This window comes from Bradyrhizobium sp. 197, from assembly GCF_023073375.1.
Lineage (GTDB): Bacteria > Pseudomonadota > Alphaproteobacteria > Rhizobiales > Xanthobacteraceae > Bradyrhizobium.
The window spans coordinates 113,114-228,456 of record NZ_JADPJJ010000079.1 but is presented as its reverse complement, the minus strand read 5'-3'; the positions used below and the strand labels follow the sequence as shown (position 1 = coordinate 228,456).

The following is a 115,343-nucleotide window of genomic DNA, read 5'->3' as shown; positions in this document are numbered from 1 at the left end:
CCCGCCGATGTCTTTCCGCAATCCGTCGAGCGCGTTGAAATTGTCGAAGATGCGGGCGAGGCGGTCTTCGACCTCGCGCTTGCTCTTGGTCAGCGCGTCGACGCGCGAGGCGAGGGTGACGTCGCCGCTCGCCTCGATCTCGCCGACGGTTTTGGCGAGGAGGTCGCGGGTGGTGCCGACGTCCGCAATCAGAGCCCCGATGCCGAACACCGGGGCCTTCAGCGGGACGAGGTCGGCCTGCGACTTCGACAGCTCCATCTTGAAGGCGTTCAGCGTCGCCAGCGTCTCCTGCAACGCGCCGAGGCGCTGGCGCGAAAGGGTCGCGGGGCTTGCCCGGACGTTTCCGGTAGCGCGATCCACGGCTGGTTGCGTCGGCCGATCTATGGACGAGCGGTGGAGAGTACCGGATTTTCCCGAATTGGGAGCGGGCGACGTCAGGTCCCCTCGGCCGTCATTCCGGGGCGGCGCGTAGCGCCGAGCCCGGAATCCATCGAACGACAGAGATTGCGCTACAGCCGAAATTGGTTGGTGAGCTCGCCGATGCCGTCGATCGCGACGGTCACCGTGTTCACCGGCTCTTTCATCACGCCGACGCCGACCGAGGTGCCGGCGGCAATGAGGTCGCCGGGGAGCAGGGTCATGTCGTGGGAGATCTTGCTGACCAGTTCCTGCGCTGTGAAGATCATGTCCGATATCGGATAGTTCTGTCGCTCCGCGCCGTTGAGGATGGTGCGGACCACCAGCTTGGCCGGATCTAGACCGGTGGCGATGACGGGACCGAACGGGCCGTAATCGTCGATGCCCTTGGCACGAGCCCATTGCGGGAACGTGGGATCGCTGGTCAGGATGTCGTTGGCGGTGATGTCGTTGACGCAGGTGTAGCCGAAGATGAAGCTGTCTGCTTCCGCCGGCGAGACGCGCGCGCAGGTCTTGCCGATGACGATGCCGAGCTCGCCCTCATATGTCGTCTTGCCGTCATAATACGAGGGACGGCGGATCACGGCGCCAGGTGTCGTGATGCTGGTGGTGGCCTTCAGCAGATAGAGCGGCTCCGGTGGCTCAGGTTGGTTGAGCTTGGCCGCGAGCGCGTGAAAATTATTCCAGAGCGCGACGATCTTGCTGGGCGCGCAGGGCGCGAGCAGCTCGACCTCCGACAGTGCCAGCGTCTTGCCGGTGGCTGCATGGCGGCCGAACATCTCGCCCTCATGCACGCTGATGCCTGACGAATTCAGCGTGCCGAAGCCGGTCGCACCGCTGTTGCGGAAGCGGAGCCATTGTTTCATCTCGCCAGCCATCATGCCACCGCCAGTGCGCGTGGATCTGATGGCGTCGTGATGCCGTCATAGAGACCGGCGATGCGGGCGCGCTGGGTCACCATCGCCAGCACCGAGTCGAGCGCGGGGGTGGCGACGCCGGTGAGGCGGCCCATCTCCTGCACGACGGTGACGAGCGGGTCGATCTCCATCGGACGGCCGCGCTCGAGATCCTGGAGCATCGAGGTCTTGTGCGCGCCGACTTTGCGCGCGCCCTCGATGCGGCGCTCGACGTCGACGCGGAATTTGATGCCGAACGTCTCGGCGATGCCTTGCGTCTCCATCATGATCGCGCGCGACAGCGCGCGGGTGGCCGGATCGGTGCAGATCACGTCGAGCGTTGCGTGGGTCAACGCGCTGATCGGGTTGAAGCAGACATTGCCCCACAGCTTCAGCCAGATCTCGTCGCGGATGCGGTCGAGCACGGGCGCTTTCAGCCCGGCGGCGACGAAGAGATCGGCGAGGCGTTGCACGTCCGGGGTGATTTCACCGGAGGGCTCGCCGAGCGGGAAATTGTTGCCGTAGACGTGGCGGATCACGCCGGGCGCCTCGATTTCGGTGGCGGGATAGACGATGCAGCCGATGGCGCGGCCGGCGCCGATTTCGCGCCACTGCCGTCCGCCGGGGTCGATGCTCTCCAGCGTCGCGTTCTCGTATTGGCCGCCGTGCTTGTAGAAGTACCAGTAGGGGATGCCGTTGACGGCGGTGACGATGCGGGTGTGGGGTCCGAGCAGCGGCTGCATCTTCTCGATCACGCCGGTGATCGAGTGCGCCTTCAGCGTGATGATGATGTAGTCCTGCACGCCGAGCTCGGCGGGATCGTCGGTGCAGCGCGGATGCACGGTGTGCTTCTCCTCGCCCGCGAGCAGCGTCAAGCCGCGCTCGCGCATCGCGGCGAGGTGGGCGCCGCGTGCGATGAGGCTGACGTCGGCGCCAGCGCGCGCGAGCTGAACCCCAAGATATCCGCCGATCGCGCCGGCGCCGTAGATGCAGATCTTCATGGAATCCTCGCGGGACCAAAATTGGTCGTTCGTTCGATCGTTCACGCCACAGGCTCTCTGCACCTCTCCCGCTTGCGGGAGAGGTCGACGCGCTCGAAGAGCGCGGCGGGTGAGGGCTCTATCCTCCTGGGGAGTCTTCCTAGCGGAGAGACCCTCTCCCCAACCCTCTCCCGCAAGCGGGAGAGGGGGCGCCCTTTTTCCGTGGCTTCAGTTCCAAGAAGTGCGGCGACGCCTTCAGGCTGCTGCTTGCGGCGTGCGGTTGAGCGCTTCGTCCATGGCAGCGGCGATGTCGCGCATGCTGACGACCGAGACCAGACTGTAATCGTCGATGACAGGCAGGTGGCGGATGTGATTCTGGTTCATCAGATGGCGGATGTGCTCGATCGTGTCGCTCGACGTGCAGGACACGAGCTGCTGCACCGAGACCAGCTGCGAGACCTTGACGTTGACGGCATTGGCGCCGTGCTCGGCGACGGCGCGCACGACGTCGCGCTCGGTGAACATGCCGACCGCGGTGTTCCCCTCGGAGCGGACCACGTCCTTCACCACCAGTGCGCTGATATTGTTGGCGCGCATCAGCTTGGCGGCGATACCCACCGTTTCGTTCATTCGCACCGTGACAACGCGCGGTGTCTTCTTGCGCAGAATGTCTCCGACCAGCATTGCAACCTCCCTGGGTGAATGTTGGGACAAGTGTGGTATACATAATGCCAATGGTCAAGCGTTGGATTTGGCTGATCCGAAAAATCTTGCGGCAGCACTGCTGACGTTTGCCGTTCCCCAAAAGCAAAAAAGAAAGGGGCGCATCGCTGCGCCCCTTTCTCAACCGAGCAAGGTGTGTGGCCGTTACGCCGTCTCGGTCTTGGCGTTAGCCGTCGCGGCGTTGACGCTCTCGGCTTCCTTGCCGAGGATGAAGGAGCGGCGCATCGGCTTGATCACGAACAGCGCCATCAGCGCCGCCGTCGCGTTCAGCGCCACCGCGACCACGAACACGGCTTTCCACCCGTACGTCGCCGAGATCACGCTGGCGAGCGGAACGAGCAGGGATGCCGTGCCCTTCGCGGTGTAGAGCATGCCGTTGTTTGTGGTTGCGAACTTCGAGCCGAAGGTGTCGCCGCAGGTGGCGGGGAACAACGAGTAGATCTCACCGAACACGCCGAAATAGACCGCGGTCGCGAGCACGAAGACGACCGGCACGTGGCCATAGGACGACAGCGTCAGCAACATCAGCGCGGCGGTGCCGAAGGCGATGAACATGGTGTTCTCGCGGCCGATCGTGTCGGAGACGAAGCCGAAGAAGGGGCGTCCGAAACCGTCGAAGATGCGGTCGAGCGAAATCGCGAACGTCAGTGCCGCCATCTGGAAGCCTGCAAGCGTCACCGGCGCGTCGGCGATCTTGAAGTCGTGCGCGATCGGGGCGATCTGCGCCGCGGTCATCAGGCCGCCGGAGGCGACCATGACGAAGACGAGATACATCACCCAGAAAATAGGGGCGCGCAGCACCTGCGGCGGGGTGAAGTCGATCTTGGTCTGCGGCAGATTGAGCTGCCTCTTCTTCGGCGGGATCGAAATCCGCGGCGGCTGGATGAAGAAGGCGAGCACGAAGACGATCACGCCCTGGCCGATGCCGAAGGTGAAGAACGCGTGCTGATAGCCGCTCGTTGCGATCATGGTCGCGATCGGCACGATGGTGAGCGCGGCGCCTGCGCCGAAGCCGGCGGCAGTTGCGCCGGCGGCAAGGCCGCGGCGGTCGGGAAACCACTTCAGCGCGTTGCCGACGCAGGTGCCGTACACCGCGCCCGCACCCATGCCGCCGACAATCGCGGCCGCATAGAGCAAAGTGAGGCTATCGGCGTAGGAGTTGAGAATCCACGACAGCGTGATCATGACGCCGCCGAACATGATGACGAGGCGCGGGCCGTATTTGTCGACGAACCAGGCCTCGATCGGCACCAGCCAGGTTTCGGTGACAACGAAGATGGTGAAAGCGAGCTGGATCGCGGCGCGGCCCCAGTGGTGCGTGTGATCGATCGGATCGACGAACAGCGTCCAGCCGTATTGCAGATTGGCGATCATCGCCATGCAGACGATGCCCATGACGAGCTGGAGCCAACGGAAACCTGTGCGAAGAGGCGCGGCCGTGACGGCGCCGTCGGTGCCGGAAATCATCAAGAACCTCCCAAGCGCCTGTCTGTTCGACACCGGTTGCAAGATGACCTGATGTCGCAATATTGTGGCTTATCGTCGCAAGCGCGGCGGGGACCTTGGTATACCATATTCCAGATTGCAAGCCCTAACTTGGCGCCCTGGTGACAAAAGGCGGGTTCCATTGGGAAAAATTGGGCTCGCGAAAGCTTCGCGCAAAACGAAAACGCCCGGCCTGAGGCCGGGCGTTTTGCGCAAGAAGCGCTTTTGGAGCGTGTGTCAGATAGTCGATTGCGCGACCACGACCTTGCGCCAGGGCTTGAGCACCGCGATCGCCAGCGCCGAGGCCAGGATGTTGGCGCCGGCCGCGATGATGAACACGTGGTCCCAACTGCCCGACGACTGCTGCATGTAGTTGCCGATCGGGACCAGCAGCGAGGCCGTACCCTTCGCCGTGTAGAGCAGGCCCGCATTGGTGGTCGCGAACTTGGCGCCGAACGTGTCGGTGCAGGTCGAGGGGAACAGCGAGTAGATCTCACCCCAGGCGAAGAATACGAAGCCCGAGAGCAGCACGAACCAGAGCGGATCGTGGCCCCAGAGGTAGAGCATCCAGATGCCGATGCCTTCCATACCGAAGGCGATGAACATCGTGTTCTCGCGTCCGATCATGTCGGAGATCCAGCCGAAGAACGGACGCGTCAGGCCGTTGAGCACGCGGTCGATCGTGGCCGCGAAAGTCACCGCGGTCATCGTCACCGCCATCAGCGTGACCGGCACGTTGTCGACCTTCCAGTCGAGCGCGATCGGCTTCAGGTTCGCCGTCACCATCAGGCCGCCGGCGCCGACGATCACGAACATGAAGTACATCAGCCAGAAGATCGGCTGACGCAGGACCTCGGTCGGCTGGTAGTTGCGGCGCGTCTGCACCAGCGCGGCGTTCGCGACCACGCTCGGCACCTGACCTGCTTTCGGCGCGAGCAGGAAGAAGGCGAGGATGCAGATGACGATGCCCTGGCCGAGACCGAAATAGAGGAAGGTGGTCTGGAACCCGCTATCCTTGATCATCGCCTGGATCGGCGCGACCGTGAGCGCGGAGCCCGCGCCGAAGCCGGCAGCCGTGATGCCGGCGGCAAGGCCGCGCTTGTCAGGAAACCATTTCAGCGCGTTGCCGACGCAGGTGCCATAGACGCCGCCCGCGCCGATGCCCGCGATGATCATGCCGAGATAGAAGCCGTTGAGCGTGGTGGCCTGGGCATTGATCGCCCAGCCGATGGCGCACAGCACGCCGCAGATGAGTACGACGAGGCGCGGGCCGTATTTGTCGACGAACCAGCCTTCGACCGGCACGAGCCAGGTCTCGAACAGCACGAACAGTGTGAAGGCCCATTGGATCGACGCGCGATCCCAGCCGAATTTCTTCTGGATGTCGGGGACGAAGAACGTCCAGCCGTATTGATAGTTGGCGATCATCACCATCGCCCCGACCCCGACCGCCAGTTGCGTCCAGCGATACGTGTCGCTAACGCGCGCAGCTGTAGGGGCGGTTGCTTGCACCATGTCCGTCATAAAGCCTCCCGTGGCGCCTCTCATTTTTCTGCGAGCGCTGGAACGGCATTCTTGTATGCATTATGCCAAGCTTCAAGCGCTGGTCCGGTCACCGTGCGCAAATGCCGCAGTACCTTGACCGGTTGCGGCTGTGACTCAGGCCAGCACAAGTAGAAATGGCCCCGTCCTGCGGGGCCATTCATCAAAAGTAGTATGCGAACCGGTCTGAAACCGTCGCGCTCCTGGCAGCGCGGGCTTACAGGCCGAAACGGGGGAGGTCGCCGTTGTGATTCGAAATCTCGGCGCTCGCCATCAGGAGGCGGTCGATCGTCGCCATCAGGCGGGCGAACAGCGAGGAGGACGGTGCGAGAGCGACGGCAGCGGTCTTGGACATTGGAAATCCCTTCTTGAGACGGTCAGTATTGCTGTCTCATTTCAAAGGACAATCTATGTATACCAGATGCCACTGTCTACGCATGCCATTGCATAGCAGCATGCGATATCCCGCATTGCAACATAGCACGGGGTTAACGGGGCCCGTTTCGCGCTTAAAGTCCTCCTGGACAGCCGAAACGCGGTGTTTGGCGGTCCGGCAGGGTCTTGGCAGGGCAAGGTCTTGGCAGGGCAAGGTCTTGGCAGGGCAAGGCAAAGCCGTTAGTGGTCTGCCCCCTTCCAATCATCTGTCAGAGTGGTTCATGTCGAGCGCCTCGCCCGCCGTCTCGATCGGCATCGATTTTGGGACCAGCAACACGGTCGTAGCCATTGCAGCGGACGACCGCCGGGTCGAGGCCATCCGTTTCGACCATGGCGGACAGCGCCACAGCGTCTTTGTCTCGGCGCTGTGCTTCTGGGAGGACCGGCCGGGAGCCGGGGCCCAGGCCGAAGGCGGCCCTTGGGCGATCGAGCAGTTCCTCGAAGGGCGCCACGTCTACCGCTTCCTCCAGTCGTTCAAGACCTTCGCGGCGAGCTCGAGCTTCAACACCACCCAGGTGTTCCGGCAGCGCTACAAGTTCGAGGATATTCTGGCGGCGTTCCTGCGGACGCTGGCGCGCCATGGCGGCGACAAATTCGGCTTCGAGACGTCGACCATCACGGTCGGCCGCCCGGTGCGCTTCGCCGGCGGCAATCCCGACGAAGCGCTGGCGATGCAGCGCTACCGGGCCGCGTTCGAGCGCCTTGGCGCCGGTCACGCGCGCTATGTCTACGAGCCGGTCGGCGCCGCGTTCTCGTTCGCCCGCCGGCTGGAGCGCGACGCCACCGTGCTGGTCGCGGATTTTGGCGGCGGCACCAGCGATTTCTCCGTGATGCGTTTCTCGCGCAAAGGCGGCAGCTTGCGTGCCGAGCCGCTCGGCCATGCCGGCATCGGCATTGCGGGCGACACCTTCGATTACCGCATCGTCGACCATGTCGTTTCGCCGCGCCTCGGCAAAGGCTCCAGCTTCCGCTCGTTCGACAAGGTGCTGCCGATCCCCACCGGCCACTACACCAATCTCGCGCGCTGGCATCAGCTCGCAATGATGAAGAGCAACGGCGACCTGCGCGAGCTCCGGGACCTTGCGCGCACCGCGGTGAAGCCGGCTCTGCTCGAGGACTTCATCACCATCGTCGATCTCGACCTCGGCTTTTCGCTGTACCGCGCGGTGTCCGACGCCAAGGTCGCGTTGTCGGCGCAGGATCAGGTCGAATTCCGCTTCAAGGGCGGCGGGGTCGACATTGGCTCGACCATTACACGGAAGAATTTTGAAGCCTGGATTGCCGACGATATCGCGAGGCTCGGGGCCACCGTCGACAAGGTGCTGGGCGAAGCCGGCATCACCGCGCGCGAAATTGAGAAGGTGTTTTTGACCGGCGGCACGTCCTTCGTGCCCGCTGTCCGAAAACTGTTCGCCGAGCGGTTCGGCAACGAACGGCTGATGTCGGGCGACCAGTTCGAGTCGATTGCCTACGGCCTCGCCTTGATCGGACACAGCCCCGACCCGGAGCGCTGGACCGCAAGCGGCGGGCTGGAGTCGAGGGCGGGCGCGTAAGCGCTGTGAGACTGGGCTCGATTGCTTGCCCCGCTTCCGGACAGGACTATCGCATTCAAGGCTGTTCTCTGCCTCCCATCCTTCGAGACGCCCGTCTTTGGCTCGCGCTCGGCTCCGCGTGGGACGCTACTGGTTGATCTCGGGCTCGACGAGCTTCGCCAGATTCCGCAGCGACTCCTGCCAGCCGAGATAACAGGCCTCCGGCGGGATGACGTCGGGAATGCCGGCCTGCGTGATATCCACCTCGGTGCCGACGGATACTTTCTTCAGCAACACCGTCACCTGGATCTCACCCGGCAGATTGGGGTCGTCGAACTTGTCGGTGTAGCGGAGACGTTCGCCGGGGATGAGCTCGATATATTCGCCGCCGAAGGCGTGGCTGTTGCCCGTAGTGAAGTTACGGAACGACATCTTGAACGTGCCCCCGACCTTCGGCTCGAAATGATGCACGGTGCAGGTAAAGCCATTCGGCGGAAGCCATTTCGCCAGCGCATCCGCCTCCAGAAAAGCGCGATAGACTTTCTCGGGGCTGGTCGAGAGAACGCGGTGCAGGCGGACAGTGCTGGGCATGATCGTTCTTCCTCATGAATCGCCGGGCTCGACCTCAGCGTCTATTGCCCATTCATGTCTAGATAACGAACGAGATACTTCCGATCCGACAGGGCGTCTCGAATTTCTATAGGGGATGCCTGGCGAGAGCTGGCATACTGGCGCCATCCTGCGGCATCGTGCCTACTCCGTCCGTCCTGACGCGGGCGTATCTCGCCGTCGAGTTCCTGAGGCATGAGGTCCGGCCAATCCTTGAATCCGGCCAAGCCTTGAAGGCTGGCCAAGCCATGAAGGCTGGCCAAGCGCCTTGGAATCCGCCCAAGCCTTGCAAATGAGGCAGATGTGGTATACGTTAGAGCTGTTCGTTCAGCCGCTGTGCCTTGTTGAATGCGCCCGCGGGCTCCTTTTCCATAGACATCGACGAATTGACTTGGTTCTGCGTGACTATCGCGCGGGGCACGCGCGTATGCGCTTTGGAGAAGAAAATGACGACAGGTACTGTGAAGTGGTTTAACGGCCAGAAGGGCTTTGGATTCATTCAGCCGAACGACGGCGGTAATGATGTGTTCGTTCACATCAGCGCGGTCGAGCGGGCTGGTCTTGCGGGTCTCGCAGAGGGCCAAAAGGTCAACTTCGAGCTCAAGACCGACAAGATGCGGGGCAAGGTCAGCGCAGAGAATCTCTCGCTGGCTTAAAGCCCTGGTGCCGTTTCACGGATGTACTGAAACGGCCACGCCACCCGCTCGATCCCAGGATTGAGCGGGTTTTGTCTGTTGCAGAGCAGGGTGAATAATGAGCGCCAGGAAATCGGCCGAACCATCACCTGAAGCCATAGCGCGCACCAATCGTCAGCGTTTGGCTGCCGAAGAAGGCGTGCGAGCCATGGCGGATGCCGAAAAGCAAGCCGTCGATGTTCGCAAGAACATGGCGCGGCTTCGAGAGCTGCGCCGGGCCAAGGAAGCGGCCGACGCGACCCTTCAAGCGTCGTTGCCGGCGCCTGCCCCCGCGAAGCGCAAGAAGAAGCTGCCGCCATAGCCGGCACTAAAAGCGCCGACGAAAATCTGGAGAGGACCGGTCACATGCCAAAGAGTGCGGGTCGTGCCTAGAATAAAGTCGGACAGCGGTGGCACAATCACTTTCTTTCTCGCGCTTGGCGCGGGCCGGCAAATGTGTCGACTTGCCACCACGTTCCTGACGCAGAAGCAGGCCTTCAGCTATCTTCAAAAGAACCGAACGGAATTAGAGCGCGTCGCGCGGACTCGGCTGGCCCTAGGCGAGCTTGTAGACGGGATCGTCGTGCTCTCGATGCTTTAGATCGGGGTCGATTTCGATGCCAGGCTTCCAGCGCGTTTGCGATCGGAAGCTGGTTCAGAGCGGCTCCTAATCGGAATCTTTTCCCGGCTTGGCTTCGCGGGCCAATCGCTCGGCTTTCAGCCGCTCCCGGTTCTCGTTGAAGGAGTTCTGGTCCTTCGCATAATCATTCACCGGCTTTTGGGTTGTGGTTGGCTTGAACGCCTTGTTGGCTTCACGCTTGGCGCGATCAGGGGATTGATCTTTCAACATTTCGATCTCACTTTCATCAACGTTCGTGGTTCGACCGGGACGCGACGCCTTCGTCTCGCATCCTGCATGATTAGGCCTCGCCTTCCAGGGAGAAGGCGGCCAGTTCTTCAGCGGTATGCAGGTCTTTTGCGAGGCGTTCAGTCACTCGCTATGGCCGCGGCACGCCCGCATTTGAGAGCACACCGGTCGAGATAACAACGGCCGGCTGCCGCATCGGTTCCCCAAGATTAGTCCTTATTCGCTTTGGCGGGTCAACCCAGGAAACGTGCCGATTGCGCGACATGGTTCATCTCGGCGCCAGCAAAAAGGCCGCCGAAACCGGCGGCCTTTTGTTTTCTCGGGTAGCTCCGCTTACTCCGCGGCCTGCTTCTGCGGCGGATCGAGCGCGCCGGACTTGTGAATGTCGGCGACCTGGTGGTCCGAGAAGCCGAGTACGCTGCGCAGGATCTCGTCGGTGTGCTCGCCGAGCAGCGGGGAGCGCTCCACGTCGCTTGGGGAGTCCGACAGCTTGATCGGGTTGCCGACCGAGATGTACTTGCCGCGGGTAGGGTGGTCGACCTCGACCACGGTGCCGGTCGCGCGCAGCGACTGGTCCTCGGCGATCTCCTTCATCGACAGGATCGGGCCGCAGGGGATGTCGTCCTTGTTGAGGATTTCCATCGCCTCGAACTTCGTCTTGGTCATCGTCCACTGTTCGATGCGGCCGAAGATCTCGTTCAGGCGCGGCAGGCGGACGGCCGGCTTGGCGTAGTTCGGATCAGTCTTCCAGGTCGGTTCGCCGATCACGTCGCAGATCTTCTCCCAGACCGGGGCCTGGGTGATGAAGTAGATGTAGGCGTTGGGATCGGTCTCCCAGCCCTTGCACTTCAGGATGCGGCCGGGCTGGCCACCGCCGGAATCGTTGCCGGCGCGCGGCACGGCATCGCCGAACGGAATGCCTTCGCCGAACTGGCTGTATTCCTTCAGTGGGCCATGGGCGAGGCGCTGCTGGTCGCGCAGCTTGACGCGCGCGAGGTTGAGCACGCCGTCCTGCATCGCGGCAGTGACCTTCTGGCCCTTGCCGGAATGGGTGCGCTGATAGAGTGCGGTGACGATGCCGAGCGCCAGATGCAGACCGGTGCCGCTGTCGCCGATCTGTGCGCCGGTGACCAGCGGAAGACCGTCGCGGAAGCCGGTGGTGGAGGCGGCACCGCCGGTGCACTGCGCGACGTTCTCATAGACCTTGCAGTCTTCGTACGGTCCGGGACCAAAACCCTTGATCGAGGCGACGATCATCTTCGGGTTGATCGCCTGGATCTTCTCCCACGGGAAGCCCATGCGGTCGAGCACGCCGGGGCCGAAGTTCTCGACCAGCACGTCGCACTTCTTGATCAGCTCGGTGAGGACTTCCTTGCCCTTGGGGTTCTTGGTGTCGAGCGTGATCGAGCGCTTGTTGTGGTTGAGCATGGTGAAATACAGGCTGTCCACGTTCGGGATGTCCTGCAGCTGGCCACGGGTGATGTCACCCACGCCCGGACGTTCCACCTTGATCACGTCGGCGCCGAACCAGGCCAGCAGCTGCGTGCAGGTCGGTCCGGACTGGACGTGGGTGAAGTCGAGAATGCGAACGCCCTCAAGCGCTTTGGTCATCGTGTTGCTCCGTACTCTGTCTGCCCCTGCCAACCGCAGGGAATAAAGGGTTGAAGGGGAGGACTTACTTTTTCTTCTGCAGAACGCTCTGCGGATTGAGGTTGCCGATGCGGCCGCTCTCGGAACCTGCAGCCGGATCGATCACCGCGTTGATGAGCGTCGGCTTGCCCGAGGCCATCGCCTCGTTGACGGCGCGCTTGAGCTCGTCCGGCGAGGTCGCGTTCACGCCGACGCCACCGAAGGCTTCCATCATCTTGTCGTAGCGCGCACCCTTGACGAAGACCGTCGTCGCCGGATCGGAATTAGCGCCGTTGACGTCGGTGCCGCGATAGATGCCGTCATTGTTGAAGATGACGATGCAGATCGGCAAATTGTAGCGGCAGATGGTCTCGACCTCCATGCCGGAGAAGCCGAACGCGCTGTCGCCTTCCACCGCGAGCACGGGGTGGCCGGTCTCAAGCGTTGCCGCGATCGCCTGGCCCATGCCGATGCCCATCACGCCCCAGGTGCCGACGTCGAGACGCTTGCGCGGCTTGTACATGTCGATGACGCCGCGGGCGAGATCGAGCGTGTTGGCGCCCTCGTTGACGAGGATCGCCTCGGGGTGATCCTTGATCACGTTCTTCAGCACGCCGAGCGCGCCGTGATAGTCCATCGGCGATTTGTTGTTCATGAGCTTCGGCGCCATCTTGGCGACGTTCTCTTCACGCTTGGTCGAAATCGCCTTGGTCCATTCGGTCGACGGAGCGGTCCAGCCCGAAGCCATCGCCTGGTTGAAGGCGGAGACGACCGAGCCGATGTCGCCGACGACGGGCGCGACGATCTCGACGTTGGAGTCCATTTCCCTGGGCTCGATGTCGACCTGGATGAACTTCTTGGGCGCTTCGCCCCAGTTCTTGCCCTTGCCGTGCGAGAGCAGCCAGTTCAGACGGGCGCCAATCAGCAGCACGACGTCGGATTCTTTCAGCACCGTCGAGCGAGCAGCACCTGCGCATAGCGGATGGGTGTCGGAGAGGAGGCCCTTCGCCATGCTCATCGGCAGGAAGGGGACGCCGCTCTTCTCGACGAAGGTTTTGATCTCCTCGTCGGCCTGCGCGTAGGCCGCGCCTTTGCCGAGGATGATGAGCGGACGTTTTGCGTTCTTCAAAACATCAAGCGCGCGCTTGATCGAAGCGGGCGAGGGGATCTGCGCGGGAGCCGCGTCGATCACCTTGACCAGCGACTTCCGGCCGGCATCGGCGTTCATCACCTGGCCGAATAGCTTTGCCGGCAAATCGAGATAGACGCCGCCGGGACGGCCGGAGACGGCGGCACGGATGGCGCGGGCCAGACCGATGCCGATGTCCTGGGCGTGCAGCACGCGATAGGCCGCCTTGCACAGCGGCTTGGCAATCGCGAGCTGGTCCATCTCTTCGTAGTCGCCCTGCTGGAGGTCGACGATCTCGCGCTCGGAGGAGCCCGAGATCAGGATCATCGGATAGCAGTTGGTGGTGGCGTGCGCGAGCGCGGTGAGACCGTTGAGGAAGCCGGGCGCGGAGACGGTGAGGCAGATACCGGGCTTCTTGGTGAGGTAGCCGGCGATACCCGCCGCATAACCGGCGTTCTGCTCGTGGCGGAACGAGATCATGCGAATACCGGCCGCCTGCGCCATGCGGCCCAAATCCGTAATCGGGATGCCCGGCACATTATAGATCGTGTTGATGCCGTTCAGCTTGAGCGCGTCGATAACGAGATGAAAACCATCCGTTAGTTCCTGCTCGGTGCCCGGTGCTTCGGACTTGGTCGCGGTATTCAGCATGGGCGTTGTCTCCCTGGTCTCAGCTACTGGGGCGAGTGCTTCGCCCTTCTGGTGAACGTTGCTAGTTGAATAATTCCTGGCCGTGCGCTTCGACGTAAGCAGCAAGGCCGAGGGTGTGGTCGCGGGCGCGCTTCTCGGCGAGCTCGGTGTCGCGCGCTTCCAGTGCTTCGATCATGCCGAGATGCTCGGGCAGCGAAGTCGCTGTGCGGTCCTTGCGTCCGATAGTCAGCTGGCGATAGCCGCGCACGTGCAGCAGGAGGTCGTTGGTGAGATCGACCAGCACGGACGATTCCGATAGCGAGATCAGCGCCTGGTGGAAGGCGATGTTGGCGCGCGAATATTCCTCGACGTGATCCTCGGGCAGGCGGTCCTTGCCAAAGTCCTTGAAGTAGTCGCGCAGCGCCGTGATGTCTTTCTTGCGCGCGGTAGTGGTGATGAGGCGGGCTGCCATGCTTTCCAGCGCCGCCCAGGCGCGGATCATGTCCACGATCTCGGTCTTGGTCCTTCGCACCACCATGATGCCGCGGCGCGGAACCGTTTTCACGAAACCGTCCTGCTCGAGCATCGCGATGGCTTCGCGGATCGGCGTGCGGCTCACACCCAGGCGTTCGGACAGCGCGCGCTCGTCGAGCATCACCGGCTCGGGCGTCGAGTAGATGTCCATCTTGAGGATAGCTTGCTTCAAGGCGTCATACGCCTTGTTCTTGAAGCTGCTCTCCGGGGCAATACGAACGATTGCGATATCTGCCTCGGCCATGTTCGGCAACGCCTTGGTTGGTTTCCGCAGTGACACGACGAATCTCCTCCAGTGGGAGTCGTCTTTTACAGGAATATTAACCGGAAAGTTTTTGGCATACCAAATACCAGAATGTCAAGCTGCCTATTTTTTGCAGCATTCTAAGGTGCGCTGCAGCTTGACAAGTTGGCTTCTGGCATACCAAATGCCATCGCCAGCCATTTTTGATCCAAAGCTGCGGAGTAGTTTCAGGCTTACGCCATTCCGTTCCGCGACATGGAACAGAGCGCGGCGATTGGCAAGCATCACGGGCAGCCGCAACACGCGCGCGCTTTGAGAAAGAACTTAAGGTCCAGGGAGAAGCCACATGTCCAATTCCAAAGATGCCGTCCGCAAGGTGCTTGACCAGGTCAAGGCGGACAACCGCACCAGCCTGACCGCGCCGGAAGGCAAGCTGGTCTGCGACGCCTACGGCATTCCGGTGCCGAAGGAGGGCGTGGCGAAGTCGGCCGGCGAGGCCGGAAAGATGGCCTCGTCCATGGGCTTCCCGGTGGTGATGAAGATCGTCTCGCCGGACATTCTCCACAAGACCGAAGCCGGCGGCGTCATCGTCGGCCTCAAGACGGCCGAAGACGCCGAGAAGGCCTACGAGACCATTCTCGGCAACGCCAAGAAGTACAAATCCGATGCCAAGATCGAGGGCGTCCAGGTGCAGCAGATGCTGGCCGGCGGCACCGAAGTGATCGTCGGGTCGATCACCGACGCTTCGTTCGGCAAGCTGGTTGCCTTCGGCCTTGGCGGCGTGCTGGTCGAGGTCCTGAAGGACATCACCTTCCGCCTCGCGCCCGCGACCAAGCAAGACGCGCTGTCGATGCTCGACGGCATCCAGGCGCATGAGATTTTGAAGGGCGTTCGCGGCGGCGAGCCGGTGAACCGCACGGCGCTTGCGGATATCATCGTCAAGGTCTCGCAGCTCGTCACTGATTTCCCCGAGATGGTCGAGCTCGATCTCAACCCGGTGTTCGCGACGGCAAAGGACGCGATCGCCGCCGACGTCCGCATCGTCGTCGACTTCGCTTACGTGCCCAAGCCGAAGCCGCGCCCGACCGAAGAGATCGTCGCGGCCATGAGCCGCATCATGCAGCCGAAGGCGGTTGCCGTGGTCGGTGCCTCTGCCGAAGACGGCAAGATCGGCAATTCCGTGATGAAGAACCTCATCAACGGCGGCTACAAGGGCGACATCTACCCGATCCATCCCAAGGCCGCCGAAATCCTCGGCTACAAGGCGTATAAGAGCGTCAAGGACGTGCCGGGCGTGATCGACACCGCGGTGTTCGCGATTCCCGCGAAGTTCGTGGCCGCGGCGCTGACCGAATGCGGCGAGAAGAAAATTCCCGGCGCGGTTCTGATCCCGTCGGGCTTCGCGGAAGCCGGCGCGCCCGAGCTCCAGGCCGAGATCGTCGAGGTCGGCAAGAAATACGACATCCGCCTGATGGGGCCGAACATCTACGGCTTCTACTACACGCCGGCCAATCTCTGCGCGACCTTCTGCACCGCCTACGACGTCAAGGGCCACGCGGCGCTGTCATCGCAGTCGGGTGGCATCGGCATGGCCATCATCGGTTTTTCGCGCTCGGCAAAAATGGGTGTGTCGGCCATCGTCGGTCTCGGCAACAAGTCCGATATCGACGAGGACGATCTGCTCGCCTTCTTCGAGCAGGATCCGAACACCAACCTGATTGCGCAGCACTGCGAGGATCTCAAGGACGGCCGCGCCTTTGCCGAAGCCGCAAAACGCGTCTCCAAGAAGAAGCCTGTCATCGTGCTCAAGGCCGGCCGCACCTCCGCCGGTGCGAAGGCAGCCTCGTCGCACACCGGCGCGCTCGCCGGCAACGACAAGATCTACGAGGACGTCCTGGCGCAGTCCGGCGTGATCCGCGCCCGCTCGCTGCGGCAGCTGCTCGAGTTCGCGCGCGGCGTGCCGGTGCTGCCGACGCCCAAGGGCGAGAACGTCCTGATCATCACCGGTGCAGGCGGCTCGGGCGTGCTGCTGTCGGACTCCTGCGTCGACAACGGCCTGTCGCTGATGTCGATGCCGCCGGATCTCGATGCGGCCTTCCGCAAGTTCATCCCGCCGTTCGGCGCGGCCGGAAATCCTGTGGACATCACCGGCGGCGAACCGCCGATCACCTACGTCAACACGGTCAAGCTCGGCCTGACGGACGAGCGCATCCATTCGCTGATCCTCGGCTACTGGCACACTATCGTCACGCCGCCGATGGTGTTCGCCCGCAACATGGTCGAGGTGAAGAAGGAGATGGAGGCGAAGGGTTTTGTGAAGCCGATCGTCGCCTCGCTCGCCGGCGACGTCGAGGTCGAGGAAGCCGCCGAATATCTCTACCAGAACGGCATCCCGGCCTATGCCTATTCGACCGAACTGCCGGTCGAGGTCCTGGGCGCCAAGTACAAATGGGCGCGCGGGGCAGGGCTGCTCTGACGCGAGGACCTTCACCTCTCTCCGCACGCGGAGAGAGGTGACAATTGTCAGGTCGCGATGGGCAAGAACGTGATCCGGCGTAAATCGCTCGAGCCTCGATCGTCATCGGAAGCTGACCACGACGCGCGCGACGGCGGTGTGCAGTCCGTCGGCCGCGCGCTGTCGATCCTCGAGACGCTGGCCGAGGACGACGAAGGCTATCGCCTCAGCGATCTCGCCGTCCGCACCGGCCTGTCGGCCTCAACCGTGCACCGCCTGCTGGCGACGCTGGAAAGCCGCCGCTTCGTGCAATTCGACCGCGCCGAATCCAAATGGCATGTCGGCGTGCGCAGCTTCACGGTCGGCGCGAGCTTTGCCCGACGGCGCAATTTCAGCGCCCAGGCCATTCCCTATTTGCGCAAGCTGCGCGATCTCACCCGCGAGACCGCCAATCTCGCCGTCGTCGACGACGAGTTCATCATCGTGCTGACCCGGATGGAGAGCCGCGAGATCATGCGCTCGCTGACCAAGGTCGGCGGTCGCGTCGCCATGGTGACATCGGGTGTCGGCAAGGCGGTGCTTGCGACCTACTCCGACGAGGACGTCGGTGCCGTCATCCGCCATCACGGCATGCCACGCCTGACCGAGAAATCCATCGTGCGACCGAGCGATCTGTTCAGGGAGCTCGCGACCATCCGCAAGCAGGGTTTTGCGGTGGATGATGAAGAAGCCGAGATGGGTCTGCGCTGCGTCGCAGCCGTGGTCTACAGCCCCAGCGCCGAGCCGCTTGCCGCGATCTCGGTGTCCGGCTTGACCAGCCGCGTCACCGATGCCCGGCTGCCCGAGATCGGCCGCGTCGTGCGGGACGTCGCGGCGGAACTGACGGCAGCACTTGGCGGCGTCATGCCGGCGGTAAAGCCGGGTTGAGCCAGGCTTGCGCTCCACCGCCACCCCCCTGAAAAGAAATCAGCGCTGGCGGCGGGAGCCCCGACATCGGTATATCCGTCCAGCGTTGTCGCGTCCTTTTGGGGAAAGTCATGCCGTCAGAGCTCCGTTCGCCCCGTCTCGCTGTCCTGATTGATGCCGACAATGCTTCGGCCAAGATCGCGGATGGACTGTTCGAGGAGATCGCCAAGATCGGGGAGGCCAGCGTCCGCCGAATCTACGGCGACTTCTCCAACGCCAGGTCCAGGGCCTGGGCCGACATCCTGTCGAAACACGCCATCATCCCGCAGCAGCAATTCGCCTATACGACGGGAAAGAATGCATCCGACATAACGCTGGTCATCGACGCGATGGACCTGCTTCACAGCGGCCGGTTCGATGGCTTCTGCCTGGTGTCGTCCGACAGCGACTTTACCCGTCTTGCCGCCCGAATCCGCGAGCAGGGCGTCGATGTCTTTGGGTTCGGCGAGCAGAAGACGCCGGAAAGCTTCCGGCAGGCCTGCCGAAGGTTCGTCTATACGGAGAACCTGCTTCCCGCCCCCGCGAACACGCAGGATGCGGCGGCGAGGTCAGCGCCACTTCAGCCGCCCGATGGGGCAACCCCCATCATCAAGAGGGTCATCACCCAGATGGAGAGCGAAGACGGCTGGGTCACGCTCGGGGAGGTCGGGCGGCAGCTTGCCAATCTGGCGTCCGATTTCGATCCGAGGACGTTCGGTTTCCGCAAGCTGAGTGACCTCGTGCGGAAGACAAACTCCTTCGAGATCGATGAGCCGAAGGGACGGTCGATGCGGATTCGGGTCAAGCCCGCTGCCGCACCACCGTCGAAAACGCGGAACCCGCGCAGAAGGTCAGGGACGGCAGGCGTTCCACCCAAGGCGTAAGCAGGCGTGCTGTTATATTTGAGCTTGCCCGGTCTGGCTCAGGGCGTAACCATCGCGGCGCCGTAACATCCCGCGAGAGCGCTCATGACAAAACTCACCCGCTTTGCCGTCGCACCGCTGCACGCGATGACGCGGCGTCTGGCCGATGTCGCCTCCGCGCGCGTCGCGCCCGATCTCGTCATATCAGGTGCGCGGGTGCTCTCGACCTATTCCGAGCGCATCCACGCGAACCGCGAGGTCTGGATTACCGGGGGGCGCATTGCGGCGGTGAAGCCGGCGGGTGCTGCGAAGCGATTCTTCGGCAACGTGCCGCTGTACGACGCCGCCGGCGGCATCATCGCGCCCGGCCTGGTCGATCCGCACATCCACATCGAATCCTCGATGGTGACGGCCTGCGCCTATGCCGAGGCGGCACTGCTCAACGGCACCACCACGATCTTCTGCGACAGCCACGAGATCGGCAACGTCATGGACGTCGCCGGCGTTGAAGCCATGTTGGAGGACGCGCGCGAAGCCCCGCTTTCGATTTTCCTGACGGTGCCGAGCACGGTACCGGCCACCTCGGCCGCACTGGAGACTGCGGGCGGCGACCTCACGCCGGACAAGATCGCCGGCCTGTTCGACCGCTGGCCGGAAGCAGTCGGGCTCGGCGAGAAGATGGATTTTGTGCCTGTCACCATGGGCGATGAACGCAGCCACGCCATCCTCGCCGCCGCCCTGAAGCGCGGGCGACCGGTGTCGGGCCATGTCTATGGCCGCGAATTCGTCGCGGCCTATGCGGCATCCGGCGTCACCGACACCCATGAGGCGATCGACCGCGACATCGCCGACGATTTGCTCAATGCCGGCGTCTGGGTGTTTTTGCGCGGCGGCCCGCCGACCACGCCATGGCACTCGCTGCCGCAGGCGATCCGCACCATCACCGAGCTCGGCGCCTCGCACAAGCGCACCGCCGTGTGCACCGATGACCGCGACGCCGATGATCTGCTGCTGTTCGGCCTCGACTGGGTGGTGCGGGAGGCGGTGAAGGCGGGAATGTCGCCCGAGCAGGCCTGGTCGATGGGGTCGCTGCATGGCGCGACGCGCTTTGGCATGGATGGCGATATCGGCGGGCTCGGCGGCGGCCGCCGTGCCGATCTGGTGCTGATGGACGACAATCTCAGGCCGCAATGCACCTGGTACGGCGGCGAACTCGTGGTCGAGCACCGTAAGATCACGCCGAAGCTCGATCAGGCGCTGTCGCAGCGCTATCAATATCCGAAGGCGGCCTACGTCACCGTCAAGCTGCCGGAAAAGCTCGAGCTGACGCCGGAGCTGCCGTCAAAGGCCTGCACGGTCAACGCGATCAAGACCGCACTACCCGGCATCACGCTGATCCACGAGAAGATCGCGATCGAGCCCGCAAAAGACTGGCCGTCGCTGTTTGCGCGCTACGGCCTGTGCTTCGTCACAGTGGTCGAGCGCCATGGCAAATCGGCCGGCAACGTCGCCTATGGCCTGCTGAAGGATTTTGGCCTGAAGCGCGGCGCGGTCGCCTCCAGCGTCGGGCACGACAGCCACAACATCATCGTTGCCGGAACCAACGAGGCCGATATGCAGGTGGCGATCGCGGCGATCAAGGCGCAGCAGGGCGCCGTCTGTGTCGTCGCCAACGGCAAGGTGAGGGCGCTGGTGCCGCTGCCAATCGCCGGTCTCTTGTCCGACAAGCGCGTCACGGAGGTGGCCGAGGAGATCAAGGCTCTGAAGAAGGAATGGGCGGAGGCCGGCTGCACCATCCCCTACATGGGCTTCAATTTGATTCCGCTATCGGTCATTCCGGAAATTCGCATCACCGACAAGGGTCTCGTGCTGGTGCCGCAGATGGAGCTGGCGCCGCTGTTCGAGTGAGCGCTTTCACGCGTTTCTCGACCTAACCGATTGAGACCGCCGCGTTTTTTTCCGCGGCTGCCGCATCGTGGAAAATAAAATCGATCTCGTTGAGATCGTATCCTGCGCGCCCGATGATCTCGCTCAGCCAATGCAACCAAGCGAGGTCCGATATGGCGAAAATGCGAGCCATCGATGCTGCCGTGCGAATTCTGGAGAAGGAAGGCATCTCGACTGCCTTCGGCGTTCCCGGGGCCGCGATCAATCCGCTCTACTCGGCGCTGAAGAAGCGCAGTTCGATCCGCCATATCCTGGCGCGGCATGTCGAGGGTGCCTCGCACATGGCCGAGGGCTACACGCGGGCCAAGGCCGGCAACATCGGCGTCTGCATCGGAACCTCTGGGCCGGCGGGCACCGACATGATCACCGGGCTTTATTCGGCGATCGCCGATTCCATCCCGATCCTCTGCATCACCGGTCAGGCGCCACGGGCGCGGCTCTACAAGGAAGATTTCCAGGCCGTCGACATCGAGTCGATCGCAAAGCCCGTGACCAAATGGGCGGTGACCGTGCGCGAGCCCGGGCTGGTGCCACGCGTGTTCAGCCAGGCTTTTCACGTGATGCGCTCCGGCCGCCCGGGGCCGGTGCTGATCGACATGCCGCTCGACGTGCAACTCGCCGAGATCGAGTTCGACGACGAGACCTACGAGCCACTGCCGGTCTACAAGCCCACCGCGACGCGCAAGCAGGTCGAGAAGGCGCTGGAGATGCTCAACGCCGCCGAGCGGCCGCTGATCGTGGCGGGCGGTGGCGTCATCAATGCGGACGCCTCGGACCTGCTGGTCGAGTTTGCCGAGATCGCGAATGTTCCGGTGGTGCCGACGTTGATGGGGTGGGGCGCCATCCCCGACGACCACGTGCTGATGGCCGGCATGGTCGGTCTTCAGACCAGCCATCGTTACGGCAACGCCACGATGCTCGAATCCGATTTCGTGCTCGGTATCGGCAACCGCTGGGCCAACCGTCACACCGGCTCGGTCGAAACCTACACCAAGGGCCGCACCTTCGTGCACGTCGACATCGAGCCGACCCAGATCGGGCGCGTGTTTAATCCCGATCTCGGCATCGTCTCGGACGCGAAGGCCGCGCTCGAACTGTTCGTCACCGTCGCCGGGGAGTGGCGCCGGTCAGGCAGGTTGCGCGAGCGCCAGGCGTGGCCCGCGGCCTGCCGCGATCGCAAGAAGACGATGCTGCGCAAGAGCCATTTCGACAACGTCCCGATCAAGCCCCAGCGCGTCTACGAGGAGATGACCAAGGCGTTTGGCCGTGACACTTGCTACGTCTCGGTGATCGGCCTGTCGCAAATCGCCGGCGCGCAGTTCCTCGGCGTTTACAAGCCGCGTAACTGGATCAATGCCGGGCAGGCGGGGCCGCTCGGATGGACGCTGCCCGCCGCCCTCGGGGTGCGCGCGGCGTGTCCGGATCGGGACATCGTCGCGCTCTCCGGCGATTACGATTTCCAGTTCCTGATCGAGGAGCTCGCAGTCGGCGCGCAGTTCAATCTGCCCTACATCCACGTCGTCGTGAACAATTCCTATCTCGGGCTGATCCGCCAGGCCCAGCGTGGCTTCGACATGGACTATCACGTCCAGCTCTCCTTCGATAACATCAACGCGCCCGAACTCGGTGGCTACGGCGTCGATCACGTCGCGGTCGCCGAAGGCCTCGGTTGCAAGGCGATCCGCGTCACCGATCCCAAGGACGCGCAGGCCGCGTTCGCCACAGCGCGCGAATGGATGGCGAAGTACCGCGTGCCCGTGATGGTCGAGTTCATCCTCGAACGCGTCACCAACATCGCGATGGGCACGGAGATCGACAACATCGTCGAGTTCGAGGAGGTGCTGGATCTGCCGCTCGACGAGGTCGCGAGCGCGCGGCCCGGCGTGCTGCAGCCGGCGGAATAGGGAACAGCATCATGCCGAAATTCGCCGCCAACCTCACCATGCTCTTCAACGAGATGCCGTTCGTGGACCGCTTCGCTGCGGCGAAAGCGGCGGGCTTCTCCGGGGTCGAATATCTTTTTCCCTATGATTTCGACAAGGCGCTTTTGCGCGAGCAGCTCGACAGCCATGGGCTGACGCAGGTGCTGCACAATCTGCCGGCCGGCAACTGGGCCGCAGGCGAGCGCGGCATCGCGATCCTGGCCGATCGCGTCGCCGAATTCCGCGACGGCGTGTTTCGCGCCATCGACTATGCCAAGGCGCTCGATTGCGAGCAGCTCAACTGCCTCGTCGGCATCGCGCCAGTGGACGCCGATCCGCGCGAGCTGAACGAGACGCTGGTCGGGAATTTGCGCTTCGCGGCCTCGACGCTGGCGCGGGAGAACATCAAGCTGCTGGTCGAGCCGATCAACACGCTCGACATTCCCGGCTTCTTCCTCAACGGCACCGAGCAGGCCGTGCAGCTCATCTCGGAGGTGCGGTCGAACAACCTGTTCGTCCAGTACGACATCTATCACATGCAGATCATGGAGGGTGACCTCGCCCGTACCATGCAGGAATATCTCCCCCAAATCGCCCACATCCAGCTCGCCGACAATCCCGGCCGCCACGAACCGGGCACCGGCGAGATCAACTATCCCTTCCTGTTCCGCCATCTCGACGCGATCGGTTATCGCGGCTGGGTCGGCTGTGAGTACAAGCCGCGCACCACGACGCTGGAAGGCCTGTCCTGGCACGCGGCGCAGACATTCGAGACCTGAGGATATTTGGACATGATCGACATCGGCTTCATCGGACTCGGCACCATGGGACGACCGATGGCCGGCCATCTTCTGGCCGCAGGACATCGCGTTCTCCTGCATGACGTCGCGCCTGTCGCGCCGGAGCTGATCGCGGCGGGCGGCGTTGCCTGCAAGTCGAGCAAGGAGATCGCAGAGGAGGCGGATGCCGTCATCATCATGGTGCCCGATACGCCGCATGTGGAAGCCGTGCTGTTCGGCACGGACGGCGTCGCGAGCGGCATCTCCAAGGGCAAGATCGTGGTCGACATGAGCTCGATCTCGCCGCTGGCGACCAAGGAGTTCGCAAAGAAGATCGAGGCACTCGGCGCGGATTATCTCGACGCACCGGTTTCGGGCGGGGAGGTCGGTGCCAAGGCGGCAAGCCTCACCATCATGGTCGGCGGGCCCGAGCGTGCCTTCAGCACCATGAAGCCGATCTTCGACCGCATGGGAAAGAACGTCACCCGGGTCGGCGCCAATGGCGACGGCCAGACAACGAAGGTCGCCAACCAGATCATCGTCGCGTTGACGATCGAGGCGGTGAGCGAAGCGCTGCTGTTCGCGTCGAAAGCCGGCGCCGATCCGGCACTGGTGCGGCAGGCCCTGATGGGCGGCTTTGCCTCGTCGCGGATCCTCGAAGTGCATGGCGAGCGCATGGTAAAGCGCAATTTCGATCCCGGTTTCCGCATCGAGCTGCACCAGAAGGATCTCAACCTGGCGCTCGAAGGCGCTCGCGCGCTCGGCCTGTCGTTGCCGAGCACGGCGGTGGCGCAGCAATTGTTCTCGTCCTGCACCGCGCATGGTGGCAAGGGCTGGGATCACTCGGCGATGGTGCGGGCGCTGGAACTGATGGCGGGTCACGAGATCGCCGCAGCCTGAACTGTTACGCGGTAACTGTCTCCAGATTTGGCGCGTCTTTCGCCACGGGGAACCGGAACAATGATCCGGCCCCGCGGGTTGAAGGCGCACAACAATCACAGGAGACATTTGGACATGAAAACCCGTCTTGCGATTTCGTTGGCTGCCGCGTCGCTGCTGGCGTCGAGTGCAGCCTTTGCTCAATCGACGACCTCCGAGGGCGCCGCGAACGGTGCGCGTGCGGGCGGCGACATCGGCGGCCCGGTTGGCGCAATGGTGGGCGGCACCGTCGGTGCAGCGGTCGGCGCCGGTCTGGAAATTCCGAATGCGATCCTGGGCGGAATCCCGCGTGGTGATTCCGTCGTCGTCGAGGATCGCGTCGTTGTCGGCGAGCCGCTGCCGCCGACCGTTGTGCTGCGCCCCGTTCCGAACTACACCGAGTATCGCTATGCAGTCGTCAATGATCGCCGCGTGATCGTCGAGCCGCGCACACGCCGCGTCGTCAAGATCATCGACTGATCGATCAGAGCCTAGGCTTGAACAGTTGGGCCCTGCGGAGCGTCACTCCGCGGGGCCTTCGCTCGTCAGGGCCGAATTTGCGCGGAAGCGTGTCATGACCCAATCGACGGCGGTCGCGAACGCAAACCCGATGCAGGCCGTGCCGGCATCGACCAAAAAATCCTCCAGCCGCGCATGCCGACCCGGCGCCCAGAATTGCATCAGTTCGAGCACGCCGATCAGAATTACCGCCACAGCAGCCACGGCCCAGCGACGGTTCCGGTAAGCCAGGCCGAAGGCTAATCCGACCAGAATAAAGGCGAGGGCATGCTCGCCGTCCTGGCCGAGGTCGGAGCGGGGCCGCAGGCCGGGCGGGCCGAGCGTTGCGAAAGTGACGGCGGCTGCGAGCAGCCAGGCAAAAAAGCGGATGAACATGGACATACGCACCGCTTAGCACGGATTTGCCGCGCCTGCAGTGAGGCGGGGATCAGATCGCCGTGTAGTTAATGACAAAAAGTTAAAGTGCCTCGCGCACGCCAAGGCCGTGCATGAAGCGTTCCCGGATCTGCACGGGATCGCGTCGGGTGGCGCCGACGCCCGGCTTGTCGTCGATGCGGACGGCGATCAGGCTCGGCCCGGAGGCCGACATGGCTTCCTCGACCAGCCGCTCGAAATCTTCTTCGTCCGCGGCCCAGGCGCTGTTGGCAAGCCCCGAGCCGGCGGCGATGGCGACGATGTCAGCCACGTTCGCGGCGGGTGTCGGCTGCGCGCCGGTGATCTGGTAGATGCCGTTGTCCATCACGATCATGATGAGGTTCTCAGGCTTCAGCGCCGCAATCGTCGAGAGCGCGCCAAGCTGCATCAGCAGCGAGCCGTCGCCTTCGAGCGCAAAGACGCGCCGGTCCGGCTGCGCCAGCGCCACGCCCAGCGCGATCGGAAAGGCAAGCCCCATGCTGCCGAGCATGTAGAAATTCTGCGGACGGTGGCCGGCGGCCCAGAGATCGAAATTGGTGTTGCCGATGCCACCGATCACGGCTTCCTCGTGCTTGAGTTTCGCGATCAGGCGCGAGGTGACGTCGAAGCGGTTCATCACTTTGGTGTTGCGCGCGTCTGTATTCATTTGGGCCGGCCTCACTTGTCGAAAGTCTTGCCGCCCGTGAGCAGCGGGTTGAGGATCAGCGCCACGGGCGCCTGCGTCGTGACGGCCTGCTTGATCGAACGGTCGGTGATGAATTCGAGCTCGTCGAGCCGGGTGATGGTGTGATGCTCGAGCGCCAGCGAATCCAGGACCGGACGCATGGTGCGGCAGACCAGCGACTGGCCGTAGTTGAACTCGCCGAGCGTGCCGCGCTCGGACACGAACATGATCAGCGGGATCTGGTAGGGCACCGCGAGCGAGGCCAGCACGTTGGCGAGCGTGGCAAAGCCGGAGGTCTGCATCAGCACCGCAGCCCGCCGTCCGCCCATCCATGCGCCCGAGACGATGCCGACGGCTTCCTCCTCACGGGCGGTGGCAAAGGTGGTGAAGAAGGGATCGGCGTGCAGGTTCCTGATCAGCGGCGTCAGCACGCGGTCGGGCACGTAAGGGATGAGGCTGATCTCGTTCTGCTTCAGGGTTTGCAGGACGATGCCGTGCCAGCTCTTGTCACTGGAGGTCTGCGCCGCCTCAGACGAGGTATGTTGCTCCGCAATCGCCATTGCGTTCTCCCTTCAGCCGCGCATGCTTCTTGGTCTTGGCCATTGCCTGAGGCGTCGTCTTGGCCGTCGCGGCGGTCCTCCGAACTTGACGCGGCGGGCGGGATTGTCAACATGTCCGGGCTGCACCGTGATCTGCGCCAGACGGCCTGCCGCGACCGGTACCGACGTGTCATAAGCGGCAATAACAAGAGAACGGAGGAACGCATGACAGGAGCGCGCGCTGCGCTGGCCCTGCGGATCTCCTGGAGAGAGCCGGAAGGGTCCTGATGTCCGTCAACAGCAAGCGTGTCTTCTACGTCAAATATCTGGCCAATCCGATTTATATCGACATCCTGAAGGCGCGGCCCGACGTCCGGCTCGATCGCATCGAGAACGAAAGCCCCGCGGATTTCTACGCGCCGATCCTGAGCGCGGCCCATGTCTACCAGATCGGGGCTGCTCGCGATGAACTCGCGCCGCATTTCCATGTTGACGCCGCCTTCCTGAAGCGTACGCCGAACCTCCTGCTCGTTTCCAGCAACGGCGCGGGCTTCGATCCTGTCGACGCCGAAGCGTGCACCGATGCGGGCGTGCTCGTCGTCAACCAGTCCGGCGGCAACGCGCATTCGGTCGCCGAGCATGCGCTGGCGATGATGCTGACGCTGTCCAAGCGTATCATCCAGTCCGACCGCAAGCTTCGCAGGGAGGCCAACGTCAATCGCAACGAACTCGTCGGCAACGAGGTCGAGCACAAGACCGTCGGCATCGTCGGGCTCGGCAATGTCGGCCGCCGCATCGCCGCGCTGTGCAAGGGCCTGCTCGGCATGAAGGTGCTGGCCTATGATCCGTATCTCACGGCCGAGGTGATGTCCGAGCGAGGCGGGGAGAAGGTCGAACTCGACGAGCTGCTGCGCCGCGCCGATTTCGTCGCGATCTCCTGTCCCCTCAACAAGGGCAGCCGCAACATGATCAGCGTGCGCGAGTTCGCGCTGATGCAGCCGCATGCGTATTTTGTCACCACGGCCCGGGGCTTCATTCACGACGAGGACGCGCTGCTCCAGGCGTTGCGCGACAAGCGCATCGCGGGTGCCGGCCTCGACGTCTGGTCCAAGGAGCCGCCGCCGCCGGAGCATCCGCTGCTGCAGTTCGACAACGTGCTGGCGAGCCCGCATACCGCAGGCGTCACGATCGAGGCGCGCCAGAACATGGGCCGCATCGCCGCCGAGCAGGTGCTGGACACGCTCGACGGCAAACGCCCGCCGCGCATCATCAATCCCGAGGTTTGGCCGCGCTATGCCGAGCGCTTCAAGCAGGCGTTCGGGGTAACGCCGGGGTAGGGCTAGGAGCTTGCCATTCCGGGGCAGCGTGGAACCGCCTACCGGCCTTGATGCGCGTCAAATTCTCCCTCCCTCATTCAGGCTAAATGGTATTAGAGTGTCGCCGGGGCTGGCCATGGCAGCAGGAGGTCCCATGTCAACTTATGTCGTCAGATTCATGAAGGACGTGCTCGGCCAGTACGGCCGGCAGATCGAGGTGTGCCAGGGCTCGCTCGAGATCGACGCCACCGACGAGAACGAGGCCAGGGAGCGGGCGAAGGCGAGGTTTTGCAAGGACCAGGCCTTGCACCACTGGTCGCTGCATGCCGACCGCATCCAGGTCAGGCCGGCTGACTTTCCGTCGTGAGGTCTAGCGGCCGGCTCCGAGCCACCGCTGCAACGTCTCAGTCGAGCACTTTGTCCAATGTAATCGGGAAGCGGCGGATGCGTTTGCCGGTGGCGTGATAGACGGCGTTCGCGATCGCGGCGGGGACGCCGACGATGCCGATCTCGCCCAGTCCCTTGATGCCGAGCGCGTTGATGTGCGCGTCCGGCTCGTCGACGAAGATCACGTCGATGTCGTGAACATCCGCATTCACCGGGATGTGGTACTCGGCGATGTTCGCGTTCATGATCCGGCCGAAGCGGTGGTCCATCACCGTCTCCTCGTGCAGGGCCATCCCGATCCCCCAGACCACGCCGCCCATGATCTGGCTGCGGCCGGTCTTAGTGTTGAGAATCCGCCCGGCCGCGATTGCGCTCACGACCCGCGTGACGCGGATGACGCCAAGCAATTCGTCCACCTTGACCTCGGCAAAGACGGCCGAATGGGTATTGCGCGCGTGCTTCTTGTCCTCACCGAACTGGTTGAGCTTTTCCTTCTCGATACGTTCGACGCCGCCATGGCGCATCGCGTCGGCGATCGAGACCGCGCGGCGGTTGTCGCTGGCCCTGGCAATGCTGCCGTCGGTCAGCACCGTATCGGCCAACTCGGCGCCGGCGAGCGGCGAGCCAGGCATTTTCCCGGCCAAGCGCAACAGCTCCTTGCGCACCTCTTCAGCGGCTGCGAGCACCGCATGCGCGCTCGATGCGGCCATCCAGGAGCCGCCCTCGACCGGCGCCTGCGGCAGAGTGGAATCGGCAAGCCGGACGCTGATGTTCTCGATCGGCAGGCCGAGCGCATCGGCCGCGACCTGCGCCACGATGGTGTAGGTACCGGTGCCGATGTCGGATGCGGCGCAGGACACTTCGGCATGTCCGTTCGACGTCAGCACGATGCGCACCGCGACCGGCACCTGCAACGCTTCCCACACGCCCGTCGCCATGCCCCAGCCGACCAGCTCTTTGCCATCGCGCATCGAGCGCGGCGCAGGATTGCGTCTGCTCCAGCCGAACGCGTCCGCGCCGCGCGCGTAGCATTCGCGCAACTGCTTGCTGGTGTAGGGGAGGTTTTCGCTCTGGTCGCGATCCGAATAGCACTTCAGCCGCAGTTCGATCGGGTCGAGCTTGAGCGCGACGGAGAGCTCGTCCATGGCGCATTCGAGGGCGCAGACGCCCGACGCCGCGCCCGGTGCGCGCATGTCGCAGGGGGTGGAGACGTCAAGGTGGACGAGCTTGTGGGAGAAACGGCTGTTCGGGCTGCTGTAGAGCTGTTCGGCCCAGCCGGCGTCGTTGCGTGCGAAATCCTCGTAGCGGGAGGTGACGGCAATCGCCTCGTGCGTGACTGCGTCGAGCGTACCGTCGGATTTTGCGCCGAGCCCGACGCGCTCGATCGTCATCGGCCGGTAGCCGAGCCCGTACATCTGCTGCCGCGTCAGCACGACGCGAACGGACCGCTTCAGCGCGAGCGCGCCAAGCGTTGCCAGCACCACCTGGTATTGCGGCCGCAAGCCGGAGCCGAAGGCGCCGCCGACGTAAGGCGAGGCCACGCGAATGTCATCCGGCTTCTTGTCGAACACGCCGCAGAGAAATTTGTGGACGTTTTGAACGCCCTGCGTCTTGTCGTAGATCGTGAGCTTGCCATTGCTGTCCCAGATCGCCGTGGTCGCATAGAGCTCCATCGGGTTGTGATGCTCGGTCGGTATCACGTATTCCGCCTCGTGGCGCACGCCTGCTTTGGCAAGAGTTGCTGCGGCGTCGCCGCGAGGCTTATGCGGCTTGTCCATCTCGGCAGCCTTGCTGCGCTCGCCTTCGAGGTCGGTCGCAAAGCCGCGCGGCTCATACTCGACCCGCACGAGTGTGGCCGCGAATTTCGCGGTTTCCCAGTCCTCCGCCACGACCAACGCGATCGGCTGGCCGTTGAACTTGACCGTGTCGTCGTAGAGTGGACGGAAAGGCGAACCCTCCGGTGCAACCTCGTCCTTCCACGCCTCGTCCTTGTCGGCGAGCGGCGGACGGTTCGCATGCGTAAGTACGTCGAGCACGCCCTTGACCTGCAGCGCCGCACTGGTGTCGAGGCGGGCAATGCGCCCGCATGGAATGGTGGCCTCGACGACGAAGCCATGGAGGAGTCCGTCGGCCGGGAATTCGCCGGCGTATTTGGCGGCCCCGGTGACTTTGGCCCGGCCGTCGACACGCGACGTTGGCGTTCCGATATAGGTGTTCATCGGTCCCTCACGCGATCTTCTTGTGGGCCTGGGATTGCGGCGTGGCATTCGCCGCCTGCGTCAGCGTCCGCACGATGGCGCGGCGCGCGAGCTCGACCTTGAAGCCGTTATGTGAGCGGGTCGTAGCTCCCTGGAGCAAGAGATCCGCGGCGCGCGAGAAATGATCGGGCGTCGCGGCCTGGCCGCGCAACGCCGCTTCGGCTTCGAGGCTGCGCCAGGGCTTGTGAGCCACGCCGCCGAGCGCCATCCGTGCCCCGCTGATCGCGTTGCCTTCCAGTTCGAGCGCGGCGGCGACCGAGACCAGAGCAAAAGCATAGGACATCCGATCGCGAACTTTGAGATAGCTGTAGTTTTGAGCAAAGCCGCAGGCCGGGATCTCGATCGCCGTGATGATCTCGCTGGTGCCGAGATTGGTATCGACATGAGGCGTGTCGCCGGGAAGCCGGTGGAAATCGGTCAGCGCGATGGTGCGCTCGCCGGAGCGGCCTGCGATGTGCACCAGCGCCCCAAGCGCAGCCAGCGCCACGCTCATGTCGGACGGGTTGGTCGCGATGCAGGCGGCGCTCGTACCCAGGATCGCATGGTTGCGGTTGAGGCCGTCCATTGCCGAGCAGCCGCTGCTGGGACGTCGCTTGTTGCAGGGCGTCGCCGTGTCATAGAAATAAGCACAGCGCGTTCGCTGCATCAGATTGCCTCCGACCGACGCCATGTTGCGCAGTTGCGCCGAGGCACCGGCCAGGATGGCGCTGGCGAGCAGAGGATAGCGCTGCTCGATCAGCGGGTGGTAGGCGAGGTCCGAGTTCGGCACCAGGGCGCCAATGCGCAAGGATCCGTCCGCCGTCTCCTCGACCTTGCGGAGCGGCAGGCGGGAAATGTCGATCAGCCGGGAGGGGCGCTCGACATTCTCTTTCATCAGGTCGATCAGATTGGTGCCGCCGGCAATCAGTTTGGCGCCGGGATCGGCGGTGAGCAGGCGGATCGCGTCGGTAACGTCCGTGGCTCGGGCATACTGGAAGTTGTTCATGGCTGGCCCATTGCCTGTTGGATGGCGGCGAGGATGTTCGGATAGGCGCCGCAGCGGCAGAGGTTTCCGCTCATCAGCTCCCGGATCTCGTCGGCATCCCGGGCACGGCCTTCGACGAGCAGTCCGGCCGCCGAACAGATCTGTCCCGGCGTGCAATAGCCGCACTGGAAGGCGTCATGGTCGATGAAAGCCTGTTGCAGGGGATGCAGCGTACCGTCCTTGGCAAGACCTTCGACCGTCGTGATCTCCGCGCCGTCATTCATGACGGCGAGCGTGAGGCAGGAATTGACGCGCCGGCCGCCCACCAGCACCGTGCAGGCGCCGCACTGACCATGGTCGCACCCCTTCTTGGTGCCGCTCAACGCAAGATGGTCCCGCAAGGCGTCCAGCAAGGTGGTCCAGGGCACGAGATCAAGCGTGTGACTGACGCCGTTGACGACAAGATGGATCGGAATGCGTTCGGGAATCTGATGCGTGAGATCGCCCATGTCCTGCTCCCTGCGACGGCGACGATGCCGGACGTCAGCCGAGTTGACGCGGGGCACGCCTCCGCCGGCCAATAGCGCCCAACGGACCACCGGCCGGTTGGTTCCTTGGCGGCAGTTCGCCTTTCCGAGAGGCCGCAGTCAGCGCTTTGCTTCCCCGAACACCACATTCGGCACCGCGCGGTTGACGACCTCGCGGAGCGCAAAGCTCGATTGTACCCGTGCTACGCGCGGCAGGCGCGACAACTCGGTGCGGTGGATACGTTCGAAATCCTGGATGTCGCGGGCGAGCACGATCAGGATGTAGTCGTCGGTCCCCGACATCAGGAAGCACCGCACCACGGAGGGGCATTTCACCACCTCCGCCTCGAACGCCTTCAACGCCTCGTCGCTCTGGCTTTCCAGCGCGATACGAACCAGCACCGTGGTGGTGAGGCCGAATTGCGCGAGGTCGAGCGCGGCCTGATAGGCCTGGATGTAGCCGTCGTCCTCCAGCGCCTTCTGCCGCCGTGCCAGCGCGGTGCTGGACATGCCGACCTTGTTGGCGAGCTCGGTGTGGCTGGCCCGCGCATTGGTGGTGAGTTCCGCGAGGATGGCGAGATCTTTCCGGTCGAGGGCCAAGGTTTCGTTTCCAGCGTGAAAGGGCGTTTGCGCGCCGGAAACCGGCGCGGGGAAGCCAAAGCTAGCGGATATTTGCACGAAACCAAACCGGCCCCGTCGCTACGATCAGGAGGTGAATCAAAAGGAGCCCAGGATGCGTGTCGGTGTGCCCAAGGAGATCAAGGTGCAGGAATATCGCGTCGGGCTCACCCCGGGCGTGGTCCGCGAATATATCGCCGCCGGGCACCAGGTGACGGTCGAGACCGGCGCGGGCGGCGGCATCGGCGCCTCCGACGAGGTTTATCGGCGGGCAGGGGCCATCATTGCCGAGAGCGCTCGCGACATCTTCGCCAACTCCGACATGATCGTGAAGGTGAAGGAGCCGCAGAAGAGCGAATGGGCCCAGCTTCGCGAAAGCCAGATCCTGTTTGCTTACCTCCATCTCGCGCCGGATCCCGAACAAGCCAAAGGTTTGCTCGCCTCCGGCTGTACTGCGATCGCCTATGAAACCGTCACCGACGCGGCCGGTCACCTCCCCCTGCTTGCGCCGATGAGCGAAGTCGCCGGCCGCCTTGCCATAGAGGCTGCCGGCGCCGCGCTCAAAAGCTCGGCCGGCGGCCGCGGGCTGCTGCTGGGCGGTGTTCCCGGCGTGCAGCCGGCAAGGGTCGTCGTGCTCGGCGGCGGGGTGGTGGGAACGCAGGCTGCGCGCATGGCCGCAGGGCTCGGTGCCGAGGTCACGGTGATCGACCGCTCGATTCCACGGTTGCGCGAACTTGACGATCTCTTTGCCGGCCGCGTGCGCACCCGGTTCTCGACCATCGAGTCGGTCGAGGAGGAGGTGTTCGCCGCCGACGTAGTGATCGGCGCGGTGCTGCTGCCGGGCGCCAGCGCACCAAAGCTCGTCACGCGTGCGATGCTGACGTCAATGCGGCCGGGCGCCGTGCTGGTCGACGTCGCGATCGATCAGGGTGGCTGCTTCGAGACCTCGCACCCGACGACACATGCAGAACCAACTTATTTGGTCGACGGCATCGTGCATTATTGCGTCGCCAACATGCCCGGCGCGGTGCCGGTGACGTCAAGCCACGCGCTGAACAACGCGACGCTACCGTTCGGCTTGATGCTTGCGAACAAGGGCTTTGCCGCGGTGCTGGAAAATCCACATCTGCGCAACGGGCTGAATGTGCATCGCGGCCGCATCACCAACAAGGCCGTGGCGGAAAGCCTCGGGCTGGAGTTTGCTCCGGTGGAGAGCGGACTGGCGGCGTAGCGTTGCTGCTCATGCCGGCTTGCGATGGCGGCTGCCGAGCGCGGCGTCGATCGTCTCGGGCTTCTCGATGCGTTCGATCAGCATGTCGATCCGGTCGCCGCCCCAAAACAGCTCGCCGTTGAACACCATGGTCGGAACGCCAAACACGCCGAGCGCCTCGGCCTCGTCGATGATGCGGTCATGCTCGGCGCGCGCGGAGCCGTGGACGTAGGCTTCGAATTCGCTCGCCGAGCCGCCGCACGATGTGATGACGTCGGTGATTGCGGCGAGGTCATCGATTTCGAGTTCATGGCTCCAGAAGCGGCGAAACACCGTGTCGTGATACGGACGGAAGAAGCCGTGCGCCTGTGCGAACAGCATGCCGACGCTGGAATGGAAGGCGTCGTAAATCCGTCGGGGCCCTTTCATGACAAGCCCTTGCGCATTGGCATAGCGCCGCGCGTCCATATAGGCGTAGCGCACCTTGCGCCAGAAATGCGGCGTGCGCTCTTCGACCGTCCCCATGAATTCGGCGACGCGTAGCGTGTAGGGCAGCCATTCCAGCTCGACGCCGTGCGTCTCCTCGATCTCGAACAGGCGCTTGTTGGCGACGAACGCGTAGGGGCTCTTGTAGTCGGTGTAGACGCGCACGCGTGGCTTCGGCATGGCCAACTCCCTCCCTTAAGCTCACGCCTTCGTCAGTCTGTACTGCCGCAGATCAGGATCATGCGTCATGCGCCAGTAGTCGACGAAGCGCCAGGGCATCGCGGAAAACACGCGGCCGCTCGAATTGCGATAGTAGGTGCTCATGCCCGGATGAGTCCAGATCATCGCTTCGTGCTCGGCATCCACCTTCCGGACGTAGTTGTCCAGCACATCCTTGCGGACGTCGATCGCTGCGACGTCGTGCTCGATCATGTCGGCGAGGCAGGCGGAGATGTAGCGGCTCTGACATTCCGACTGGAAGATGACGCTGCCGCCATGCGCGGGGCCGGAATTCGGGCCCAGCATGCAGAAGAAATTTGGGAAATCGGGCACGGTGAGGCCGAGAAATGCGGTCGGATTGTCGTTGCCCCAGGCCTCGCGCAAATCCTTGCCGTTGCGGCCGCTGATGTTGAGGCGCGCGGCCATTTCCGTGACCTTGAAGCCGGTCGCGACCACGATGACGTCGGCGGGGCGATGCTTGCCGTCCGCGGTGACGATGCCGCCCTGGTCGAAATGATCGATCGCGTCGGTGACGAGCTGGACATTATCCAGCATCAGCGTCTTGAACCAGTTGTTGTCGAGTAGGATGCGCTTGCCATAGGGCGGATAGGTCGGCACGCACTTCTCGATCAGATCGGGGCGGCCCTTCAGCTCGGTGAGGATGAAGTCGGTCAGCTCCTGGCGGTGCCGGTCGTTGCCCTTGTTGACGGCGCGCTCAGGATGCGGCCAGGCCGGGTCCTTGCGCAGGAACGGCAGCAGACCGTCGCCGTAACGCCAGAACATGTTGAAGCGGTACCATTGCACATAGCACGGCAGATGCGCGAGCAGCCAGCGCGCGCCTTCGCTGATCGGATCGGCATAGCCCTTCACAGGCCGTGCCCATTGCGCGCTGCGCTGGTAGACGGTGACCGAGGCAACGCGGCCGGCAATCGCCGGCACCAGTTGCATCGATGTCGCGCCGGTGCCGATCACGGCGACATGCTTGCCGTCGACGTTGGTGTCGCTGGACCACAGCGCCGAATGCAGGACCGTTCCCTTGAAGTCTTCCTCGCCCTCGAAACGGGCGCGCGAGGGATCGTTGAGCTGGCCGATCGCGCTCACCAGCGCAGTGGATTCGAAGGTTTCGACGCCATTCTCAGTCCTGAGGGTCGAGATCCAGCGCCGCTTGCCTTCGTCCCAGCGCGACGACGTCAGCTCGGTGCTGACGCGCAGATGCTTGCGGATGCCGTATTCGTCGGCGACCTTGAGCAGATATCCGTGCAGCTCCTCGCGCTGGCAGAAGTAGCGGGTCCATGCATTGCCCGAGCCGAAGGAGTAGGAATAGGAGTGGTTCGGCGTGTCGACACCGCAGCCGGGATAGCGATTGATCCACCAGGTGCCGCCGAGCTCCTCGTTCTTCTCGACGATGGTGTAGGGTATGCCGAGATGGCCGAGCGCTACGCCGAGCGCGATGGCACAGACGCCGGCACCGACGATCAGCACATGCTGCTCGGCGAGTTTTTCGTCTGAAGGGCGCTTGGCCCATCGCGCCTCGCGCGGCACAAAACCCATCTCCTCGCGCATCAGGGGTGCATATTCCGGCGAGACATTCTCGCCGAGACAGGCGCGCATCATCTTGAGCAGCAGTTCATCGCCGGGATCGGTGATGACAGGCTTGGGTGGGCCATCGGCAAAGAGCTTGACGACCGCGGCGCGGATTTCGTCCTGGACTTCTCTGGGCACGCCGGCCTCGGGATCGGGGATGAGGCGGATGTCGCGCTTGGGCAGATAGGGCGGCTCCAGCCAGCGCTCGTCGCCGATCATATGCACGAGCACCATCAGCAGGCAGCGGACGTCGCCTTCTTCAATCGTCGAGGTGAGGTCGAGCGCCTTGTGCGGAGATTCGATGTTCATGGCGTGTCCTGATCTCCGGATGCAATGAAGAGGCCGCGCGTCATAAGCTTGCGATAGGCGGAGATGACGTGCTCGGGTACGGCGGTGACGCCATCGGCGGAATAGGAGTAGCGCCGGCTGAGATAGCCACGCGAGCCCATCAGCATGTGGACGATGGCCTCGAACTCCTCGTCGCTGTAATTCTCGATGGCGCCTGAGCGTCGCGCGCGACGCAAAATGCGGACATAGGCGACCGAGATGTTGTCGAGATGCTTCTGGTAACCGGGAGGTGCGAAGAACTCGGCCTCGTTGAGGATGCGCAAAAATTCCGGCACTTCGCGGATGAAGTCGAAGAATGCTGAGAAGCGCTCGATCTCCTGCCGTGCCGCATCCGCCGTGCCGGTGCGGGCGCGGATGAACTCGACCATGTCGAGGCCGATCTTGGGCAGCAGCTGGTCGAGCAGCTCCTGACGGTTCTCGAAATGATTGTAGAAGGTGCCTTGCGCGACGCCGGCCTGCTCGGTGATGCGGGCCACGGAGGCCTCGGCATAGCCATGCTTGCCGACGACCTTTGTGGCGGCCTCGAATATCTTCTGCTTGGTCCAGGCGTTGCGCTCGACGCGGTTGAGTTTTGTGACTTTCTCGTTGGCGGGGCCTTGCGTCATGCCACGGTCTCCAGTTCGGCGCGCAGCACGCGCTTGAGAATCTTTCCGGACGGGTTGCGGGGCAGGCTGCCGCGGATGATGAGCTGTTTCGGCACCTTGAAGCTCGCCAGCCGCGTGCGGCAGTGCTCGGTGAGGGCGAGGAGTTCGAGGCTCGCGCCATCAGCCAGCACAACGATGGCGACCGGCCGCTCGCCCCAGCGTGCATCGCGCAGGCCGATCACCGCGACCTCGCGCACCTCAGGCAAATCGTAGATGACGCGCTCGACCTCGGAGGAGGCGATGTTCTCGCCGCCGGAGATGATCATGTCCTTCTTGCGGTCGGTCAAATACAGGAAGCCGTCGTCGTCGAGATAGCCGACGTCGCCGCTGCGGAACCAGTCGCCGAAGAAGGCGGAGGCCGTCTTCTCCGGATCCTTCCAATAGCCGCGCGTGATCTTCGGTCCGCGCAGGCAGATCTCGCCGTTCACGTTCGGCGGCAGCGTCCTGCCATCCTCATCGCGGATCTCGATCTCGACGTGAGCAATGGCGCGCCCGGTGGAGCCGATCTTCTCGATTTCCCGGCCTGCGTCCATAAAGGTGTCGCCGCCCACGGTTTCGGTCAGGCCATAGGCATCGATGTAGCGCGCATGGCGGAAGAACTCCGCGAAAGCGCGGATGCGCAGCTCCGGCGTCTTCTCGCCGCCGCCGATCGCCCATTTCAGGCTCGACACATCGTAGCGCTCACGGGTGGGGCAGGTGAGCATCGCAGTGGTCATCACAGGCGCGAACCAGGCGGCGTTGAGCTTGTCCTCCGCGATCGCGGCAAGCGCGCTTTCCGGCTCGAAGTTGCGTTCAATCATGATGAAGCCGCCATGCCAGAGCACGGCGATGCCGGGCAAATCGAGCGCGCCGACGTGATAGAGCGGGCCGACGATCAGAAGTCGCGTCTCCGCGCTCAAGGACAGCGCGATCGTCTGGTCGGCGGACTTCCAGTAGAAATTGTCGTAACTGATCATCACGCCCTTGGGACGGTCGGTGGTGCCCGAGGTGTACATCAGCCGCATCAGATCTGACGGATAGCGGACGTGCATCGGGGCGGGCGGCGCTTCGCTCGCGAGGCGCATCACGCTCTGCTGCGCGGCGTCGTCGAGTACGACTAAGGTTGCACCGGCTGCGTTCGCAGCCAGCTCTTCGTCGGCAATCAGCAGCCGCGCGCCTGCATTGCCGGCGATGTAGCCGACCTCGTCGCGCGAGAGGCGGAAGTTGATCGGCAAAAACACTGCGCCGAGATGGCTGGTGGCGAAGACCAATTCCAGGAATGCCGCGCTGTTCTTCATCAGCACGGCCACGATATCGCCGGCGCCGATGCCTTGTGCGGCGAGCCAGCCAGCGGCCTTCCGGACGCGCGCGTCGAAGATCGCGTAGGAAATCTCCTCGCCGCGATATTTCAGCGCAGGCCGGTCCGGCGTGCGCCGGGCATGAAAGGCGATGAAGCTCGACAGGTTGATCATTGCGCGGATTTTGGGCCGATTTCCGGCGCCGTTTCCTCTTTGATGAATTCTGACTCATAATTCATCGTTGGCTTGACGTCACCCCCTCCCTCTGAAATCCTTCGACACACGGAGACGAGACGATCTCCGGCAGGGATCAGGACACGCCGACCCGACAGAGGGAGGGAAAAGATGACGAGAACCCGCACGCCGGGCATCAGCCGCCGTTCAACATTGGCGCTGATGGGCGCCGGTGCGATCAGTGTTGCCGCGCCGTGGGTGGCGCGTGCGCAAGCCAAGACCATCAAGATCGGCATGCCGACGATCCTGTCGGGCCGGGTCGCGCAGCTCGGCACGTCGTCGCGCAACGCGGTGATGCTCGAGGTCGATAAGGTCAACGCAGCCGGCGGGCTCGCCGGCCGGCAGATCGAGATGGTGATCCGCGACTCCAAGGGCCAGCCGCAGGAAGCTGCACGCGTCGCGCGCGAACTCGTCAACACCGACGGCTGCGAATGGCTGATCGACGGCGAGGCCTCGTCCGGATCGTTCGCGGTCCACGAAGTGGCGCGCGATCTCGGCGTGCTCTGCGTCCACACCTGCTCAGAAGCGTCGTCGCTGACGGCCGATCCGAAGCAGCACATCCCGAACGCGTTCCGCTGCGTGCGCCAGGGCATCCACGATTCCATCGTCGGCGGCAGCTACGCCGCGTCGATCTCCAAGGCCAAGGGCCTGAAGAAATGGGCGACCTGCTCGCCCGACTATGCCTATGGCCGCGACACCACCGGCGAGTTCACTCTGTACCTGAAGCGCTTCGCGCCCGACGTCGAAATCATCAGCGAGTCCTGGCCAAAGCTGTTCCAGCCCGACTACACCGAAGTGGTGACCAAGATTTTGCAGGCCAAGCCGCAGGCGCTGTACTCTTGTCTATGGGGCGGCGATCTCACCTCCTATATCGACCAGGCCAACATCTACGCGATGTTCGGCCAGATGGAGGTGTTCGCGGTCAACATGGCCGACTACACCGCGCTCACCGTCGTGAAGAACCTGCCGAAAGGCATCCACTCCGGCAATCGCTACATCAAGTCGTTCCCGAGCACGCCGGAAAACGCCGCCTGGGGCGATGCCTACAAGGCCAAGTACAACGAATATCCGACCAACTGGTCATGGCAGAACGCGACCGCGGTGATGTTCCTTAGCGAAGCGGCGAAGAAGGCCAACTCGACCGACGGCAAGAAGATCGCGGAAGTCTTGAAGGGTCTCACCATCAAGTGCCCATTCGGCGCCGACGGCACCGTGACCATGCGCGGCGACGACCACACGCTGATCGGCTACGCCATCGGCTGGGGCACCACGATCCCGCAGGAGCCCTATGTCCCCGAGGTCAAGGCCGGCGACTGGAAGACCATCTTCGAACTCGAAGCCGAGTGGAAGAAGAGCAAGGGCTACACCTGACCTCAGACGCGGCGGAGATGGGTGACCGTCTCCGCCTGTTTCGTTTGGTTCTCCGCGCCGTATCAGGCGCGCCGCAATGAAAGTGCTCCCGTGGATCTCGACGCGCTCGCCGGCTGCTTCTCCAGCTCCGCCTGCCTGGTGACGCAAACCACCAGCGGCCTCATCATCGGCATGCTGCTGTTCCTGGTCGCGGTCGGACTGACGCTGATTTTTGGCGTGCTCAAGATCGTCAATTTCAGCCACGGCGCCTTCTACATGTTCGGCGCCTATTTCGCGATGGCCGCCTATCAGTTCACCGGCAGCTTCGCGCTCGCGATGATTGCCGGTGCAGCCGGCACCGCGGTTCTTGGCTTGATCTTCGAGCGCGTCTTCATGAGTCGCGTCTACGGCGCCGACGTGCTGATGCAGCTGCTGGTCTGCTACGCCTTCGTCCTGATCTTCGACGATGTGGTGCGGTTGATCTGGGGGCCGGAATTCAAGTCGATGGGCATGCCCGCGGCGTTCCAGGTGATGCCGCTGTTCATCGCAGGTGGCGTGGTGCCGCCTTATTATCTGCTGCTGATCGGCGTGGCGCTGGTCGCGGCGATCGTGCTCGGGATTGGGCTCTCGCGCAGCCGCATCGGCAAGGTGATCCGTGCCGCCGCGCATAATCCCGGCATGGTCTCCGCGCTCGGCATCAATACCGGCCTGATCTATGGCGGCGTGTTCGCGCTCGGCGGCGGGCTTGCCGGCCTTGCCGGCGCGCTCGCCGCGCCGGTGCGATCGCTCACGCCCGGCATGGGATTCTCGGTGCTGATCGAATCCTTCATCGTCACCGTGATCGGCGGCATGGGCTCGATTCTGGGCGCGCTGGTCGGTGCGCTGCTGCTCGGCCTGATCCGCTCGTTCGGCTCGCTCGGCTTTCCCCTGTTCACGGAAGGCCTGATGTATCTGTTCATGGTGATCGTGCTGGTTTCCAAGCCCACCGGCCTGTTCGGCAAGGAGGCGGCATGACCGAGCTGGAGGCCGGGCGCGCGCGGACGCTAGTGCCGGCGCGCAACGGCGCGGTGCTGCAACGCTATCGCGATGTCCTGATCGCGCTGATCGCCTTCGCGGTGCTGGCGAGCCTGCCGCTGTTCACCGGCAGCAAGGCGCTGCTCGATTTCGTCATTCGCTGCTCCGCCTACGGCCTGTTCGCGACCTCGCTCAACCTGCTGGTCGGCTATACCGGCCTGACCTCGTTCGGCCACGGCATGTTCTTCGGCTTAGGGGCCTACAGTTTTGGCCTCATCATGCAGAAGCTCGGCGTGCCCATTCCGGTCGCCTTCGTCGCGACGCTCGCGATCACCGCGGTGATCGCCGCCGTCATCGGTGCGATCTGCGTGCGGCTGAAGGATATCTATTTCGCCTTCGTTACGCTGGCGTTCCAGATGCTGATCCACTCGACCATCCTGTCCTGGGCCTCCTTCACCGGCGGCGACCAGGGCCTGCGCGGTGGCATTCCGCGTCCCGCATTCCTCGGCATCAATCTCGCCAACCACGTCCATCTCTATGTCGCGAGCTGTGCGCTTCTCATCCTCGGCCTGCTCGCAATGCGCCAGATCGCGCAATCGCCATTCGGCTACACGCTACGCATGATCCGCGACAACGCCGCGCGCGCGAGCTTTCTCGGCATCGACGTCTGGCGCGCAAAACTCACCGTCTTCGTGCTCGCGGCGCTGTTCGCGGCGATGGGCGGCATGGTGATGGCGCTGTTCGTCTCCGGCGCCTATCCCGAATTTGCCTATTGGACCATCTCGGGCGAGGGCATCTTCATCAACATGCTCGGCGGCGTCTCGACCTTCCTCGGACCGATGGTCGGCACAGTGCTATTGCTGCTGCTCAACGATACCGTAACGCGCTTCACCGAGTACCACGGCATCGTGCTGGGCGTCGTCATCCTGTTCTTCGCGCTGGGCTTGCGCAAAGGCTTGCTCGATTTCGTCGCCGAATGGTTTTCGCACCGGCGCAATACGGGCGAAGGGCGCTAGCCATGCTCGAGATCCGCAATCTCGCAAAGTCCTTTGGCGGCGTGAAGGCGACCAACGACGTCTCGCTCGACTTCCCCGACGGCTCGCTCACAGCCGTGATCGGGCCGAACGGTGCGGGCAAGAGCACCTTCTTCAATTTGATCACCGGCGCGCTGAGGCCGGATTCCGGCCAGGTGCTCCTCGACGGCGTCGATCTCGCCGGCCGCTCGCCGCCGGCGATCGTCCGCCACGGCATCGGCCGCGCGTTTCAGGTCGCAAACATCTTCAAATCGCTGTCCGTGCAGGAAACCATGCTCGCCGCCGTCAGCGCCGACCAGCGATCGTCAGCGGTGCTGCACAAGCGTTTTCCGTTGCCCGAGACCCGCGACCGTGCCGAGCATGTGATGGAGCTGCTGGGCCTCGCCGGCAAACGCAATCGCACGGCGGCGACGCTGTCGCATGGCGACCAGAAGCTGCTCGACATCGCACTCGCCCTGGTGCTCGAACCGAAGGTGCTGCTGCTGGACGAGCCGACCGCCGGCATGGGCCCGGAGGAGCGCTGGCGCATGATCGACAAGGTGCGCGAGCTCTGGGAAACGCAAAAGATCACCGTCGTCTTCATCGAGCACGACATGGACATCGTATTCAAGATTGCACCGAAGATCGTAGTGCTCTGCTACGGCCGCATCCTCGCGACCGGCACGCCCGACGAGATCCGCAACAACAGCGCGGTGATCGAGGCCTATCTAGGTACCGAGCATGCGGGAGCCGCCGCATGAGTGCTGCCGTCATCGAAGTCGCCGATCTCGACGTCTACTACGGCACCAGCCAGATCCTGTTCGGCGTCGGACTGTCGGTGCGGCAGGGCGAGACCATGGCGCTGCTCGGGCGCAACGGCGCGGGCAAATCCACGACCATGAAGGCGATCATGGGTTTGGCGCCGCCGCGACGGGGCCAAATCAGCCTGCGCGGAGCGGTGATCTCCGGCCGCAAGCCGCACCATATCGCGCGCGCCGGCCTCGGTTTCGTACCGGAGGACCGCCAGATTTTCCCGGAGCACACGGTCGAGGACAATCTCGTCATCGGCAGGAAGCGCGGGCCTGAGGGCCAGGACGAATGGCCGATCAAGCGCATCTACGACGTCTTCCCGCTGCTGGAGCCGTTGCGCCACCGTATCGCCGGACGCCTGTCAGGCGGCGAGCAGCAGATGCTCGCCATCGCGCGCACGCTGATGGGGAATCCAGCGCTGTTGCTGCTCGACGAGCCGAGCGAGGGTCTCGCGCCGATCATCGTGCAGCGGATCGGCGACTTGTTGCGGCAACTCCGTAAGATCGGTTCGACCGTGCTGATCGCCGAGCAGAACATGCATTTCTGCCTGGGGCTGGCGAGCCATGCCACCGTCATCGACAAGGGTCAGATCGTCTATGCCGCCGGGATCGACGAACTGAAGGCCAACGAGTCGATCCGCCGCCGCTATCTGGCGTTGTAGCCGGTGCGCCGGTGCCCAGATAGGCCGGAAGAAGAAAACCATTGCCCCGCGTCGCTCCGGCGGAAGGAGTTTCCCCTCCGAGGCACGAAAAAGCCAATCGCTTCCATTGCTGTTTCGGGCCGAAACGACGACATTTCCTTCAGAAATCGATGGATCGACGGCTATGGAACGCACTGGATTTGAGCCTTTCGGCGAGCAGTTGGTGTCCGCAACGGACACCCAGCCGCGCTCGCGCGGGTCAAAGCTGCTCCTGCGGGTTGGCACCGGCCTGTTCTGGTCGCTGGTCGCCGGCATCGTGCTCGCGCGTGCGGCCTTCTTCGAGCCCGGCGTCTATGACGGCTTCAGCCACGTTGCCTCGCTGGCCAAGAACCTGTTCTTCTAAGGCTGGCCTGATCTTCTGAGCCGTCCATTCCAGGCTGAGGACAGAACTTTCCCTCTGCCCTGATATGTCGAAAACTTATTCCCCAACGAAGCGGCGCTGCGTATAAATCCTTCTCCTCAGGGAGAGATTTGTGTCGCAGAATCAAGCATCCAGCCCAGCCGACGCCAAGCCGTCTACGGCCATTGGCCGTATCGTCGCGCTGCTTCCGGGTATCCTTCTCTGCATCGTGGTGGCCGGTGTCTCGGCCCTGCTGGAGCGGGCCGAGCTGGGCGTGTTCGAGCATCCCTATGTCGAAGCGCTGGTGATGGCGATTCTGCTTGGGATGGCGCTGCGCAGTTTCTGGAAGCCCGCGCCGCGCTGGCAGGCGGGCATCGCATTCAGCGCCAAGCAGTTGCTCGAAGTCGCAGTGATGCTGCTGGGGGCTTCAATCAGCTTTGCAGCCATCGCAGCGTCCGGCGTCGCGCTGTTGGCATCGATCGCAGCGGTCGTCGTGGTCGCGCTCAGCGTCTCCTTCGGCATCAGCCGCCTGCTCGGTCTCTCGACGCGGCTCTCGATCCTGATCGCCTGCGGTAACTCCATCTGCGGCAATTCGGCGATTGCAGCGGTGGCGCCGATCATCGGCGCCAACAATGACGAGATCGCATCCTCGATCTCCTTCACCGCGATCCTCGGCGTGATGATGGTGCTCGGCCTGCCGCTGCTGATTCCGCTGCTGCAGCTGTCGGCCACGCAATACGGCATCCTCGCAGGCCTGACCGTCTATGCCGTGCCGCAGGTGCTGGCCGCGACGGTGCCGGCTGGGCTCGTCTCGACGCAGATCGGCACGCTCGTGAAACTGATGCGCGTGCTGATGCTCGGACCGGTCGTCGTCGGCCTCTCGCTGACGGCCTCGCGCTGGCAGAGCGACGCCAAGAAGACCAATGTCGGCTTCTTCCGCCTGGTCCCGTGGTTCATTCTCGGCTTCCTCGTGCTCGCGACTCTGCGCTCGCTCGAGATCGTGCCGTCCACGGTGGTTGCCCCGATCACGCGGATCACGGGTTTTCTCACGGTGGTGTCGATGGCCGCGCTTGGCCTCGGCGTCGATGTGAAGGTGCTTGCCAATGTCGGGGGGCGGGTGACGGCGGCCGTGACGCTGTCGCTGATGCTGCTGCTCGGCATCAGCATCGCGCTGGTGCACTGGTTCAAGTGAGGGCTGAGGCTCGCGAGCACCCGAAGCTGCTGTAGGGTAGGCAAAGGCGCGTAAGCGCCGTGCCCACCATCCTTCGACAATCGCGATAGTGGTGGGCACGTTCCGCTTTGCCCCCTACGAAACTGCCTTTCCGGCAAGCCGGGCTAGGTGGATCAAATCACATCCGCGAGCGAATGCCCGTGCAGCTCGATGTTGAGCCCCTGCATGCCCATGTCGTTGAGCTCGCCGCCCATTGCCTTGATGCTTTCCTCGCGGATCAGCGACATCAGCCCGCGGCGTAGCGCCAGGAATTCCGACGACATCATCATCGACTGCTGCCGCGGCCGCTCCAGCGGGATCGGAATCTCCGCCTTGATCGAGCCGGGGCGCGCGGTCATGCAATAGACGCGGTCGGACAGAAAGATCGCCTCGTCGATGTCGTGGGTGACGAACAGCACTGAGATCTTCAGCCGCTGCCACATGTTGGTAAGGATTTGCTGCATGATGACGCGCGTCTGCGCGTCGAGCGCGCCGAAGGGCTCGTCCAGCAGCAGCACCTTTGGTCCCGTCGCGAGCGCGCGGACAATGCCGACACGCTGCTTCATTCCGCCGGAAAGCTTTTCCGGATAATGCTTCTCGAAGGCTTCGAGGCCCGCAAGCCCGAGCAACGTCCGCGCGGCGCGCTCGCGCTGCGAACGCGGCATGCCGCGCATCTTCAGGCCGAACTCGACATTCTCCCGCACGGTTTTCCAGGGAAACAGCGAATATTGCTGGAACACCATGCCGCGCTCGGCGCTGGGGCCGTTCACCTTCTCGCCGTCGACGGTGACGATGCCCGTGGTCGGCTTGAGGAAGCCCGCGACCGCGTTGAGCAGCGTCGACTTTCCACAACCGGAGGGCCCGACGATCGAGACGAACTCGCCAGGCTTCACATGGATCTGGGTGTCGGTGACCGCTTCGACCGGCCCCTCGATGCTATCGTAGCTGAGGGAGAAGTTCCTGACCTCGATATGGCCTTGCGGTGCTTTGACGACGATCTCGCTCATCTTGATCTCCATGGCATTGCCAATTGTCCGGCCCCCCGGATCAACATGCTCGATCCGAGGCCGAGCACGCCGATCGCGATCATGCCGAGTGCGATGTCGGCATACTGGACCAGCGAATAGGCCTCCCAGGTGAAGTAACCGATGCCGTATTGCCCCGAGATCATCTCGGCGGCGATCAGCGACACCCATGCCACGCCCATGCCCACGGTGAGGCCGGTGAAGATGTGCGGGAGCGAGGCCGGAAAATACACATCGCGGACGATCCAGCGCTCCCGCGCGCCGAGACATTGCGCGGCGCGCACCAGCACGGGATCGACCAGCGACATGCCGTGCAGCGTGTTGACCAGGATCGGGAAGAACGATCCGAGGAAGGTGATGTAGACGATGCTTTGCTCGTTGGTCGGCCACAGCATGATCGCCATCGGCACCCAGGCGATCGCCGGGATCGGCCGCAGCACCTCCGCCACGGGGAAGATGATCTCATGGACAAGCTTGAAGCGGCCCATGACCAGACCGAGCGGCACGGCGACGATCGCTGCGAGCGAAAAGCCGAAGAAGATGCGACGGCAGCTCAAGAGCACGTGCAGCAGGAATTTCGGATCGTGGATCGCCTTGGCAAAGCTGGCATAGACCGCGAGCGGCGAGGGCACGTTGGTGAAGCGCACAAAGAACACGACGCGATAGGTCGTGAGCAGGTGCCAGACCAGCAGGAAAGCCAGCAGCGAGATGATGCCGATCGCGGTTGCACGCAGCCCGTCCCGGTTGAGCCGGCACCAACGCAGCGCCAGCGTGCCGAACGAGGGCGGTGCCGTGGGTGGAGTGGTGGCGGGCACGGAAGTCGTTTCCGCGGTTGCACTTGCCGGCATGCTGTCCTCGGGATGTCTGCGGAGGGCGGGACTGCTCACGTCTTGCCTCCGCCGATCGCCACCTTCACGGCATCGTCGAAGCCGAGCACCTTGCCGCCGATCTTGGCGGCATAGGCTTCGGCGTCCTTCTTCAGCAGGAACGGCGCAACCTCGCCATTGCCGACTGCGAAGAAGGCCTGGTCGGCGAACAGCTTGATGCCGCGGGCGGTATCGAAGACGTAGGCGACGTTGATCCTCTTGCCCTTGGCCTTGAAGTCGGCATAGGCGCCGAGCGTGCAGGTGGCCGACGCGAAGGGCAGAATGCCTGAATCGTCGACCCATATCTCGCCGGCCTTGCGCGGATCGGCGATCGGTTTCTTGCAGAAAGCGTCGTCGCCGGCGATCTCGTAATTTTTGGTGCTGGCGAGCTGCGCGTCATAGTCGAGCTTCATCTCGGCATAGGCCCTGCGGATGTAGCTGTCGTCGACCCATTTTTTGGGATCGAACTCCTTCATGCGACCGAGGTTCTGCAGCGCCTTGACGTCGGCGGTGGCGGCATCGATCAGCGCCGGCTTGACGGTGGGATCGGTGGTCATGTTGCCGCCGGGCCCCAGGAAGATGTAGACGACTTCCTTGTTGATGCCGGTCCATTCCTGGATTTTTTCGGCAGCAAGCTTGGGATCGTCGCGCAGCCACTGGTTGGCGGCGATCAGAGCCTTGAAATATGCGACGACGACCTCTGGATATTTCTCCGCGAAGTCGGTGCGGACCACAATGCCGTGGAAGGTCGGCAGATTGGTCTCGACGCCGTCAAAGATCTTTCGCGCAAAGCCGCGGAACGGCAGCAGCTCGGCGAAGGGGACGAAGTCGGCATGAGCGTCGATCTTCTTCTCCTGGAGATTGGTCGAGCCGACCTCCGGGCTCTGGCTGACGAGCTGGAAGAAATCGGAGGTGTAGCCGCGGTCCTGCATCGCCTTCAGCACCATGCCGTGCGCGGCGGAGCCGAACGGCACGCTGACGAGCTTGCCCTTGAGATCGGCGAGATCGTAGTAGGGCGAATCCTTGTGAACGACGATGCCGTTGCCTGAGCCGGACAGGCTGTAGGCGGCGATGCCGATCAGCCGGCTCTTGCTCTCCGGATTGCTGTCGAAGGTGAAGCCGTTCACGATCAGCGGATAGTCGCCCATCATGCCGATCTGGAGCTTGTTCGCCATCATCGCGTTGGTGACGGGTGGGCCGGAGGTGAAGTTCTGCCACTCCAGCTCGAACTTGATGTTGGCGTATTTGCCGTCCTTCGGGAGATATTTTTCGAGGAGATGGAGCTGGCGGATGACGACGCCGGCGGTCACCGTGTTGGTGGTGGTATCCTGCGTTCCGATGCCGAGCGTGACGGTTTCCGCCGAGGCCGGCTGCGCGAGGAGAAGCGCCAGCGACGTCACCGACATCGTGATCGAGTGCGTGGAAAGACGGCGGACCATTCTCATCCTCATTCGGTTGGATGTGCTGTGGTTGCCATGATTGGGTGAGGGCGCCGACAGGGCAAATCCGGAATGTCCGCCGCAGTCGATTAGTTGCCGGGAAAAGCTGATTGCATACTCCTTGAGCAGTCCTGCACTATAAAGCCGCTTGCCTGGGCATCGGCCCTAGTCAGATCCTTGCCCCCGCATCTCTTCCAGCAAGTCGGGCCGACAGACCACGATCTGCGAGCGCTTGATCAGCACGATTCCCTTCTCCTGCATGCGCTTCAGGCTGATCGTGACCCATTGCCTGGTGGCACCGACCATGTGGGCGATATCGGCGTGGGTGAAGGCGGCCGCGATCACCCGGCCGTCGGCGTCCTCGACGCCGTAGAGATCGACGAGATGCAGCAACAGATGCGCAAGGCGCTGCGTGATCGAGCGCGTTCCCAGCATCTGGGCCAGCGCCGAATAGCACTTGCCCTTGAAGGTCAGGCCTTCGATCAGGCCGATTGCGAGGCTCGGGATCTCTACGGCAAGGGACCGCAGCTCCTTTCCGGGCAGATGCACCACGCTGCAATTGCTGGATGCAACGCCGGACCATTGATGCACGGTGCCCTCGAACACTTCGGGCCCGCCGACGAAATTGCCGACATGCCAGTAAGCCAGCGTGATCTCGCGGCCGAGCGGGGAGGTGTAGAACACCCGGATACGGCCGCTCTCGATCAGCCAGATGCCGTCATGCTTGCCGCCCTGGCTGAACAGCGTCTGGCCGCGGTTGAGCACTTTTCGGCGGCCCTGTCTCAGCACCAGCTCCCGCTCGCGCTGGCTGAGCTTGTCCATCAACGGCGGCGGTCCGCCGATCCATTGCTGGTTTTCGGTGAGCAGCAGCGAGGAACTGCCGGCAGGCCGGACTGCCGAGGGACCAGCCCCCCGAACCGCATTCGCCGCCTGCAACATCATCTGCCTCCGGAACGTTGAAACCGTTCTAAAGAGGAGCAATGTCCGTGCCAGATGGGGTGATCGGAAGCGCGTTTGTGGGGAGGCGGTGCCCCTCACTCCGCCGTCATCGCCCGGCGAAGACCGGGCGATCCAGTATTCCAGAGGCGTCAGTGGGATACCGATAGGCCACGGCGTACTGGATTCCCCGCTTGCGCGGGGAATGACAGCGGAGCAAGAGGAACGATCAAGCCGTCCTACCGCCCCGCCAGGCTCAACAGATATGGCTTGGGGTAAATCCCCCGATTGTGCCCATCCGAAAACGAGATGTTCAGCCCATAACCGAGATCGCCGATTTCGGTGATCGCGATGCCCGGAAACCGCTCGGGGAAGCGTCCATCGAAGCGGGCGCGGGTGCAGTGGGCGCATTTGCAGGAGAGGCGGAGAGTTTCCGCGGGCAAGTCCAGCGCGTTGTCCTCTGCGGTGCGGACGCGGAGCGTCGCGAGATCGGCGCTTGCTTCGTAATCTGCCACGGTCGGTGCCACCAAGGTCATGACGTATCTCTAACCTCTCTCTATGTCGTCGTGACGCCACCGCGATAGCAACTAATTGCCCGCGCAAGCGCGGCGCTGTTCTTGGTCGCCTGTACTTCAATCATCGCCCGCGAAATGTGAAACTAATCGACCGGGAATTTCAGTTCGGCGTTGCCCGATTCCCGTCTCTCCGAAACCTTGTGCGCAATCGAGGTCAGGAGAGACAATGAGCGCATTTCAGAAGGAAACGGTTTTGTCGGTCAGGCACTGGACCGATTCCCTGTTCAGCTTCACCGCGACGCGTGATCCCGGCTTCCGCTTTCAGAACGGCCAGTTCGCGATGATCGGGCTGGAAGTCGAGGGCAAGCCGTTGCTGCGGGCCTACAGCATGGCCAGCGCCAATCACGAGGAGGCGCTCGAATTCTTCTCGATCAAGGTGCAGGACGGCCCGTTGACCTCGCGGCTCCAAAAGATCAGGGAAGGCGACATCATCCTGGTCGGCCGTAAGGCGACGGGCACGCTGATCACGGGCAATCTCATTCCCGGCAAGCGCCTGTTGCTGCTCTCGACCGGAACGGGGCTTGCGCCGTTCGCCAGCCTGATCAAGGACCCCGAGGTCTACGAGAACTACGAGACCATCGTGCTCGCCCATGGCTGCCGCCAGGTCTCCGAACTCTCCTATGGCGAGCACCTCGTCGAAGGCCTGCGCGATCACGAGTTTTTCGGGCCGCTGATCCGCGACAAGCTCGTCTACTACCCGACCGTCACCCGCGAGCCGTTCAGGAATCGGGGCCGCATCAGCGACCTGATCGCCTCGAATCAACTCTTCGACGATATCGGGCAGTCGGGTCTCGATATCGAGACCGACCGCGTCATGCTGTGCGGCAGCCCGGCGATGTTGGAGGAACTTCCCGCGATGCTTTCCGCGCGCGGGTTTGTCGAGGGCAATCACAGCCGGCCCGGCCATTTCGTGATCGAAAAAGCCTTCGTCGAGCGCTGATGCGCAAATCGCATCCCGGCGACAACTAATTGCTATCGCCGGACGAGCCACTGAACAAATCTGATGCAAAGGCGCCGGACCTGCCGGTGAACCAGGAGCAAGCGATGGCACTAGATCAGATCGTGGACGGACTTTCGGAGGTTTCCTGCGATGTGCTGGTGATCGGCGGCGGCACCGCCGGCCCGATGGCGGCGCTGAAGGCGAAGCTGAAGAATCCGAAGGCCAATGTCGTCCTGCTCGAAAAGGCCAACGTCAAGCGCTCCGGCGCGATCTCGATGGGCATGGACGGGCTGAACAACGCCGTCATCCCGGGCTACGCGACGCCCGAGCAATACACCAAGGAAATCACCATCGCCAATGACGGCATCGTCGATCAAAAGGCGGTCTATAAATACGCGCAGAACTGTTACAAGATCGTCGAGGAGCTCGACAGTTTCGGCATCCGCTTCCTGAAGAACGAGAACGGCGATTACGCCGTCAAGAAGGTGCATCATATCGGCAGCTATGTTCTGCCGATGCCGAACGGCGAGACCGTGAAGAAGGCGCTCTATCGCCAGCTCCGCCGTGCCCGCATCCTGATCTCCAACCGCTACATGGCGACGCGGCTGCTCAAATCCGCCGACGGCCGTATCGCCGGCGCGATCAGCGTCAACACCCGCACGGCCGAAATCCTGGTGATCAAGGCCAAGTCGGTGATCCTCTGCATGGGCGCAGCCGGTCGCCTCGGTCTTCCGACCTCCGGTTACATGTTCGGCACTTACGAGAACGCCGCCAATTCCGGCGACGGTTATGCGATGGCCTATCATGCCGGCGCCGCGCTCGCGAACCTCGAATGCTACCAGATCAATCCGCTGATCAAGGACTATAACGGCCCGGCCTGCGCCTACGTCGCCGGTCCTTTCGGCGCCTTCACTGCCAACAACGAGGGATCGCGCTTCATCGAATGCGACTACTGGTCGGGGCAGATGATGCTGGAGTTCTACAACGAACTCCTGTCGGGCAAAGGCCCGGTGTTCCTCCAGCTCAAGCATCTGCATCCGAACACGATCGAGGAGATCGAAACCACGCTGCACAAGGTGGAGCGGCCGACGCGCGGCCTGTTCCAACAGGGGCGCGGCATCGACTACCGCAAAGAGTCGATCGAGATGCACATCTCCGAGATCGGTTTTTGCTCGGGTCACAGCGCCTCCGGCGTGTTCGTCGACGACAACGCGCGCACCACTGTGCCCGGCCTTTATGCCGCGGGCGATATGGCGAGCGTGCCGCACAACTACATGCTGGGCGCCTTCACCAACGGGGCGGTCGCCGGCATCGACGCGATGGAGTTTGCCGAGAACCACGACTTTGCGGAGTTCGATGCAGCCGATGTCGCTAGGGAACGCGACCGCGTGATGGCGCCGACCAAGCGCGAGGATGGCATTCCGCCGAACCAGATCGAGTACAAGACCCGGCGCCTGGTCAACGACTATCTCCAGCCGCCAAAAGTCACGCGCAAATACGAGCTCGGAATGCGCCGCCTCGCCGAGGCACGCGAGGACATGCAGGAGCACATGATCGCGCGCAACGCGCATGAACTGCTCCGCGCCCTCGAAGTGCAATCAATCATGGACTGCGCTGACATGGCTGTGCATGCCTCGCTCTACCGCGAGGAAAGTCGCTGGGGCCTCTATCATTGGCGCACGGATTTCCCGGAGAAGGACAACGAGAACTGGTTCTGCCACACGCTGCTGTCCAAGCAGAACGACAAGATGACCAGCGAGAAGCGTGCCGTGGAGCCCTACGTCGTGCCGATCGCCGACGACGAGAAGGATCTCTATGACAAGCAACGCATTCGCGCGACAGCCTGACCCCCCGCACGAGTAACAGGAGACATACGATGCCTCTCGCTTCCTATCAGACATCGGTTCCGGTGGTCGTTGACGACGCCAAATGCATCGCCGACAAGGGCTGCACCGTGTGCGTCGACGTCTGCCCGCTCGACGTGCTGCGCATCAGCGACATGACCGGCAAGGCCTACATGGCCTATGACGAATGCTGGTACTGCATGCCCTGCGAGGCGGATTGCCCGACCGGCGCCGTCACCGTCAACATTCCTTATCTGTTGAGGTGATCATGTCGAGCCCGTTCGAATCCTACGACGACCTCGAAGACGCCGACGAGCGTTTGCAGGCCGCAGATCCCGCCGAGCGCCGCGTCGCGATCATCGCGCTCGGCCATTCCGGCGATCCCGCAGCGGTCGGCCATCTCGCCAGCATGGTCGCCGATCCCGATGCCGGCGTGCGCCAGCAGGTGGCGATGGCGCTCGGCGAGTTCGACGGGCCGGAGGCCGCCAGTGCGCTGGTGAAGCTGCTGGTCGATCCCGAAAGGATCGTCGCCGCCGCCGCGGCCGACAGCATGGCTGAGTTCAAGGATCCAGCCTGCGCCGACATCATCCTGCCGCTGGTCAAGCATGCCCACGCCTTCGTGCGCATGGGCGCGTTGCGTGCGCTCAAGGAGCTGCGTTGCAAGGACACGCTGAAGCCGGCGCTGGAATCGCTCCAGGATACGGACGCCGCCGTGCGCGTGCAGGCGATCGGTGTGATCGGTTTCCTCAAACTGGAGGAATCAATTCCGGCGCTGACCGCGCTGATCAACGATCCCGACGCGCATGTGCGCCGTGCTGCCGTCAGCGCGCTCGCCTTCTCGCAGCTGAAGCCGGCGGCCGAGACGATCACGCGTGCGCTGAAGGATTCGGACTGGATGGTGCGCGAGATGGCGGCGGAGACGCTGGGTCTCAACGTCAACGGTTCGATCGCCGCCGATCAACTGGTCGCTTCGCTCGGCGACGAATTCTGGCAGGTGCGGCTGAAGGCGATCCGCAGTCTTGGCCGAATGAAGATCGAGCGCGCGGTGCGCCCGATCGGCAATTGCGTCAATCACGAGCAAGCAAACTTGCGGAAGGAGGCGGCCGCGGCTCTCGGCGAGATCGCCCATCCCGACGGCGAAGCGTTCCTCGCCGTGATCGCCGATGATGCCGATCCCGACGTGCGCAAGAACGCGCGCTGGGCGCTCCAGCAGATCGCGGCCCGAAAGGCGCGGGCGGGGGCATAGAAGCGCGGCAGGCTGCCGCTCTGGACTTCCCGTCCCAGACGTTTATTGGTCTTCGCCAACATGATCGGCCTCTTCGAGTGCGGCCGATCCGAAAAGAGCGAGGACACGCCCATGACGACATTGACGGTTAAGGACCTTCTCCCCGAGGACGGCACGCGGGGAACGCTTGTCGGCCGCGTCTGGCTGCCGCAGGCGAATGGCCCGGCCGTGATCGCCGTGCGCGGCGACGGTGTCTTCGACGTCACCGCGAAATTCCCGACCATCAGCGCGCTCTGCGAAGAGGACGAGCCGGCCAAGGCGCTTGCCGCGACCAGGGGTGAGCGCATCGGCGATCTCGATGCCATCGTCGCCAACACGGCCCCGGATCAGCGCGATTCGAAAAAGCCGTGGCTGCTCGCGCCAGTCGATCTCCAGACCCTGAAGGCGGCCGGCGTCACCTTCGCCATCTCGATGCTGGAGCGCGTGATCGAGGAGCGGGCGAAAGGCAATCCGGCCTCGGCGGAAGCGATCCGCAAAGAAGTGACGCGGCTGATCGGCGATGATCTGTCAAAACTCAAGCCGGGCTCGGATCAGGCGATACACCTGAAGCAGGTGCTGATCGACCAGAACGCCTGGAGCCAATACCTCGAAGTCGGCATCGGCCCCGATGCAGAGGTTTTCACCAAGGCGCCGACCTTGTCCTCGGTTGGCACCGGCATGGATGCCGGGCTGCATCCGAAATCGACCTGGAACAATCCGGAGCCGGAGCTGGTGCTGTTCGTCTCCAGCCGCGGCAAGATCGTCGGCGGCGCGCTCGGCAACGACGTCAATCTGCGCGACTTCGAGGGCCGCTCGGCGCTGCTGTTGTCTAAGGCCAAGGACAACAACGCCTCCTGCGCGATCGGCCCGCTGCTGCGTCTGTTCGACGACAGTTTTTCGCTCGACGACGCGCGCAAGCTGGAGATCAGCCTGAACGTGAAAGGGGCGGACGGTTTTGTCCTCGATGGCCACTCCTCGATCAGCATGATCAGCCGCGATCCCACCGACCTGGTCGAGCAAACGATCGGCAAGGTGCATCAATACCCTGACGGCTTCGTACTGTTCCTCGGCACGATGTTCGCGCCGGTCAAGGATCGCGATGCTCCGGGGCAGGGGTTCACCCACAAGCGCGATGACATCGTCACGATCTCGGCGCCCCAGCTCGGCAAGCTCGTCAACCGCATGCGGACCAGCGACGAGTGCGAGCCCTGGACCTTTGGCATCGGTGCGCTGATGACGAATCTGGCGCAGCGGAAGCTGATCTAGCGCCGGCTTCGCTTCGCTTCATCTCACTTGCGGGGCCTCATGGTTCGAGACGCGCCGCAAGCGGCGCCTCACCATGAGGTTCAGGATTTAGCTGCCAACATGAACCTTATCCTGAGGAGCCCGCAAAAAGCGGGCGTCTCGAAGGATGGGCCGCATACAATCTTTTCATCTTCCCGTTGCATCCGCGGAACAAAATCGCGCTGGGCGTGTCATACGATGGCCCTCCCCGCCGACTGCCGTGTTCAGCGCAAATAGTCAGATAATATGACTAGTCGGAACCAAACTTCCGTGAAATAGTCCCTCCCGCCGCCTCCAAGGGCGGCCTGTGGGTGCCATGCTACCAATCAGCGCCCCGGATAACATTTTGGGAGACACGCCTGATGACCCTCAAAGCCCTCTTTGCGGCCAGTGCCACGAGCGCCTTGCTGCTCGCTTTGCCGGCCAACGCCGCCGAACTCACCATCGGCTTCTCGCAGATCGGATCGGAATCCGGCTGGCGCGCGGCCGAGACGTCGGTCTCCAAGCAGGAGGCTACCAAGCGCAAGGTCAATCTCAAGATCGCCGACGCGCAGCAGAAGCAGGAGAACCAGATCAAGGCGATCCGCTCCTTCATCGCGCAGAACGTCGATGCGATCTTCCTCGCGCCTGTCGTCTCGACCGGCTGGGACTCGGTGCTGAAGGAAGCGAAGGAGGCCAAGATCCCGGTCGTGCTGCTCGACCGCGACATCGATCCCTCCGGCAAGGAGCTCTATCTCACCGCCGTGACCTCCGACAGCGTGCACGAAGGCGAGGTCGCCGGCGACTGGCTGGCGAAGACCGTGGGGGCCAAGGCCTGCAACATCGTCGAATTGCAGGGCACCGTCGGCGCCAGCGTGGCCGCCAATCGCAAGAAGGGTTTTGACACCGCCATCGCCAAGCATGCGAACCTGAAGGTGGTGCGCAGCCAGACCGGTGACTTCACCCGCGCCAAGGGCAAGGAAGTGATGGAAAGCTTCATCAAGGCCGAAGGCGGCGGCAAGTCGATCTGCGCGGTCTATGCGCACAACGACGACATGATGGTCGGCGCCATCCAGGCGATGAAGGAAGCGGGCCTCAAGCCCGGCAAGGACATCCTCACCGTCTCGATCGACGCGGTCCCCGACATCTTCAAGGCGATGGTCGCAGGCGAAGCCAATGCCACGGTCGAGCTGACGCCGAACATGGCGGGTCCCGCCCTCGATGCCATCGCGGCGTTCAAGGACAGGGGCACGGTTCCGCCGAAATGGATCCAGACCGACTCGAAGCTCTACACGCCCACCGACGATCCGCAGAAGATCTACGACAGCAAGAAGGGCCTCGGTTACTGAGGCGAGTGCGTCGCCGGACGGCCGTGTTTCGGCAGTCCGGCGGCCCCCTTCGAAACTGCTGCGCGAACGGATGGGCCGGGTGTCCGCATCATCAGCGGGCGCCGGTGGGAGTGACGTCACGATGGAGAACAGCTCGGATCCTGCTGCGTTCCTGCTGGAAGTGCGCGGGATCAGCAAAAGTTTTGGTGCTGTGCATGCGTTGCAGGAGGTCGACTTCACGCTCCGCGCCGGCGAGATCCATGCGCTGCTCGGCGAGAATGGCGCCGGCAAATCCACGCTGATCAAGGTGATCACCGGCGTGTTCCCGCGCGATGGCGGCATTGTCATGATCCGTGGCGAAGAGGTCGCGCCGCGTTCGGCCAAGGCCGCAGTTCAGGCCGGCATTGCCACCGTCTACCAGGAGGTCAACTTGCTGCCGAACCTCTCGGTGGCGCAGAACCTGTTCCTCGATCGTCAGCCGATGCGCTTTGGCGTCGTGCGCGAAGGCGAGATGCGACGCCGCGCGAAGACATTGCTCGCGGATTTCGGTCTCGATATCGATGTATCGGCGCCGCTCGGCAGTTATTCCGTCGCCGTGCAGCACGTCACCGCGATCGCGCGCGCCGTCGATCTCTCGGCGCGCGTGCTGATCCTGGACGAGCCGACCGCGAGCCTCGACCGCCACGAGGTCGAGATCCTCTTTCGCATCATGCGCCAGCTCGCCAGGCGCGGTATCGGGATCGTTTTCGTCAGCCATTTCCTCGACCAGGTCTACGAGATATCCGATCGCATCACAGTCTTGCGCAACGGCCGCCTGGTCGGCGAGCGCGAGACCGCCTCGCTGCCGCGGCTCGAATTGATCCTGATGATGCTCGGCCGCGAGCTGGCCGAGACTACCAGCGCGCGGGCATCGGCAGGCGCACAGAAGACGCGTGAAGTCTGCGCCAGCTTCGAGAGCTACGGCAAGGCCGGCTATATCGCGCCGTTCAATCTCGAGCTGCGCCACGGCGAGGTCGTCGGCCTCGCCGGCCTGCTCGGCTCGGGCCGGACCGAGACGGCGCGGCTGGTGTTCGGCGCCGAGCGCGCCGATCGCGGGCAGGCGAGGGTGGAAGGCGCGCCTGTCCGGCTTCAGTCGCCGCGCGACGGCGTGCGCCATGGCTTTGGCTATTGCCCGGAGGAGCGCAAGACCGACGGCATCGTCGCCGAGCTTACCGTGCGCGAGAACATCGTGCTCGCGCTCCAGGCCAAGCGCGGTCTGCATCGGCCGCTGTCGCGACGCGAGCAGGACGAGATCGCAAACCGTTACGTTAAGATGCTCGACATCCGCCCGCCCGATCCGGAGCGTCCCGTCGGCCTGTTGTCCGGCGGCAATCAGCAAAAGGTGCTGCTGGCTCGCTGGCTTGCGACCTCGCCACGGCTGCTCGTGCTGGACGAGCCGACCCGCGGCATCGACGTCGGCGCGCACGCCGAGATCATTCGCCTGATACGCGAGCTCTGCGACGACGGGCTTGCGCTGCTGGTGATCTCCTCCGAGCTCGACGAGATCGTGACCTATTCCGATCGTGTGATGGTGCTGCGCGATCGCGCCCATGTCGAGGAGCTCGCCGGCGAGGCCATCGACGTCGGCAGCATTCTCGCCGCCATCGCCGCCGATGGCGGCAGTGTCGCGCATGAGGGCCGGGCATGACAGCGCTATTGCCGCGCCGCGGCCTTGCCCAGATCCTTGCGTTAATCGTTATCCTGGCGGTCGATCGTGTGGTGTCGCCGCAATTCTTCGACCTGCGTCTCCAGGACGGCCGTCTCTTCGGCAGCCTGATCGACGTGCTCAACCGCGGCACGCCGGTGGCGCTGCTCTCGCTCGGCATGGTGCTGGTGATCGCGACGCGCGGCATCGATCTGTCAGTCGGCGCGATCATGGCTATCTCGGGCGCAATCGCGGCGAGCCTCGCCGACAGCCACAGTCTGGCCGTGCTGCTGGCAGGCGCGCTCGGCGCGGGCTTGATCTGCGGCTTGTGGAACGGATTTCTCGTCGCGGTGCTTGGCATGCAGCCGATCGTCGCGACGTTGATCCTGATGGTGGCGGGACGCGGCATCGCGCAGCTCATCACCGAGGGTCGCATCGTGACCTTCTCCTCGCCCGATCTGGTCTGGCTCGGTAACGGCGCCATTCTCGGCGTGCCGGTGCCAGTCGCGATCGCGTTGGGCATGCTGATCCTCACCGGCGCGGTGGTGCGCGGCTCGGCGCTCGGACTGCTGATCGAGGCCACCGGCGGCAATGCGCGGGCGAGCGAACTCGCTGGCGTCGGCACGCGCGCCATGATTTTGGCGGTCTATGTCTGGTGCGGTGTCTGTGCTGCGCTCGCCGGCGTGATCGCGGCTGCCGACATCATGGGCGCCGATGCCAACAATGCCGGCCTCTGGCTCGAGCTCGACGCGATCCTGGCCGTCGTGATCGGTGGGACCTCGCTGTTCGGCGGCCGCTTCAGCCTAATTCTTGCTGTGTTAGGTGCGCTGATCATCCAGACCATGAACACCGGCATTTTGCTATCGGGATATCCGCCGGAGTTCAATTTGCTGGTCAAGGCGGTGGTGGTGATCGCCGTGCTGCTGCTGCAATCACCGAAACTGTCCGGCGTTGCCGGTGTCGTGGCGCGGCTGCGGAGGGCCAAAGCTTGAAAGGCCTGCCGCCCGTCCTCATCACCGCCATCGTGCTCGTCGCGGGATTCGCGCTCTGCGCGGTGCAATTCCCCAACATCGCCTCGACCCGTGTGGTCGGCAATCTCCTCACCGATAACGCCTTCCTCGGCATCGTCGCGACCGGCATGACCTTCGTCATCATCTCCGGCGGCATCGATCTCTCGGTCGGCTCGGTGATCGGCTTTACCACTGTGTTCGTCGCGCTGGCGATCGAGCGCTGGGGCATTCCGCCCCTGATCGCCTTCGTCGCCATCCTCGCGCTTTCGGGAGCCTTTGGTGCGGCGATGGGCGCGATGATCCACGTCTTCGATCTGCCGCCTTTCATCGTGACGCTCGCCGGCATGTTCCTGGCCCGTGGCGCCAGCTTCCTGCTCTCGACGGAATCGGTGCCGATCACCGCGCCGGTCTATTCCACCGTGTCGGACTTCGCACTGCGGCTACCCGGCGGCGGGCGGCTGACCGCGGTCGCGATCATCATGCTTACGATCGTGATCGGCGGCGCATTGCTGCTGCGTCTTACCCGGTTCGGCGCCAACGTCTATGCGCTCGGCGGCAGCCGGCAGGCCGCGAGCCTGATGGGCGTTGCCGTCGGCAGGATGACGGTGAAGATCTACATGCTGTCGAGCCTGCTGGCAGGCATCGCGGGCATCGTCTTCTCCTTCTACACCAGCGCGGGATACTCGCTCTCCGCCGTCGGCGTCGAGCTCGACAGCATTGCGGCGGTCGTGATCGGCGGCACGCTGCTCACCGGCGGGCAGGGCTCTGTGATCGGCACCTTCCTCGGTGTGCTGATCCAGGGCATGATCCAGACCTACATCAATTTCGACGGGACGCTGTCGAGCTGGTGGACCAAGATCGCGACCGGCGTGCTGCTGTTCGCCTTCATCGCCTTGCAACAGGGGCTGGTCGCGCTCGCGCGGCGGCCGGTGACGAAGCGCGCGGGAGCCGTCCCATGACCTCGCGCATCGTCGTCATCCCGACGCGCCGGGCGCACTCCAATCACGCGGAGGTGGCGCGCTCGATCGGCGTCGACATCATCGCCGGGCGTTACGCGGAGGGGACAAGGCTTCCGGGCGATGCCGAGATGATCGCGATGTTCGGCGTGTCGCGGCCGGTGCTGCGCGAGAGCGTGAAGACGCTGGTCGCCAAGGGCCTGCTCACCACCAAGGCGAGGGTCGGCACCGTCGTGCGCGAGCGCGTCGCCTGGAACATGTTCGACGCCGACGTGCTGGCCTGGCATCTGGACGCCGGCATCGACAAGCGCTTCCTCAACGACCTCGCCGAGATCCGTCTTGCGGTCGAGCCGCGCGCGGCCGTGCTGGCAGCGGCGCAGCGGTCGGAGCAGGACTTGGCCGAGCTGCGTCGCTGCATGGAGCGGATGCGGGATGAGGCTTCCGATTCCGTCGGCTTTGCTGATGCCGACCTCGCGCTTCATGTCGCCGTGGCGCGTGCGTCCGGTAATCTGTTCATGCGCTCGATCGGGCACGTCATCGAGGCCGCCTTGCGCGCCTCGTTCCTGCTCAGCGCACCTGTCGAACCCGAGGACCGCGACACCGTGCTGCTCTGGCATCAGAAGATCGTCGATGCCATCGCGTCGGGTGATGCCGCGACTGCGTCGGAGGCGATGGTCTACGTCATTCACAACGGCATGCGCCGCCATGAGGGTACAGTGACCGAGACTGTACCGGCCGAGGCGCTGCCGTCCGCGGACACTGGAGAGAGATCGTGACTGAACTTCGCATCGCCATCGTCGGCTTCGGCAAGATCGCGCGGGACCAGCATGTCGGCGCGATCGCCGCGGTGCCGGGTGCGACGCTCGCGGCCGTTGCCAGCCGCAACGCCTCGCTGCCGGGGCTGCCGCACTTTGCCACCATCGAGGAATTGCTGGAGAGGGGGCCGCCGATCGATGCGGTGTCGCTGTGCACGCCGCCGCAGGTGCGCCGCACCCAGGCTGCCTTGGCACTCGCCGCCGGCAAGCATGTCATGCTGGAGAAGCCGCCCGGCACCGGCGTTGCCGAGCTCGATCCCTTGATCGCGATGGCGGCGGATGCGAGGCGCACGCTGTTTGCGACCTGGCATTCGCGCCATGCACCGGCCGTCGAGCCGGCGCGGCAATGGCTCGCCGCGCGGCGGATCACCTCCGTGCACATCAACTGGAAAGAGGACGTCCGCGTCTGGCATCCCGGGCAGATCTGGATCTGGGAGCCCGGCGGACTCGGGGTGTTCGATCCCGGCATCAATGCGCTGTCGATCCTGACCAGGATCCTGCCGAAGCCGGTGTTCGTCACCGCGGCCGAGCTCGCCTTCCCCGCCAATCGCCAGGCGCCGATCGCCGCGAACCTGACGCTGGCCGATATTGATGGCCTGCGAGTTACCGCCGAGTTCGATTTCCGCCAGACCGGGCCGCAGAGCTGGGATATCCTCGTCGAAACCGACCAGGGCCGGATGACGCTATCCCGCGGCGGCCGGATCATGGCGATCGACGGCAAGACCGTTGCCGAGGCGCCCGATGAGGAATATCGGGAGCTGTACCGGCGCTTCGTCACGCTTGCCGCAACAGGTGCCCGCGACGTCGATCTGGCGCCGCTTCGTCTCGTCGCCGATGCCTTCCTGCTCGGCAGGCGCAATATCGTCGAACCATTTGTGGATTAGACATGGCTGGCGCAAAAATAGAAAAAGACGTCTTCGGAACACTGCCGGACGGCCGCAGCGTGGAGCGCATCGTGCTGCGCGGGGAGAGTGGGTTCGAAGCGCGCATCATCACCCACGGCGCGGTGATTCAGGCTCTGATCGCGCCGGACGCGAGGGGCGGCTATGACGACGTCGTGCTGGGTCACGATGCGTTCGCCGGCTATCTCGCCGAGCGGAAGTTTTTTGGCGCCACCGTGGGCCGCTACGCCAACCGTATCGCCAACGGACAATTTTCGCTGGACGGCGAGACGGTGCAGCTTCCCGTCAACAACGGTCCGAACGCGTTGCATGGCGGCCTCGACGGATTCGACCGCAAGCTCTGGGAGATTGCGGAGATCGACGACGGCTCCGAGCCGGCGGTGACGCTGACCTACACGAGCCCGCATGGCGAGGAAAACTATCCCGGCCGACTCGACGTCCGCCTGACCTATCGCGTCACCGGCCCGAGCGAGCTGTCGCTCACCATGGAGGCGCGGACCGACCGGCCGACCATCGTCAACCTGACCAATCACAGCTTCTTCAATCTGGAAGGCGCGACGTCAGGCACACCCGTTCTCGATCACAAGCTGACGGTCGCCGCCGAACATTTCCTGGCGATCGATCCCACCGCCATTCCGCTTCCTGAGCCGCCGCGCAGCGTTGCCGGCACACCGTTCGACTTCCGCGGCGCCCAGGCCGTCGGCGCGCGCATCCGCGAGAGCGATCGGCAATTACGGAACGGCAAGGGCTACGACCATACCTACTGTCTTGGCCGTGACGGCAAGCTTGCGCTCGCGGCGCGGCTGGAGGCGCCGCGCTCGGGGCGGATCATGGAGCTGCTCACCGATCAGCCCGGTCTTCAGGTCTATTCCGGCAACTATCTCGACGGCACGATCTCGGGCAAGGGCGGCAAGCTGTATCGCCAGTCGGACGCGATGTGCCTGGAGCCGCATATGTGGCCCAATTCACCAAACCGGCCGGATTTTCCAAGCCCGCGCCTTGCGCCCGGTGAGGTCTATCGCCATCACACAGTCTATCGCTTTGCGGTGAGGTCGCCATGATGGAGCAGGTGCCGACGTCTGTCCTCTCGGACGATCCCTGCCATCTCGGCGAGGGACCGACCTATGACGCGACCACCGACACGGCCTGGTGGTTCGACATCCGCGAGGGGCGGCTGTTCGAGGCGCAGCTCGGCCGTGGCAGCATTCGCGTCCATGCGCTCGGCCGGATGGCGAGCGCGCTCGGGCGCATCGATGCCGAGCGCCAGCTGATCGTTGCGGAAGATGGACTCTACATCCGCAAGCTCGCCGACGGTGCGATGGCGCTGCTCTGCCCGCTCGAAGCCGACAATCCCGCGACGCGCTCCAATGATTGCCGCGTGCACCAATCCGGCACGTTCTGGATCGGCACCATGGGCCGCAAGGCCGAGCGAGGGGCTGGCGCGATCTATGCGTTCCATCGCGGCAAGATCTCGACGCTGTTTCCCGGTATCAGCATTCCCAACTCGATCTGTTTCTCGCCCGATGGCGCCACAGGCTACTTCACCGACACCGCACGCGCCGTGCTCTATTCCGTGCCGCTCAATCCCGCGACCGGCTTGCCGCGCGGCGAGCCCGAGGTGCTGCTGCGCCATAGCGGCATCGGCGGCCTCGACGGCTCGGTGTGCGACGCAGATGGCCAGATCTGGAACGCGTGCTGGGGCGCAAGCCGCATCGATGTCTACTCGCCGCAGGGCGAGCGCCTGCGCTCAATCAGCGTGCCGGCCAAGCAGGCAAGCTGCCCCGCTTTCGTCGGCCCTGATTTATCGCGCATTCTCGTCACCTCGGCGTGGCAGGACATGGACGCGGCGGCGCGCGCCGCCGATCCGCAGGCGGGCTGCACCTTTCTGTTGGAGGCCTCCGCGCATGGTCGCGCGGAGCCGGACGTCAAGCTCGCATAGGAGGCCCGAAGCAGCTCATCGCCACGTTCTCGACGAAGCCAAGAAACAGTCTGACACCATAAGGGAGTGAAACATGCTGAAACTGAAGACGACATTCCTCGCGCTGGCGCTGGCCGGCGCTGCGACGATGGCCGCGGACGTCACCGCCTCAGCCCAGGACAAAGCAACGGTCGGCATCGCCATGCCGACCAAATCGTCGGCGCGCTGGATCGACGACGGCAACAACATGGTCAGGGTGCTGAAGGAACGCGGCTACAACACCGACCTGCAATATGCCGAGGACGACATTCCGAACCAGCTCTCGCAGGTCGAGAACATGGTGACCAAGGGCGCGAAAGCGCTGGTGATCGCCGCGATCGACGGCACCACGCTCTCCGACGTGCTCAAGCAGGCCAAGGCCAAGGGCATCACCGTGATCGCCTATGACCGCCTGATCCGCGGCACGCCGAACGTCGACTATTACGCGACCTTCGACAATTTCCAGGTCGGCGTGCTTCAGGCCGAGTCGATCGTGCAGGGCCTCGGCCTCAAGGATGGCAAGGGTCCGTTCAACATCGAGCTGTTCGGCGGCTCGCCCGACGACAACAATGCCTACTTCTTCTACAACGGCGCGATGAGCGTGCTGAAGCCGTACATCGACAGCGGCAAGCTCGTCGTGGCTTCGGGCCAGATGGGCATGGACAAGGTCGCGACCTTGCGCTGGGACGGCGCCACCGCGCAGGCTCGCATGGACAATCTGCTCAGCGCCTACTACGGCAACAAGAAGGTCAACGCGGTGTTGTCGCCCTATGACGGCCTGTCGATCGGCATCATCTCCTCGCTGAAGGGCGTCGGTTATGGCAGCGCCGGCCAGCCGATGCCTGTCATCTCGGGCCAGGATGCCGAGGTGCCCTCGATCAAGGCGATGCTGCGCGGCGACCAGTATTCGACCATCTTCAAGGACACCCGCGATCTCGCCAAGGTGACCGCCGACATGGTCGACGCCGCGCTTGCCGGCAAGCAGGTCACCGTCAACGACACCAAGACCTACGAGAACGGCGCCAAGACCGTGCCGTCCTACCTGCTCAAGCCGGTCGTGGTCTATAAGGACAATTGGGAGAAGGTCCTGATCGACAGCGGCTACTACAAGAAGTCACAATTCCAGTAAGACTTTTCTCCTTCGCCCTCGCCCCGCTCTCGCGGGGAGAGGGCGGGGTGAGGGGCCATCTCCCTACGGGCAGTGATTGCTATGCACTCCGTCATTGCGAGCGCAGCGAAGCAATCCAGTCTTCCGCCGCGGAGAGAGTCTGGATTGCTTCGCTGCGCTCGCAATGACGATGTGGATGCCGCGATATCATCCCCGCAAGATGGGGAGAGGTTGAACAAGGGACAACGACGATGGCCGCAATGCTGGAGATGCGCAACGTCAGCAAGAGCTTTTCCGGCGTGCAGGCGCTGCGCGACGTCAACTTCTCGGTTGATGCCGGGCAGATCCACGCCCTCGTCGGTGAGAATGGTGCCGGCAAGTCGACGTTGATGAAGGTGCTCAGCGGCGTGTATCCGGCTGGCAGTTACGAGGGCACCATCGTCTTCGACGGCGAAGAGCGGCGCTTTCGCGACATCAACGATTCCGAAGCGCTCGGCATCATCATCATCCATCAGGAGCTGGCGCTGATCCCGCTGATGTCGATTGCCGAAAACATCTTCCTGTCGCATCCGCCTTCAAGACTCGGCGTCGTCGATCGCGACGAGGTGTATCGGCGCACGCGGGAACTCCTCGCGCAGGTTGGCCTCAAGGAATCGCCGGATACGCTGATCACCGATCTCGGCGTCGGCAAGCAGCAGCTCGTCGAAATCGCGAAGGCCCTGTCCAAGCGGGTGCGGATGCTGATCCTGGACGAGCCCACCGCCAGCCTCAACGAGGCTGACAGTGCCGCGCTGCTCGAACGTCTCGTGGCCTTCCGCGAGCAGGGCATCGGCTCGATCCTGATCTCGCACAAGCTGAACGAGGTCGCCCGCGTCGCCGACCACATCACCGTGCTGCGCGACGGCCGCACCGTCGACGGCATCGACTGCCGCGCCGAGCCGATCCAGGAAGACCGCATCATCCGCAGCATGGTCAACCGCGATCTCGCCCACCGTTTCCCGGAGCGTAGCGCAGAGATCGGCGAGCCCGTCCTCACCGTCGAGAACTGGTCGGTCTATCACCCCATCCATCCCGAGCGGCAGGTGATCAAGAACATCGATTTCGGCGTGAAGCGCGGCGAGGTCGTCGGCATTGCCGGATTGATGGGCGCCGGCCGCACTGAATTCGCCATGAGTCTGTTCGGTCGGTCCTGGGGCACCGCCATCAGCGGTCGCATCCGGCTCGAGGGCCATGAGATCGTGCTGCCGAACGTCGCGGCCGCGATCGACGCGGGTCTTGCGTATGTCACCGAGGACCGCAAGCAGCTCGGGCTGATCCTCGCCGACGACGTTCGCAAGAACATCACGCTCGCAAGCCTCGACCAGGTCGCGCCTCGCCGGGTGATCGACGACATCGCCGAGCTGAAGGTCGCCAGCGACTATCGCAACCGGATGCGCATCCGCTGCTCGGACGTCTACCAGGAGACCGGCCAGCTCTCCGGCGGCAACCAGCAGAAGGTCGTGCTGTCGAAATGGCTGATGACGGACCCCAAGGTCTTGATCCTGGACGAGCCGACGCGGGGCATCGACGTCGGTGCCAAATACGAGATCTACTGTATCATCAACGAGCTTGCGGAAGCCGGCCGCGGCGTGGTGGTGATCTCCTCGGAGATGCCCGAGCTCCTCGGCATCTGCGACCGCATCTGTGTCATGAACGACGGCGCCTTCGTCGGCGAGTTCCCGGGCACTGAAGCGACGCAGGAAAAGATCATGCGCGCCATCATGCGCAACGATAGAAACTATGGAAGCAGCGTCCTTGCGGGCGCGGAGATGGGAGGATCGCAGCCATGACCGACAAGACGGTATCGCTGCCCGAGGAGCGCCGGCACGGCAGCTTCATCAAGAACAATTTGCGCAATTACGGCATGCTGATGTCGCTGATCGCGATCATGCTGTTCTTCCAGGTCATGACCGGCGGCACGCTGCTGCAGCCGCTCAACCTGACCAATCTGGTGCTCCAGAACAGCTACATCGTCATCATGGCGCTGGGCATGCTGCTGGTGATCGTCACCGGCCATATCGACCTCTCGGTCGGCTCGGTCGCGGGCTTCGTCGGCGCGGTGGCCGCCGTGCTGATGGTGACGTACAAGATCGACTACACGCTCGCCTTCATCGCCTGCCTGCTGTTGGGCGCGGCGATCGGCGCCGCGCAGGGCTATTGGGTGGCCTATTTCAAGATCCCGTCCTTCATCGTGACGCTGGCCGGCATGTTGGTGTTCAAGGGACTTGCGCTCGCGGTGTTGCAGGGCCAGTCGCTCGGACCGTTTCCGGCGACCTTCCAGAAATTGTCGTCGGGCTTCATTCCGGAGATGCTGCCCGAGGCGGGCACGCTGCATCCGACGTCCATGCTGATCGGTGCCGTGCTCGCGCTCGGCCTCGTCTATGCCGGCGCCAAGGGTCGCTCGCGCGAGCAGTTGCACGGCATCGAGGTCGAGCCTTACGCGTTCTTCCTCGGCAAGAGCATTCTCCTGGCCTGCGCCGTGCTCTACTTCACCTATCTGATCGCCTCGCATCGCGGCATGCCGAACGTGCTGGTCATCATGACCGCGCTGATCGCGCTCTACGGCTTCGTCACCCGCCGCACCGTGATCGGTCGGCAGGTCTACGCGGTCGGCGGCAATGCGAAAGCCGCAAAGCTGTCGGGCATCAAGACGGAGCGGCTGACCTTCCTCACCTTCGTCAACATGGGCGTGCTTGCCGCGCTTGCCGGCCTCGTCTTCGCCGCGCGCCTCAACACCGCAACGCCCAAGGCCGGTCTCGGCTTCGAGCTCGACGTCATCGCCGCCTGCTTCATCGGCGGCGCGTCGGCCTATGGCGGTGTCGGCCGCGTCGGCGGCGCCGTGGTCGGCGCCATGATCATGGGCGTGATGAACAACGGCATGTCCATCCTCGGCATTGGCATCGACTACCAGCAGGTCATCAAGGGCCTGGTGCTGCTCGGGGCGGTGTGCATCGACGTGTATAATCAGCGCAGGTGACGCCGCGCAGCCGGGATGGAGCCCGGGCTACGGTTTCCTGCCGCGGCATTGCCTGCGGAGGGTTGCCCGTTGCTGAGCTATTGCCCAAGAGTTGGGTATATGATCGAATGGCCAGATGGACCAGGGCCGGCCAAAACCCGATCTGATCATCTTCGACTGCGACGGCGTACTGGTCGATAGTGAGCTGTTGAGCTGTCGCTGCTTGTCCGACGTGCTGGCCGAATGCGGCATCACGCTCAGCGTAGAGCAGGCGCTCGAACTCTTCCTCGGGCGCAGCACCAAGGCGGTCGAGCAGCATTATCGGGATCTCGGACAGGCCGTGTCGGAGGGCTTTCTGCCGCGCTTGAAGTCGCACGTACTGACGACGTTCGCGGGTGCGCTTCAACCAATTCCCGGCGTCGCCGATGTGATCTTCGATTTGCGCGCGCCGTTTTGCGTGGCGTCGTCCAGCGACATCGACCGCGTCTCGTTGTCTCTTGACGTCACCGGCCTGCGGGCGCATTTCGGCGATCGGGTCTACACCGCGCAGATGGTCAGGCACGGCAAGCCAGCGCCCGATCTGTTTCTCCACGCGGCGGCGAAGATGGGTGCGGAGCCCGCGCGCACGCTGGTGATCGAGGACAGCGCCAGCGGCGTGCAGGCGGGAAAGGCGGCCGGCATGACCGTCTGGGGATTTGTCGGCGGCAGCCATTATCGCGGCCGCGACGGGCAGGCTATATTGTCGGGTGCGGGGGCCGACCGGGTGTTCGCGCGCATGATCGATCTCTGGAAGGACGCCTGACGCCCGCCATGGCCGCTGAGAACGAAAAGTCCAGGCTCGATGACGCCGCACGTGCCGGTTGGCTCTATTTCATTGCCGGTCACACCCAGGACGAAATCGCAAAAATGCTCCAGGTCTCGCGCGCGTCGGCGCAGCGGCTGGTCTCGCTGTGTCTCGCCGAGCGGCTCATTACCTTCCGGCTCGAACATCCCATCGCAGCCTGCATGGAACTTGCGGCGCGGCTGAAGGAACGGTTTGATCTCGTCCATTGCGAGGTGGTGCCGGCCGATCCGGCGGCGCCGCAGGCCACAGCGGGCATTGCCGAACGCTGCGCCAATCTGCTCGATGCCACGCTGCGTTCGGAGACGCCCGTCATCGTCGCGCTCGGCACGGGCCGGGCAGTGCGCGCCGCGGTCGAGCGCGTCACGCCGATCGACCGGCCCAACCACCAGATCGTCTCGCTGGTCGGCAACATCTCCGCCGACGGTTCTGCGAGCTTCTACGATACTGTCGGCCGGCTCGCCGATCGCACCGGCGCGCGGCACTATCCGATGCCGCTGCCGTTCCTGATGTCGTCCGAGGACGAGCGCAACAAGATGGTGCGGATCGAGCCGATCGCCAAGGTAAAGGCGGTCGCGAGCAAGGCGGATTTGCGCCTCGTCGGCATCGGCCAGATGGACCAGAAGGCGCAGGTCCACGTCGACGGCTTCGTCACCCGCGATGAATTGTTCGAGATGATGCGGCAAGGAGCGATCGGCGAAATCACCGGCTGGGCCTATGATTCCAAGGGCCGCCTGCTCAAAGCCGGCACCAACAAACGCTTGACCAGCATTCCGCCGGAAGTGCCGGCGAAGACCACGACGATCGGCGCCGCGGTCGGTGCGGCCAAGGTGGCGGCGATCGCGGCGGCGCTGAACGGGCGGTTGATCAACGGGCTCATTACCGACGAGACGACCGCAAGGGCGATTCTGGAACGCTGAGGCAGAGCTAGCGACAGCGCCGCTGCTCTCCCTCTCCCGCTTGGGGGAGAGGGTCTCTCCGCTGGCAAGACTGCCCAAGAGGAGAAAGCCTTCACCCGTATCGCATCTTCGATGCGATACGACTTCTCCCGGAAGCGGGGAACGTGGAGCAAGTTGCGTGCGCTCGGCTCGAGCAACGGCCACCCCACTCGCGGCAAACGACACCATCTCCCGCACCGCAGCACTCATAAGTTGCGCGAACGCCCTCGCGCCTGCTTGACAACGGTCCGCCCTCAGTTGAACATACGCCCAACGCGTGGGCATATGCTCAAAAGCGCGATCCTAGGGAGGTCACCCGTGAAACACGTCCTCGGCGCCGTCTGCGGCGCGTCTTGCCTGTTGCTGGCCGTCCCCGCGATGGCCGAAACGACCCTGACGATCGCCACCGTGAACAACGGCGACATGATCCGCATGCAGGGTTTGACGGCTGAATTCACCAAGAAGAACCCCGACATCACCGTGAAATGGGTGACGCTTGAGGAGAACGTGCTGCGCCAGCGCGTCACCACCGACATCGCCACCAAGGGCGGCCAGTTCGACGTGCTCACCATCGGCACTTATGAGGTGCCGATCTGGGCCAAGAAGGGGTGGCTGGTGCCGCTCGCCAATCTCGGCGCCGATTACGACGTCGCCGACCTCCTGCCCAAGATCAAGGATGCCGTCTCCGTCGATGGCAAGCTCTATGCCGCACCGTTCTACGGCGAGAGCTCGATGGTGATGTACCGCACCGACCTGTTCGACAAGGCCGGCCTGAAGATGCCGGAAAAGCCGACCTGGGATTTCGTCATCGACGCTGCCAAGAAGCTCACTGACAAGAGCGCCGGCGTCTATGGCATCTGCCTGCGCGGCAAGGCCGGCTGGGGCGAGAACATGGCGTTCCTCTCCGCCATGGCCAATTCCTACGGCGCGCGCTGGTTCGACGAGAAGTGGCAGCCGCAGTTCAACACCCCGGAATGGAAGGCGACGCTGTCGACCTATGTCGACCTGATGAAGCAGGCCGGCCCTCCCGGTGCGAGCTCGAACGGCTTCAACGAGAACCTCGCGCTGTTCAATGCCGGCAAGTGCGCGATGTGGATCGACGCCACGGTCGCGGCGTCCTTCGTCACCAACCCGAAGGACTCCAAGGTCGCGGACAAGGTCGGCTTCGCGCTGGCGCCCAACACCGGGCTCGGCAAGAACGCCAACTGGCTGTGGGCCTGGAGTCTCGCAATCCCCGCCGGCTCGAAGAAGGCAGAAGCCGCCGAGAAGTTCATCGCCTGGGCCACCAGCAAGGACTACACCAAGACCGTCGCCGCGAAGGAAGGCTGGGCCAACGTGCCGCCGGGCACGCGAACCTCGCTCTACCAGAACCCGGATTATCTGAAGGTCGCCCCATTCGCCAAGCTGACGCTGGCCTCGATCGATGCGGCCGATCCGAACAAGCCGACCGTGAAGCCGGTGCCTTACGTCGGCGTGCAATATGCGGCGATCCCCGAATTCCAGGGCATCGGCACGCAGGTCGGCCAGCAGTTCTCGGCCGCGCTTGCGGGCTCGATGACGGTCGATGCCGCGCTCGCCGCCGCGCAGTCCGCAACCGAGCGCGAGATGAAGCGGGCCGGTTACATCAAGTGAACCCGAGCTCTCCCTCCTGAGCTCAGACTTGCGGCCATCCACCCGCTCGGGATGGATGGCCGCCTTCTTCCCGCAAGCGGAGAAGCCAAGAATGGCAACCCGGCAGACGCAGCTTCTCGCACGGACGCTCCTGACGCCTGCGGTCGGGCTGCTCTTCATCTGGATGATCGTCCCGCTCGCGTTGACGCTCTATTTCTCGACGCTGCACTACAGTCTGCTCGATCCCGGCTCGGAATCATTCGTCGGGCTGGAAAATTTCCGCTACTTCCTCACCGATCCCGCGTTCCTCGCTTCGCTCCAGAACACGCTGGTGCTGGTCGGCTCGGTGCTGGCGCTGACCGTCCTGCTCGGAATTCCGCTGGCGCTGCTGCTCGACCAGCCCGTGATCGGCCTCAACATCGTGCGGTTGATGGTGATCGCGCCGTTCTTCGTGATGCCGACGGTGAGCGCGCTGGTCTGGAAGAACCTGCTGATGCATCCGGTATCCGGGCTGTTTGCCTGGATCGCCTCGGTGTTCGGGCTGACGCCGATCGACTGGTTCAACGACATGCCGCTGCTTGCGGTGATCCTGATCGTGTCCTGGCAATGGCTGCCGTTCGCGACGCTGATTTTGCTCACTGCGATGCAGTCGCTCGACGAGGAGCAGAAGGAAGCCGCCGAAATGGACGGCGCCAGCGCGGTCTCGACCTTCATCTACATTACGTTGCCGCACCTCGCGCGTCCCATCACGGTGGTGATCCTGATCGAGACGATCTTCCTGCTCACCGTCTTTGCTGAAATTTACGTCACCACGGGAGGCGGCCCGGGACTGTCGACCACCAACATCGCCTTCCTGATCTATTCGCAGGCACTGATCCAGTACGATGTCGGCACCGCCTCGGCGGGCGGCCTCGTCGCTGTGGTGATCGCGAACGTCGTTGCCTTCTTCCTGGTCCGCATCGTCGGCCGCAATCTGGAGGCATGAGACATGGCGCGTATGGCGACGAGGCGGCGGGTGGCGGTCTCGACAATCGGGGCGTGGTTCTTCGGGTTCCTGATCTTCTTCCCGATCCTCTGGATGGTGCTGGCGAGCTTCAAGACCGAACTTGAGGCCTTCGCGATTCCACCATCCTTCCTGTTCTTCCACTGGACCACCGAGAACTACGCGACCGTGCAGGAGCGCAGCGACTATTTTCACCACGCGCTGAACTCGATCATCATCGCCGGCGGCTCGACCCTCATTGCGCTTTTGATAGCGATCCCCGCGGCCTGGTCGATGGCGTTCTCGCCGACCAAGCGCACCAAGGACATCCTGCTCTGGATGCTCTCGACCAAGATGATGCCACCGGTCGGCGTGCTGGTTCCGATCTACCTGATCTACAAGACCTTCGGCTTGCTCGATTCCCGCATCGGCCTCGTCTTCATCCTGTGCCTCGGCAATCTGCCGATCGTGATCTGGATGCTGTTCACCTATTTCAAGGAGATCCCGCGCGACATCCTCGAAGCCGCGCGCATGGACGGCGCAACAATAGGCCGCGAGCTTATCTATGTCCTGACGCCGATGGCGATCCCAGGGCTCGCATCGACCATGCTGCTGAACCTGATCCTGGCCTGGAACGAGGCGTTCTGGACGCTCAATCTGTCGACCTCGAACGCCGCGCCGCTCACCACGTTCATCGCGTCTTATTCGAGCCCGGAAGGGCTGTTCTGGGCAAAGCTGTCGGCGGCCTCGACGCTGGCGATTGCGCCCATTCTCGTCCTCGGTTGGTTCAGCCAGAAGCAGCTCGTACGCGGGCTCACCTTTGGCGCGGTAAAGTAAGAAGGGCTGCCGGATCATGGGTCAGATCACACTTCAGGACGTGCAAAAATCCTTCGGTCCCGTGCACATCATCAAGGGTGCGGACCTTGAAATCGCCGACGGGTCGTTCGTGGTGTTCGTAGGTCCCTCGGGCTGCGGCAAGACCACGCTGCTGCGGTTGATCGCCGGGCTTGAAGATGTCAGCGGCGGCAAGATTCTGATCGACGGCAAGAACGTCGTCGACACGCCGCCCGCCAAGCGTGGGCTTTCCATGGTGTTCCAATCCTATGCGCTCTATCCGCATATGAGCGTGCGCGGCAATATCGGCTTCGGCCTGAAGATGGCGGGCCTTTCCAAGGACGAGACCAACCGCAAGGTCGAGGCTGCCGCCGCGACGCTGAACCTCACGCCCTATCTCGACCGCAAGCCGCGCGAGCTCTCCGGTGGCCAGCGCCAGCGCGTCGCGATTGGGCGCGCCATCGTCCGCGAACCCAAGGCGTTTCTGTTCGACGAGCCACTCTCCAACCTCGACGCGGCTCTGCGCGTGCAAATGCGCATCGAGGTGACGCGGCTCCAGAAGCAGCTCGGCACTACCGCGATCTATGTCACCCACGACCAAGTCGAAGCCATGACCATGGCCGACAAGATCGTGGTGCTCAACGGCGGCAAGATCGAGCAATATGGCTCGCCGCTGGATCTCTACGAGAAGCCGGCCAACCTCTTCGTCGCCGGCTTCATCGGCTCGCCCAAGATGAACTTCGTCACCGGCGGGCACGCCTTGCAGAAGGGCGCAGCAACGATCGGCGTACGGCCTGAGCATCTCAAGATCGAACGCGACGGCACTGGCGGCTGGCAGGGCACGATCGCGGTCGCCGAGCATCTCGGCAGCGACACCTTCCTCTATGTCGATGCCGGTGAGCTCGGGATGCTGACGGCGCGCTACATCGGTGAATTGAGCCTGCACGCCGGCGACCACGTGTCGCTGGTGCCGGACCCCGCACGCATCCATCGCTTCGACGCGAGCGGCAACGCCATTCGAGGCTGACAAGAGACCGCAAGAAACGGCAAAGAAACGGAAATACCACCATGTACCTGGAAAAATTCAAGCTGACTGGCAAGACCGCGTTCATCACGGGTGGCGGGCAGGGCATCGGGTTCGCCTGCGCCGAGGCGCTGGCTGAAGCCGGCGCCAGGGTCGTCATCGGCGATCGCGACAGCAAGGTCGCCGACAGCGCGAAAGAGAGCCTGAAGGCGAAGGGCTACGACGCCGAGACGGCGATCATGGACGTGACCGACACCAGGCGCATCGCGGAGGTCGCGAGCGACCTCGTTGCCCGCTATGGCAACGTCGACATCCTCGTCAACAATGCCGGCATTGCCCGCAGCGAGACGCCGGCGGAGACCGTGACCGACGAGCATTGGCTCAATGTGATCGACGTCAATCTCAACGGCACCTTCTGGTGCTGCCGAGAGTTCGGCAAGCACATGCTCAACGCCAAGCGCGGCGCCATCGTCAATGTCGGCTCGATGTCGGGTTTCATCGTCAACAAGCCGCAGGAGCAGTGCTTCTACAATGCCTCCAAGGCAGGGGTGCACCATCTCACCAAATCGCTGGCCGCCGAGTGGGGCGCGCGCGGCGTCCGCGTCAACGCGGTGGCGCCGACCTATATCGAGACGCCCCTCAACGCCTTCGTGAAGAGCAATCCGAGAATGTACGATGCCTGGATTGGTGGAACCCCGATGGCGCGGATGGGGCAGGTCGATGAGATCGCCGCCGTCGTACTGTTCCTTGCCTCAGAGGCGGCGAGCCTGATGACCGGCAGTATTGTGCTGGTGGATGGCGGCTACACTTGCTGGTAGGCTTGCGTCAAAATTGACGAAGCGACCGGGAGCGACAATGCCGCGAGCGTATATCGGCGTCGACGTAGGGACCACGAGCACGCGGGCAGGGGTATTTGACGAGGCCGGCACCTTGCTGGCGATCGCACGGCATCCGATCAGGACCTGGCACGAGGCCGGCGACATCGTCGAACAGTCGTCCCAGGATATCTGGGACGCCTGCGTGAGATCAGTGCGAGCCGCGATGGCGGAGGCTGGCATCGCGCCCGACAGCGTCGGCGGCATTGGCTTCGACGCGACCTGTTCCCTCGTGGTGCTCGACCGGCAAGGCGAGCCGGTCACGGTCAGTGCCTCCGGCGACAAGCAACGCAACGTCATCGTCTGGATGGACCATCGCGCCACGGCTGAGGCGCGGCTGATCAACGAAACCGGTGACGCCGTGCTGCGCTACGTCGGCGGCTCGATCTCGCCCGAGATGGAGATGCCGAAACTGCTGTGGTTGAAGCGGCACATGCGCGCGAGCTTCGACGCTGCAGGGCACTTCTTCGATCTGGCGGATTACCTGACCTGGCGCGCGACCGGCTCGCTGCAGCGCTCGACCTGCACCGTCACCTGCAAATGGAACTACCTCGCGCATGATGGCGGCGGCTGGAGCGCGCCGTTCTTTCAGCGCATCGGCCTCTCGGATTTCGTGGCCGAGAAATATGCCCGGATTGGCACCGAGATCGTCGCCCCCGGTACGGGCCTGGGTGCAGGTCTCACCCGCACTGCCGCGGCTGACCTCGGCCTGTCTGTGGGCACACCGGTCGGTGCGTCCCTGATCGATGCGCATGCCGGCGGCATCGGCGCGATCGGCGGTCGCGATGACTCGGACGTCGCGACCGATGTCAGCGACCGCCTCGCCTACATCATGGGCACGTCGGCCTGCATCATGGCGACGACCAAGGAGCCGTGCTTCGTGCCTGGCGTCTGGGGTCCTTACTATTCCGGCATGGTGCCGAACTTCTGGCTCAACGAAGGCGGTCAGTCGGCTGCGGGCGCGGCGATCGATCATCTCCTCAAATCGCATCCCGGCTTTGCCGAAGCGAGCGCGGCGGCGCGCAGCGAGGGCGTCGACCTCATCGAGTTCCTCGAGCGCCGCATCATCGCGCGCACAGGCGGCGCAAGCCGCGCTGCGCTGCTGGCCCGCGACGTCCATGTCCTTCCCGAGTTCATCGGTAACCGCTCGCCCTACGCCGATCCTGACACGCGCGCGGTGATCGCAGGCCTCGATCTCGATACCGATATCGCCTCGATGGAACGGCTGTTCGTCGCCGGCCTGTGCGGGCTCGCCTATGGGCTTGCCGAGGTGATCGAGGCCTTTGCCGCGCATGGCGTTCGCTCCAGCATCATGATCATGGGCGGAGGAGCGAGCCGTAGCCCGCTGGTGCGGCAGATCATGGCGGACACCACCGGCCTCACGGTCGCGCTGCCGCAGACCAAAGAACCGGTGCTGCTCGGCGCCGCGATGCTCGGCGCGGTGGCCGGCGGCGCCTATGCCTCGATCGGCGAGACCATGGCCAAAATGTCGGCTCTGGGACGGAAGAGCGAGCCGACCGCGCGCGACATCGCGGCCTTTCACGCCCGCAAGCGCGAGGTCTACAAGCTGCTGCGCGAGGTCGATTGCGGCAGCCGTGCCGCGATGGCCAGAGCTCGAAGCGAATGCTGATTACCTGCGGCGATGCGCTGATCGATTTCGTCCCGACGCGAAACACCGACGGGCGCGAAGCGGTAATGCCGGCCGTCGGCGGCTCCTGCCTCAACGTCGCGATCGGCATAGCGCGGCTGGGCGCGCCGACAGGCTTCGTCGGCGGCATCTCGACCGACCTGTTCGGGCAGATGATCGCCGATCACGCGACAGTGTCGAATGTCGAACTCGCTCTCGCTACAAGCAGCGATCACCAGACCACGCTCGCCTTCGTTCGCATCGTCGCGGGCGAGTCGCACTACGCGTTCTACGATGCCGAGACTGCGACGCGGAACTGGACCTATCGGCGCGGCACCATTCCATTCGCGACCGTCGAAGCCGTCCATGTCGGCTCGACCACGCTTGTCAATGACCAGGGTGCCGCCGAGACCAAGGCCCTGATCGCGGACGCACGGGCGTTGTCGACAATCTCCTTCGATCCGAACTCCCGGCCCAACCTCGTCAAGGACAAGCCCGCCTATCTCGCGCGCATGGCGGAGTTCGCCGACAGCGCAGATCTCATCAAGATGTCCGACGTCGACTTCGCCTATCTGTTCGGCGACGAGCCGATTCACCAGCGCGCCGGCACGCTGCTCGCACGGGGCGCGAGCCTTGTCGTCATCACCCGCGGCAACAGCGGCGCCATCGCGTGGCATGCGGGGGCAGGGCAGATCGAGGTCGCCGCGCCCAAGGTCGAGGTGGCCGACACCATCGGCGCGGGCGACAGTTTTCAGGCGGCGCTGTTGTTCGCCCTGCACAAGCAGGGGCGTCTCGCCCGACAAGAGTTGAAGGACATCGGCGCGGACGAGCTTCGCCGTGCGCTGTCCTTTGCCGCCAATTGCGCCGGCCTGACCTGCACCCGTCCCGGTGCCGATCCGCCGTGGAGCCACGAGATCAATTGGAGCTGGTAGCTAGCGCGTCAGGCGTTGCCCCATTTCCGAGTTGTCTCGGTGGACTGCGGCCATGCGCAAGCCGAAATGGACAGGATCGGTGCACGCTGGCAAGGTCCGCGCATCCTGACGCGAGGCGGTCCTTCTATGAACGATGATCTCAGTTTCCTGTCCGCCACCGAAATACGCGCGCGCATCGACCGCAAGGAAGTCTCCCCCGTCGAACTTGTCAGCGCCGTGCTCGCGCGCGCCGAGGCGCTCCAGCCCCAGTTGAACTGCTTCATCACGCTCTGTGGCGGCGAGGCGATGGCAGAGGCGCGCGCGGCCGAGCGCAAAATGATGGCCGGCGAACCACTCGGCCTGCTGCACGGCATCCCCGTCACCGTCAAGGACATCGTCAACACCAGAGGCGTGAAGACCACTTTCGGCGCCGTTCCCTACAAGGACAATGTGCCGAATGAGGATGCCGTGGCGGTCGCGCGGCTGCGTGCGCAAGGCGCGATCCTGATCGGCAAGACCACCACGCCGGAATTCGGGAGCAAGTGCCTGACTGACTCGCCGCTGTTCGGTCGCACCCGCAACGCCTGGAGCGCGGAGCGGTCGTCGGGCGGCTCCAGCGGCGGCGCGGCGGTCGCCGTTGCCAGCGGCATCGCGCCGCTTGCGATCGCGACCGATGGCGGCGGCTCGACACGGATTCCCGCCGCCTGCAACGGCGTGGTCGGGCTGAAGCAGAGCAACGGCGTCATCCCGCACAGCCAGGCGCTCGATGCCTTCGGCAACCAGACCTATGTCACGCCGATGACGCGAACCGTTGCCGACACCGCGCTGATGATGCAGGCGATGGCCGGCGAGGATTCTTGCGATCCCTGGTCGATCGGCGTTCCCGTGCCTGACTTCATCGGCACCGCTCTGCCGCGCGGCGATCTGCGTGGGCAGAAAATCCTGTACTGCCTGTCGCCGCCCGGACGCCCTGTCGCTGCAGATGTCGACACCGGCTTTAAGGCGAGTCTCGACCGGCTCGCCGGGCTTGGTGCCGAGCTCGAGGAATTTTCCGGCGAGGGGTTCGACATCGAACCGATCTGGCGCGCCATCAACCACACGGTCTGGCGCACGCGTTTTTCAAAGCTCGTGGCCGAGCACGGCGACGACCTCAGCGAAGCCTTCGTCAAGCAGGTCGCGCTTGCGACCAACGTCAGCGGCGTCGCCTATCAGGAAGCGATGTTCGCGCGCACGGCGTTGTTCCGCCGGGTGCAATCCCTGCTTGCGCGCGGGCACCTGCTGGCGATGCCGACCCTCACGCGCATCGCGCTGCCGATCGATCAAGACTTGTTCGGCACCATCGAGATCGACGGCAAGCACTTTGACAGCGTCCGGCCGCACTGGTTCCCCTGGACCATGCCGTTCAACATGACCGGACATCCCGCCATCAGTCTGCCGAGCGGCTTCGGCCGCGACGGCCTGCCGATCGGCCTTCAGCTCGTCGGCCGCTTCCGCAGCGATGCGGACTTGCTGCGCGTGAGCGCGCTGTTCGAGGCTTCGCACGACCTTCTGTCCCGCTGGCCGGATTGAGCAGATGGGCATGCAGCAAAGGACTTGTTTGCAAAGGACTTGCCTCCGACGCCCGGACGTGTTGATCGTGCCGCGGATGAGCCCTGAATCCGAGCGCGCATGAGCGTATTTGTCCTCCGCCGTCTGCTGACTTTGCTGGCGACGCTGGTTGGCGCATCCGTGATCATTTTTTTGGTGCTGGATGCTCTTCCGGGCAATGCCGCGCAGATGCTGATGGGCGCCGACGCCTCGGCCGACGCGGTGCGCGCGCTCACCGTCAAGCTCGGGCTCGACCAGCCGCTGGCGGTTCGCTATTTGCAGTGGATCAAGGGCCTTCTCGTCGGCGATCTCGGCAACTCCTATGTCTATGGCACGCCGGTCGCGAGCTTGATCGCGGAGCGGCTGGTGCTGACCATTCCGCTTGCGATCATGGCGATGCTGATCACGGTGACGCTGGCGCTCTCGGCCGGCATCTACACCGCCGCCAACCACAACAAGCTCGGCGATGTCGGCGTGATGTCGCTAACGCAGGTAGGCGTCGCGCTGCCGAATTTCTGGTTCGCGATCCTGCTGGTGCTGTTGTTCTCGGTGCGGCTGCAATGGCTGTCCGCGGGCGGCTTTCCCGGCTGGGAGGACGGCATCTGGCTCGGTATCAAGTCGCTGCTGCTGCCGGCGGTCTCGCTCGCGGTGGTGCAGGCCGCGATCCTCGCGCGTGTCACGCGCTCGGCGGTGCTGGAAGTGCTGCGTGAAGACTTCGTCCGCACGGCGCGCGCGAAGGGGCTCGGCAAGCGCGAGGTGCTGTGGCGCCACGTGCTGCGCAACGCCATGATCCCTGTGATGACGGTGATGGGGCTGCAATTCGCCAATCTGCTGGCCGGCACCATCGTGATCGAGAACGTGTTCTATCTACCCGGCCTCGGCCGCCTGATCTTCCAGTCGATTGCCAATCGCGATCTGATCGTGGTGCGCAACTGCGTGATGCTGCTCGCGACCATGGTCGTCATCGTCAATTTCGTGGTCGACGTGCTCTATGCTTTCGTCGATCCCCGCATCAAAGTCCACGACCTGTGAGCGCGCCGCTGACCACCCTCGTCGACGCGCCGGCCGCAACGCGTGCTCTGCCGGCCCGGACCTTCTGGCGCCGCGCGCTGCGCCATCGCAGTTTTGTGCTGGGCGGTGCGCTGAGCCTGCTGGTGCTCGCCTCCGCACTGTTGTCGCTGGTGTGGACGCCGTGGTCACCCTACGAGATCGACATCGCCTCGAAGCTCCGGCCGCCCTCGGCCGCGCACTGGCTCGGCACCGACGTCTTCGGCCGCGACATCGTCTCGCTGCTGCTCGCGGGCGCCCGCTCCACCATCATGGTCGGCATCATTGCGGTGAGCTTCGGTCTCACCTTCGGCGTCTGCCTCGGCCTGGTGGCGTCGGCCCGGCGCGGCTGGACCGAAGAGATCATCATGCGCTTCTCCGATTTCACCTTCGCCTTTCCGGCCGTGCTGTCCGCGATCATGCTCTCTGCGGTCGTCGGGCCCGGCATGGTGACCTCGATCGTCGCCATCGGCATCTTTCAGATTCCGACGCTGATCCGGCTGACGCGCGGCTCGGCCAACGCGATCTGGGCGCGCGAATTCGTGCTGGCCGCGCGCGCGGCGGGGAAGGGATCTTTCCGCATCACCATCGAGCACGTCCTGCCCAACATCCTGTCGATCCTGATCGTGCAGGCAACCATCCAGTTCGCGCTCGCGATCCTCGCGGAGGCCGCGCTGTCCTATCTCGGGCTCGGTACGCAGCCGCCGCAGCCGTCCTGGGGCCGCATGCTGAACGACGCACAGACATTGTTGTTCCAGTCCCCGATGCTCGCGGTCTATCCGGGCGCTGCGATCGCGGTCGCCGTTCTCGGCCTCAATCTCCTCGGCGACGGATTGCGCGATCTGCTCGATCCACGACTGGCGCGGGAGCGATGACGATGAGCGAGCGCTCGACCATGCCGCTCATCGAGGTCGAAAATCTCGGCGTGCACCTCAACACGAGCCGCGGGCCGGCACAGGCGGTGCGCGGCGTCAGCTTCGCCCTGAAACGCGGCGAGACGCTCGGGCTCGTCGGCGAGTCCGGCTGCGGCAAGTCGGTGACGGCGCTGTCGCTGATGGGACTGCTGCCCGACAGCGCGGTCGTCACCGGCAGCATCAAGCTGGATGGAGGCGAGCTCGTCGGGCTTTCGGATGCGGATTATTGCAGCCTGCGCGGCAACCGCATCAGCATGATCTTCCAGGAGCCGATGACCGCGCTCAACCCAATGCACACGATCGGCCATCAAGTCGCCGAGCCGCTGCGCCGTCACAAGAAATACTCGGCGGCGCAGGCGCGTAAAGAGACGATCGCCTTGCTCGACCGCGTCGGGCTACCCGATCCGGCCAGGCGCATCGATGCCTATCCGCACCAATTCTCCGGCGGCCAGCGCCAGCGCGTCACCATCGCGATGGCGCTCGCCTGCGAGCCGGACCTTCTGATCGCGGACGAGCCGACCACGGCGCTCGACGTCACCATCCAGGGCCAGATCCTCGACCTCATCGCCGACCTCGTCGATGAACGCGGCATGTCGATGATCCTGATCTCGCACGATCTCGGCGTCATCGCCGAGAACGTGCAGCGGATGATGGTGATGTATGGCGGCACGGTCGTCGAAAGCGGGCCGACCGACGAGGTGTTCCGGCGGATGGGACATCCCTACACGCAGGGCCTGTTCCGCGCCCGGCCGAAGCTCGGCGCACGCAAGGGGACGCGGCTGACGACGATCTCGGGCACGGTGCCGGAGCTCGCGGATCTGCCTTCCGGCTGTACCTTCGCCGATCGGTGTCCGCTCGTGATCGAGCCGTGTCGGACCGCGCTTCCACCGATGGTGGACGTCGGACCTGGCCACTTCGTGCGCTGCATCCGGACGGACGTGTCCATGGCCGCGAATGTCGGAGCGCTGTCCGCATGAGCACGGCGCCTCTTCTCGACGTGATGGATCTCGAGCAGCGCTACACGTTGCCGCGCGAGAGCCTGTTCCGTCCGGCGGGGCAGGTGCGCGCGCTCAATGGTGTCAGTGTGCGGGTCGATGCCGGCAAGAGCCTTGGCATCGTCGGCGAGTCCGGCTCCGGCAAGTCGACCTTCGCGCGGGTGGTGATGGCGCTGGAACGGCCGACCTCGGGCCAGGTCGCGCTGCTTGGCCGCGATCTCAACCGCATCTCCGCCGACGAATTGCGCCGCGCCCGCCGCGATTTCCAGATGGTGTTCCAGGACCCTTACGGATCGCTCGACCCGCGCCAGACCATCGCGCGCATCGTTGCCGAGCCGCTGACCGTGCTGGAAGACGCCGATCGTAGGACTTTTCGCGCGCGCGTCGCTGCGGTGCTGCGGCAGGTGGGTTTGCGCGATGCCGACATGGAGAAATATCCGCACGAGTTCTCCGGCGGCCAGCGCCAGCGCATCGCCATTGCGCGCGCGCTGATCACCCAACCGAAGCTGATCGTCGCCGACGAGCCGGTCTCCGCGCTGGACGTCTCCGTGCAGGCGCAGGTCTTGAACCTGATGCAGGATCTCCAGGAGCAGTTCGGGCTGAGCTATGTCCTGATCAGCCACGACCTCGCCGTCGTCGACTATCTCTGCGACGAGGTCGCGGTGATGTATCTCGGCCGGATCGTCGAGCAGGGCCGTCCCGAGGATTTGTTCGAGCGCTGTGCCCATCCCTATACCCGAGCATTGCTGGATGCCGTGCCTCGGGCGCGCGCCGGCGGCGGCCGGCGCCGGCGCGGAGCCCAGGCGATCGCCTCGCAATCGGCGGCCGCGAGCGGATGTCCCTATGTCACCCGTTGCGCGCTCGCCCACCAGCATTGCCGCGAGGTTCTGCCTGAGCTACGCAAGGTGGGCGAGACGCATCTCGCCGCCTGCCACAAGTCGGAGGCCGTGATGGCGTTGCCGCCATTGCCCGTGGAAGGTTAGCGTCCGCGGCGGGATTAGCGTAGGCTGGGAATAGAGAAGGCCGGGAGTTACGCATGTTGAGGAAATTATCGATCGTCGCATTCGCCGTCGCGCTTGCCGTGGCCCCTTTGCCGGTGCTGGCGCAGAGCAAGAAGGACAGCGTCGTCATGGCGATGGCGCTGGAGCCACCCGGCCTCGATCCCACCAACGCCGCCGCTGCCGCGATCGCCGAAGTCACGCTCTACAACATCTACGAGACGCTGACCAAGATCAACGAGGACGGCACCGTCGCGCCGTTGCTGGCGGAGAGCTGGACCGCCTCGCCCGACCTGAAGACCTATACGTTCAAGCTGCGCAAGGGCGTCAAATTCCACAACGGCGAGGCGTTCGATTCCGCGGCGGTCAAGTTCTCGTTCGAGCGCAACGCTGTCGCCACCAGCACCAACAAGGACAAGAGCCTGTTCCAGGCCTTCGAGAAGGTCGATGCGCCCGACGCCGATACGGTCGTGATCTCGGTGAAATATTCCGAGCCGAACTTGCCGTTCCTGCTGGGGCAGGCGAGCGGCTCGATCGTCGAGCCGAAGAGCGCACCCACCAACGGTACGCAGCCGGTCGGCACCGGGCCTTATCAGCTCGGGGCCTGGGCCAAGGGCTCTTCGATCACACTGAACAAATGGGCCGATTATCGCAACGCCGCCGCGATCAAGCTGTCGAAGGTGACGATCCGCTTCATTTCCGATCCGGCGGCGCAGACCGCGGCGCTGCTCTCCGGCGACGTCGATGCGTTCCCGCGCGTGTCGGCCCAGCGCACCATCGCCCAGTTCAAGGCCGATCCGCGCTTCAACGTCATGGTCGGCGGCTCCCGCGCCAAGACCATCGTCGGCATCAACGAGCGCAAGAAGCCGCTCGACGACGTCCGCGTGCGCCGTGCCATCCTCGCCGCGATCGACCGCAAGGCGATGATCGACGGCGCGGTTGACGGTTTCGGCACGCCGATCGGCAGCTTCTACGTGCCGGGCGCGCTCGGCTTCGTCGACACCACCGGCATCAACCCCTACGACCCCGAGAAGGCGAAGAAGCTGCTGGCGGAAGCCGGCATCACCACGCCGCTCGAGCTGTCGCTGAAACTTCCGCCGCCGTCCTATGCGCGGCAGGGCGGCGAGATCCTGGCGGCTCAGCTCGCCAAGGTCGGTATCATCGCCAAGATCGAGAACGTTGAATGGGCGCAATGGCTGTCGCAGGTGTTCGCCGGCAACGGTCCGCACAATTTCGACCTCACCATCGTCAGCCATGTCGAGCCGATCGACCTCGTCAAGATCACCGAGCCGGACTACTACCTCGGCTACAACAACGAGGCGTTCAACGCGCTTTACAAGCAGATCGTGTCGACGCCGGATGAAGCCGCCCGCGCAAAGCTTCTCGGCGATGCGCAACGCATGCTGGCGACCGACGCAGTCTCCGGCTACCTGTACCAGCCGCAGCTGATCACCATCACCAACAAGAAGCTGAAGGGCGTCTGGAAGGACGTGCCGCAGTACGAGAGCGATTTCTCGACGTGGGCGTGGGAGTAGGTCGCGCAGGTCGATTGCGTGATTTCGGTGACGATCTCTCCCAACGGAAGAGATCGTCACGACCCGGTCCAAACGAAAACCTGAAAAACAACCCCATGCACAGTAGCCGGGGATAATCATTTCAATGGTTTGCGCGTAGCGTGATTCACCGGTTTGCGCGCTGCGCGTTCCGCGATGCCATTGACCCGTCGGGCAAAACACCGGCATGATGGCATCGTCGGAGGAGGCCGCGCCCTCTTGGTTGGCTTACGCCGCCTCTGATGCTCCCCCCGGCTTTGAACGATCGGAACCCTCATGCGTTAGTTCAGCGCAGGATGGCCGCATGCCGTGCAATCCGGCGCTAGGGTATGCGGAGTTCGTTCTTGCTCAAACTGTACAGGTGGCCATCCGACGATTGGCAGAACATCGGCGCGGAAATGCCGTCCGAGATCATCTGGGCTGATCTTTTGGACGCGACTGCGGAGGAAAAGCAGTTCGTCGAACGATCGCTGGGGATACGTATTCCGTCCGAGGATTCGCTCAGCGAGATCGAAGCATCGAGCCGCCTGATCTTCGACAACGGGACGCTCTATCTCAGCGCACCGGCGATCCGGCTCAGCGAGGACAACGAGGCCGAGATCACGCCGGTGGGCTTCGTCATTGGTCCGCACGTACTGGTGACGGTGCGCTTTGCGCCGCTGTCGATCTTCGACGACATCGGCAAGCGTATCGGTTCCGATGACAGCCTGGAGAACGGCATGTGCGTGTTCACCAGCCTGATCGAGGCCATGGTCGATCGCGGGGCCGATATCCTGGAGCATCTCGGCGCGAAGGTCGACAGGCTTTCGCGGGGCGTCTTCACAGGCGGGCTGGTTCGTAGCAAGCGGCCTGTGCGCACCAGCCGCAGGATGCGCGAGGCGCTGGAGAGCATCGGCGAGCTGGCCGATCGGCTCGCAAAGGCACGTGATGTCCTGCTGGGCGTGGGCCGCATCGCCTCGTTTGCCGGCGATGTCGGGAGTGAATGGATCACCGCCGCGTCGAAGAAGCGCCTCGAGGCCGTATCCAAGGACGTCGTTTCGCTCGGCGACTACGAGACGCGATTGTCGGACAAAATCCAGCTTCTGCTCGATGCCGTGCTCGGCTTCATCAACATCCAGCAGAACGAGCTGTTCAAGATCCTGACGATCGTCTCGGTCGTCGGTGTGCCGCCCACGATCCTGGTCGGCATCTGGGGCATGAACTTCAAGCACATGCCGGAGCTGGACTGGACGTTCGGCTATCCGTTGGCGTGGCTCGCCATCATTGCAAGCGGCGTGCTGCCGCTGATCTGGTTCAAGCGGCGCGGCTGGTTCGAGTAGAGCGGCGGCGCGGCGTCCGAAAACGATGCGCCGCTTTTCGGGATCAGGCGACTTCGGCAGCGATTTTGCCGATCCAGTCGTGGGCGAGCGTCACGTCGGCTTGCGACAATTGATGGCCCGCCGGCAGGATCTTGTGTGTCACGCCCGCGCCAGCTTGCAACAGCAACTCGGCGAGCCGTGCCGAATTGCTCGCCGGCACGATCGGGTCGCCTTGCCCGGACAACAGCAGGACCGGCTTGCCCGCAAGCTCGGCCTTCGGCGGCGCGGACAGCGGCACCATCGCGCGCAGCAGGATCGCTCCTGCCAGCACATCCGGCTCCAGCAGCAACAGCGCGGCGGCGATGTTGGCACCGTTGGAGAAGCCGACCGCGACAGGCGCGGCGAGGCCGTAGCGCTGCCGTGCATCCGCGACGAAGTCGCTGAGTTCGAGGGCGCGGCGGCGGACGTCCTCCTCGTCGAATACACCTTCGCCGAGGCGGCGGAAGAAGCGCGGCATGCCGTGCTCCAGCACGCGTCCGCGCGGCGAGAGCAGGGCGGAGCCGGGCGAGATCATTTTGCCAAGCCCGAGCAGATCGTTCTCGTCGCCGCCGGTGCCGTGCAGCAGCAGGAGAGGAGGCGAGCCCGCGCTGGTCGCGGGCTCGAAGCGATGGATGAATGAATTCTCGGTCACGACACCCTCTCTTCCAAATTCGGCAGGACACCCTCGATCTGCTCGCGCTGCGCTTCGAGGAAGTTCGGCAGCTTCAGGTCATGTCCGAGCGTCGCGACGGGCTCGTCGACGGCGAAACCGGGGATATCGGTCGCGATCTCGAACAGCACGCCGCCGGGTTCGCGGAAGTAGATCGAGCGGAAGTAGTTGCGGTCCCTCTGCTCGGTCGGATGCAGGCCGTGATTGCTCACGAGCTTTTGCGCCATCTTGCCCTGCTCGGCGTCGTCGACAGCGCGGAAGGCGATGTGGTGCACGGAGCCGCCACCCTGATGCCCACGCAAAAATCCCTTGGCCTCGTAGATGTCGACGACGCTGCCTTCGACAGCACCTGGCGCCTTGAAGCGGATCACGGAGCCTTCGCGGCCGGTCTCCTTGAAGTCGAACACGTCGGTGAGGACGGCGGCCGTCTTCGCCGTGCTGTCGAGCAGCAACGTCACGCCGTGGAAGCCGCGGATCGCGTGCTCGGCCGGCACGTCGCCGTTGCTCCAGCCGGGCTCGTTCTCGGCACCGGGAACGCCGACAAGCGCGAGTGCCATGCCGTCAGGGTCGGTGAACGGCAGCACGGACTCGCCAAAGCGCTTCTCCAGCGCCTCGTAAGCAACGCCCTTCTCGGTGAAGCGCTGCGTCCAATAGCCGAGCGAGCGTTGCGGCACCCGGAAGGCGGTCTGGTGCGTTTCGCCGACGCCGCGGCGCCCGGCCGGCACGCCGGCCCACGGGAAGAAGGTCAGGATGGTGCCGGGGCGGCCGGTCTCGTCACCATAATAGAAGTGGTAGGTGCCGGGATCGTCGAAATTGACCGTCTTCTTGACGAAGCGCAGGCCCAGATCCCTGGTGTAAAACCCGAAATTCCTGATGGGATCGCCGGCAATCGCGGTGACGTGGTGCAGTCCAGACATTGTCGTCCTCCAAAACTCGGGGAGCGGTCTTGCTCTGGCCGTCAATATTGTGCCGCTTTGGATTGGCGACAATCCATGTAAATATGACGTCTATGTCTACAATTTGGAAACAATCCCGGGGGCCTGCCCTTGGATAAGGTGGTCAGCCTCCGGGCCTTCGTGAAAGTTGTCGAAAGCGGCAGCTTTGCCGAGGCCGGCCGCCAGTTGCGGCTGTCGCGCTCGGCGATCAGCAAATACATCGCCGACCTCGAGGAGAGCCTCGGCGTCCAGCTCCTGAATCGGACCACGCGGCATGCGAGCCCGACCGAGAACGGCCAGCGCTATTTCGAGCGCGCGGTCGTCATCCTCTCGGAAATCGAGGCCGCCGATCAGGCGGTGACGCAAGCCCAGTCGGCGCCCCGCGGCTTGTTGCGCGTCAACGCGCCGATGTCGTTCGGCACGATGCGGCTCGGGCCGGTGCTCGCCGATTTCATGGCGCGGTATCCGGAGCTGCAGCTCCAACTGGTCCTCAGCGACGACCTGCTCGATCCCGTCCAGGACGGCTTTGACGTGACGTTACGGATCGCGGAATTGGAGTCCTCGAGCCTGATCGCGCGAAAAATCATGCCGGTGGCGCGCATGATCTGCGCTTCGCCCGATTATCTCGCACGTCACGGCACGCCAAAACATCCGCAGGATCTGCGCGAGCATGCGTCGCTGACCTACGGCTTCCTGCTCACCGGCAATCAGTGGAAGCTGACAGGCGCCGATGGCGATCACTGGATCCAGCCGGCCTGGTCGCTCTGCGTCAATAATGCGGAAGTGCTGCGCGATGTCGCGATCAAGGGCAGGGGGCTCGCACTGCTTCCCGAGTTCATCGCCGCCGATGCGTTGCGAAAAGGCCAGCTGCGGACGGTGCTGGACGACTATTCAGCGCCGCCGCTCGCGCTCTATGCGGTGTATCCGCCGACCCGGCACCTGTCGGTGAAGGTGCGGTTGTTCATCGACTTTCTGGTCGAACGTTTTGGGCGAGAGGACGACGAAGCAGGCGAGCGCAAACCCGCCGCGGCCAGTTGACCGGACGCTGTTAGGCCGGCCGGAGCAATTCGTCCAGCGCGCTCATCGAGGCCTGCCGAAGCGCGACCAGCTCGCTGGCGGCACTCTGGCATTCGAACGGTGACATCGTGGCTGCTGCCAGCTCGATCTCGCGGCAGCGCTCGAACAGGCGGACGAGGCCGAGCGCGCTCGCGGCGCTGCCGAGTTGATGCGCGCAACGCGCGAACTGCGTGTGTTCGCCAATCTCGGCGGCCTTGGCGATGTCGCCGATCAGTTGCTCGCTCGTTTGATGCAGAAGCCGGCGGAGCTTTTCGATTTGCGTCGCGCCCAGCAGCTCTTTCTGCTCGTCGAGGAAATGCCGGTCGATCAACGCGCCCGCGGCAAGTCGCACTGCTGCCGGCTCGTCCTGCGGTTCGTCCTCGATCGCCTCGCGCAGCGCGTTGATCAGGATAGGCTTGCTGACGATCTTGGCGATGCCTGCCCCTGCAAGCCGTTCGCGGGCGCGGCGCGACACATCGGCCGTCACCGCGATGATGCGCGGCATCCTCGGCAGACCAAGCCTGCCGATCCGCGACGCCGCCTCCACGCCGTCCATGTCGGGCATGTGCAGATCCATCAGGATGATGTCGAACGCCTGGTCGCGGGCGAGTGCGATAGCCGACGCTCCGTTCGTGGCGATCGTGGAGTGGTGGCCGAGCCTCTTCAGCATGGCTTCGCCGACCTCGCAATTGACGGGATCGTCGTCGACCAGCAGCACGCGAAGCTGCCGCGATGATGGCTGAACCGCGCCTTGTGCGATGCCGCTCGCGGCGATGCCGAGCGGCACTTCAAGCATGAATGAGCTGCCTGCACCCGGCGTGCTCGCCACCGTCAACTCGCCGCGCATCAGGCGGGTCAGGCGGCGTGCGATTGCGAGCCCCAGGCCGGTGCCGCCGAACCGCCGCGCGATGCTGTCGTCGGCCTGGACGAAATCCTCGAAAATCCGCTCGTGCATGTCGGGCGCGATGCCGATGCCGGTATCGCGAACGGTGATGCGCAGCAGGGCATGATCGTCATGATGCTCGGCGGCGGCGTTCAGGCCGATGCCGCCGCGCGGGGTGAACTTGATCGCGTTGCCGATCAAATTGAGCAGGATGCGATTGAGCCGCACGGGATCGCCGTGCACCGAGGTATTGACTGTCGCATCGCAGGCGAGGTCGAAGGTCAGTCCCTTGCCGAAGGCCTGCGGCCGCATCAGATCGACGGCCGTTTCGATGAGCTGGTCGAGCCGGAAATCACGCGTTTCCAGAGTTTCGGCGCTGGCCTCCAGGCGTGCATATTCCAGGATGGCATCGACCAGCGCGATCAGCGTTTCCCCCGACGCAGCCGCGGTCGTGAGGCCGCGCCGCTGCGCTTCGCCGAGGCTGCCGTCGTCGAGCAGTTGCAGCACGCCCATGACGCCGTTCAACGGCGTGCGCAGCTCGTGGCTGACGACCGCGAGAAAGCGCGATTTTGTCTCGTTGGCCGCCACCGCCGCGCTGCGCGCGCGCTCGGCGGCGTCGTGCTCGGCAAGCGCCTGGTCTCGGGTCTTCTCCAGCTCCGAGGTGCGCTCGATCACCTTGCGTTCGAGTGTCGCATAGGATTCGCGCAAGTGAGCGGCCATCCGGTTGAACTGATCGCCGAGCGCCTCCAGCTCGTCGCCGGTCTTGATCGCGAGCCGCAGGCCGAGGTCGCCGCTCTCGATCCGCCGCGCGCCCTGCGTCAGGATCTGGATCGGCACGGTCATGCGCCGGCTGAGAAACAAAGAGACGAGCACCGCACAGGCCAGCAGAATGACCAGAAGAAATGTCGAACGTCCGATCGATGCATAGATCGGCTCGTAGGCTTCGCTGAGCGGGAGCTCGACGAACACCAACCAGCCCAGTGAGGGAACCGTCGCATAGGTCGACAGCACGCGTTGACCGGACAGATCCTCTTTGACCAGGCCGCCCGAGGGCGGCCCCACGCCATCGAGTGCGGCGCGGACGTCGGCATGGCTGGAGAGATCGCTGCGACGCAGTGCAGGCCACAAATCGGGATGCGCGATCAACACCCCCATCCGATCGATCACGTAGGCCTTGCCGGTGTTGCCCACCCTGATTCCGGCGACGAGGTCCCAGATGAAGCGAAGATTGACCTCGGCGACAATCACATTCGGCGCGAGGCCCGTTCCGCGTGTGGCAAGCGTCATGAACGGCTCGGTGTCACCGAGGAAGTAGACCGGTCCGTAATAGGCGCGGCTTTCGTTGGCGCCGCGAAAAGCGGGCGAGGTGGAGAGATCGGTCTTGCTGCCGATCCTGTCCGCGACACGGCGCGACACGCGCACCTGCTCGCGGCCCTGCGCGTCGAGCTCGGCGATTTCCGCGATCGCGGGCGAGAGACGCAGGAGGCGGATGGCGTTCAGACGATCGTCCTCGTTCGTGGACAGCTCGGGGGGCAGGCGGGAGAGCCATCTGATCTGGCTTTCGATCTGGCCGATGAACTGGCCGATCTGAATGGCCGCGGACGCTGCCTGCTCGCGCTGGGTCGCCGCCAGAAGCTGCTTCTGCTCGCGATATGAGAACCAGACGTCCAAGCCGGTGTTGATGGCAAGCGCGGCGAAGGCGAGGGCGGCGATCGAGTAGAGGTATTTTCGGAACAGCCGGCCGGGAGGCGTCCGCAAATTTCCGTGGTCGATCGTCTCGTTCACTCGCGGATCTCGTCGGCGCGTGCGAGCAGCGTGAATGGGATCGTCAAATCCAGCGCGCGGGCGACCGTGCGGTTGATCAGGAGCTCGTATTTCCGCGGCGCTTGCACCGGAAGATCGCCGGCCTTGGTGCCGCGCAGGATGAGATCGACATAGTCGGCTGAGCGCACTTCAAGCGTCGGCCCATAGCTCATCAGCCCGCCCGCATCCATGAAATAGTGGAACGGGTAAATCGTGGGAACGCGGTATTTCGCGGTTGCCGCGACGATCGCCTGCCGGTTGACCACCAGAAAGCTGTCGACGAGCGCGATCATCGCCGCCCTTGGCGGTTCGGAAAAGCGGCTGATCGCCCCGTCAATGTCCGCTGCCGTGCTGACGGGCGCGAGCACCACCGCCACTCCGGACGCCGCGGCTTCTTGCTCGAGGGAATCGAGGTAGAATCGTCCGGCGCCGGGCGTGGTCGCCGGATTGAACAGGACGCCAACGCGCGCGATATCCGGCACGGCCTCCCGGACGAGCTGAAGCCATTTGCCGCCCATCTCGGCGGTGCTGCTGGTGAAGCCTGTGACGTTGCCGCCGGGATGTGCGAGGCTTTGGACGAAGCCATTGCCGACAGGGTCATTCGAGGTCGCGAAGACGATCGGGATGGTTTTGGTGACTGCGAGGACGGCCCCGGTTTCGACTGTCGAGCCGGTCAGGATCACGTCCGGCTTAAGCTCGAGCAACTCCTGGACCGCGGTCTTCAGTCTATCCGGTGCGCCGAAAGTCGAACGGAGCTCGAAGCGGAAATTGACGCCTTCGACCCAACCTCGCTGCCTCAAGCCCACGATGAGACCACCCAGGCGAGAGGTCGGGCTGTCGATCATGCTTCTTCTGGTCAATTCGTCGTCGAGCCGCAATGCGGTCAGCGATGCGACCACCCGCATGCGATCAGATGTTGCGCCGAGCGCCAGCCATCCCGCAGCGGTTGTCCCCGCAAGACGAATGAACCCGCGGCGATCGACCGCGAGCGCGGAAGGCCGTTCGGTCATGAAAGTCTTTGCATGATGGTTTGCCCCAAGCCGATGCTTAGCGCGAACAGCCGGCATCCACAATTGATGAAAAAATGCGTTTGTGACTGCTCATTCGCAGCGTTTGGCAGCCCGATACCGTATTCCTACGCCGCCAGAGAGTCGCTGTTTCGATCCTTGTCTACTCCGTGACACCTTGTAACGCATTGCGGCGCTGCAACATTTTCCGTCTCGGTTGCGATGGCGGTTCGGGGAAGCCAATTCGTAGCTGCCGATTTTTAAAGCGTTGTTTCAAGTTTTTTCGAAGGTTTTCGATGCGCAAAATCTATCTCGTTCCGGCCCTCGTTGGCCTGCTCACCTCTGTTGCAACCGGGCCCCTTGCGGCCCAGGGCGCCGTGCCGAAGCAGAAAGCTGCGCCGGCACCGAGGGCCGCTGCCGGTACGCCGGTCGCTGCCGGCGCGACGTCGGCCGCCGCCGCCGAGACGCCAACCCCAGACGACAAGATCAAGGCGATCGACGGCTTCCGCTCCGCCAAGTTCGGCATGAACGAGGCCGACGTGCGCGTGGCGATGACGAAGGACTTCAATGCCAAGTCCGACGCGATCAAGGTTCAGGACAACGCGTCCGAATTGACGCGGAGCGTCCTGCTCTCCGTTCCGGAGCTTCTGCCGAACGGCGGCACCGCCGAGCTGTCTTACGTGTTCGGCTACAAGTCCAAGTCGCTGATCCAGATCGGCGCGGTCTGGTCGAAGGGCACCGACGCGGCGATCACGGCGGAGAAGCTGTTCTCCAATGCCAACATCCTGCGCGCCCATTTCCTCAGCGAGGGCTTCAAGCCCGACTCCGTCGCCGTCAACATGCCCGTCAGCGGCGGCATCGTGATGTTCCGCGGCAGCGACGCCAAGGATCGTTCGGTCATCCTGCTTCTCCAAGGAACGTTCGAGAACAAGGAGAACAACCAGCGTGTGCTGACGCCGACCAGCCTGCTGCTGTTCTACGTCGCCGATGCCAAGAGCCCTGACATCTTCAAGCTGCCGCCCGGCCAGTTCTAATGCCGGAACCTTTCCACGACATTCTCCCACCCGGTTGTGGATCGGCGCCAATGCCGATGAAGAGGATCTGAAATGCGCCGACCATCTGCAAAGCGAGACAATGACGAGCTGACGCTGCGCCGACTTGCGCGTTTCCGTTCGATGTCACTGCTCTGCGCGATGCAGATGGTCTTCCTGCCGGTGTTCAGCGTCCGCCTTCAGGCGCAGCCGGCGAACGTGATCACGCCGGACGGCCGCACCGGGACCAGCCTTCAGACCTCCGGCAGCGTAACCAACGTCACGACGTCGACGGTGTCCGGCAACAGCGCCTTCAACTCGTTCTCGCAGTTCAGCGTCGGCCAGGGCAACACCGTCAATTTGCAGCTGCCGACCGGGACGCAGAATCTCGTCAATATCGTTCGCGACGCTCCGGTCTACGTCAACGGCACACTGAACTCCTACATGAACGGTGCGATCGGCGGTAACGTCTATTTCGCCGATCCCAAGGGTTTCGTGGTCGGCCGCAGCGGCACGGTCAACGTCGGCAGCCTCAACGTCTCGACACCGACGCGCGAGTTCACCGACAGCCTGATCGGCGCGGGGGGCCAGATCAACGGCTCGGCGGTCGGCAATCTGATGGCGGGGTCGTTCCCGGTCTCGCCTGACGGCAATATCCGTATTTACGGCCGGATCAACGCCCAGGACGGTGTCCGCCTGACAGGGCAGAACATCTTCGTCGGCGAGGGCGCGAGCCAGCGCGACATCGCCAATCTCGATCACGCCGCCAAATTTTCCGCCTCGGTCAATTCGAAGGGGCTGCGCAGCGCCGCGGCGATTACCGTGCGCAATGGCTCGATTCACATCGGCGCCGTCAACAACGCCACCGTGAACGGGCGGTTGACGGCACGCAGCAAGAGCACGACGCCGAGCAACGTCACCGTTGTGGCTGGCAACAAGGCCGAGCTCGGCAAGAATGCGCGGTTGAGCACGGCGAGCAAGACTGCGGATGCCGGCGGCGTTCTCGTCAAGGCCGGCAACGACGTGACCGTCAAGAGCGGCGCCAAGATCAATGCCAGCTCGAAAACGGGCAACGCGGGTCTGGTCGAGCTGAGCGGAAACGGCGTCATCGACGTGGGCAGCGGTGTTACCATCAACCTTGCCGCGCCCAACGGCCAGGCCGGCACGCTGCTGATCGACCCGACTGATGTGGTGATCGGCGACATAAGCCAGGGCGACGTTGGCGTAACCCTCGGGAACACGTCCGTCGCCAACGCCATCGCGGCGCTCAGCGCCGGCGGCACCTATCTGGTTCAGGCCGACCATTCGGTCACGCTGGCCGCGCATGCGGTGATCGATGCCCGCAACCTCGACGCCGCCAAGACTCATTCCGTCGGCAACGCCATCAATGTCGAGATCGACGCGCCGACCATCAGCATCGTCAACGGAGCAAAGATTCTCGCCCAGGCGATCAATATTAGTGGAACGACCTACACCAGCGGCAGTGTCACGCTGACGGCGACGGCGAACGACACCAAGCTGTCGGGCCAAGCCACCGCGACCACTGGAATCACGATCGATGGCCAGATCACTGGTGGCGACATCTCGATCGGCGCGACCTCGACGGCGACATCGAGCTTCACGAGTTCGGTCCCTGGCCTCTTCACGCTGGTCGGCACCACGCTTGCGGCCTCGCTGCTCGGCCTCAACGGCGGCTATGTGGCCGCGAGCGCCACGGCGGTGGTCAACATCAATGGCAACGCCAACATCAACGGCGCCGGCAACGTCGACATCACGTCGCACGGCTCGGAAACGGCGCAGGATCCGGCGCTGGCGAGCACCTTGCTCGGCGGCTCGCCGATCGGCGCCGCCGCTGTCGTCGGCAAGCTCGACGGCAACGTCACCACCAACGTGGCCTCCGGCGCCACGATCAGCGCGGGCGGCAACCTGAACATCCACGCCATCAATGACGCCACGCTGAACGTGACTGCGGTCGCGGCGACGTCCAGCGCGCAATTCGTCGCGACGGTAGCCTATTCCACCGGCTCGGTCTCGACCTCGGCCAATGTCGCGACCGGTGCGAACCTTTCCGTCGGCAACGTGATTGCATCAGGCAACTCGCTGACGGTACGTGCGATCAACAACAACTCGTTCTCGACCAGTGCCACGGCGGTCGCGCTAAGCACGCCGAACGCGAGCGGCGGCATCGGCGGGGCGCTCGCCATCAGCGACGTTACCACGTCCGCCACCGCAAAGCTCGGCTCGTCACTGGGCACCAGCGCGTCGTCCCGGATGAACGGCTCCGTGATGGTCGAGGCGACGTCGAATACCACGAGCAACTCGACCATGGCCTCGACCATCGTCGGTACGCCGGCCGTGATCGGCGCGATCCAGGATTTCATGGTCTCCACGGCCAGCCCGGGCTCGATCATCGCTCAGCATATGATCCCGCTGATGCCGGTGAATTTCGATCTGAAGGCCGCCGCCGCGCTGTCGCTGGCCAACAGCACCGAAAACGCCACCGCGTCGATCGGGCAGAATCCGAGCGGCGGCGCGCCCAGCCTCTATGTCAGCGGCAATGTCGCAGTCGTCAGCACTCTCATCGACCGCGGCGTGCGTAGCAACGCCACGGCTTCTGCGATCGCCTCGGACCCCACGAGCGGCGAGGGAGTCGCGATCAGCGCCGCGGTCGCATGGGGCAATTTCAACCACAATTCGAACGCCTATATCGGCGGCGGCACCGTGATCAATGCGGCCAACATCGCCGTCGACGCCAGCACCTGGATGCCGATCACCAATACCTGGCTGAAGTGGGACGGATTGACCGAGGTTCTCAGTCACCTCAACGGCAATCTCGGCGTCGGCGGCAACATTCTGACCAGCTATGCTAACGCCACGGCCGACGCGGGCGACACCGCCGCCGTCGCTGGCTCGATGAACCATTTCGTCGTGAACAACGACACCACGGCGTGGGTGGCCAGCAGCGCCAGCCTGACCGCGACATGCACGGCGGCTTGCGGCAGCAGCTGGTCCGCGACGGTGAACAACGGCGACGTCCACACCTACGACGCCAGCATCCAGATCGCGGCGACGACGACGACGGCGTCGATCGACGCCGCCGGCAATGTCGGTACACTCGGCTTCCTGCCCGGCAACACGTCCGGCGGCTCCTCGGTGGGCGGCTCGCTCAATTTCGTCCAGTTCAACACCAGCACGATCGCCGGCGTTTCGGACGGTGCGTCGCTGCGGGCGGCGGACGACATCGCCGTCAACGCGATCACCTCGGATCAGTTCATCGCCGTCGCGCCGTCGTCCGGAAAGGCCGCCGGCGCGCTGGCGCTGAACGGCATCACCTCGCTCGGCTTCCTCAACAACACGACGCACGCCTCGATCTCCAGCCAGGCCAGCGTCTTTTCTCCGACCCTCAACATCCTGGCGCAACAGGATCTGTCGGTCGTGACGATCGCCGGCGCGGTCAATGTCGGCGGCGGTTCGGCGGTTGGATTGTCCGTTGCCTATCTGGGCGCGAATATGGATACGTCCGCCTATATCGGCGACAATCATTCCGACATCCGGCCCGGGCCGTTCAGCACCGACGATCCGTTTGCCGGCAACAGCGGCGGAAGCGGCTCGGTCAACGCCGACAACCTCACCATCAGCGCCACCACCTCAGGCCGGATCACGGCAGCGGCCGTCGCGGCTTCGATTTCCGAGCCGTCATTGTCCAGCTTCGCCGACAAGGCGGGCGCCGCTGGTGCCGCCGCGACCGGCGGGCCGGCGGGGATTGCGCTGGCTGCAAACAAGATCAGCTCGGGCTCGGGATCGAGCACGAGCGGCTTCACCATGGACCTTGCGGGCAGCTCGTCCGTGAGCGACGTCTCGCTCGGAACCAGTGCCTATATAAGGAATACGTCGGTCAACAAATTCACCACGGCGACCGCGGTGAACACGAATACGATCGTGCAGGCACTCAACGACACGATCCTCAGCAACGGCTCCGGCTCCGCCGCGGCCAACATGTCCGGGTCGTCGTCTCAGGGAGCCGCGATCGGCGCCGCCATCGCGGCTGCGATGTCCAACAATGCCACGCTCGCATATATCTACGGCACCACGATGCAGAACCAGATGTCTGTGACGGTGCAGGCGCTCAATGGCGGGTCGGAAACCGTCGTCGCCATCGGCGTGGCGGGCGGAACGTCAGCCAATGCGGCCGCGCTGTCGGGGTCGGTCGGCATCATGACGGACAGCGCCAACGCCTATATCGAGAGCTCGACCATCACGGGCTACGCGACGGGGACCAATCGCGCGATCGAGGTCGATGCCTACCAGACCACGAACATCGCAATCGGCGGCGGCTCGCTCTACGTGTCCGGCGGCAAGGCCGGTGTCGGCATCGGGCTGACTTACGCGTCGATTGCCGATCCCGCGGGCGGCAATGCCACCGACGCGCATATCCGCAGCACGTCGATCTCGAATTATGACAGTCTGCTGGTGCTGGCCGACAGCGCCAGCGTCATTGCCGCCGGTGCGGCCACGGGCGGGGCAGGGGGCAACGGGCTTGCCGGTGCGATCGTGGTGGACGAGATTACGCCCACGACGACGGCCTATATCAGCAGCAGCTCGACGGTGAACATCAACGTCGGGCGCGTGACGGTGCTGGCGGACAGCGGCGCTGTGTCGGATCTCGATACGGCGCTCGGAAATCTCGTCAAGAAGTCGAACAACAATCATCTCGCATCGGACACGTGCACGGCTGCCGCCGGCAATGGCACGCAGAACTGCATCGATTTCAGCGCGGCGGCGCTCAACGGTGGCACGGGTAACGGTCCGGGCGCCAGCATCGTCTCCGTTGCGGGCACCATCCAGGCCGGCAAGAACAATGTCGGCGCCTCGATGGTGTACGATACCATCGCGACGACGCATTCGGCCTATATCGCCAACGTCCGGATGTCGACCCTCGGCAGTGTCAGTGTGAGTGCGCTCGACACCACGAAGATCCAGTCGGTCACGATCGGATTCGGCCTGGCGACCAGCCAGTTTGCCGGCGTCGGCGGCATGACGATCAGCTCGATCGCCAATACCGTTACGGCGGCTATCGGCAACAACCAGTCCGACCCGACGCAATCGACCGTGACGGCCTCCAACATCTCCGTCAGCGCGAGCGACAATTCCAGCATCACCGGAGCCGCCGCTATCGCTGGCGCCTCGACGCAAGGCAGCGCCGCGGGCCTGGCGCTTGTCTACAGCAGCATCGCCAACTATGTCAGCGCCGGCGTCACCGGCTCCAAGCTGACCGCCTCCGGCAGCGTCGCCGTCAGCGCGAACTCGAACACCAGTATCTCGACCATCGCCGTTGGTATCGCGATGTCCTCGCAGGTCGGCCTGGCCGGTTCGGTCGCCACCAATCTGATGGGGACCAACGTCACCGCCAACATCACCGCTGCGGGCACCAACGGTATCAACGGCGCCGACGTGATCGCCGCCAACAACGTTGCCGTGATCGCCGGCAACAACGACAAGGCGGCGGTGTTCGCGGGCGCCGTGTCGATCAGCAAGGGCGCGGGCGGTGCCGCGGGCTCGCTGGTGACCAACCAGATTACCGGAACCACCGCGGCCTATATCAGCGGGGCGAACACCAAGGTCGATGCGCGCGGAACCAGCGCGACCGATACGCTGTCGGTCAACAACGGCACGCTCGTCCATGCCTTCGATCTCGGCACCGCCCGGGCGCCGAGCGACAGCACGCCCGACCTCTCTGAAAACCAGGACGCTTTGCGCGGCCTCGCCGTCGTGGCAAGCTCGCACCAGGCGGTCGTGGCCAACGTTGCGTCGCTCGCCGCGAGCAGCGGCATCGCCATCATGATCAACCCGATCACCAATGTGATGAGCGGGGCGACCAGGGCCTATATCGACAGCGCAGCCATCGACACGCGCCTGACCTCCTCGACATTGGCGCCGCAGATCGAGGTGGCCGCGTCGAGCTTCTCCTATTCCGGCACGCTCGGCGCCGGCATCATTCCGCCCACCGGCAACGGCGGCGGCGGCGCCACGATCATCAGCACGACGATGTCGCGCGACACGCGCGCCTACATCACCAATGCCACCGTCGGCGGCGTCCAGTCGCCGAGCCCGACGGTCGGCGCCGTCACCGTGAAGGCCAACGCCGAGCAGGACGCGTCCTCGATCGCGATCGGGTTCAACACCGGCTCGGTCGGGCTGAACGTGTTCCAGGCCACGACGGAAGCCTATGTCGACGGCGGCGCGCTGACGGCCGCGTCACTGACGGTGAACGCCAACAACAACACCGGCATCTTCTCCGCGAACGGCTCCGGCGCCTATGGCAGCCAGGCCGCGATCGGCGCGGCGTTTCTGGTCCAGGTCTCGGCGAACCGGACCGAGGCCTATGTCGGCGACGAATTCCACTACCAGGGCAACGGCGCGGCGCATACGACCGCGGTCAATCTGACCGGCGCGCTCGACGTCGAGGCCAAAACGAAGAACCGCTTCGAGGCCTATGCAGTCGGCGGCGCGCTTTCGACAGGGACGGCGGCGATCGCCGGCATGGCGAACATCGAGATCGCAAACAACACCACCATCGCCGGCGTCTACGACACCACGCTGCAATCGCCCACGGGAGGCGCGGCCGGCGCGGTCACCATCAACGCGAACGAGGACGTGGCGATCAAGGAGATCGCGGGTGCACTCGCGATCGGGGCCAGCGGAGGCGGCGTCGGCGTTGGTGCCGCGGCGAACGTCATTGTCTTCAAGAGCCAGACCATTGCGGAAAGCCGCAACAGCAATTTGAATTCGTCCGGCGCGATCAATGTCGGGGCGCTCAGCACCAAGGAAGTGCTGTCCTACGCGGTCACCGCCGGCATCGGCGGAAGCGTCGGCATCGGTGCGACCGTCGGCGTCATCATCATCGGCACCAATACCGCCGATCCGGATACGCAGGGCGAGCAGACCGGCCAGCTCAATCAGGGCGGCAACGGCACCATCGCGTCGGTGAACGCCGGCACGAATTCTTCGCATGGCAGCAACGCGGTCGCGAGCGGCACCGCCGGGAATCCGAACAATGCCAACGTGACCTCGACCTACGACGTCAGCAGCGTGCTGACCGGCGGCAATGACGGCGTCACGGCGCAGATCGCGGGCGGCAACGTCACGGGCACGCAGGTCAATGTCGCCGCCACCAGCGCCAACGCGGCCAAGATGTATCTGCTCGGCGCCGGCTTTGCGAAGAACGTCGGTATCGGCGCCGGCATCGGCTACACCAGCGTCAGCAGCAGCGTGCTCGCCAATCTGAGCGCGGTCGTATCCGCGCCTTCCGTGGCTGTTGCTGCGGTGGTCAAGGACGCCAGCACCGGACCTTATGCCGGCAAGACCATCGACACCGAGGCGATCGCCGGCGGTGCCGCGCTTTACTTCGGCGCGGACGCAGCCGTGGCGGTCGGCAACGTTGCCAACACCGTGACCGCGCAGCTCGGCGGCCAAATCACCGGCACGGGCGGCGACGGCGTCGCCGTCATGGCGCTGGACTCGTCGACCCAGGTCGTCTTCACGGGCGGCGTCACCGGCGGTGCCGTGGCGGTCGGCGCTTCGATCGCCACCGCGGGACGATCGAGCTCGGTCGCGGCGAAGGTTCTTGACGACGCCGTCGTCAATACCTCGACCCTGGCGGTTGGCGCGTCCGGCGCCGGGCAATTGACCACGACCTCGACGGCGCTTGGCGGCGGTATCGTCGCCGGCGTCGGTGCGGACGCTGAGGCTCACGAAAATTCGACGGTGCTTGCGGAGATCGGTTCGGGCTCCTCGATCACGACCTCCGCGGCCGGCGTCGGTACGCTCGTGACGGCGTCGATCACGCCCAATCTGTCGAGCACCGCGATCGGCGTCTCGGTCGGCGGCGGCGCGGTCGGCGTCGCCGTCGCCAAGTCCACGGTCGGAGCCACGGTCACGGCCGATGTCGGCGACAATGCCGTCTTCTCGGGCGGTGCGCTCGCCGTGACCGCCATGGCGCTGGTCCCGACCAGTGGCACGACGACCTATGCCTGGGCGCTCGCAGGTGGCGGCGGCTCGCTGATCGGCGCGCAGGGCAGCTTGGCCATGGCTTCCGAGAACGCGACGGTCAGCGCGTACGGCGGAACGGGGATTACGCTTCCCAACGGCGACGTGGTCATTGCGGCCGAAAATGACAGCAGCCAATACGCCCAGGCGACCGGCCTTTCGACCGGGTTCCTGGCGCTGGGTGCGACCGTCGCCCAGACGTCGTCGAGCGCGCACACTTACGCCTATCTGGGCGCGCCCGTGGATATGGACACGGCTCATCTGAATCACACTGACTACACCGGCATCCTCCAGATCACGGCCACCGGCAAGGATACCAACGTCTCCAACGCGACGGTCGGCGCGGGCGGCACTTACGCCGGCGCCGCTGCGGTCGCAACCACGAGTTCGACCGCCGTGACCGATGCGCGGTTCGACGGTGGCACGACGGATGACACGGTCTATTTCGGCGGCCTCAGCATCAACGCCAAGCACACCACGAATTATGCCGCCAGCGGTGACGCCTATCAGGCGTCCACGGCCGGTGTCTCCGCCGGCAAGGCGCAGAACGACGTCAACTCGACCACCACTGCCGAGATCGGAAACCACCTGATCATCAATTCGGCCGGCGGCAACATGGTCGTCATCTCCAACGACATCGTCAACCAGGCCGGTGGCGGCGCGCGTTCGGGCTCCGGCGGCACGTTCTCGGGCGCTGCCGCACTCAGCGACTCCCATGTCACCCAGACCGTCACCACCAACATCGGCTCCGGCACGGTCCTGAGCCTCAACGGCGATCCGCGGACCTCGGCGGCGGTGATCAACATCGAGGCCTACAACACGCTGAACACCAACGACACTGCCAGCCTGGCCACGGCCAGCTTCTTCGCGGGCGGCGGCGCCGAATCCAACATGACGGCAAACGCCACGCTCGCGGTCAACATCAACGCCCGCGAACTCTTCAGCGTCGGCAAGATCTATATTGGTTCGGCGGCGAAGATGGCGGCGGCCAACAATGCCAATGCCAGCCTCTACGGCGCGATCGCCGGCGTCGGCGCCAGCACCAACACCTGGGTGCACGCCAACCAGGCCGTCAATGTCGGCAACAACGCCAAGGTCGAGGCCTGGGGCCAGATCAACATTTTTGCCGGCATGTCGGGCGATACCATCATCTTCAGCAGCGTGCAGGCAACCGCGACGACGGTTGTCTACAACAACACCGCGATTCCGATCTCGACGCTCTACCGCGGCACGGCCAATGCAGATGACACCACAAGCCTGACGCTCGCCAACACCTCGAGCGTGCTCGGCGTACAGAACATTTCCCTGGGAGCGACCCAGGGTCAGGTCACGGCCTCCGGCAACGGCAGCAACTACAATCCGTATCTGGACATCTTCAGCGCCAAGAACAGCGATAACCACAGCCACACCAGCGGAACCGGCGATGTCGCGCTCAATGGCCTGGTGGTGGCGGGCATCAACAACGATATCACCATTACGATCGACATAGGTGCGAGCACGCCGACCGCGAGCACGACGAGTCCCTACTTGTCACTGCTGTCCGGCGGTTCGTCGACACCTACCCTCGAATATGTCGCCGACGTCGACCACTTCAACCCGATGATGAGCTGGAACCACCAGGTGGTCCAGTACACCATCGTCGGCGGCTTCAATCCCTACCAGAGCGTCGTCAACCAGCTCGTCACGCTGACCGGTCTGACCGAGACGCAAATTCGCTCACAGCTGGCGGCGGCGACGCCCGCGGCGCCCGCCACGATGTCGCCGTCAGGCACCGATCCGACCGGCGACTTCCAGCGCCAGATCAACGCGTTGATCCAGCAGGCGCCGTACACCTCCGACTCCACCGGCAATGCCTTCGCATTCGGCGATATGCTGGTGTCCGCCGGCAACGTCTCGATCCTGGCGCAGAAGCTGACTGGAAACAGCGGCACGAATCCGACTGCGCCGGCGGTGATCGCGCGCAGTTCGCCGATGATCAAGATCGAGAACAGGGGTCTCGACTTCATGGACCTGGCCAACCTCACGGTCACCAATGTAACCGGAGGAAACATCACCTACCGCCAGATCGACCATGTCGACCCGGATTCGCACTCCAACGTGACCTTCACCGCCACGCCGAGCGCGACGCCGATCATCGACATCTCGGCCACCTACAACCGCCTGGATCCCTCCAGCGGGCTCGGCGTCGACCAGAACGGCAACCAGCTAACCCGCACGCCCGACATCTATTTCGACGGTGCCGTCAACAACGAGAACGGCCTGCTCAAGATCACCAACAATCTCGGCAGCATCGTCGCGTCGCAGTCACTCAATGCCGCGACCGTCCAGATGGTGGCGCCCAACGGCTCGTTCGTCTTCCTCGGCGGCATTGGCAGCTTTTACACCTCCAACCACGATGTTCTCTCGCAATGGGCCGGCGTCGAATTCAAGCCGGCTGACGACGACACGCTGACGGCGGTGATGGCGGCGGCGACCTATCTCGGCGCCTATGGCGATTACGCGACCGCTCCGCATATCGCAGGGGGAGCCGGTCACCCGTACTTCTACTACTGCTGCGTCGACGGCAACAACGGCGTTCAGCAAACGGCCGCCAACAGCACGATCTTCACTGCGCGCATGCTGGAACTGTATTACGACGGCCTGTCGCTCTATTCGGCGATCTTCCTGCCGATGGGATCGGGGGCGCCGGGTAGCGGCAACCCCAACGCCGGCAGCGTTGGGAGCACCACCGTGCTCGGGCAGATGGAAGGGCCGACGCGCCAGACCATCACCACCGCGCCGTGGGAGCGGGATACCTATACCGGCCAGGGCGTCTACAGCAACTCGACCTACGACTACACCACGACCTCGACAGATTCCCAGGGCAACACCACCACCACCAACCACACGTCTACGTTCTACTCGCCATTCAATTGCGCGGGGTGCTCTGCCTATTTCCAGGTCGTCAATATCCAGCCCGACGTGATCACGCCGAGGACCGCGCAATCCAACTCGTCCTCGAACTGGAGCTCGACCGCGCCCACGGGGACCAACCCGCCGGATAACGCGCCCTTCATCTTCGGCAAGGCGATCATCATCTCGGCGGGGGTCATCAACATCAACGGCACGATCCAGAGCGGCACGAGCAGCGATTACTCGGTCGACATCGGCGGCACCACGTTGACCGCCATCAACGACCTCAAGAGCCGCAATGCGGGCGCGGACTTTGCCCAGGCCCAGGTCAACGCGCGGAACGGCAGCTATTACGACATCACGGCCTCCGCGACGACGGAGGCCGCAGGCGACATCAAGATCGGGGTCAAGTACAACGCTCTCACCGACCAGATCCTCGTGAACGGCGTGGTGCAGGGCTCGGGCGGCTACGTCTATCTGAACGGCAAAATCATCTCGACGTCGACCCAGGATGGTGTCTCCCAGGGCACTATCGCGGTCAAAGGTGGCGCCGGCTCGATCACGGTTAACAACACAACCGGCCTGCAGCTCGTCACCAACACCATCAATACCGGCGTCAGCGCACCGAGCGTGATCGAGATCGTCGATCAGCTCAAGCAGCAGACGACGTGGTACGTCTACAATCCTTCCGCTGCGGGCGGCCAGCAGGTGTCGACGTATCAAACGAGCGGCGTCAATGCGAGCCAGTACACCGACACGATGCTGACCAGCCTCAGTGGCACGGCAGGCATCCAGTACGCGACCAAGGCAAACATGTTCTACCAGTGGGTCGATACGGCTACGCTGGATCGTCCGACGGACTCGACGCAGTTCGACTACGGCTGGCACTATACGCCCAACGCGGCCACCGGGCAGAACTGGACCCGCACCATCAGCCTGGTTTCGGACGTGCAGCAGGCCCAGGGCGGCGGCGGCAGCACTGGCCCACAGACCTCGAACTTCCAGGAAGTCGTTACCGCGACCGGTTCCTATCACACCGGCGGCGGCAACACCCATCCCGAGAAGTGCTGCGGCGCGGACGGTCAGTACAATTGGTACCAGGAGATCTACGATCACCTGACACTGACGCTGACCAATACGGTCAAGGCGTCGAACCCGATCAACATCTCGTTCAGCGGCGGCGGCAACAGCACGGTTCTGGTCACTTCGAATTCCGGCATCGTCGTCAACGGTCCGATCAACAACCTCTCGGGCACGACGACGGTCAACGCCACCGGGGCCAATTCGGCCATCACCAGCGGGACGAACGCGAACAACCCGATGATATCGGGCCGGAGCGTAATTCTCTCGGCGGACGGCGGCATCGGCACGATCGGCGCGAACGGTGTTCCCGTCCAGGTGCAGGTCTATGGCGGCAGCCTGACGGCGAGTTCGATCGACCACGACATCGCGATCGCGGCCATCGGCTCGCTTTCGATCAATCAGGTGAAGGTAAATTCGGCGGGCAGCACGCCGCAGGGCAGTGTCTTTATCTCGGCGACCGGGGACATCAACTCGGCCTCGCCCTACGACGTCGCCAGCCCCGTCGTGATCGGCAAGAACGTCGAGATCAACTCCACCGCCGGCGCGATCGGCGCGACGAGCAGCGTCGTCAATGGCGCGAGCACGCTTACCAATATCAATCCGCTGGTGATCCAGGCGACGGGCACGACGCAGGCCGGCGGCAGCGTCGACGGCGGGGTTCTCGACAGCGCCTCGGCCACCGGCACCTACATCGTGCAGTCCAAGGGCGATTTGCGCCTCGGCACGGTCCAGTCGAGCGGCGGCCCGGTGTTCCTGGAGGCCGCCGGCTCGGACGGCAACCAGGCGAGCATCCTGAACGGAAGGGCAGCGGTTGGTCTCACCCAGGCGCAGAGCCAGCATCTGCAGGATGTCTGGGCCAGCCTCGACCTGCTCAGCGGCAACGCCGCCACCAACGCCGTCAACAGCTACCAGTCGATGGTGACGTCGGCCTACAACGACTACTTCCAGCTCAAGAACATCGCGTTCACGAACGGCAGCACCTACAACCCGACTTCGGTGGGGCTGACGGTGCTGCGGGCGCAAGTGGCCGCCAAGCTCGGCATCGATCCCGCGAACGTCTCGACGACGGACATGAAGGTCGAGGCCACGACGCGGTTCCTGAGGGATCAGTTCCTGCTCGGCAAGATCACGACCGACGAGCTCAAGACCTCGCTGACGACATTGCTCGGCACCGCACCGGCAGATCCGCTGGCGACCGTGTTCGGCAGCTCGTTGTCGTCGACCCTGTTCACGAAGCTGTTCGACGGCGTAACGACAGCCAATCAGCGCCTGCCGAGCAATACGGCGCTGCAAACGGCGCTCAACGCCTATAATGCGAACTACACCTACACGCTCGCATCGACGGAGACGGTCTACAGCATCATCACGGCGGGCTCACAATGGACGCAGAGCCAGCTCGCCTACACCGTCTCGTCGTCGGCCGTCGGCGCCGCACCGCCGCCGATCGACGAGAACGTCGTGGCCAATGTCAGCGCCAACCAGATCATGCTCTACGCGCCGCACGGTTCGGTCGGCAATTCGGCCGCGCCGCAGGCGTTCACTTTCACGAGCGTCGATTCCTCGTCGCTGACGCCGGAGCAGAGGGGATTGCTCGCGACCGCCGGCCCCGGTCAGCTCACTGTCGGCGCGGTCACCGACCCGACGACCCATGTCGTGACATATACGGTCAGCCTGTCGCAGCAGAACCTCGTCGTTGTCGACAACCCGATCGCGATCTCGGCCAAGTCGCTGACGAATGTCTATCTCGGCAGCAAGAACAGCCTTACACTCGGCGGCGTCACTGCGAACTACGGCCCGATCGCGGCCGCGCAGGCCAACGGCATCGAAGTGACCGGCCGTGGCGACGTCAAGCTCGACGCCGTGACCAGCATCACCGCCGCCGCCGGCGTGACCGGTACGCCCGTGATCTCCGGCGATATCGGCAACCTGACCCTGATCGCCGAGCACGGCAATGTCGGTGCCCCCGGGGCCGCCGGAAGCAATCCCGCAGCCAATGCAAACGCGATCCAGATCGCGTTCGCTGATCCGAGCAACGATCAGCTCGACCAGGTCTCGTCGGCGCAGGGCATCTATGTGAAGCAGACCACCGGCGATCTCATCCTCGGCAACATTGCCGCCGGCAATGCAATTCAGCTCGCGGCGACCGGCAGCATCTACGCCGAATCCGGCTTCTCAGACCGTACCGCGATCCACATTCTGGGCACCGACCTCGATCTGCGTGCCGGCGGCAGCATCAGCTTCAACGGCTCGACCTTCCAGCCCGTGCAGGTGAATATCTCCGGCGCCGTGACCGGCTCGGCGGTCGGCGATCTCAGCATCCTCGCGGTCACCGGCGATCTCGTGGTCGGCACGAGCGGCACCTATGGAACGCTGACGGCTGGCGGAGCACTGACGCTGAACGTTCCGCGCGGCGTGCTCACCATCAATGCGGACATCACCAGCGGCGGCCTGATGCAACTGCTTGCCAACCGCGGCATGACTTTCACGGCCGGCACCAGCACGGCGCCTGTGACGGCGACCAGCAGCTCGGACGGAGTGACACTGGTGGCCGCGACACTGTCGATGGGAGCTTACGCCGCCATTAACGCGGCCGGCGTGATCTCCGTGACCACCACCGGCGACGCGACCATCGGCCAGCTGAATTCGTCGCTGTCCTATGCGGCGGCCTCGAACGCGCCTTCGATCATCGTCACCGCCGGTGGCGTCGCCTCGCTGGGGGCGATCATCGACAACGGCGACGGCCAGATCAAGGTCGTCGCGTCCGGCTCAGGCGCCGAAGTCGCACTGAGCGCATCCAACGGCATCGGCAACGCGACAAGCCGGTTCATCCTCAGCGCCGCGCGGCTGTCGGCAAGCACGAGTGCCGGCGGCATCTACCTGAAGGCTCTGACCGACACCGAGGCGAGCCTGCTCTCCGCGGTCAAGGGTAGCGTGGACATCCTCGGCACCGGTGGCCTGACGCTCGACCAGGTGCTGGCGGGCACGGCGGCGGGCGCGAGCGGCTCCTTCAGCGCCGTGGCGAACAACGGCAGCATCGTCATCGGCACCGCCGACAGCAGCGGGTCGCAGACGGTCCACGCCACCCAGAACGTGACGTTCAAGTCGCTCGCGGCAACCGGCTACAGCGGCGACGTCGGCAACATCAATGTCACGGCTGATAACGGCTTCATCCTGGCGCAGACGGTGATCTCGGGCGGCGTGACGACGCTGGGTTCGGTCTCGGCCAACGGCTCGGCAAGACTGCTGGCGGCGGGCGCGAACACCGGTCATAACCTCACGGCTTCGACCGGCAACGCACTTCTGCAGGGCACCGTTGTCAGGTGGGACAATCTCAATGTCGGCGGCACGCTCGGCATCACTGCGACGGCTGGAGGGATCACGCTCGGCACCGCCACGAGCGGCGGCACGCAGACCCTGCATGCCGTGGACGACATCGTCTTCAGCCAGCTGACCACGACGGGAATCCCGGGCGATGCCGGCGGCATCGACGTCAAGTCCGACACCGGTTCGCTCCGCGGCGGATCGATCTCCGCCAACGGCGATACGCATTTCGATGTGGCCGGAGGGGTCTCGTTCGACCGGATCAGCGGCAATGTGATCAAGCTGATTTCATCGGGCGACCTGACCATCAACTGGGTCAGCGTGGTCAAGGAGCTCGACCTCGCCGCCGATACCATCAACGTCAAGGGCGAGCAGGTCCGCTCGAACCCGTCGGTTCCGCTGATCATGAACATCACCGGCTACAATGGCGGTACCGCGAAATACGCCAACATCTCGATCGATCCGGACACCATCATCGTCAACCAGTTCAAGGTGGTGGACGCGAACTTCCTGACCGATGCGCACTCCGTGACGATCCTGAACGGCTATGTGCCGGGCCAGCTCATGCTCACCACCGCCACCCAGCAGGTGCTGCTGGACAACCGTTCGCCGGCACCGACGAACGGGCCGTCGCTCCAGCTTTATCAGCCGGGCGGCGTGTTCACGATGAGCCAGGTCGGCAACGCCAGTGTCAGCAACGCCTATGTGGTGTTCTACACCGGCGACGTCTCGGCGACCGTCACCAACTACGGCTCGACCCACACCTGCTGCAACGACTTCACCGGCGCGAGCATGGTGCGCAACATCCCGGTTGACGGCGAGGGCAAGGAGAGCATCGAGACCTGGCTCGCGAAGAAGGGCGGGGGGACGTTCTACCTGCTCGGTCTGTCCGGTCAGGCGCGGCTCGACGCGCTGCTGACGCCGCGGCCGATCGAGACCGTCGGGTCCGGCCCGGCCGTCAACATCGAAGGACTGAACGACATGCGCAAGCTGCGCCGCCAGGGGCAGCGCGTGGGGCGCACGGGCTGGAAGGATGCGGCGGTCGAGACGGCGAGGTCGGCGATTGGCCGTCTGGCACAGGCATGGTAACGGGATTTGGAATGCGGATTCTGGGGGCAGCATTTGGGGTTGGGCTGGCAGCTTGCTGCATCGCTCCCGCACGCGCACAGGTGCCCTCGATCAATCCCGGCGTGATCCAGAACGACGTCGACCGGCAGCGCCGGCAGCTCGAACAGCAGAGCGCGCCGCCGAAGCTCAACGGGCCGGCGGTGATCGGCGGTGAGCGGGAAAAGTCCCAGCTCCTGAAGCCGGGCGGCCCCAAATTCCGCCTGCGCAAGGTCGAGTTCGACGGCTCGAAGTTCATCACGCCGGCCGAGCTCGACGAGATCGCGAAGAAGTATGTCGGCAAGAACGTCGACATCGCCTCGCTGTTGCAGCTCGTCGCCGACATCAATGCCATCTACACCGAGCGCGGCATCGTCACGGGCATAGCGACGCTGCCCGAGCAGGATGCCAAGGGCGGCATCGTCCGCGTCAAGCTGACCGAAGGCCGGCTCCAGAAGACGACCATCGAGGGTAACAAGCAGACGCGCACCGACTACATCCTTCAGCGCGTGAAGGAGCCTGAAGGCGAGGTCCTCGACGTTCCACAACTCAATCGCGATGTGATCTGGTTCAACCGAACCAACGACGTGCAGATCAAGGCGCTGCTCCAGCCCGGCACGAGCTTCGGCCTGACCGATCTCCAGTTCGCGGTGATCGAGCCGCCGATCGACACCCTGCAGCTCTTCACCGACAACCAGGGCGCGGAAAACACCGGGCGTTGGGAGGGTGGGGCCTTCTACAAGCGCCACGGTCTGTTCGGCGTCGACGACCGCCTGACCTTCTACGGTGTCCGTTCCGACGGTAATCTCAACGGCAACGCCGCCTACAGCGTTCCGGTCAATCCCTGGGGTGGCCGCGTCGGTGTCAGCTACACCGAAGGCAAGATCAAGATCATCCAGGGCCCGTTCGTCGCGCTCGACGTCACCGGACGCTCAAGCCAGGCCGCGGTCAATTTCAGCCAACCGGTCTGGGTGACGCAGAACTGGCTGGTGCTGCTCAACGCCGCGGAGACCGAGGGCAAGACGGTCAGCCGCTTCGCCACGGTCGCCGTGACCCAGGATCATTACGACAAGGCCACGGCGGGCCTCTCGGTGACCAATTCCGGCAACACCTATTCGATCACTGTCTCGCCGGCCGTGAACTACATCGAGTGGCAAGACCATGTGCTTGGCAACAACCGCGCGTTCAACACCTATACCGGCTCGTTGATCGCGACCAGCGCCGCAGGCCCGGCGAATTTCAGCACCAATGTGCTGGCGAGCTGGCAATACACGCAGGAGAAGCTGCTGCCGGGCGACCAGATTTTTTCGATCGGTGGCCCCACCACCGTGCGCGGTTATCCCTCCAACTCGGCGTCCGGTGACAGCGGCTACTACTTCAACGCCGAGCTGCACTACAATTGGTCGCAATGGCTCAGGGGTTTCGACACCTACATCTTCACCGACTGGGGCGCGGTATATTCGACATTTCCCGGCATCACCGAACTGGGCTCGGTCGGCGTCGGCTTTTCCTGGACCTACGCGTCGTTCCTGACGTTCGAGGCCAATTACGCGACGCCGCTGAAGATGGCCGTCTCGACCCAGAACCACTACGAAGCCTATGGCCGCGTCATTCTCCGGCCGTTGTTGATGTTCCAGAAGCAGGAAAGCCCCGCGCCGGTGGCGGCAATTGCCGGCAGGAGCAAGTCGTAGCGCGTATGGGGGACGCGCTTAGCGTCGCAGCGTGAATTCTTCCGCGCCGTGGCGCTGCTCCCACTTTGCCTGTTCCAGCTCGGGCTGGTCGCACTCGAGTTCGGGATAGCCGATGCAGAGATAGGCGATGAACTTCCAGGTATCAGGCACGTCGAGAATGGCGTGGATGCGATCCGGATTGAGGATCGATACCCAGCCAAGCCCGATGCCTTCGGCGCGCGCGGCCAGCCACATCGCGGTGATTGCGGCAACCACGGAATATTCCGTCGTCTCCGGCATCGTCGCGCGGCCGAGGCCGTGACCGATGTCGCTGGCCTTGTCGGCGAACACGGCGAGGTGGCCGGGGGCCTGTTCGAGACCCGACAATTTCAGCGTGGCATAGCGCGCTGCGCGCTCACCGGCATAGGCATTCAGCGCGTCGGCGTTGCACGCTTTGAAGTCGTCGATCACGGCTCGGCGCCGTGCGGCGTCATCGACGATGACGAAGCGCCAGGGCTGGCTGAGGCCGACCGAGGGTGAGAGACAGGCCGTCTCGATCAGGCGATCGATGGCGCCGTCCTGCAAAGGATCGCTGCGGAAGCGGCGCACGTCGCGGCGCCACACGAATAGTTCGCGCAAGTGCTGACGGAAAGTGCTGTCGAACTCGACCATATGATCAGCCTCCCATCCGGAAGGATGCCGCCACCAGCAGAATGAGGATTTCGCCGCTCTGTTCGAACGCGCCGAGGATGTCGCCGGTTTGTCCGCCGATTTGGCGGATGGCAAGTCGCGCCAGCATCAGGCCGGCGACGGAGAGCAGGATCAGGCTGACGAGCGCCTTTCCCGGCCCAAGCGCAAGCCCAAGCGCGAGCGTTCCACCAGCGATGGCGATGGCGACGCTGCGGCCCGGCGGAGATCCCGCACTTGCCGACAAGCCGTCAGTTCGTGCAGGGGTGACCAGCGACATGAAGGCGGGCACGCCCGCGCGGGCAGCGATGTGCGCAGCGCACAGTGCGAGCATGACGGCCCACGGATTGGCGATCGCCGCGAGCGCGCTCCAGCGCAGGCCGAACGACAGGATCAGCGCGCAGACGCCATAGGTGCCGATCCGGCTGTCGCGCATGATCTCGAGCTTGCGCTCGCGCGTGCGGCCGCCGCCGAGCCCGTCGGCAGTATCGGCAAGGCCGTCCTCATGCAGCGCGCCGGTGATGAGGGCGGTCGCGGCCAGCGCGAGCAGGGCGGCAAGGTGCGGTGTCAGGCCGAACCGGCTGGCGATCGCATAAACCAAAGCGCCGGTAAGCCCGACGGCCAGCCCCGCAACGGGAAGCGCCCAGGTCGCGCGCGCGATGGCCCCGTCGCCCGCTGGCTTCGACGATGCCACCGGCAGGATCGTGACAAAGGACGCCGCGATCCTGAGATCGGCGATGATGTCCCGCAGAAGCTCGGCGCGCGGCGTCATTTCAGTTTCATCGGCAGGCCGGCGACAACGAACTCGACCTCGTCGGCCACCGTCGCGATGGTCTGGTTCATGATCCCGGCGGCATCGCGAAAGCTGCGCGCCAACGCGTTGTCGGGCACGATACCAAGGCCGACTTCATTGGTGACGAAGACGACGGGGCTCTTCAGGCGGGGCAAGGAGCCGGCAAGCTCTGTCATCTCCCGCTCCCAGTCGCGTCCCGCGTGCATGAGGTTGGAGAGCCACAGCGTCAGGCAATCGACCAGCCTTGCGCCGCCGCCGTCGGTTGCGACGAGCGCGGGCACGAGATCGAGCGGCACTTCGCGTTCCATCCAGTCGGTTCCGCGGCGCGCGCGATGCTTGGTGATGCGCGCCTCCATTTCCGCATCGAGAGCCTCGGCCGTTGCGACGTAGAACGGCTGCCCGGGAAAGGCGCGCGTGCGCATTTCCGCACGCTTGCTCTTGCCTGACCGTGCTCCGCCGGTGATCAAAATGACGGCCATAAAGTCTCCTGTCGGCCAGCACTAATCACCAAACTTGGGCAAAGACAAAGCCGAAATCCGCCAGCCGGGGGCTTGCGCTCCGGCCGGGGTTTGCGCAACAGGGGCGGGACAGGAGGCGTGCGTGGGTTTTGCCGGTGCGATGGTCGTGGCGATGGCGGTGGATGCCCTGTTGGGCTGGCCGTCGTGGTTGTTCGCGCGGATCGGCCATCCCGTCACTTGGCTGGGCCGGCTGATCTCTGCCATCGACAGCGCCTGGAATCGTGCGTCCGATCCGCCGGCGCTTCGCCGGGCCGCGGGCGTTGCCGGCGCACTCGTCGTGATCGCGCTCGCCGTCGCGCTCGGTTGGGCGCTTCAGTCCTTGCCTCCCTTGGGCTGGATCCAGGTCGTGCTGGTCGGCGTCCTGGCCTGGCCGCTGGTCGCCTTGCGCTCCTTGCTCGACCACGTTGCTGCCGTCGCAAATCCCATGCGGGCCGGTGATATCGCCGCCGCACGCGACGCGGTCTCGCGCATCGTTGGCCGCGATCCCCTGACGCTCGACGAGGCCGGCATCGCGCGCGCGGCGATCGAGAGTCTCGCCGAGAATGCATCCGACGGCATTGTCGCACCCGTGTTCTGGGGCGCGCTGTTCGGTCTGCCCGGCATCTTGGGCTACAAGGCGATCAACACGCTGGACTCCATGATCGGTCATCGCAACGAACGGCACGAAGCCTTCGGCTGGGCGGCGGCGCGCATCGACGACGTCGCCAATTTCATTCCAGCGCGGCTGACCGGGTTTCTGTTCGTGCTGCTTGCGCCACAGCGATCCGAGGCGTTGTCTTGCATGATGCGGGATGCACGCCGTCATCGCTCGCCGAATGCCGGCTGGCCGGAAGCGGCCATGGCCGGCGCGCTTGGTGTGCGGCTCAGCGGTCCGCGCATCTATCACGGCAGCACCACGAACGAGCCATGGCTGAATGAAGGTGCGCGCGATCCGCTCGCCGCCGACATCGGCACGGGGCTGATGGTTTATCGCCGCGCCATGCTGCTGCTCGCCGGAATCCTTGCGATCCTGGTCTTCGCGTGAAAGAACAGCGCATGCGCGAGCACGGTGGCAATCTCGATTTGGCCCAGCAGCGTTTCGGCGGTCGCGCCGAGGACTGGATCGATCTGTCGACGGGGATCAACCGCCTGCCTTATCCCGTGGGCGAGGTGAGCTCGCGCGCTTGGAATGCCTTACCGTCGCGATCCGAGATCGAGGCGCTGCATCAGGCGGCGCGGCACGCTTACCGCACCAGCGCGGCGGTCGCTGCGCTTGGCGGCGCCCAGGCCGCAATTCAATTGCTGCCGCAACTCGCACCACCCGGTCGCGCGCGCATCCTCGCGCCGACCTACAACGAATATGCCGGGGTCCTCTCGGCCGCGGGCTGGGAGGTGGAAGAGGTCAGCGCGCTCGAGGCGCTGACCGGCGCGGACCTCGCCATTGTCATCAATCCCAATAATCCCGACGGCCGGTGCCATCCGTCAAAGGATTTGCTGGAGCTGCTGCCGCGCGTCGGCCGTCTCGTCATCGACGAGAGTTTTGCCGATATGGACCCGCAACTGTCGCTTGCACCGGAAGCAGATCGGCCGGGGCTGCTGATCCTGCGCTCCTTCGGAAAGTTCTATGGCCTTGCCGGCCTGCGGCTTGGCTTTGCGCTCGGCAATTCGTCCGATATTGCCAGGCTCGCGGCGTTGTCGGGGCCGTGGCCGGTCTCGGGAGCGGCGATCGCGATTGGCTGCCGCGCTCTGCGTGACGATGCCTGGGCGGAAGCCACATCCGCGCGGCTCGCGCGAGACTGCGTTCGTCTCGACGCCATGGTGCAGTCGCAAGGCTGGACGCTCGTTGGCGGGACGCCACTGTTTCGTCTCTACGAGACACCCGACGCGCTCGCCGCGCAGGAAACGCTGGCGCGTAGCCAGATCTGGTCGCGCGTGTTCGCGCGAGAGCCGACATGGCTGCGCCTCGGGCTTCCGGGCAGCGAATCCGAATGGACGCGTCTGGCCGCGGCTCTAGCGCGCTAGCGCGAGCAGGCCGTCGACGTCGAGATGCTGCTCGATGTGATCGGCGAGGGCATCGAGCGCA

At 64.3% G+C, this 115,343-nt stretch carries 96 protein-coding genes (2 of these 96 running past the window's edge); 60 read left to right on the top strand and 36 right to left on the bottom strand.

Annotated elements, in window-relative coordinates:
* The 7 genes from IVB27_RS19805 to IVB27_RS19775 form a co-directional block, all read right to left on the bottom strand.
* Window positions 1-360 carry the 5' portion of a hypothetical protein gene (locus IVB27_RS19805; protein ID WP_247444999.1) on the bottom strand. It extends 42 nt beyond the left edge of the window, so 360 of the gene's 402 nt are visible here — the first part of the coding sequence; the start codon lies at window positions 358-360; its stop codon lies beyond the left edge, outside the window.
* Window positions 361-509: 149 nt separating this feature from the next.
* A complete protein-coding gene (locus tag IVB27_RS19800) occupies window positions 510-1,298 on the bottom strand; it encodes a fumarylacetoacetate hydrolase family protein (protein WP_247444998.1) in 789 nt (262 codons plus the stop codon).
* On the bottom strand, window positions 1,295-2,314 hold the full coding sequence (locus tag IVB27_RS19795) for a 2-dehydropantoate 2-reductase (RefSeq protein WP_247444997.1): 1,020 nt from the start codon (window positions 2,312-2,314) through the stop codon (window positions 1,295-1,297). The genes IVB27_RS19800 and IVB27_RS19795 overlap by 4 nt, the downstream gene beginning before the upstream one ends.
* A gap of 234 nt (window positions 2,315-2,548) precedes the next feature.
* Window positions 2,549-2,977, bottom strand: coding sequence for a CBS domain-containing protein (locus tag IVB27_RS19790; protein WP_247349999.1), 429 nt, complete (start codon window positions 2,975-2,977; stop codon window positions 2,549-2,551).
* Between the two features lie 183 nt (window positions 2,978-3,160).
* Window positions 3,161-4,483: an oxalate/formate MFS antiporter gene (oxlT, locus tag IVB27_RS19785; RefSeq protein WP_247444996.1), complete on the bottom strand. Its 1,323-nt coding sequence runs from the start codon at window positions 4,481-4,483 to the stop codon at window positions 3,161-3,163.
* A gap of 255 nt (window positions 4,484-4,738) precedes the next feature.
* Window positions 4,739-6,025, bottom strand: coding sequence for an oxalate/formate MFS antiporter (gene oxlT / locus IVB27_RS19780; protein ID WP_247350002.1), 1,287 nt, complete (start codon window positions 6,023-6,025; stop codon window positions 4,739-4,741).
* A gap of 235 nt (window positions 6,026-6,260) precedes the next feature.
* Complete coding sequence (locus tag IVB27_RS19775; RefSeq protein ID WP_247350003.1) at window positions 6,261-6,398, bottom strand: hypothetical protein; 138 nt, start codon at window positions 6,396-6,398, stop codon at window positions 6,261-6,263.
* A gap of 301 nt (window positions 6,399-6,699) precedes the next feature.
* Between IVB27_RS19775 and IVB27_RS19770 the strand changes: the two genes are divergently transcribed.
* Window positions 6,700-8,031: an Hsp70 family protein gene (locus IVB27_RS19770; RefSeq protein ID WP_247444995.1), complete on the top strand. Its 1,332-nt coding sequence runs from the start codon at window positions 6,700-6,702 to the stop codon at window positions 8,029-8,031.
* 126 nt (window positions 8,032-8,157) lie between these two features.
* Here IVB27_RS19770 and IVB27_RS19765 read toward each other — a convergent pair whose 3' ends face one another.
* Window positions 8,158-8,601, bottom strand: a complete 444-nt coding sequence (locus IVB27_RS19765) for an SRPBCC family protein (RefSeq protein WP_247444993.1) — start codon at window positions 8,599-8,601, stop codon at window positions 8,158-8,160.
* Window positions 8,602-9,065: 464 nt separating this feature from the next.
* Here IVB27_RS19765 and IVB27_RS19760 point away from each other — a divergent pair, with 464 nt between their 5' ends.
* From IVB27_RS19760 to IVB27_RS19750, 3 genes are all read left to right on the top strand, one after another.
* Window positions 9,066-9,275: a cold-shock protein gene (locus IVB27_RS19760; protein WP_007593324.1), complete on the top strand. Its 210-nt coding sequence runs from the start codon at window positions 9,066-9,068 to the stop codon at window positions 9,273-9,275.
* Between the two features lie 97 nt (window positions 9,276-9,372).
* Window positions 9,373-9,615, top strand: coding sequence for a transcriptional regulator (locus IVB27_RS19755; RefSeq protein ID WP_247350006.1), 243 nt, complete (start codon window positions 9,373-9,375; stop codon window positions 9,613-9,615).
* A 54-nt stretch (window positions 9,616-9,669) separates the two neighbouring features.
* Entirely contained in the window at window positions 9,670-9,894 is a 225-nt protein-coding gene (locus tag IVB27_RS19750) for a hypothetical protein (RefSeq protein ID WP_247444992.1), read from the top strand.
* A 66-nt stretch (window positions 9,895-9,960) separates the two neighbouring features.
* On the opposite strand, the gene IVB27_RS19745 is transcribed toward IVB27_RS19750, so the two are convergent.
* The 4 genes from IVB27_RS19745 to IVB27_RS19730 all read right to left on the bottom strand — a co-directional run bounded on the left by IVB27_RS19745 (window position 9,961) and on the right by IVB27_RS19730 (window position 14,327).
* The gene (locus IVB27_RS19745; RefSeq protein ID WP_247444991.1) at window positions 9,961-10,143 is read right to left on the bottom strand and encodes a hypothetical protein; all 183 of its coding nucleotides are present in this window, start codon (window positions 10,141-10,143) and stop codon (window positions 9,961-9,963) included.
* A gap of 351 nt (window positions 10,144-10,494) precedes the next feature.
* Window positions 10,495-11,772 (bottom strand): formyl-CoA transferase, encoded by a 1,278-nt coding sequence (gene frc, locus IVB27_RS19740; protein WP_211394187.1) that lies wholly within the window; start codon window positions 11,770-11,772, stop codon window positions 10,495-10,497.
* A 64-nt stretch (window positions 11,773-11,836) separates the two neighbouring features.
* Complete coding sequence (gene oxc / locus IVB27_RS19735) at window positions 11,837-13,570, bottom strand: oxalyl-CoA decarboxylase (protein WP_247444990.1); 1,734 nt, start codon at window positions 13,568-13,570, stop codon at window positions 11,837-11,839.
* 61 nt (window positions 13,571-13,631) lie between these two features.
* Window positions 13,632-14,327, bottom strand: coding sequence for a GntR family transcriptional regulator (locus IVB27_RS19730; protein ID WP_247445015.1), 696 nt, complete (start codon window positions 14,325-14,327; stop codon window positions 13,632-13,634).
* 346 nt (window positions 14,328-14,673) lie between these two features.
* On the opposite strand from IVB27_RS19730, the gene IVB27_RS19725 reads away from it, so the two are divergent.
* The 8 genes from IVB27_RS19725 (at window position 14,674) to IVB27_RS19690 (ending at window position 24,636) form a co-directional block, all read left to right on the top strand.
* Window positions 14,674-16,803, top strand: coding sequence for an acetate--CoA ligase family protein (locus IVB27_RS19725; protein WP_247444989.1), 2,130 nt, complete (start codon window positions 14,674-14,676; stop codon window positions 16,801-16,803).
* A 57-nt stretch (window positions 16,804-16,860) separates the two neighbouring features.
* Entirely contained in the window at window positions 16,861-17,709 is an 849-nt protein-coding gene (locus tag IVB27_RS19720; protein WP_247444988.1) for an IclR family transcriptional regulator, read from the top strand.
* 110 nt (window positions 17,710-17,819) lie between these two features.
* Window positions 17,820-18,611 carry an NYN domain-containing protein gene (locus tag IVB27_RS19715; RefSeq protein ID WP_247444987.1) on the top strand — a complete coding sequence of 264 codons (792 nt, stop codon included), beginning with the start codon at window positions 17,820-17,822 and terminating at the stop codon, window positions 18,609-18,611.
* Window positions 18,612-18,695: 84 nt separating this feature from the next.
* Window positions 18,696-20,498: an adenine deaminase C-terminal domain-containing protein gene (locus IVB27_RS19710; RefSeq protein ID WP_247444986.1), complete on the top strand. Its 1,803-nt coding sequence runs from the start codon at window positions 18,696-18,698 to the stop codon at window positions 20,496-20,498.
* Between the two features lie 152 nt (window positions 20,499-20,650).
* A complete protein-coding gene (gene gcl / locus IVB27_RS19705) occupies window positions 20,651-22,441 on the top strand; it encodes a glyoxylate carboligase (protein ID WP_247444985.1) in 1,791 nt (596 codons plus the stop codon).
* Between the two features lie 11 nt (window positions 22,442-22,452).
* Complete coding sequence (hyi, locus tag IVB27_RS19700; RefSeq protein WP_247444984.1) at window positions 22,453-23,238, top strand: hydroxypyruvate isomerase; 786 nt, start codon at window positions 22,453-22,455, stop codon at window positions 23,236-23,238.
* A gap of 12 nt (window positions 23,239-23,250) precedes the next feature.
* Window positions 23,251-24,138, top strand: coding sequence for a 2-hydroxy-3-oxopropionate reductase (locus tag IVB27_RS19695; RefSeq protein WP_247444983.1), 888 nt, complete (start codon window positions 23,251-23,253; stop codon window positions 24,136-24,138).
* A gap of 114 nt (window positions 24,139-24,252) precedes the next feature.
* The gene (locus tag IVB27_RS19690) at window positions 24,253-24,636 is read left to right on the top strand and encodes a DUF1236 domain-containing protein (protein ID WP_247444982.1); all 384 of its coding nucleotides are present in this window, start codon (window positions 24,253-24,255) and stop codon (window positions 24,634-24,636) included.
* Between the two features lie 42 nt (window positions 24,637-24,678).
* Here IVB27_RS19690 and IVB27_RS19685 read toward each other — a convergent pair whose 3' ends face one another.
* From IVB27_RS19685 to IVB27_RS19675, 3 genes are all read right to left on the bottom strand, one after another.
* Window positions 24,679-25,056, bottom strand: a complete 378-nt coding sequence (locus IVB27_RS19685) for a VanZ family protein (RefSeq protein WP_247444981.1) — start codon at window positions 25,054-25,056, stop codon at window positions 24,679-24,681.
* A gap of 76 nt (window positions 25,057-25,132) precedes the next feature.
* Window positions 25,133-25,735, bottom strand: a complete 603-nt coding sequence (locus tag IVB27_RS19680; RefSeq protein WP_247444980.1) for a thiamine pyrophosphate-dependent enzyme — start codon at window positions 25,733-25,735, stop codon at window positions 25,133-25,135.
* A gap of 11 nt (window positions 25,736-25,746) precedes the next feature.
* Entirely contained in the window at window positions 25,747-26,313 is a 567-nt protein-coding gene (locus IVB27_RS19675) for a thiamine pyrophosphate-binding protein (protein ID WP_247444979.1), read from the bottom strand.
* Window positions 26,314-26,579: 266 nt separating this feature from the next.
* On the opposite strand from IVB27_RS19675, the gene IVB27_RS19670 reads away from it, so the two are divergent.
* Together IVB27_RS19670 and IVB27_RS19665 are read left to right on the top strand one after the other, a co-directional pair.
* The gene (locus tag IVB27_RS19670) at window positions 26,580-27,629 is read left to right on the top strand and encodes a hydroxyacid dehydrogenase (RefSeq protein WP_247444978.1); all 1,050 of its coding nucleotides are present in this window, start codon (window positions 26,580-26,582) and stop codon (window positions 27,627-27,629) included.
* 133 nt (window positions 27,630-27,762) lie between these two features.
* Window positions 27,763-27,975, top strand: coding sequence for a hypothetical protein (locus tag IVB27_RS19665; RefSeq protein WP_247350040.1), 213 nt, complete (start codon window positions 27,763-27,765; stop codon window positions 27,973-27,975).
* A gap of 37 nt (window positions 27,976-28,012) precedes the next feature.
* Here the strand turns inward: IVB27_RS19665 and IVB27_RS19660 are convergent, their stop codons facing one another.
* From IVB27_RS19660 to IVB27_RS19645, 4 genes are all read right to left on the bottom strand, one after another.
* Window positions 28,013-30,214 carry a xanthine dehydrogenase family protein molybdopterin-binding subunit gene (locus IVB27_RS19660; RefSeq protein WP_247444976.1) on the bottom strand — a complete coding sequence of 734 codons (2,202 nt, stop codon included), beginning with the start codon at window positions 30,212-30,214 and terminating at the stop codon, window positions 28,013-28,015.
* 7 nt (window positions 30,215-30,221) lie between these two features.
* Window positions 30,222-31,238 carry an FAD binding domain-containing protein gene (locus IVB27_RS19655; protein WP_247444975.1) on the bottom strand — a complete coding sequence of 339 codons (1,017 nt, stop codon included), beginning with the start codon at window positions 31,236-31,238 and terminating at the stop codon, window positions 30,222-30,224.
* Window positions 31,235-31,726 (bottom strand): (2Fe-2S)-binding protein, encoded by a 492-nt coding sequence (locus IVB27_RS19650; RefSeq protein WP_247444974.1) that lies wholly within the window; start codon window positions 31,724-31,726, stop codon window positions 31,235-31,237. The genes IVB27_RS19655 and IVB27_RS19650 overlap by 4 nt, the downstream gene beginning before the upstream one ends.
* A gap of 138 nt (window positions 31,727-31,864) precedes the next feature.
* The gene (locus tag IVB27_RS19645) at window positions 31,865-32,344 is read right to left on the bottom strand and encodes an Lrp/AsnC family transcriptional regulator (protein WP_247350047.1); all 480 of its coding nucleotides are present in this window, start codon (window positions 32,342-32,344) and stop codon (window positions 31,865-31,867) included.
* A 133-nt stretch (window positions 32,345-32,477) separates the two neighbouring features.
* On the opposite strand from IVB27_RS19645, the gene ald reads away from it, so the two are divergent.
* Window positions 32,478-33,593, top strand: a complete 1,116-nt coding sequence (gene ald / locus IVB27_RS19640; RefSeq protein WP_247444973.1) for an alanine dehydrogenase — start codon at window positions 32,478-32,480, stop codon at window positions 33,591-33,593.
* 9 nt (window positions 33,594-33,602) lie between these two features.
* On the opposite strand, the gene IVB27_RS19635 is transcribed toward ald, so the two are convergent.
* Genes IVB27_RS19635 through IVB27_RS19620 form a run of 4 tightly spaced genes read right to left on the bottom strand, consistent with a single transcriptional unit; the run spans window position 33,603 to window position 38,304 of the window.
* Window positions 33,603-34,238, bottom strand: a complete 636-nt coding sequence (locus tag IVB27_RS19635; RefSeq protein WP_247444972.1) for a 2-hydroxychromene-2-carboxylate isomerase — start codon at window positions 34,236-34,238, stop codon at window positions 33,603-33,605.
* A gap of 21 nt (window positions 34,239-34,259) precedes the next feature.
* A complete protein-coding gene (locus IVB27_RS19630) occupies window positions 34,260-36,170 on the bottom strand; it encodes a flavin-containing monooxygenase (protein ID WP_247444971.1) in 1,911 nt (636 codons plus the stop codon).
* Entirely contained in the window at window positions 36,167-36,814 is a 648-nt protein-coding gene (locus IVB27_RS19625; RefSeq protein ID WP_247444970.1) for a TetR/AcrR family transcriptional regulator, read from the bottom strand. Before IVB27_RS19625 ends, IVB27_RS19630 begins: the two co-directional genes overlap by 4 nt.
* The gene (locus IVB27_RS19620) at window positions 36,811-38,304 is read right to left on the bottom strand and encodes an AMP-binding protein (protein ID WP_247444969.1); all 1,494 of its coding nucleotides are present in this window, start codon (window positions 38,302-38,304) and stop codon (window positions 36,811-36,813) included. Before IVB27_RS19620 ends, IVB27_RS19625 begins: the two co-directional genes overlap by 4 nt.
* 171 nt (window positions 38,305-38,475) lie before the next feature.
* Here IVB27_RS19620 and IVB27_RS19615 point away from each other — a divergent pair, with 171 nt between their 5' ends.
* The 7 genes from IVB27_RS19615 (at window position 38,476) to IVB27_RS19585 (ending at window position 44,783) form a co-directional block, all read left to right on the top strand.
* Window positions 38,476-39,735 carry an ABC transporter substrate-binding protein gene (locus tag IVB27_RS19615; protein ID WP_247444968.1) on the top strand — a complete coding sequence of 420 codons (1,260 nt, stop codon included), beginning with the start codon at window positions 38,476-38,478 and terminating at the stop codon, window positions 39,733-39,735.
* 90 nt (window positions 39,736-39,825) lie between these two features.
* Window positions 39,826-40,728, top strand: a complete 903-nt coding sequence (locus IVB27_RS19610; protein ID WP_247444967.1) for a branched-chain amino acid ABC transporter permease — start codon at window positions 39,826-39,828, stop codon at window positions 40,726-40,728.
* Window positions 40,725-41,744, top strand: coding sequence for a branched-chain amino acid ABC transporter permease (locus IVB27_RS19605; protein ID WP_247444966.1), 1,020 nt, complete (start codon window positions 40,725-40,727; stop codon window positions 41,742-41,744). The genes IVB27_RS19610 and IVB27_RS19605 overlap by 4 nt, the downstream gene beginning before the upstream one ends.
* Window positions 41,745-41,746: 2 nt before the next feature.
* Window positions 41,747-42,502, top strand: coding sequence for an ABC transporter ATP-binding protein (locus IVB27_RS19600; protein ID WP_247444964.1), 756 nt, complete (start codon window positions 41,747-41,749; stop codon window positions 42,500-42,502).
* Window positions 42,499-43,212 (top strand): ABC transporter ATP-binding protein, encoded by a 714-nt coding sequence (locus tag IVB27_RS19595; RefSeq protein WP_247444963.1) that lies wholly within the window; start codon window positions 42,499-42,501, stop codon window positions 43,210-43,212. The genes IVB27_RS19600 and IVB27_RS19595 overlap by 4 nt, the downstream gene beginning before the upstream one ends.
* 163 nt (window positions 43,213-43,375) lie before the next feature.
* Window positions 43,376-43,594 carry a hypothetical protein gene (locus IVB27_RS19590; RefSeq protein WP_247444961.1) on the top strand — a complete coding sequence of 73 codons (219 nt, stop codon included), beginning with the start codon at window positions 43,376-43,378 and terminating at the stop codon, window positions 43,592-43,594.
* 130 nt (window positions 43,595-43,724) lie between these two features.
* Window positions 43,725-44,783: a YeiH family protein gene (locus IVB27_RS19585; RefSeq protein WP_247444960.1), complete on the top strand. Its 1,059-nt coding sequence runs from the start codon at window positions 43,725-43,727 to the stop codon at window positions 44,781-44,783.
* Between the two features lie 152 nt (window positions 44,784-44,935).
* Here the strand turns inward: IVB27_RS19585 and IVB27_RS19580 are convergent, their stop codons facing one another.
* From IVB27_RS19580 to IVB27_RS19560, 5 genes are all read right to left on the bottom strand, one after another.
* On the bottom strand, window positions 44,936-45,808 hold the full coding sequence (locus IVB27_RS19580; RefSeq protein ID WP_247350070.1) for an ABC transporter ATP-binding protein: 873 nt from the start codon (window positions 45,806-45,808) through the stop codon (window positions 44,936-44,938).
* Window positions 45,805-46,713 (bottom strand): ABC transporter permease, encoded by a 909-nt coding sequence (locus IVB27_RS19575; protein ID WP_524536493.1) that lies wholly within the window; start codon window positions 46,711-46,713, stop codon window positions 45,805-45,807. Before IVB27_RS19575 ends, IVB27_RS19580 begins: the two co-directional genes overlap by 4 nt.
* Window positions 46,710-48,131 carry an ABC transporter substrate-binding protein gene (locus tag IVB27_RS19570; RefSeq protein ID WP_247444959.1) on the bottom strand — a complete coding sequence of 474 codons (1,422 nt, stop codon included), beginning with the start codon at window positions 48,129-48,131 and terminating at the stop codon, window positions 46,710-46,712. The genes IVB27_RS19575 and IVB27_RS19570 overlap by 4 nt, the downstream gene beginning before the upstream one ends.
* A gap of 165 nt (window positions 48,132-48,296) precedes the next feature.
* Window positions 48,297-49,073, bottom strand: coding sequence for a Crp/Fnr family transcriptional regulator (locus IVB27_RS19565; protein ID WP_247444958.1), 777 nt, complete (start codon window positions 49,071-49,073; stop codon window positions 48,297-48,299).
* Between the two features lie 233 nt (window positions 49,074-49,306).
* Entirely contained in the window at window positions 49,307-49,603 is a 297-nt protein-coding gene (locus IVB27_RS19560) for a gamma-butyrobetaine hydroxylase-like domain-containing protein (protein ID WP_247350077.1), read from the bottom strand.
* A 205-nt stretch (window positions 49,604-49,808) separates the two neighbouring features.
* On the opposite strand from IVB27_RS19560, the gene IVB27_RS19555 reads away from it, so the two are divergent.
* From IVB27_RS19555 to IVB27_RS19400, 32 genes are all read left to right on the top strand, one after another.
* A complete protein-coding gene (locus IVB27_RS19555) occupies window positions 49,809-50,582 on the top strand; it encodes a ferredoxin--NADP reductase (protein ID WP_247444957.1) in 774 nt (257 codons plus the stop codon).
* A 104-nt stretch (window positions 50,583-50,686) separates the two neighbouring features.
* Window positions 50,687-52,429 carry a fumarate reductase/succinate dehydrogenase flavoprotein subunit gene (locus IVB27_RS19550; RefSeq protein ID WP_247350080.1) on the top strand — a complete coding sequence of 581 codons (1,743 nt, stop codon included), beginning with the start codon at window positions 50,687-50,689 and terminating at the stop codon, window positions 52,427-52,429.
* A gap of 29 nt (window positions 52,430-52,458) precedes the next feature.
* Window positions 52,459-52,692 carry a 4Fe-4S dicluster domain-containing protein gene (locus tag IVB27_RS19545; protein WP_008141081.1) on the top strand — a complete coding sequence of 78 codons (234 nt, stop codon included), beginning with the start codon at window positions 52,459-52,461 and terminating at the stop codon, window positions 52,690-52,692.
* Window positions 52,693-52,694: 2 nt separating this feature from the next.
* Window positions 52,695-53,672 carry a HEAT repeat domain-containing protein gene (locus IVB27_RS19540; protein ID WP_247444956.1) on the top strand — a complete coding sequence of 326 codons (978 nt, stop codon included), beginning with the start codon at window positions 52,695-52,697 and terminating at the stop codon, window positions 53,670-53,672.
* Between the two features lie 111 nt (window positions 53,673-53,783).
* A complete protein-coding gene (locus tag IVB27_RS19535) occupies window positions 53,784-54,956 on the top strand; it encodes a fumarylacetoacetate hydrolase family protein (protein ID WP_247444955.1) in 1,173 nt (390 codons plus the stop codon).
* A gap of 380 nt (window positions 54,957-55,336) precedes the next feature.
* On the top strand, window positions 55,337-56,302 hold the full coding sequence (ytfQ, locus tag IVB27_RS19530; protein WP_247444954.1) for a galactofuranose ABC transporter, galactofuranose-binding protein YtfQ: 966 nt from the start codon (window positions 55,337-55,339) through the stop codon (window positions 56,300-56,302).
* Window positions 56,303-56,423: 121 nt separating this feature from the next.
* Window positions 56,424-57,968, top strand: coding sequence for a sugar ABC transporter ATP-binding protein (locus tag IVB27_RS19525; protein ID WP_247444952.1), 1,545 nt, complete (start codon window positions 56,424-56,426; stop codon window positions 57,966-57,968).
* Window positions 57,965-58,957, top strand: a complete 993-nt coding sequence (locus tag IVB27_RS19520; RefSeq protein WP_247444950.1) for an ABC transporter permease — start codon at window positions 57,965-57,967, stop codon at window positions 58,955-58,957. The genes IVB27_RS19525 and IVB27_RS19520 overlap by 4 nt, the downstream gene beginning before the upstream one ends.
* A complete protein-coding gene (gene yjfF / locus IVB27_RS19515) occupies window positions 58,954-59,934 on the top strand; it encodes a galactofuranose ABC transporter, permease protein YjfF (RefSeq protein WP_247444949.1) in 981 nt (326 codons plus the stop codon). The genes IVB27_RS19520 and yjfF overlap by 4 nt, the downstream gene beginning before the upstream one ends.
* The gene (locus tag IVB27_RS19510) at window positions 59,931-60,707 is read left to right on the top strand and encodes a FadR/GntR family transcriptional regulator (RefSeq protein ID WP_247444948.1); all 777 of its coding nucleotides are present in this window, start codon (window positions 59,931-59,933) and stop codon (window positions 60,705-60,707) included. The genes yjfF and IVB27_RS19510 overlap by 4 nt, the downstream gene beginning before the upstream one ends.
* The gene (locus IVB27_RS19505) at window positions 60,704-61,630 is read left to right on the top strand and encodes a Gfo/Idh/MocA family protein (RefSeq protein WP_247444947.1); all 927 of its coding nucleotides are present in this window, start codon (window positions 60,704-60,706) and stop codon (window positions 61,628-61,630) included. The genes IVB27_RS19510 and IVB27_RS19505 overlap by 4 nt, the downstream gene beginning before the upstream one ends.
* Window positions 61,631-61,632: 2 nt before the next feature.
* Entirely contained in the window at window positions 61,633-62,709 is a 1,077-nt protein-coding gene (locus IVB27_RS19500) for an aldose epimerase family protein (RefSeq protein WP_247444946.1), read from the top strand.
* Window positions 62,709-63,587, top strand: a complete 879-nt coding sequence (locus IVB27_RS19495; protein WP_247445013.1) for an SMP-30/gluconolactonase/LRE family protein — start codon at window positions 62,709-62,711, stop codon at window positions 63,585-63,587. Before IVB27_RS19500 ends, IVB27_RS19495 begins: the two co-directional genes overlap by 1 nt.
* A 73-nt stretch (window positions 63,588-63,660) precedes the next feature.
* A complete protein-coding gene (gene chvE, locus IVB27_RS19490; protein WP_247444945.1) occupies window positions 63,661-64,734 on the top strand; it encodes a multiple monosaccharide ABC transporter substrate-binding protein in 1,074 nt (357 codons plus the stop codon).
* A gap of 230 nt (window positions 64,735-64,964) precedes the next feature.
* Window positions 64,965-66,542: a multiple monosaccharide ABC transporter ATP-binding protein gene (mmsA, locus tag IVB27_RS19485; RefSeq protein WP_247444944.1), complete on the top strand. Its 1,578-nt coding sequence runs from the start codon at window positions 64,965-64,967 to the stop codon at window positions 66,540-66,542.
* Complete coding sequence (mmsB, locus tag IVB27_RS19480; RefSeq protein WP_247350099.1) at window positions 66,539-67,729, top strand: multiple monosaccharide ABC transporter permease; 1,191 nt, start codon at window positions 66,539-66,541, stop codon at window positions 67,727-67,729. The genes mmsA and mmsB overlap by 4 nt, the downstream gene beginning before the upstream one ends.
* A 115-nt stretch (window positions 67,730-67,844) precedes the next feature.
* Entirely contained in the window at window positions 67,845-68,510 is a 666-nt protein-coding gene (locus IVB27_RS19475) for an HAD family hydrolase (RefSeq protein ID WP_247444943.1), read from the top strand.
* 8 nt (window positions 68,511-68,518) lie between these two features.
* Window positions 68,519-69,469 carry a sugar-binding transcriptional regulator gene (locus IVB27_RS19470; RefSeq protein WP_247444942.1) on the top strand — a complete coding sequence of 317 codons (951 nt, stop codon included), beginning with the start codon at window positions 68,519-68,521 and terminating at the stop codon, window positions 69,467-69,469.
* 396 nt (window positions 69,470-69,865) lie between these two features.
* A complete protein-coding gene (locus tag IVB27_RS19465; protein ID WP_249811648.1) occupies window positions 69,866-71,119 on the top strand; it encodes an ABC transporter substrate-binding protein in 1,254 nt (417 codons plus the stop codon).
* A 91-nt stretch (window positions 71,120-71,210) separates the two neighbouring features.
* Window positions 71,211-72,083 carry a carbohydrate ABC transporter permease gene (locus IVB27_RS19460; RefSeq protein WP_247350107.1) on the top strand — a complete coding sequence of 291 codons (873 nt, stop codon included), beginning with the start codon at window positions 71,211-71,213 and terminating at the stop codon, window positions 72,081-72,083.
* A gap of 3 nt (window positions 72,084-72,086) precedes the next feature.
* On the top strand, window positions 72,087-72,917 hold the full coding sequence (locus IVB27_RS19455; RefSeq protein ID WP_247444940.1) for a carbohydrate ABC transporter permease: 831 nt from the start codon (window positions 72,087-72,089) through the stop codon (window positions 72,915-72,917).
* A 16-nt stretch (window positions 72,918-72,933) separates the two neighbouring features.
* Window positions 72,934-73,941, top strand: coding sequence for an ABC transporter ATP-binding protein (locus IVB27_RS19450; RefSeq protein ID WP_247350112.1), 1,008 nt, complete (start codon window positions 72,934-72,936; stop codon window positions 73,939-73,941).
* 41 nt (window positions 73,942-73,982) lie between these two features.
* Entirely contained in the window at window positions 73,983-74,756 is a 774-nt protein-coding gene (locus tag IVB27_RS19445; protein ID WP_247444939.1) for an SDR family NAD(P)-dependent oxidoreductase, read from the top strand.
* Between the two features lie 37 nt (window positions 74,757-74,793).
* Entirely contained in the window at window positions 74,794-76,443 is a 1,650-nt protein-coding gene (locus tag IVB27_RS19440; RefSeq protein ID WP_247444938.1) for an FGGY-family carbohydrate kinase, read from the top strand.
* Complete coding sequence (locus IVB27_RS19435) at window positions 76,437-77,372, top strand: carbohydrate kinase family protein (protein ID WP_247444937.1); 936 nt, start codon at window positions 76,437-76,439, stop codon at window positions 77,370-77,372. The genes IVB27_RS19440 and IVB27_RS19435 overlap by 7 nt, the downstream gene beginning before the upstream one ends.
* A gap of 126 nt (window positions 77,373-77,498) precedes the next feature.
* Window positions 77,499-78,920, top strand: a complete 1,422-nt coding sequence (locus tag IVB27_RS19430) for an amidase (RefSeq protein WP_247444936.1) — start codon at window positions 77,499-77,501, stop codon at window positions 78,918-78,920.
* Window positions 78,921-79,019: 99 nt separating this feature from the next.
* The gene (locus tag IVB27_RS19425; protein ID WP_247444934.1) at window positions 79,020-79,970 is read left to right on the top strand and encodes an ABC transporter permease; all 951 of its coding nucleotides are present in this window, start codon (window positions 79,020-79,022) and stop codon (window positions 79,968-79,970) included.
* On the top strand, window positions 79,967-80,860 hold the full coding sequence (locus IVB27_RS19420) for an ABC transporter permease (RefSeq protein ID WP_247444932.1): 894 nt from the start codon (window positions 79,967-79,969) through the stop codon (window positions 80,858-80,860). The genes IVB27_RS19425 and IVB27_RS19420 overlap by 4 nt, the downstream gene beginning before the upstream one ends.
* 2 nt (window positions 80,861-80,862) lie before the next feature.
* Window positions 80,863-81,876 (top strand): ABC transporter ATP-binding protein, encoded by a 1,014-nt coding sequence (locus IVB27_RS19415; RefSeq protein WP_247444930.1) that lies wholly within the window; start codon window positions 80,863-80,865, stop codon window positions 81,874-81,876.
* Window positions 81,873-82,877, top strand: coding sequence for an ABC transporter ATP-binding protein (locus IVB27_RS19410; RefSeq protein ID WP_247444929.1), 1,005 nt, complete (start codon window positions 81,873-81,875; stop codon window positions 82,875-82,877). Before IVB27_RS19415 ends, IVB27_RS19410 begins: the two co-directional genes overlap by 4 nt.
* A gap of 53 nt (window positions 82,878-82,930) precedes the next feature.
* The gene (locus tag IVB27_RS19405) at window positions 82,931-84,427 is read left to right on the top strand and encodes an ABC transporter substrate-binding protein (protein WP_247444928.1); all 1,497 of its coding nucleotides are present in this window, start codon (window positions 82,931-82,933) and stop codon (window positions 84,425-84,427) included.
* Window positions 84,428-84,789: 362 nt separating this feature from the next.
* A complete protein-coding gene (locus tag IVB27_RS19400) occupies window positions 84,790-85,764 on the top strand; it encodes a magnesium transporter CorA family protein (RefSeq protein WP_247444926.1) in 975 nt (324 codons plus the stop codon).
* 43 nt (window positions 85,765-85,807) lie between these two features.
* Here the strand turns inward: IVB27_RS19400 and IVB27_RS19395 are convergent, their stop codons facing one another.
* Together IVB27_RS19395 and IVB27_RS19390 are read right to left on the bottom strand one after the other, a co-directional pair.
* Window positions 85,808-86,434 (bottom strand): alpha/beta hydrolase, encoded by a 627-nt coding sequence (locus IVB27_RS19395; protein WP_247444925.1) that lies wholly within the window; start codon window positions 86,432-86,434, stop codon window positions 85,808-85,810.
* Entirely contained in the window at window positions 86,431-87,369 is a 939-nt protein-coding gene (locus tag IVB27_RS19390; protein WP_247444924.1) for a ring-cleaving dioxygenase, read from the bottom strand. The genes IVB27_RS19395 and IVB27_RS19390 overlap by 4 nt, the downstream gene beginning before the upstream one ends.
* A gap of 129 nt (window positions 87,370-87,498) precedes the next feature.
* Between IVB27_RS19390 and IVB27_RS19385 the strand changes: the two genes are divergently transcribed.
* Window positions 87,499-88,425, top strand: a complete 927-nt coding sequence (locus IVB27_RS19385) for a LysR family transcriptional regulator (protein ID WP_247444923.1) — start codon at window positions 87,499-87,501, stop codon at window positions 88,423-88,425.
* Between the two features lie 10 nt (window positions 88,426-88,435).
* On the opposite strand, the gene IVB27_RS19380 is transcribed toward IVB27_RS19385, so the two are convergent.
* A complete protein-coding gene (locus IVB27_RS19380; protein ID WP_247444922.1) occupies window positions 88,436-91,111 on the bottom strand; it encodes a hybrid sensor histidine kinase/response regulator in 2,676 nt (891 codons plus the stop codon).
* Entirely contained in the window at window positions 91,108-92,139 is a 1,032-nt protein-coding gene (locus tag IVB27_RS19375; RefSeq protein ID WP_247444921.1) for an ABC transporter substrate-binding protein, read from the bottom strand. The genes IVB27_RS19380 and IVB27_RS19375 overlap by 4 nt, the downstream gene beginning before the upstream one ends.
* 293 nt (window positions 92,140-92,432) lie before the next feature.
* Between IVB27_RS19375 and IVB27_RS19370 the strand changes: the two genes are divergently transcribed.
* The 3 genes from IVB27_RS19370 to IVB27_RS19360 all read left to right on the top strand — a co-directional run bounded on the left by IVB27_RS19370 (window position 92,433) and on the right by IVB27_RS19360 (window position 111,304).
* Window positions 92,433-93,170 carry a hypothetical protein gene (locus IVB27_RS19370; RefSeq protein WP_247444920.1) on the top strand — a complete coding sequence of 246 codons (738 nt, stop codon included), beginning with the start codon at window positions 92,433-92,435 and terminating at the stop codon, window positions 93,168-93,170.
* Between the two features lie 72 nt (window positions 93,171-93,242).
* Entirely contained in the window at window positions 93,243-109,598 is a 16,356-nt protein-coding gene (locus IVB27_RS19365; protein WP_247444919.1) for a leukotoxin LktA family filamentous adhesin, read from the top strand.
* 11 nt (window positions 109,599-109,609) lie between these two features.
* A complete protein-coding gene (locus IVB27_RS19360; RefSeq protein WP_247444918.1) occupies window positions 109,610-111,304 on the top strand; it encodes a ShlB/FhaC/HecB family hemolysin secretion/activation protein in 1,695 nt (564 codons plus the stop codon).
* Between the two features lie 18 nt (window positions 111,305-111,322).
* Here the strand turns inward: IVB27_RS19360 and bluB are convergent, their stop codons facing one another.
* From bluB to cobU, 3 genes are read right to left on the bottom strand one after another with little or no spacing between them, the layout of a single operon-like run.
* Entirely contained in the window at window positions 111,323-111,955 is a 633-nt protein-coding gene (gene bluB / locus IVB27_RS19355) for a 5,6-dimethylbenzimidazole synthase (protein ID WP_247444917.1), read from the bottom strand.
* A gap of 4 nt (window positions 111,956-111,959) precedes the next feature.
* The gene (gene cobS / locus IVB27_RS19350; protein WP_247444916.1) at window positions 111,960-112,742 is read right to left on the bottom strand and encodes an adenosylcobinamide-GDP ribazoletransferase; all 783 of its coding nucleotides are present in this window, start codon (window positions 112,740-112,742) and stop codon (window positions 111,960-111,962) included.
* A complete protein-coding gene (gene cobU, locus IVB27_RS19345) occupies window positions 112,739-113,242 on the bottom strand; it encodes a bifunctional adenosylcobinamide kinase/adenosylcobinamide-phosphate guanylyltransferase (protein ID WP_247444915.1) in 504 nt (167 codons plus the stop codon). The genes cobS and cobU overlap by 4 nt, the downstream gene beginning before the upstream one ends.
* Before the next feature lie 121 nt (window positions 113,243-113,363).
* Between cobU and cbiB the strand changes: the two genes are divergently transcribed.
* Window positions 113,364-114,305 (top strand): adenosylcobinamide-phosphate synthase CbiB, encoded by a 942-nt coding sequence (gene cbiB / locus IVB27_RS19340; RefSeq protein ID WP_247444914.1) that lies wholly within the window; start codon window positions 113,364-113,366, stop codon window positions 114,303-114,305.
* 11 nt (window positions 114,306-114,316) lie between these two features.
* A complete protein-coding gene (gene cobD / locus IVB27_RS19335) occupies window positions 114,317-115,282 on the top strand; it encodes a threonine-phosphate decarboxylase CobD (RefSeq protein WP_247444913.1) in 966 nt (321 codons plus the stop codon).
* On the opposite strand, the gene IVB27_RS19330 is transcribed toward cobD, so the two are convergent.
* Window positions 115,271-115,343 carry the 3' end of a cobyric acid synthase gene (locus IVB27_RS19330; protein ID WP_247444912.1) on the bottom strand. The gene runs 1,376 nt beyond the window's last position, so 73 of the gene's 1,449 nt are visible here — the last part of the coding sequence; its start codon lies beyond the right edge, outside the window; the stop codon is at window positions 115,271-115,273. The two genes, cobD and IVB27_RS19330, sit on opposite strands and share 12 nt — an antisense overlap.

Excerpts from the sequence above, each read along its gene's own strand:
- IVB27_RS19475 (WP_247444943.1), top strand. The coding sequence starts at position 67,845 with ATGGACCAGGGCCGGCCAAAACCCGATCTGATCATCTTCGACTGCGAC.
- IVB27_RS19685 (WP_247444981.1), bottom strand. The coding sequence starts at position 25,056 with ATGTCCATGTTCATCCGCTTTTTTGCCTGGCTGCTCGCAGCCGCCGTC.
- IVB27_RS19460 (WP_247350107.1), top strand. The coding sequence starts at position 71,211 with ATGGCAACCCGGCAGACGCAGCTTCTCGCACGGACGCTCCTGACGCCT.
- ald (WP_247444973.1), top strand. The coding sequence starts at position 32,478 with ATGCGTGTCGGTGTGCCCAAGGAGATCAAGGTGCAGGAATATCGCGTC.
- IVB27_RS19510 (WP_247444948.1), top strand. The coding sequence starts at position 59,931 with ATGACCTCGCGCATCGTCGTCATCCCGACGCGCCGGGCGCACTCCAAT.
- cobS (WP_247444916.1), bottom strand. The coding sequence starts at position 112,742 with ATGACGCCGCGCGCCGAGCTTCTGCGGGACATCATCGCCGATCTCAGG.
- IVB27_RS19570 (WP_247444959.1), bottom strand. The coding sequence starts at position 48,131 with ATGGTCCGCCGTCTTTCCACGCACTCGATCACGATGTCGGTGACGTCG.
- IVB27_RS19760 (WP_007593324.1), top strand. The coding sequence starts at position 9,066 with ATGACGACAGGTACTGTGAAGTGGTTTAACGGCCAGAAGGGCTTTGGA.
- IVB27_RS19600 (WP_247444964.1), top strand. The coding sequence starts at position 41,747 with ATGCTCGAGATCCGCAATCTCGCAAAGTCCTTTGGCGGCGTGAAGGCG.
- IVB27_RS19415 (WP_247444930.1), top strand. The coding sequence starts at position 80,863 with ATGAGCGAGCGCTCGACCATGCCGCTCATCGAGGTCGAAAATCTCGGC.
- IVB27_RS19520 (WP_247444950.1), top strand. The coding sequence starts at position 57,965 with ATGACAGCGCTATTGCCGCGCCGCGGCCTTGCCCAGATCCTTGCGTTA.
- oxlT (WP_247444996.1), bottom strand. The coding sequence starts at position 4,483 with ATGATTTCCGGCACCGACGGCGCCGTCACGGCCGCGCCTCTTCGCACA.
- IVB27_RS19455 (WP_247444940.1), top strand. The coding sequence starts at position 72,087 with ATGGCGCGTATGGCGACGAGGCGGCGGGTGGCGGTCTCGACAATCGGG.
- IVB27_RS19535 (WP_247444955.1), top strand. The coding sequence starts at position 53,784 with ATGACGACATTGACGGTTAAGGACCTTCTCCCCGAGGACGGCACGCGG.
- IVB27_RS19540 (WP_247444956.1), top strand. The coding sequence starts at position 52,695 with ATGTCGAGCCCGTTCGAATCCTACGACGACCTCGAAGACGCCGACGAG.
- IVB27_RS19375 (WP_247444921.1), bottom strand. The coding sequence starts at position 92,139 with ATGACCGAACGGCCTTCCGCGCTCGCGGTCGATCGCCGCGGGTTCATT.
- chvE (WP_247444945.1), top strand. The coding sequence starts at position 63,661 with ATGCTGAAACTGAAGACGACATTCCTCGCGCTGGCGCTGGCCGGCGCT.
- IVB27_RS19695 (WP_247444983.1), top strand. The coding sequence starts at position 23,251 with ATGATCGACATCGGCTTCATCGGACTCGGCACCATGGGACGACCGATG.
- IVB27_RS19755 (WP_247350006.1), top strand. The coding sequence starts at position 9,373 with ATGAGCGCCAGGAAATCGGCCGAACCATCACCTGAAGCCATAGCGCGC.
- mmsA (WP_247444944.1), top strand. The coding sequence starts at position 64,965 with ATGGCCGCAATGCTGGAGATGCGCAACGTCAGCAAGAGCTTTTCCGGC.
- IVB27_RS19405 (WP_247444928.1), top strand. The coding sequence starts at position 82,931 with ATGTTGAGGAAATTATCGATCGTCGCATTCGCCGTCGCGCTTGCCGTG.
- IVB27_RS19690 (WP_247444982.1), top strand. The coding sequence starts at position 24,253 with ATGAAAACCCGTCTTGCGATTTCGTTGGCTGCCGCGTCGCTGCTGGCG.
- IVB27_RS19745 (WP_247444991.1), bottom strand. The coding sequence starts at position 10,143 with ATGTTGAAAGATCAATCCCCTGATCGCGCCAAGCGTGAAGCCAACAAG.
- IVB27_RS19655 (WP_247444975.1), bottom strand. The coding sequence starts at position 31,238 with ATGAACAACTTCCAGTATGCCCGAGCCACGGACGTTACCGACGCGATC.
- IVB27_RS19720 (WP_247444988.1), top strand. The coding sequence starts at position 16,861 with ATGGGCAAGAACGTGATCCGGCGTAAATCGCTCGAGCCTCGATCGTCA.
- ytfQ (WP_247444954.1), top strand. The coding sequence starts at position 55,337 with ATGACCCTCAAAGCCCTCTTTGCGGCCAGTGCCACGAGCGCCTTGCTG.
- IVB27_RS19550 (WP_247350080.1), top strand. The coding sequence starts at position 50,687 with ATGGCACTAGATCAGATCGTGGACGGACTTTCGGAGGTTTCCTGCGAT.
- IVB27_RS19465 (WP_249811648.1), top strand. The coding sequence starts at position 69,866 with ATGGCCGAAACGACCCTGACGATCGCCACCGTGAACAACGGCGACATG.
- IVB27_RS19430 (WP_247444936.1), top strand. The coding sequence starts at position 77,499 with ATGAACGATGATCTCAGTTTCCTGTCCGCCACCGAAATACGCGCGCGC.
- IVB27_RS19775 (WP_247350003.1), bottom strand. The coding sequence starts at position 6,398 with ATGTCCAAGACCGCTGCCGTCGCTCTCGCACCGTCCTCCTCGCTGTTC.
- IVB27_RS19435 (WP_247444937.1), top strand. The coding sequence starts at position 76,437 with ATGCTGATTACCTGCGGCGATGCGCTGATCGATTTCGTCCCGACGCGA.
- IVB27_RS19765 (WP_247444993.1), bottom strand. The coding sequence starts at position 8,601 with ATGCCCAGCACTGTCCGCCTGCACCGCGTTCTCTCGACCAGCCCCGAG.
- IVB27_RS19545 (WP_008141081.1), top strand. The coding sequence starts at position 52,459 with ATGCCTCTCGCTTCCTATCAGACATCGGTTCCGGTGGTCGTTGACGAC.
- IVB27_RS19565 (WP_247444958.1), bottom strand. The coding sequence starts at position 49,073 with ATGATGTTGCAGGCGGCGAATGCGGTTCGGGGGGCTGGTCCCTCGGCA.
- IVB27_RS19725 (WP_247444989.1), top strand. The coding sequence starts at position 14,674 with ATGTCCAATTCCAAAGATGCCGTCCGCAAGGTGCTTGACCAGGTCAAG.
- IVB27_RS19770 (WP_247444995.1), top strand. The coding sequence starts at position 6,700 with ATGTCGAGCGCCTCGCCCGCCGTCTCGATCGGCATCGATTTTGGGACC.
- IVB27_RS19470 (WP_247444942.1), top strand. The coding sequence starts at position 68,519 with ATGGCCGCTGAGAACGAAAAGTCCAGGCTCGATGACGCCGCACGTGCC.
- oxc (WP_247444990.1), bottom strand. The coding sequence starts at position 13,570 with ATGCTGAATACCGCGACCAAGTCCGAAGCACCGGGCACCGAGCAGGAA.
- IVB27_RS19630 (WP_247444971.1), bottom strand. The coding sequence starts at position 36,170 with ATGAACATCGAATCTCCGCACAAGGCGCTCGACCTCACCTCGACGATT.
- IVB27_RS19580 (WP_247350070.1), bottom strand. The coding sequence starts at position 45,808 with ATGAGCGAGATCGTCGTCAAAGCACCGCAAGGCCATATCGAGGTCAGG.
- IVB27_RS19635 (WP_247444972.1), bottom strand. The coding sequence starts at position 34,238 with ATGCCGAAGCCACGCGTGCGCGTCTACACCGACTACAAGAGCCCCTAC.
- mmsB (WP_247350099.1), top strand. The coding sequence starts at position 66,539 with ATGACCGACAAGACGGTATCGCTGCCCGAGGAGCGCCGGCACGGCAGC.
- IVB27_RS19620 (WP_247444969.1), bottom strand. The coding sequence starts at position 38,304 with ATGATCAACCTGTCGAGCTTCATCGCCTTTCATGCCCGGCGCACGCCG.
- IVB27_RS19615 (WP_247444968.1), top strand. The coding sequence starts at position 38,476 with ATGACGAGAACCCGCACGCCGGGCATCAGCCGCCGTTCAACATTGGCG.
- IVB27_RS19625 (WP_247444970.1), bottom strand. The coding sequence starts at position 36,814 with ATGACGCAAGGCCCCGCCAACGAGAAAGTCACAAAACTCAACCGCGTC.
- frc (WP_211394187.1), bottom strand. The coding sequence starts at position 11,772 with ATGACCAAAGCGCTTGAGGGCGTTCGCATTCTCGACTTCACCCACGTC.
- hyi (WP_247444984.1), top strand. The coding sequence starts at position 22,453 with ATGCCGAAATTCGCCGCCAACCTCACCATGCTCTTCAACGAGATGCCG.
- IVB27_RS19370 (WP_247444920.1), top strand. The coding sequence starts at position 92,433 with ATGCGCAAAATCTATCTCGTTCCGGCCCTCGTTGGCCTGCTCACCTCT.
- IVB27_RS19525 (WP_247444952.1), top strand. The coding sequence starts at position 56,424 with ATGGAGAACAGCTCGGATCCTGCTGCGTTCCTGCTGGAAGTGCGCGGG.
- IVB27_RS19790 (WP_247349999.1), bottom strand. The coding sequence starts at position 2,977 with ATGCTGGTCGGAGACATTCTGCGCAAGAAGACACCGCGCGTTGTCACG.
- IVB27_RS19800 (WP_247444998.1), bottom strand. The coding sequence starts at position 1,298 with ATGATGGCTGGCGAGATGAAACAATGGCTCCGCTTCCGCAACAGCGGT.
- IVB27_RS19595 (WP_247444963.1), top strand. The coding sequence starts at position 42,499 with ATGAGTGCTGCCGTCATCGAAGTCGCCGATCTCGACGTCTACTACGGC.
- IVB27_RS19710 (WP_247444986.1), top strand. The coding sequence starts at position 18,696 with ATGACAAAACTCACCCGCTTTGCCGTCGCACCGCTGCACGCGATGACG.
- IVB27_RS19660 (WP_247444976.1), bottom strand. The coding sequence starts at position 30,214 with ATGAACACCTATATCGGAACGCCAACGTCGCGTGTCGACGGCCGGGCC.
- IVB27_RS19605 (WP_247444966.1), top strand. The coding sequence starts at position 40,725 with ATGACCGAGCTGGAGGCCGGGCGCGCGCGGACGCTAGTGCCGGCGCGC.
- cobU (WP_247444915.1), bottom strand. The coding sequence starts at position 113,242 with ATGGCCGTCATTTTGATCACCGGCGGAGCACGGTCAGGCAAGAGCAAG.
- IVB27_RS19650 (WP_247444974.1), bottom strand. The coding sequence starts at position 31,726 with ATGGGCGATCTCACGCATCAGATTCCCGAACGCATTCCGATCCATCTT.
- bluB (WP_247444917.1), bottom strand. The coding sequence starts at position 111,955 with ATGGTCGAGTTCGACAGCACTTTCCGTCAGCACTTGCGCGAACTATTC.
- IVB27_RS19715 (WP_247444987.1), top strand. The coding sequence starts at position 17,820 with ATGCCGTCAGAGCTCCGTTCGCCCCGTCTCGCTGTCCTGATTGATGCC.
- IVB27_RS19500 (WP_247444946.1), top strand. The coding sequence starts at position 61,633 with ATGGCTGGCGCAAAAATAGAAAAAGACGTCTTCGGAACACTGCCGGAC.
- IVB27_RS19440 (WP_247444938.1), top strand. The coding sequence starts at position 74,794 with ATGCCGCGAGCGTATATCGGCGTCGACGTAGGGACCACGAGCACGCGG.
- IVB27_RS19795 (WP_247444997.1), bottom strand. The coding sequence starts at position 2,314 with ATGAAGATCTGCATCTACGGCGCCGGCGCGATCGGCGGATATCTTGGG.
- IVB27_RS19360 (WP_247444918.1), top strand. The coding sequence starts at position 109,610 with ATGCGGATTCTGGGGGCAGCATTTGGGGTTGGGCTGGCAGCTTGCTGC.
- IVB27_RS19445 (WP_247444939.1), top strand. The coding sequence starts at position 73,983 with ATGTACCTGGAAAAATTCAAGCTGACTGGCAAGACCGCGTTCATCACG.
- IVB27_RS19680 (WP_247444980.1), bottom strand. The coding sequence starts at position 25,735 with ATGAATACAGACGCGCGCAACACCAAAGTGATGAACCGCTTCGACGTC.
- oxlT (WP_247350002.1), bottom strand. The coding sequence starts at position 6,025 with ATGACGGACATGGTGCAAGCAACCGCCCCTACAGCTGCGCGCGTTAGC.
- IVB27_RS19730 (WP_247445015.1), bottom strand. The coding sequence starts at position 14,327 with ATGGCCGAGGCAGATATCGCAATCGTTCGTATTGCCCCGGAGAGCAGC.
- IVB27_RS19390 (WP_247444924.1), bottom strand. The coding sequence starts at position 87,369 with ATGTCTGGACTGCACCACGTCACCGCGATTGCCGGCGATCCCATCAGG.
- IVB27_RS19450 (WP_247350112.1), top strand. The coding sequence starts at position 72,934 with ATGGGTCAGATCACACTTCAGGACGTGCAAAAATCCTTCGGTCCCGTG.
- IVB27_RS19590 (WP_247444961.1), top strand. The coding sequence starts at position 43,376 with ATGGAACGCACTGGATTTGAGCCTTTCGGCGAGCAGTTGGTGTCCGCA.
- IVB27_RS19670 (WP_247444978.1), top strand. The coding sequence starts at position 26,580 with ATGTCCGTCAACAGCAAGCGTGTCTTCTACGTCAAATATCTGGCCAAT.
- IVB27_RS19560 (WP_247350077.1), bottom strand. The coding sequence starts at position 49,603 with ATGACCTTGGTGGCACCGACCGTGGCAGATTACGAAGCAAGCGCCGAT.
- cobD (WP_247444913.1), top strand. The coding sequence starts at position 114,317 with ATGCGCGAGCACGGTGGCAATCTCGATTTGGCCCAGCAGCGTTTCGGC.
- IVB27_RS19410 (WP_247444929.1), top strand. The coding sequence starts at position 81,873 with ATGAGCACGGCGCCTCTTCTCGACGTGATGGATCTCGAGCAGCGCTAC.
- IVB27_RS19555 (WP_247444957.1), top strand. The coding sequence starts at position 49,809 with ATGAGCGCATTTCAGAAGGAAACGGTTTTGTCGGTCAGGCACTGGACC.
- IVB27_RS19365 (WP_247444919.1), top strand. The coding sequence starts at position 93,243 with ATGCGCCGACCATCTGCAAAGCGAGACAATGACGAGCTGACGCTGCGC.
- IVB27_RS19425 (WP_247444934.1), top strand. The coding sequence starts at position 79,020 with ATGAGCGTATTTGTCCTCCGCCGTCTGCTGACTTTGCTGGCGACGCTG.
- IVB27_RS19675 (WP_247444979.1), bottom strand. The coding sequence starts at position 26,313 with ATGGCGATTGCGGAGCAACATACCTCGTCTGAGGCGGCGCAGACCTCC.
- IVB27_RS19495 (WP_247445013.1), top strand. The coding sequence starts at position 62,709 with ATGGAGCAGGTGCCGACGTCTGTCCTCTCGGACGATCCCTGCCATCTC.
- IVB27_RS19665 (WP_247350040.1), top strand. The coding sequence starts at position 27,763 with ATGTCAACTTATGTCGTCAGATTCATGAAGGACGTGCTCGGCCAGTAC.
- gcl (WP_247444985.1), top strand. The coding sequence starts at position 20,651 with ATGGCGAAAATGCGAGCCATCGATGCTGCCGTGCGAATTCTGGAGAAG.